The 115343-nt window shown below is 36.4% G+C and carries 99 protein-coding genes, 1 other RNA gene, 1 pseudogene and 1 CRISPR repeat array (1 of these 102 only partly in view); of the genes and pseudogenes, 18 read left to right on the top strand and 83 right to left on the bottom strand.

Going from position 1 to position 115343, the window contains the following annotated elements; all coding sequences use genetic code 11:
- From DWZ63_RS07045 to DWZ63_RS07005, 9 genes are all read right to left on the bottom strand, one after another.
- Positions 1–925, bottom strand: partial view of a virulence-associated E family protein gene (locus DWZ63_RS07045; protein WP_055941492.1) — the beginning only. 1478 nt of this gene lie to the left of the window's left edge; the window shows 925 of its 2403 coding nt (coding positions 1–925); it begins with the start codon at positions 923–925; its stop codon lies off the left edge, out of view.
- On the bottom strand, positions 903–1082 hold the full coding sequence (locus tag DWZ63_RS07040) for a hypothetical protein (RefSeq protein ID WP_055941490.1): 180 nt from the start codon (positions 1080–1082) through the stop codon (positions 903–905). Before DWZ63_RS07040 ends, DWZ63_RS07045 begins: the two co-directional genes overlap by 23 nt.
- Before the next feature lie 12 nt (positions 1083–1094).
- On the bottom strand, positions 1095–3032 hold the full coding sequence (locus tag DWZ63_RS07035; protein ID WP_055941489.1) for a DNA polymerase: 1938 nt from the start codon (positions 3030–3032) through the stop codon (positions 1095–1097).
- Between the two features lie 97 nt (positions 3033–3129).
- Positions 3130–3681 (bottom strand): DUF2815 family protein, encoded by a 552-nt coding sequence (locus DWZ63_RS07030; protein WP_055941486.1) that lies wholly within the window; start codon positions 3679–3681, stop codon positions 3130–3132.
- 4 nt (positions 3682–3685) lie between these two features.
- Entirely contained in the window at positions 3686–4822 is a 1137-nt protein-coding gene (locus DWZ63_RS07025) for a DUF2800 domain-containing protein (protein ID WP_055941483.1), read from the bottom strand.
- A complete protein-coding gene (locus DWZ63_RS07020) occupies positions 4822–5169 on the bottom strand; it encodes a type II toxin-antitoxin system PemK/MazF family toxin (protein WP_118499250.1) in 348 nt (115 codons plus the stop codon). Before DWZ63_RS07020 ends, DWZ63_RS07025 begins: the two co-directional genes overlap by 1 nt.
- Positions 5170–5180: 11 nt before the next feature.
- Positions 5181–5543 carry a hypothetical protein gene (locus DWZ63_RS07015; RefSeq protein ID WP_055941479.1) on the bottom strand — a complete coding sequence of 121 codons (363 nt, stop codon included), beginning with the start codon at positions 5541–5543 and terminating at the stop codon, positions 5181–5183.
- 14 nt (positions 5544–5557) lie between these two features.
- Positions 5558–6097 (bottom strand): DUF4406 domain-containing protein, encoded by a 540-nt coding sequence (locus tag DWZ63_RS07010; RefSeq protein ID WP_055941477.1) that lies wholly within the window; start codon positions 6095–6097, stop codon positions 5558–5560.
- A gap of 116 nt (positions 6098–6213) precedes the next feature.
- Positions 6214–6474 (bottom strand): helix-turn-helix transcriptional regulator, encoded by a 261-nt coding sequence (locus DWZ63_RS07005; RefSeq protein WP_055941474.1) that lies wholly within the window; start codon positions 6472–6474, stop codon positions 6214–6216.
- A 374-nt stretch (positions 6475–6848) separates the two neighbouring features.
- Here DWZ63_RS07005 and DWZ63_RS15660 point away from each other — a divergent pair, with 374 nt between their 5' ends.
- The 5 genes from DWZ63_RS15660 to DWZ63_RS06985 all read left to right on the top strand — a co-directional run bounded on the left by DWZ63_RS15660 (position 6849) and on the right by DWZ63_RS06985 (position 9158).
- The gene (locus tag DWZ63_RS15660; protein ID WP_156335785.1) at positions 6849–7010 is read left to right on the top strand and encodes a hypothetical protein; all 162 of its coding nucleotides are present in this window, start codon (positions 6849–6851) and stop codon (positions 7008–7010) included.
- Positions 6997–7332: a helix-turn-helix transcriptional regulator gene (locus DWZ63_RS07000; RefSeq protein WP_055941472.1), complete on the top strand. Its 336-nt coding sequence runs from the start codon at positions 6997–6999 to the stop codon at positions 7330–7332. The genes DWZ63_RS15660 and DWZ63_RS07000 overlap by 14 nt, the downstream gene beginning before the upstream one ends.
- 57 nt (positions 7333–7389) lie before the next feature.
- The gene (locus DWZ63_RS06995; RefSeq protein ID WP_055941470.1) at positions 7390–7908 is read left to right on the top strand and encodes an ImmA/IrrE family metallo-endopeptidase; all 519 of its coding nucleotides are present in this window, start codon (positions 7390–7392) and stop codon (positions 7906–7908) included.
- Positions 7909–8104: 196 nt separating this feature from the next.
- Positions 8105–8890 carry a hypothetical protein gene (locus tag DWZ63_RS06990; protein ID WP_055941467.1) on the top strand — a complete coding sequence of 262 codons (786 nt, stop codon included), beginning with the start codon at positions 8105–8107 and terminating at the stop codon, positions 8888–8890.
- Positions 8891–8900: 10 nt separating this feature from the next.
- Positions 8901–9158 (top strand): hypothetical protein, encoded by a 258-nt coding sequence (locus tag DWZ63_RS06985; RefSeq protein WP_055941466.1) that lies wholly within the window; start codon positions 8901–8903, stop codon positions 9156–9158.
- A gap of 62 nt (positions 9159–9220) precedes the next feature.
- Here DWZ63_RS06985 and DWZ63_RS06980 read toward each other — a convergent pair whose 3' ends face one another.
- The 12 genes from DWZ63_RS06980 to DWZ63_RS16110 form a co-directional block, all read right to left on the bottom strand.
- Complete coding sequence (locus DWZ63_RS06980; protein ID WP_055941464.1) at positions 9221–9472, bottom strand: hypothetical protein; 252 nt, start codon at positions 9470–9472, stop codon at positions 9221–9223.
- A gap of 66 nt (positions 9473–9538) precedes the next feature.
- On the bottom strand, positions 9539–9799 hold the full coding sequence (locus DWZ63_RS06975; protein WP_147353207.1) for a hypothetical protein: 261 nt from the start codon (positions 9797–9799) through the stop codon (positions 9539–9541).
- 121 nt (positions 9800–9920) lie between these two features.
- The gene (locus tag DWZ63_RS06970; RefSeq protein WP_055941461.1) at positions 9921–10169 is read right to left on the bottom strand and encodes a hypothetical protein; all 249 of its coding nucleotides are present in this window, start codon (positions 10167–10169) and stop codon (positions 9921–9923) included.
- 1 nt (position 10170) lies between these two features.
- Positions 10171–10371, bottom strand: a complete 201-nt coding sequence (locus DWZ63_RS06965; RefSeq protein WP_055941459.1) for a hypothetical protein — start codon at positions 10369–10371, stop codon at positions 10171–10173.
- Positions 10372–10469: 98 nt separating this feature from the next.
- Positions 10470–11507, bottom strand: coding sequence for a hypothetical protein (locus tag DWZ63_RS06960; protein ID WP_055941457.1), 1038 nt, complete (start codon positions 11505–11507; stop codon positions 10470–10472).
- Entirely contained in the window at positions 11476–12459 is a 984-nt protein-coding gene (locus DWZ63_RS06955; RefSeq protein WP_055941455.1) for a hypothetical protein, read from the bottom strand. Before DWZ63_RS06955 ends, DWZ63_RS06960 begins: the two co-directional genes overlap by 32 nt.
- 23 nt (positions 12460–12482) lie before the next feature.
- The gene (locus DWZ63_RS06950; protein ID WP_055941453.1) at positions 12483–13133 is read right to left on the bottom strand and encodes a GIY-YIG nuclease family protein; all 651 of its coding nucleotides are present in this window, start codon (positions 13131–13133) and stop codon (positions 12483–12485) included.
- A 462-nt stretch (positions 13134–13595) separates the two neighbouring features.
- The gene (locus tag DWZ63_RS06940) at positions 13596–14996 is read right to left on the bottom strand and encodes a restriction endonuclease subunit S (RefSeq protein ID WP_055941450.1); all 1401 of its coding nucleotides are present in this window, start codon (positions 14994–14996) and stop codon (positions 13596–13598) included.
- A complete protein-coding gene (locus DWZ63_RS06935) occupies positions 14986–16938 on the bottom strand; it encodes an N-6 DNA methylase (RefSeq protein ID WP_055941447.1) in 1953 nt (650 codons plus the stop codon). The genes DWZ63_RS06940 and DWZ63_RS06935 overlap by 11 nt, the downstream gene beginning before the upstream one ends.
- A 474-nt stretch (positions 16939–17412) precedes the next feature.
- On the bottom strand, positions 17413–19095 hold the full coding sequence (locus DWZ63_RS06930; protein WP_055941445.1) for a recombinase family protein: 1683 nt from the start codon (positions 19093–19095) through the stop codon (positions 17413–17415).
- Between the two features lie 173 nt (positions 19096–19268).
- Positions 19269–20210, bottom strand: a complete 942-nt coding sequence (locus DWZ63_RS06925) for an Abi family protein (RefSeq protein WP_055941443.1) — start codon at positions 20208–20210, stop codon at positions 19269–19271.
- 161 nt (positions 20211–20371) lie between these two features.
- Complete coding sequence (locus DWZ63_RS16110) at positions 20372–20497, bottom strand: hypothetical protein (RefSeq protein WP_015540934.1); 126 nt, start codon at positions 20495–20497, stop codon at positions 20372–20374.
- Between the two features lie 183 nt (positions 20498–20680).
- Between DWZ63_RS16110 and DWZ63_RS06920 the strand changes: the two genes are divergently transcribed.
- Positions 20681–22993 carry a tetratricopeptide repeat protein gene (locus DWZ63_RS06920; RefSeq protein ID WP_347474833.1) on the top strand — a complete coding sequence of 771 codons (2313 nt, stop codon included), beginning with the start codon at positions 20681–20683 and terminating at the stop codon, positions 22991–22993.
- 37 nt (positions 22994–23030) lie between these two features.
- On the opposite strand, the gene DWZ63_RS06915 is transcribed toward DWZ63_RS06920, so the two are convergent.
- The 5 genes from DWZ63_RS06915 to DWZ63_RS06895 all read right to left on the bottom strand — a co-directional run bounded on the left by DWZ63_RS06915 (position 23031) and on the right by DWZ63_RS06895 (position 27587).
- Positions 23031–23903, bottom strand: a complete 873-nt coding sequence (locus DWZ63_RS06915; RefSeq protein WP_009265788.1) for an ATP-binding cassette domain-containing protein — start codon at positions 23901–23903, stop codon at positions 23031–23033.
- A 3-nt stretch (positions 23904–23906) separates the two neighbouring features.
- Positions 23907–24563, bottom strand: coding sequence for a hypothetical protein (locus tag DWZ63_RS06910; RefSeq protein ID WP_009265789.1), 657 nt, complete (start codon positions 24561–24563; stop codon positions 23907–23909).
- Entirely contained in the window at positions 24560–25630 is a 1071-nt protein-coding gene (locus DWZ63_RS06905; protein ID WP_009265790.1) for an ABC transporter permease subunit, read from the bottom strand. Before DWZ63_RS06905 ends, DWZ63_RS06910 begins: the two co-directional genes overlap by 4 nt.
- 116 nt (positions 25631–25746) lie before the next feature.
- Positions 25747–26925, bottom strand: coding sequence for a HAMP domain-containing sensor histidine kinase (locus DWZ63_RS06900; protein WP_009265791.1), 1179 nt, complete (start codon positions 26923–26925; stop codon positions 25747–25749).
- Positions 26913–27587 (bottom strand): response regulator transcription factor, encoded by a 675-nt coding sequence (locus DWZ63_RS06895; protein WP_009265792.1) that lies wholly within the window; start codon positions 27585–27587, stop codon positions 26913–26915. The genes DWZ63_RS06900 and DWZ63_RS06895 overlap by 13 nt, the downstream gene beginning before the upstream one ends.
- A gap of 220 nt (positions 27588–27807) precedes the next feature.
- On the opposite strand from DWZ63_RS06895, the gene DWZ63_RS06890 reads away from it, so the two are divergent.
- The 6 genes from DWZ63_RS06890 (at position 27808) to mobQ (ending at position 32946) form a co-directional block, all read left to right on the top strand.
- Positions 27808–28725, top strand: a complete 918-nt coding sequence (locus DWZ63_RS06890; protein ID WP_055941441.1) for a ParM/StbA family protein — start codon at positions 27808–27810, stop codon at positions 28723–28725.
- A gap of 3 nt (positions 28726–28728) precedes the next feature.
- Complete coding sequence (locus DWZ63_RS06885) at positions 28729–29112, top strand: hypothetical protein (RefSeq protein WP_005348488.1); 384 nt, start codon at positions 28729–28731, stop codon at positions 29110–29112.
- Between the two features lie 24 nt (positions 29113–29136).
- A complete protein-coding gene (locus tag DWZ63_RS06880; protein WP_009265795.1) occupies positions 29137–29853 on the top strand; it encodes a replication initiator protein A in 717 nt (238 codons plus the stop codon).
- A complete protein-coding gene (locus tag DWZ63_RS06875) occupies positions 29850–30707 on the top strand; it encodes an ATP-binding protein (RefSeq protein WP_055941439.1) in 858 nt (285 codons plus the stop codon). The genes DWZ63_RS06880 and DWZ63_RS06875 overlap by 4 nt, the downstream gene beginning before the upstream one ends.
- A gap of 170 nt (positions 30708–30877) precedes the next feature.
- A complete protein-coding gene (locus tag DWZ63_RS06870; protein ID WP_055941437.1) occupies positions 30878–31099 on the top strand; it encodes a DUF3847 domain-containing protein in 222 nt (73 codons plus the stop codon).
- A gap of 137 nt (positions 31100–31236) precedes the next feature.
- Positions 31237–32946, top strand: coding sequence for a MobQ family relaxase (mobQ, locus tag DWZ63_RS06865; RefSeq protein WP_055941435.1), 1710 nt, complete (start codon positions 31237–31239; stop codon positions 32944–32946).
- 94 nt (positions 32947–33040) lie between these two features.
- Here mobQ and DWZ63_RS06860 read toward each other — a convergent pair whose 3' ends face one another.
- The 31 genes and pseudogenes from DWZ63_RS06860 to DWZ63_RS06710 all read right to left on the bottom strand — a co-directional run bounded on the left by DWZ63_RS06860 (position 33041) and on the right by DWZ63_RS06710 (position 72347).
- The gene (locus DWZ63_RS06860; RefSeq protein ID WP_055941433.1) at positions 33041–33265 is read right to left on the bottom strand and encodes a DUF2188 domain-containing protein; all 225 of its coding nucleotides are present in this window, start codon (positions 33263–33265) and stop codon (positions 33041–33043) included.
- Positions 33266–34192, bottom strand: coding sequence for a hypothetical protein (locus DWZ63_RS06855; protein ID WP_055941431.1), 927 nt, complete (start codon positions 34190–34192; stop codon positions 33266–33268).
- A 273-nt stretch (positions 34193–34465) separates the two neighbouring features.
- Entirely contained in the window at positions 34466–35788 is a 1323-nt protein-coding gene (locus DWZ63_RS06850) for an ATP-binding protein (protein WP_055941429.1), read from the bottom strand.
- Positions 35789–35970: 182 nt separating this feature from the next.
- Positions 35971–36342, bottom strand: a complete 372-nt coding sequence (locus DWZ63_RS06845; protein WP_055941427.1) for a TnpV protein — start codon at positions 36340–36342, stop codon at positions 35971–35973.
- Between the two features lie 31 nt (positions 36343–36373).
- The gene (locus DWZ63_RS06840) at positions 36374–38272 is read right to left on the bottom strand and encodes a class I SAM-dependent RNA methyltransferase (RefSeq protein ID WP_055941425.1); all 1899 of its coding nucleotides are present in this window, start codon (positions 38270–38272) and stop codon (positions 36374–36376) included.
- 25 nt (positions 38273–38297) lie between these two features.
- Positions 38298–39119 carry a hypothetical protein gene (locus DWZ63_RS06835; RefSeq protein ID WP_055941423.1) on the bottom strand — a complete coding sequence of 274 codons (822 nt, stop codon included), beginning with the start codon at positions 39117–39119 and terminating at the stop codon, positions 38298–38300.
- A 132-nt stretch (positions 39120–39251) separates the two neighbouring features.
- Positions 39252–39427 (bottom strand): annotated as a pseudogene (locus DWZ63_RS06830) (IS982 family transposase); the annotation flags it as partial.
- Positions 39428–39443: 16 nt separating this feature from the next.
- A complete protein-coding gene (gene pheA, locus DWZ63_RS06825; protein ID WP_055941420.1) occupies positions 39444–40583 on the bottom strand; it encodes a prephenate dehydratase in 1140 nt (379 codons plus the stop codon).
- A gap of 29 nt (positions 40584–40612) precedes the next feature.
- Positions 40613–41992 (bottom strand): aminopeptidase, encoded by a 1380-nt coding sequence (locus DWZ63_RS06820; RefSeq protein ID WP_055941419.1) that lies wholly within the window; start codon positions 41990–41992, stop codon positions 40613–40615.
- Positions 41993–42026: 34 nt separating this feature from the next.
- Positions 42027–43151 (bottom strand): nucleoside recognition domain-containing protein, encoded by a 1125-nt coding sequence (locus DWZ63_RS06815; protein WP_055941417.1) that lies wholly within the window; start codon positions 43149–43151, stop codon positions 42027–42029.
- Between the two features lie 172 nt (positions 43152–43323).
- Positions 43324–45120, bottom strand: coding sequence for a 6-pyruvoyl-tetrahydropterin synthase-related protein (locus DWZ63_RS06810; protein ID WP_118499248.1), 1797 nt, complete (start codon positions 45118–45120; stop codon positions 43324–43326).
- 56 nt (positions 45121–45176) lie between these two features.
- Positions 45177–45638: a 6-carboxytetrahydropterin synthase gene (locus DWZ63_RS06805; RefSeq protein ID WP_055941413.1), complete on the bottom strand. Its 462-nt coding sequence runs from the start codon at positions 45636–45638 to the stop codon at positions 45177–45179.
- A 34-nt stretch (positions 45639–45672) separates the two neighbouring features.
- The gene (locus DWZ63_RS06800; protein WP_118499246.1) at positions 45673–46755 is read right to left on the bottom strand and encodes a hypothetical protein; all 1083 of its coding nucleotides are present in this window, start codon (positions 46753–46755) and stop codon (positions 45673–45675) included.
- Positions 46756–46801: 46 nt separating this feature from the next.
- Entirely contained in the window at positions 46802–48169 is a 1368-nt protein-coding gene (locus DWZ63_RS06795; protein WP_055941409.1) for a TIGR03111 family XrtG-associated glycosyltransferase, read from the bottom strand.
- Positions 48150–48752, bottom strand: a complete 603-nt coding sequence (xrtG, locus tag DWZ63_RS06790) for an exosortase family protein XrtG (protein WP_055942961.1) — start codon at positions 48750–48752, stop codon at positions 48150–48152. Before xrtG ends, DWZ63_RS06795 begins: the two co-directional genes overlap by 20 nt.
- Complete coding sequence (locus DWZ63_RS06785; RefSeq protein ID WP_118499244.1) at positions 48749–50428, bottom strand: Firmicu-CTERM sorting domain-containing protein; 1680 nt, start codon at positions 50426–50428, stop codon at positions 48749–48751. Before DWZ63_RS06785 ends, xrtG begins: the two co-directional genes overlap by 4 nt.
- Positions 50429–50460: 32 nt before the next feature.
- The gene (locus tag DWZ63_RS06780; protein WP_055941406.1) at positions 50461–50820 is read right to left on the bottom strand and encodes a 6-carboxytetrahydropterin synthase; all 360 of its coding nucleotides are present in this window, start codon (positions 50818–50820) and stop codon (positions 50461–50463) included.
- Between the two features lie 88 nt (positions 50821–50908).
- Complete coding sequence (locus DWZ63_RS06775; protein ID WP_118499242.1) at positions 50909–55339, bottom strand: hypothetical protein; 4431 nt, start codon at positions 55337–55339, stop codon at positions 50909–50911.
- Positions 55332–56066 (bottom strand): DUF6063 family protein, encoded by a 735-nt coding sequence (locus DWZ63_RS06770; RefSeq protein ID WP_022014420.1) that lies wholly within the window; start codon positions 56064–56066, stop codon positions 55332–55334. The genes DWZ63_RS06775 and DWZ63_RS06770 overlap by 8 nt, the downstream gene beginning before the upstream one ends.
- Before the next feature lie 2 nt (positions 56067–56068).
- A complete protein-coding gene (locus DWZ63_RS06765) occupies positions 56069–57682 on the bottom strand; it encodes a hypothetical protein (RefSeq protein ID WP_022014419.1) in 1614 nt (537 codons plus the stop codon).
- 140 nt (positions 57683–57822) lie between these two features.
- Positions 57823–58166, bottom strand: a transfer-messenger RNA (tmRNA) gene (ssrA, locus tag DWZ63_RS06760).
- A gap of 194 nt (positions 58167–58360) precedes the next feature.
- Positions 58361–59677, bottom strand: a complete 1317-nt coding sequence (locus tag DWZ63_RS06755) for a HAMP domain-containing methyl-accepting chemotaxis protein (RefSeq protein WP_243020507.1) — start codon at positions 59675–59677, stop codon at positions 58361–58363.
- Positions 59678–59798: 121 nt separating this feature from the next.
- Complete coding sequence (locus tag DWZ63_RS15540) at positions 59799–59993, bottom strand: hypothetical protein (RefSeq protein WP_147353206.1); 195 nt, start codon at positions 59991–59993, stop codon at positions 59799–59801.
- A gap of 127 nt (positions 59994–60120) precedes the next feature.
- Positions 60121–61440: an aspartate kinase gene (locus DWZ63_RS06750; protein WP_055941395.1), complete on the bottom strand. Its 1320-nt coding sequence runs from the start codon at positions 61438–61440 to the stop codon at positions 60121–60123.
- 460 nt (positions 61441–61900) lie between these two features.
- Positions 61901–64198, bottom strand: coding sequence for a DUF262 domain-containing protein (locus DWZ63_RS06740; RefSeq protein WP_118499238.1), 2298 nt, complete (start codon positions 64196–64198; stop codon positions 61901–61903).
- A gap of 97 nt (positions 64199–64295) precedes the next feature.
- Positions 64296–65465: an aminotransferase class V-fold PLP-dependent enzyme gene (locus DWZ63_RS06735; RefSeq protein WP_118499236.1), complete on the bottom strand. Its 1170-nt coding sequence runs from the start codon at positions 65463–65465 to the stop codon at positions 64296–64298.
- A gap of 23 nt (positions 65466–65488) precedes the next feature.
- Entirely contained in the window at positions 65489–68662 is a 3174-nt protein-coding gene (locus DWZ63_RS06730; RefSeq protein ID WP_118499234.1) for a hypothetical protein, read from the bottom strand.
- Positions 68620–69273 (bottom strand): hypothetical protein, encoded by a 654-nt coding sequence (locus DWZ63_RS06725; protein ID WP_118499232.1) that lies wholly within the window; start codon positions 69271–69273, stop codon positions 68620–68622. Before DWZ63_RS06725 ends, DWZ63_RS06730 begins: the two co-directional genes overlap by 43 nt.
- A gap of 68 nt (positions 69274–69341) precedes the next feature.
- Positions 69342–70259, bottom strand: a complete 918-nt coding sequence (locus tag DWZ63_RS06720; protein ID WP_118499230.1) for a DUF4007 family protein — start codon at positions 70257–70259, stop codon at positions 69342–69344.
- 3 nt (positions 70260–70262) lie between these two features.
- The gene (locus DWZ63_RS06715; RefSeq protein ID WP_082440596.1) at positions 70263–72101 is read right to left on the bottom strand and encodes a phosphoadenosine phosphosulfate reductase family protein; all 1839 of its coding nucleotides are present in this window, start codon (positions 72099–72101) and stop codon (positions 70263–70265) included.
- A 42-nt stretch (positions 72102–72143) separates the two neighbouring features.
- Complete coding sequence (locus tag DWZ63_RS06710) at positions 72144–72347, bottom strand: hypothetical protein (protein WP_022013480.1); 204 nt, start codon at positions 72345–72347, stop codon at positions 72144–72146.
- 316 nt (positions 72348–72663) lie between these two features.
- On the opposite strand from DWZ63_RS06710, the gene DWZ63_RS06705 reads away from it, so the two are divergent.
- On the top strand, positions 72664–73005 hold the full coding sequence (locus DWZ63_RS06705) for a helix-turn-helix transcriptional regulator (protein WP_055941385.1): 342 nt from the start codon (positions 72664–72666) through the stop codon (positions 73003–73005).
- Between the two features lie 15 nt (positions 73006–73020).
- Here the strand turns inward: DWZ63_RS06705 and DWZ63_RS06700 are convergent, their stop codons facing one another.
- The 9 genes from DWZ63_RS06700 to DWZ63_RS06660 all read right to left on the bottom strand — a co-directional run bounded on the left by DWZ63_RS06700 (position 73021) and on the right by DWZ63_RS06660 (position 85804).
- Positions 73021–74250, bottom strand: a complete 1230-nt coding sequence (locus DWZ63_RS06700) for an HD domain-containing phosphohydrolase (protein ID WP_055941383.1) — start codon at positions 74248–74250, stop codon at positions 73021–73023.
- A gap of 290 nt (positions 74251–74540) precedes the next feature.
- Positions 74541–75398 carry a glucose PTS transporter subunit IIA gene (locus DWZ63_RS16105; protein WP_055941381.1) on the bottom strand — a complete coding sequence of 286 codons (858 nt, stop codon included), beginning with the start codon at positions 75396–75398 and terminating at the stop codon, positions 74541–74543.
- A 143-nt stretch (positions 75399–75541) separates the two neighbouring features.
- Positions 75542–77155: a phosphoenolpyruvate--protein phosphotransferase gene (gene ptsP / locus DWZ63_RS06690; RefSeq protein WP_055941379.1), complete on the bottom strand. Its 1614-nt coding sequence runs from the start codon at positions 77153–77155 to the stop codon at positions 75542–75544.
- A gap of 397 nt (positions 77156–77552) precedes the next feature.
- Positions 77553–78410, bottom strand: coding sequence for a PRD domain-containing protein (locus tag DWZ63_RS06685; protein WP_147353205.1), 858 nt, complete (start codon positions 78408–78410; stop codon positions 77553–77555).
- A gap of 412 nt (positions 78411–78822) precedes the next feature.
- Positions 78823–79287 carry an SsrA-binding protein SmpB gene (gene smpB, locus DWZ63_RS06680; protein WP_022013474.1) on the bottom strand — a complete coding sequence of 155 codons (465 nt, stop codon included), beginning with the start codon at positions 79285–79287 and terminating at the stop codon, positions 78823–78825.
- Positions 79288–79299: 12 nt separating this feature from the next.
- Positions 79300–82017 carry a ribonuclease R gene (gene rnr / locus DWZ63_RS06675; protein ID WP_118499226.1) on the bottom strand — a complete coding sequence of 906 codons (2718 nt, stop codon included), beginning with the start codon at positions 82015–82017 and terminating at the stop codon, positions 79300–79302.
- Between the two features lie 310 nt (positions 82018–82327).
- On the bottom strand, positions 82328–82576 hold the full coding sequence (gene secG, locus DWZ63_RS06670) for a preprotein translocase subunit SecG (RefSeq protein WP_055941376.1): 249 nt from the start codon (positions 82574–82576) through the stop codon (positions 82328–82330).
- 348 nt (positions 82577–82924) lie between these two features.
- Positions 82925–84469: a 2,3-bisphosphoglycerate-independent phosphoglycerate mutase gene (gene gpmI, locus DWZ63_RS06665; protein ID WP_118499224.1), complete on the bottom strand. Its 1545-nt coding sequence runs from the start codon at positions 84467–84469 to the stop codon at positions 82925–82927.
- Between the two features lie 183 nt (positions 84470–84652).
- Positions 84653–85804, bottom strand: coding sequence for a DUF4300 family protein (locus DWZ63_RS06660; RefSeq protein WP_118499222.1), 1152 nt, complete (start codon positions 85802–85804; stop codon positions 84653–84655).
- Between the two features lie 255 nt (positions 85805–86059).
- On the opposite strand from DWZ63_RS06660, the gene DWZ63_RS06655 reads away from it, so the two are divergent.
- The gene (locus DWZ63_RS06655) at positions 86060–86908 is read left to right on the top strand and encodes a hemerythrin family protein (protein WP_118499220.1); all 849 of its coding nucleotides are present in this window, start codon (positions 86060–86062) and stop codon (positions 86906–86908) included.
- Positions 86909–87004: 96 nt separating this feature from the next.
- Here DWZ63_RS06655 and DWZ63_RS06650 read toward each other — a convergent pair whose 3' ends face one another.
- Positions 87005–88165 carry a nitronate monooxygenase family protein gene (locus DWZ63_RS06650; protein ID WP_118499218.1) on the bottom strand — a complete coding sequence of 387 codons (1161 nt, stop codon included), beginning with the start codon at positions 88163–88165 and terminating at the stop codon, positions 87005–87007.
- A 384-nt stretch (positions 88166–88549) separates the two neighbouring features.
- A complete protein-coding gene (locus DWZ63_RS06645) occupies positions 88550–90523 on the bottom strand; it encodes an EAL domain-containing protein (RefSeq protein WP_182431452.1) in 1974 nt (657 codons plus the stop codon).
- Positions 90524–90789: 266 nt separating this feature from the next.
- Between DWZ63_RS06645 and DWZ63_RS06640 the strand changes: the two genes are divergently transcribed.
- A complete protein-coding gene (locus DWZ63_RS06640) occupies positions 90790–91644 on the top strand; it encodes a class B sortase (RefSeq protein ID WP_118499214.1) in 855 nt (284 codons plus the stop codon).
- On the top strand, positions 91641–93740 hold the full coding sequence (locus DWZ63_RS06635) for a collagen-binding domain-containing protein (RefSeq protein ID WP_118499212.1): 2100 nt from the start codon (positions 91641–91643) through the stop codon (positions 93738–93740). Before DWZ63_RS06640 ends, DWZ63_RS06635 begins: the two co-directional genes overlap by 4 nt.
- A gap of 156 nt (positions 93741–93896) precedes the next feature.
- Here the strand turns inward: DWZ63_RS06635 and DWZ63_RS06630 are convergent, their stop codons facing one another.
- Together DWZ63_RS06630 and DWZ63_RS06625 are read right to left on the bottom strand one after the other, a co-directional pair.
- Positions 93897–95108: an NlpC/P60 family protein gene (locus tag DWZ63_RS06630; protein WP_055941364.1), complete on the bottom strand. Its 1212-nt coding sequence runs from the start codon at positions 95106–95108 to the stop codon at positions 93897–93899.
- Positions 95109–95134: 26 nt separating this feature from the next.
- Positions 95135–95404 (bottom strand): acylphosphatase, encoded by a 270-nt coding sequence (locus DWZ63_RS06625; protein ID WP_055941362.1) that lies wholly within the window; start codon positions 95402–95404, stop codon positions 95135–95137.
- 283 nt (positions 95405–95687) lie between these two features.
- Here DWZ63_RS06625 and DWZ63_RS06620 point away from each other — a divergent pair, with 283 nt between their 5' ends.
- Together DWZ63_RS06620 and DWZ63_RS06615 are read left to right on the top strand one after the other, a co-directional pair.
- A complete protein-coding gene (locus DWZ63_RS06620; RefSeq protein ID WP_055941359.1) occupies positions 95688–96122 on the top strand; it encodes an Rrf2 family transcriptional regulator in 435 nt (144 codons plus the stop codon).
- Positions 96123–96292: 170 nt separating this feature from the next.
- Complete coding sequence (locus DWZ63_RS06615) at positions 96293–99199, top strand: leucine-rich repeat protein (protein WP_118499210.1); 2907 nt, start codon at positions 96293–96295, stop codon at positions 99197–99199.
- A 193-nt stretch (positions 99200–99392) separates the two neighbouring features.
- On the opposite strand, the gene trxA is transcribed toward DWZ63_RS06615, so the two are convergent.
- From trxA to DWZ63_RS06555, 13 genes are all read right to left on the bottom strand, one after another.
- A complete protein-coding gene (trxA, locus tag DWZ63_RS06610; RefSeq protein WP_347474834.1) occupies positions 99393–99737 on the bottom strand; it encodes a thioredoxin in 345 nt (114 codons plus the stop codon).
- A gap of 81 nt (positions 99738–99818) precedes the next feature.
- Positions 99819–101060 carry a 3-isopropylmalate dehydratase large subunit gene (locus DWZ63_RS06605; RefSeq protein ID WP_118499208.1) on the bottom strand — a complete coding sequence of 414 codons (1242 nt, stop codon included), beginning with the start codon at positions 101058–101060 and terminating at the stop codon, positions 99819–99821.
- A 10-nt stretch (positions 101061–101070) separates the two neighbouring features.
- Positions 101071–101562 (bottom strand): 3-isopropylmalate dehydratase small subunit 2, encoded by a 492-nt coding sequence (locus DWZ63_RS06600; protein ID WP_022013193.1) that lies wholly within the window; start codon positions 101560–101562, stop codon positions 101071–101073.
- 32 nt (positions 101563–101594) lie between these two features.
- Entirely contained in the window at positions 101595–102842 is a 1248-nt protein-coding gene (locus tag DWZ63_RS06595; protein ID WP_118499206.1) for a homoaconitate hydratase family protein, read from the bottom strand.
- Positions 102843–102846: 4 nt separating this feature from the next.
- Positions 102847–103320 carry a 3-isopropylmalate dehydratase small subunit gene (gene leuD, locus DWZ63_RS06590; protein ID WP_118499204.1) on the bottom strand — a complete coding sequence of 158 codons (474 nt, stop codon included), beginning with the start codon at positions 103318–103320 and terminating at the stop codon, positions 102847–102849.
- Between the two features lie 264 nt (positions 103321–103584).
- Positions 103585–103740 carry a hypothetical protein gene (locus tag DWZ63_RS15650; protein WP_182431451.1) on the bottom strand — a complete coding sequence of 52 codons (156 nt, stop codon included), beginning with the start codon at positions 103738–103740 and terminating at the stop codon, positions 103585–103587.
- Positions 103741–104160: 420 nt separating this feature from the next.
- Positions 104161–105843: a CRISPR direct-repeat array (repeat unit 36 nt; unit sequence GTTTGAGTACCATACATTTTTACATCATTCTCAAAC).
- Positions 105844–105948: 105 nt separating this feature from the next.
- On the bottom strand, positions 105949–106620 hold the full coding sequence (gene csn2 / locus DWZ63_RS06585; protein ID WP_118499202.1) for a type II-A CRISPR-associated protein Csn2: 672 nt from the start codon (positions 106618–106620) through the stop codon (positions 105949–105951).
- Positions 106617–106922, bottom strand: coding sequence for a CRISPR-associated endonuclease Cas2 (gene cas2, locus DWZ63_RS06580; protein ID WP_118499200.1), 306 nt, complete (start codon positions 106920–106922; stop codon positions 106617–106619). The genes csn2 and cas2 overlap by 4 nt, the downstream gene beginning before the upstream one ends.
- Before the next feature lie 4 nt (positions 106923–106926).
- Entirely contained in the window at positions 106927–107808 is an 882-nt protein-coding gene (gene cas1 / locus DWZ63_RS06575) for a type II CRISPR-associated endonuclease Cas1 (RefSeq protein WP_118499198.1), read from the bottom strand.
- Complete coding sequence (gene cas9 / locus DWZ63_RS06570) at positions 107805–111854, bottom strand: type II CRISPR RNA-guided endonuclease Cas9 (RefSeq protein ID WP_118499196.1); 4050 nt, start codon at positions 111852–111854, stop codon at positions 107805–107807. The genes cas1 and cas9 overlap by 4 nt, the downstream gene beginning before the upstream one ends.
- Before the next feature lie 297 nt (positions 111855–112151).
- The gene (locus tag DWZ63_RS06565) at positions 112152–113351 is read right to left on the bottom strand and encodes a pyridoxal phosphate-dependent aminotransferase (protein WP_118499194.1); all 1200 of its coding nucleotides are present in this window, start codon (positions 113349–113351) and stop codon (positions 112152–112154) included.
- 286 nt (positions 113352–113637) lie between these two features.
- A complete protein-coding gene (locus tag DWZ63_RS06560) occupies positions 113638–115002 on the bottom strand; it encodes a PFL family protein (protein WP_055941341.1) in 1365 nt (454 codons plus the stop codon).
- Between the two features lie 21 nt (positions 115003–115023).
- Entirely contained in the window at positions 115024–115296 is a 273-nt protein-coding gene (locus DWZ63_RS06555) for an ACT domain-containing protein (RefSeq protein WP_022015083.1), read from the bottom strand.
- Positions 115297–115343: the final 47 nt, after the last annotated feature.

The following is a 115343-nucleotide window of genomic DNA, read 5'->3' as shown; positions in this document are numbered from 1 at the left end:
CTGGTTTTGCTTTGTCATCCAGGGCACCATACTTATGAATCCTTATAACATCAAACGCATTCATAAGCTGACCGCAGGCCGGATCCGTCGCATGATGACTATACGCAAACTTGTCATCATAAATAACAACACCTGCACTACTGTCTGCCGGTATATAATCATATCTTCCCGCCATAGCTGACGGCTTATAAATATCCGGAATAAACGTATCAATGGCTTCCTCGATAGAATATGCTCTACAAAAAGCTCCAACCATTCCTTCCTTTTCTAACGGATCCGCCTGTTTTGCAATGGTACGCTTCACAATCTCCGACTGGCGTGAACTCATCGGCCACTCGCTTGTATCATGCCAATCCTTATAGCGAGCCAGGATATCATCCGGATTTAACATTGGACCATCCTGCGATTCAAAAAGGAACACTCCATCTGATGAAGTGGAAGGCCAATACATAAGTCTTGCAGCCTCATGACAGGTATCATCCACCATCTCCATCCCGATATCCTTTGCAACCATTCTGGATACCGGAGCATATTCTTCTGCAGACACTTCTCTGGAAAGTGGAATAATCAGTCTTACTCTTGGTGCCTCCGGTGTATGTTTATGGGTAGAATACATAAGACATTTAAAATCAAACAGCATTGTAACTGCATCCCACACTTCTGGCACCGCATGGTCCAGGTCAAGCGTCAACATAGAACGCCCATCAACAAAACCATTCTTACGTTTTCCCTGCTTTAATGCGCCTCCAACAAAGCCTCCGACATCCTTTGTATTGTCCTGTGCCGGCTTACTCATCTTTCGATATTCTGCAACTGTTTCTGTGGTACGAATCGTCTGGGAACACTTCTGCTTAAAATCGTCCCAGCTCATATCTTTATTCTTCCACGTCTTGTCCATTCGACTATTTCCGACTGCGATTCTCATTTGCTGCATCCTCCTTTGCAAGTTTTTTCTTTAAGCGGTTGATTCCTACTGTAGCTCCACCAAGATCTCCGGCTCTCATCTGGCCAATAATGGTACGATAGGTCTGCTGCGGAATCCGCGCCTTAATTGCATTTAATTCTCTGATTGCCTCATTCATTGTAAAATCCTCCTAATCCTTCTGATAAAATTCACACTCATAACCTGCTGCGTTAAGTATCAGTCCTGGCGTCCACTCCGGCGCTTTCGACATAATCTGACAAGCATCTTCTAAAGATGCATCAATCGGTGCCTCTATTACTGCTTCATCATGTACATGCATTACAATCTTGTATCCGGCAGCAAGCAGTCTACTCATGGCTTCTGCCAAGATATCTCTGCTCATCGCCTGAATAATGTTTTCCACGAACTTTGGTCCATACGAGCTGATATCTCCCCATTTCTTTGAAGCATCCACACCCATATAAGAAATTTCGTCTCTATCATATTCATTGCGATAAATCTTCGGTTTCACATAAGCCAGACGTCTACCACTCGGCAAATGAATAAACAAGATGCCTTTTTCAAATGTGAATCGCAAGCACTTATATTCCTGCGGCTGTCTATCCCTTACTGCTTTGATTACACACTTATGAACGTCCCACCACAGCTTTACAATGTTGGGATTGGACTGACGCCAAGAATCTACGATAGGTTTTAATTCCTCCTCTGTAAGTCCCATATCAATGGCACCCATTGACTTCATAGCGCCTTCGCCACCGCCATACCCCAGTGCAAGCTCTGCAATCTTACCTTTTTGTCTAAGTTCTGCATTTACTCCATGCTTTTCAACAGGAACCCCAAACATCTGGGATGCAGATGCACAATAAATATCTCCATTATTCTTAAATACTTCCTGTCGCCAACTCTCCCCAGCAAGCCATGCAATCACTCTGGCTTCGATTGCGCTGAAGTCCGCAACCATAAACTTGCAACCACTTCTTGGTACAAATGCTGTTCGTATAAGTTGTGACAATGTATCCGGAATCGAATCATACAAAAGCTCTACCGCCTCAAAGCAACCAGACTTTACAAGATCTCTGGCGACCTTCAAATCGGGAATGTGATTTTGCGGAAGGTTCTGCACCTGAATAAGTCGTCCAGCCCAACGACCTGTTCTGTTCGCGCCATAAAACTGCAATAAACCATGTGCTCTCCCATCACTGCAGCGGCAAGTCTGCATCGCAACATACTTCTTAACTGACGACTTCGACAAAAGCTGTCTAAGCTCCAGCACCTCTTTTACATCACCAGATACCTGATCCATAACCGCTGCCACTTCTGCTTTGGCAAGACTATCCATCTGAACACCTTTTGCGTTAATCCACTCTTTAAGCTGTATTGGTGAGTTAGGATTTTCAAGACCGGTAAGCTGCTGTGCTCTCTTTAAATATTTATCCCTGGATTCTTCATTACATTTGATGGCCTGTGACACAAGCTCCATATCAAGCTCGATTCCTAAATCGTTAATACGCTGATCCTCCGCATATTGCTTCCACAAAAACTCCGGAACAGGGAATAAACTAACTCGATCAAGTATCTCCATCTCTGTTTCCACATCTCGCTTGTTATAACTTACAAACTGCTGCCATTTTTCCAGGTCATGCTGTGGAAGATTTCTTGTTCTCCCACCATTACTTTTCGTTGCTTTACATGGCACTGAGAAATATTTAATAAGGTCCTTTCCTGACTCCAGCTTCTGTTTTTCCACTCCAAGCACTGCACCTACTTGTGCTAAGGAACCCGGCAAACCTAAATATAAGGAAGCAACCATCGTACAGCGCCAGCTCTCCGGCTCCAGATATTCTCCCAAATATGCACCAAGGCACACACGTTCAAACTGTGCATTAAATGCATACTTCAAAACATCCGGACTCTTAAGTGCCTTTATAATCTCCTCCGGTAATTTTTCCCCTCTTGCAAGGTCAATCACCTTCACTTCTCCACCATCTACTGCATAACCAAAAAGCAGAACTTCAAAGCCGGATGATTGATCTACGTATTTATAGACACCCGACTTTAAAAGATCTGCTTCGCTGTATGTTTCAATATCAATATTTAATCTCTTCATTTTTCTATCACCTTTCTTAATTCGTAAGTGGTTGATTGGAATCACCTGGAAGGCTATATACCTTCCAGGCTTCCTTTGCTTCTTATATTAGAAGCTGTTAATTTAAAAACTCGTCATCATCAGCGGCACCAAAGTCATCTGCTGCAGTTACTCTTCCACCGCCTAAGCTCTCACCATCTCTGACCTTCTGAATGTTACCAAGTCCACAAGCGATACCTTTATTTCCATTTGTATTAAACGCATAGAAATTAACAGATACCTTCGCATAGCAGCCGCTGTAGACTTCTGTCTCATCTGTGATCGGCATTCTATCCAGACCAACAATCTGAGGTGCTGTTTTGGAATTGCAGTTGATAAAGTAGGAATCAGCATAGGCCTCATCGTCTTTCTCAACGTCCCCATCTCTGAGCGGCAGCTTTAAAGCTCCCTTGTTTGGCTTCTTACCACCAAACTTTGAAATGCCATCTGTGATTGCCTGGTCAATAGCCTTGTTGATAAGAGAAATGGTTTCTGTGTCGCTCTTTGGAATAATAAGAGAAACACTATACTTCTCATCTGATCCATTGATACTCTTTGGCTTCCACACATTTGCATAAGAAAGTCTTACCTCGTTAGTTACCACTCTGTTACCGTTCATAATCTTAGCCATAATTCTAATCCTCCTGAAATTCATCATTTACTGTGTTTACTGATACTTCCGGTCTTTTATCGCTCACCGGAACGAGCGTTAATTTACCTGCTGGCTTTGTAACATACTGTCCCAAAACATCAGCAAAGGTTTTCTTACCCATAAGTTTTTCAAAGGCTGTAAGCGTAATCAGTGACTTGTTATAAATATCTGTATAACCTGCCTCTTTTGCTGCCGCTTCCACCTTGGCTTCGTCCGAGAATTTTCTCACTGACCGGCCTTCCACCAGCTTATAACCATTCCAATGTTTACCATTCTCGATAGCTTCCGCCTGCGCATACGCCATCACATCATTGGCCCATTTACTAAGCTCGTCTGCTTTTTCCATCACCTCTGCGACTTCCTCATCAGATAAAAGTGCTGGCGGCTGGAACTCCATCTTGGCAAGTTCCAAGAAACTCTCAGCTCTTGCACGACACGTATTTCTCGCCTTACAGAATCTGCACCAGGATCCGGATACAAACTCTCCTTCTCCCTTGGCTGCAAGCTCTGCCTTCGGCTTTAATACTTCCTCGGCCCACTGATAAAGCTCTGCTGCAGTAATGGTCCAAGTACTGATACTTGATAATCTTGGCTGGAAAATCGTCATTGTTACCTGCTCAATGTCATACAAGCAATCAAACAAATTCAACGCACCAAGCGCATAAAGCATCATTTGTGGATTGTGGTCTGCGTACACAGCCACGCCCCTTCCATACTTGAAATCCACAACATTCAATTCCTTATCCGCTACCAAAAGGAAATCTCCTGTACCAAAACCGTCTGGCACATAGCAAGAGAAATCTAAATGCTGCTCAATCAGTGTCACCGGATCCTTACACTGCTGCTTTGCCTGTCCGACCAAATCCATGATGAAGTCACGATAATCATCAGTGAACTCCTCCATCTCATCTGTCCAGTAATCACTGGTTGGTCTTCTTCCAGCTCTCATCTTTAATGCCTTACGAACTTTCCATTCACAGAGAGCGTGTGCCGCTGTACCCTCAGCAGCAAAGGTTGTTGTCTCATCCTCCATACCGGCTGTAAGCTGGGCAGATGGAGTACAATTCATCCATCTGTCCGCAGCCGATGCACCGAGGATCGAATGTACCTCTGGTGGCATTAGGCGCTCACCTCCAGTCCAAGAGATGCGATAATGGCTCTGTCAACTCTTGCCATATCTGCATCCGTAAGATGATCGATAACTGAAATCACATCACCTTTGTCGATAGTGGCAAGCTGTTCTGTCTGAACTACAGACACCTTCTTAAGTCCGCCATACCACTGTGTTGGAAGCTCCAGTCTCTTAAGCTGAGATGTGATATAGGCAATAATCAGGTTATTGGAATGCTCATTTCCAGCATCATTCTGAATCACTACCGCCGGATGGTTACCAGCTACTACATGTCCATGTGGTGTCTGCATCGGATTCTCTACAAACACAATGTCGCCTCTATTAAAATCACTCATGTCAATACCTCCTATTTAAGCTGCGCAGCTTCTTCCATCAAATCTGCATAATCATCAGGGTTAACTGCAGAGAGCTTATTCGCTCCGTACTTTTCCAACAGTTCCTTCACTTTAAAAGTAAGTCCGGCCTGGCTCTTTTCCGCCATAACTGCACGTACCTGCTCAATCGTGATACTTTTTTTTACTGACTTCGTATCCTTTGCAGCCTGCTTTTCCTCTGTCTTATTTTCCTTACTTCCAGGAGCTTCTTCCGAATCTACCTTCATAGCCTGTCCTGCTGGAACTCCTACTGTCTTATCTGCTACTGCAAGAAGCACAACTGCTAAATCCTGATATGCTTTTGCTACATTATTAATTGCTTCAATCGGTGTCATATGTCGCTACCTCCTTAATGTCCTCTGTTGAAATGAGCTAAGAGTCTGGCTCTCCAATCATTTTCATCATTCTCAGTTACTACAGGTTTGTCCGATTCCTTTTTCTCAGGCTCCTTCGCACAGCTCTTGCTACACTTTCCTGCATATGGGCAGATATGTTTTCCTCCATCCGGATTTATGGTTTCTTCAATAATCTGCTTATATCCCACGCCGATGCGATCATTAATAATCAGCGCATCGTAGTTGATTTCTTCCATATCAGAGTTATAAAACTTAATTGGAATATGCAGCTTACGCGCTTCTTGGATTTCCTCAATCATGCCTTCGGTTACTTCATCAGCAAAAACATACATTTCTTTACATTCAGCCAGAAGTGCTTTCCCCCAACGCATTCCTTTATATCTGTCATATTTTTCATCCAGAAACTGTGTGAAATATAAGTGAGGTGCAATCGGAATTCCTTCATATGAGAAATAGTTGCAATAACGTTTTACGTTTTCGATGTTCTTTTTGACGTCTCCTCTATATGGAGAACAAATAAAAATCTTATCCATAAAATTTTCTTTCCTTTCCAGAACAGCTATGGTATACTGTTCTCAGTTGATTTGGGAATGTGTATCTTCCGTTAGCTTTCCAGGGCAGGTGGTTGATTCCATTCCTTTTTCTTTCACTATTGCTTTCCAGTTGTTTGCTTTTGAGCTGTTCTTCTTAAACGTTTGGTAAGTTCGTGATTAAAAAAAATAGCATCAAACTCCGAGAACGATAAGTTTAGCTCATCAACCAGAGTTAACATCTCTGTCGCTTTGAACTTGTTCTCTTCGCTACATTCTTTATGGCACATTGCTTTCTCTGTGATTCCAAGAGCATTTGCCAGATCCTTCTGACGAAGGTTGCGCTCCACGCGCTTTGCTTTAAGCATTCGAACATTCATCTCGCTTCCTCCTTTCGGTAAGTTTACATAGATTATATTAAACAAACGGTAAGTTGTCAACACCGAATTTACCATTTGTTTTTACTTTCATTCTGGTTTTTCCTTTATTTACAGGCTTTTTCGGCATTTTCACACTTTCCAATTATTTTTTCTATTGACACATTTGGTAAGTTCTGTTATACTTTCGGTAAATGAAGAAGCAATCCTCATTAACAAACGAAAAAGAACAATGATAAAAACTACAAAAGAGAATGCAAGAGTATTTGCGTGATTGCTGTAGTGCAGGACTAGATAGAGCCAGTCATTAATGCAACAACCAGTTGGTGCTGAATTAAAATCATCGGGGCTGTATATAATAGAAAGGATCGCTTGGTATGATGGCCACACCATATGCGATAGAAAGTAAGCAGAAAATCCCCATAAAAAAGAAAGTAAGCCATACACTGCAAAATGCAAAAGACGCAGAGCTGAAAGAGCCATGCAAAGCATATGCAAATCCATATTTAGAAAGAGGTAAATACAATGAACGAAAATAACTTAGGAGGTAGGATTGCTGATTTATTGAAAAAAAGCGGATTGACACAGAGAGAGCTTGCTGACAAAGTTGGTGTCACTGAAGTTTCCATGTCACGATATATCAGCGGAGATCGAACCCCTAAAGGACCGGTCATTGCTAATATCGCAAATGCGCTACACACCACTTCTGATTACTTATTAGGAACAGAAGAAAAAAGTGATTTCGATAGCGAATACTACCAGATTCATCGGCTAATCGCTCGTAACGCGCAGTATATGACAAGAAAACAGAAAACAGAGTTGGTAAATGCACTTTTTGAGTCAGATGACCAGGAAGGATGATTATTTTTGTTTTTACCCGCCAATAGATACGACCAGATAAAGCATGAGGTTCTTTTCATGTATGAAGAATGCGAGGTTGTATCTTATCCCATTGACTGTTATGAGATTGCCCGGAAATTATACTACACACTTGTTCCGTATTCTTCTCTAACAGATCATCAGCTCAGACTTGCTATGGAGTATAGCTCCGATGGCTTTTCTGTATTAAGACAGATGCCCGATACTGGAATGTATCGCTGGTTTATCTTCTATAATGACTTTAACAGTAATCAAAGACAACGATGGACGATTTTTCATGAGATAGGACACATATATCTTGGACATTTCGAGAATGGTGATCTTTCTTATGAAGAAAAAGAAGCTGAAGCTAATTTTTTTGCAAAATATAGCATTGCTCCTCCACCACTTGTCAATATTGCAAAATGTGAATCTCCTTGGGATGTCGCAATAATTTTTGATGTATCCGGCGAGGCTTCCATGTACCTTTACTCATACTATCAGAAATGGATGCAATATGGACTAATCGAATACGAACCATTCGAGTTACAAATGATTGAATTGTTCCAAGCAGCATAAACTAAAAGGACCGGTGCCATACTTTTTTACATAAGTTTGCACTGTGTCCTTTTCCTCACCTTATATGCTGTGAACAACTTTGTGGATATCTTACTACATATTGTGTATAATCAGTCATTTATTGTACTTGAAACACTATATATAGTTGTGTATAATATTATTATAGAAAAATACATTTGAGAAAGGTGGTGAAATTTTGAGCCAGGATATGTACGATGTGATTATTCCGAATATTACTATTCCTCATATAGATGGATTGGAAGAAACTTTAGCTGTCAGCAATAGAATTAGCCAGTCTGTAAATGTTGCCGGAATGTCAGCCGCACTTGCTACTGTTAGTTCAGTTGCTGCTTCTATTCCTACAGGAGCTTTAGAAGGTGCAATGACTGCCTGCAATATGGCATCTTCCATGCTGGATAATTCAATTGTTGAATCTACCACTTCCGCTGTCGAAGCATGTACTACTATTTATGATTCTCCCGCATTGCAAGCTGCATCTGAAGCCGCTGAGATTATCTCAGACAGTCTTCCTTCAAAATTGCTGGAGGATTCCTTAGAAGTAAGTAATGCTGTTATTGAAAGTAGTGTTTCTCCAATCGCTCATGCAGCAACTAATATGGTTGAATTATTTGCTGGAGTTGGCGGGTTAGTACAAGCTATTAATGATTCTATTGCATCTCGTATGCAGGAATTATATGAAAACATGCGTGAATTTATTCATGCTATAGCAGAGCGTTTTAAACAGTTTCTAGAGAATTTCGTTTCTTACTTTACTGAGACAAAACTTCTACCTGCTGCAATTACCTATGATCCAGTAGTCTCAAGAAGCAGCACTGGACCGCCAGATAAAATATCAAAATTCTGTACTTATTCATATAAGATCAGGAAAACATATCTACGACTTTCTCGCGAACGTGGATCTTCAGATGATGCAAACTATGCTTTATCTTTTAGTAACAACATTAACTTTGCACCATGTTAGGAGGTTTATCGTGAACGATATTGACGTAAATCATCTGCAGGATTCCATAGAAGATATTATGGGAGACTACGTGGAATCCCCGGAATACAATAAACGAATTCAAGAAGTCAACAAAATATATTATGACTTTAGAAGCACTCTTCTCCCAGCCAAACAGCCCATTTTTGATCAGCTCTTTTCAGAAATGCAAGCCATCAATGACGACTTCGCTATGCAGGCTTTCAAAAGAGGGCTCACATATGGCAAATCAGAATCTTATGAAAGATAAGCTATTACTTATCATCAAAACAAGAACCCGGCTAGTAAGCAATTACCAGTCGGGCCTTTTTATTAATGCCAATAATCATATGGTGAATGAAAGCCATTCCTCTTAATCTTTTGCGGCATTGATTTTACGCTTTGGATACTTGCCGCCGCTGATTCTTTGGTATCAAATAACCGATTTTCACTAACCTGTATTCCACCACCATTTTCAAATCTAATAATAATCAATTTTCCGGTCACGCGTTTGACTGTGCACTCCCGTACTATTCTGTTACTTTCCACAATATAGGCTTTATCGTCTGCTTTAAATGCTGCCATAAATGCCTCCAAATCTACAAAGAAAAACCAGATCAAAAGGGAATCAAAGCCGGCTTCTTCTACAACTTATTCTGATACTACTTTTTTTCTTAAGGCTATACCCTCCACAACTCCATGCATATATGCTTCCGAAATAAGCATGCTGTTCGTATTTGTTGTGGTATCCAGGAATGCATGAAGTGCATTTTTCTGGCTGTCATTAAGTAAACTTTCTAAGTAAACCAAGCATCTTCCTTCCTGCTGCTTTGCTGAGACATATTCTTCAGAGCGAATATAATCTCTTAAGGAATCATCGAATCCATCCTTAATACATTCTTCCAGTTCCATTGTCATTCACACCTCCAATACCGGGATTAATATTGATCGGCCTGTTTAACAAAATAAAATAACTCCAGGTAGCGAACCTAGAGTTATTATATCGAACAGTTGTTCTGTTGTCAATTTGATTTTATTCATTTTCAAGCTCGACCAGTTTCCAACCTCGTACTCCTCCGGATGTATCAAGTCTGTATTTTTTTGAGCATTCCGGACACTGTAACCACACATCGTGATCTCTAAAGCCAGGAATATTATCGTGTTCCTCTATGACTCTTCCCTTTCCACAAGGGCATAGATACTCGTATCTCTCCGTATCTCCCTCTCCAGCTCCATATCCTGGATGATTTTCTTGATTTGAGTATATTAACTTAGTTCTCATACTAAACCTCCTCTCTGATAGCTAACTTAGGAATTAATTCATATTCTTTATATGCTCCAAATCCTAAAATCAATGAGGCGGCTCCAAAAAGTATGGCCTTTACTTCATGTGGATGCTGCGCATAAATATCACGCGCTGCTTGTTCTATAAAACCTGATGCCTGCACAGGCATTTCCTCTTTTACCATTATATTTTCTTCCATATAATCACCTGATCCTTTCTTTTTCAGTGGGCCCTGCTGTGATTATAGGTTATCATATAATGATTTAAATTTCCTAGGAACGAAAATCCGGAATTCTGCTATTTATGTATCTGGTTTAAAACTTTTCTCATATTCCTAATTCTATTATTCGATAATTCCTTTTTATGCCATGCTCCAAACATATCATAATCTTTAAAAAAGGACGCCCAATCTTCCATCGTAGTCTCCTTAGAAAATTGCTCACGTAGCGTATTGCCATTTGCTAATTTGATACCATTATTGAGCTGGGCCATAATCACAAGCAATTCTGCATAACACCTCTGATCAACTTCGAAATCGTTTGACCATTTCAGATCCTCCGGCACAAGTATATCGATCATTTTTTGTCGCGGCTTAATCATTCTGCTATCAATTCCAACTTCACATCCCAGAAAAGACTGTATTGTCATTCTCGCACACAGAATGGAGAAAAAATTCTTATCTATCTCTTTTACTTTTAATTGCTCCATTTTCTTAGCTAACATGTATGCAAATTCAAAACCATATTTCCAATCAATAGTAAAAAAGGCTAATGAGTAAAACACCATATTATAATCACTTTCAAGTCTTTTTTCTTTCCATTCTTCAACATTTCGATCATAATCTTCCAGCATTTCTTTAAAAGACGTATTCGACACTTTCTTGACATCCGAAAGTCTATTTTCAACAAATGCCTTCAATGCGGTCATATCGTGAATATTCGTCATCTCGAAATATTGCATAGGAGTAATTGAATAGCCTTCCTTTTTTTCATCCATTGTCTGCATACTTTTCGCTTTAAGTTCCTCGATATCGACGCCCTTTCTTTTAAATTCGTCATACTCCTGATCACGATACTTCTGACAGTATTTAAGCAACCTGGTATAAATCATTCTCTCATCGGTATTTTCGTCTACTCCATATGGTACATAATATCTAAGGGAATGCTTTTCCTGAGAATTATCGAAGGCGTATTTTATAAACTCAACTACAATTTCATCAACAAATTCTTTTTCTGACACGCCACCAACAAAAGCCATTTCGATATAATCCTTCGGAAAGCATGTTATAATGGCCCTAGCAATCTCAAACCTCATTCTCTCCATATTGTTTGTCACTAAGGTCACCCTCTTTCTTTTTATTTCCTAAAACATTTTCTATTGTTTCAAGAGCATTTAATAACTGTATACATTCAAACCGATCTATTTCTCTGCAACATTTTCCATGCAATAACCAATTTCTGTTTATGTATGGCGGTTCCACACCCTTCTCAAATGTATATTCTCCATCTACAAATAACCTGTTCAAAAAAGCTATTAATGAAGGATATACATCCAAAAAATAATATCTCTTAGTAAAAAACGTATCGGTTTCTGCAAATTGATCCTGTTTTATACCACCAAAACCTTTATCAGAATATTTCTCTCTATATTTTGCTCTTGGCGGGAACTGAACCAATGCATTTACTCTTGCTTCTAATAAACCAACCAAATACATTGCAGAGGTCATGTAGTCGTTATCTTGAAATGCTTTCATTCCTCGAGAATAATAATTTTTATTTACCGGATCATCATATTTTTGTTCCAAAGTAGCAGTGATATTTTTTATAACACGACCATCATCTTCTTCAAAAAAACATATAATTTTATCCGGTTCTCCTTCAATAAGTGCTCTATACCAATTCTTTATATATCTTGGATTGCTATGTCCAGAAACAACCCAGCCATTACTGCCCAAAACCTTGCATACTTCGAATTCTTCACCATATCTTTTTTCGAATTCTTCCTCAGATAAACTTTCACTTTCCTTAGCTTCTTGGATAAATTCCCGAACTTCTTCCGAAAGCTGAAATGAAGGAATCACCTCGGAAAGTTGTTCTGATACTCTAGAAAAGTCTTTCATTTGACTTTTAATCTCTGTTAATCTATTTGACAGTTCTGTACTAATGTCCTGACTTAGGATAGACCTTAACTGCAAATTTTCTTGAAACATGTTTTGCAATTTTACTGGCACACTCTGAGAAATTCGATTCATATTCTCGATCATCTTCTTGTATTCGTCAGAAAACACTTACTTCTTCACCTCTTTCCTTTTCACCCTCTTTCCATTCTATCGCGTCGGTCTGTCAATTTTTCGCCTTCATAAGTGAAATATGCCGTACCTTGAACCGGATATTCACTTTCTAATAATTCCTTTGCTAATGCCGATGTAGAAGTAGTTACTCCTTTATATGAGATATGGCCATCATCAACTACCGTTGCTTCAATAGATGGATCATTAATATATTTAATCACTGCTCCAACCGGAATACCATACTTACCGAATTTAAATCGGCCTCTTTTAGCCTCTTTTGAGACTTCCATTGCGGTTTCTTCATCAAGAATCTCATGTCCCTCCGGGGCCATCTTCTTCAGTCGATCTTCCGTTCCACTTATCTTCGCAATACACTCCAATAAACTGTAAGCATCTTCCGGCGATATTGCATAAAACTCTCTCTTACGCTCTTTTCCATCAAAGTTTTCTATCGATCGCAGATCCGGATTCAACTTATCAATTAAGTCATGCAACACAAGGTCTGTAAGGTTTGATTCTACCTCATATACCGCATATGCACGAAATGCAAATGGAATAGTTTCACTTCTATTCAATTGATTCATTCGTTTTTCCAAATCCCTTGCATATCCTATCTTCACATACTCCGGAAAAGACGGATTGGTTAATATGTAAATTACACCTTTTGACATTCACTCATCTCCTTTTCAAAGGCCTATCCTAATTATATATGTTGACTATCATAAAAATCTACGGTAATATGCATCACTACAAGGAGGATTTAACATGAATATATATTATGAAATTCCACAGAATTACTCATATGTAAATTTTGCAAAAACATTTATTCAACTCAAACTTTACACTGCAAAATATGTGCAACAATTTACTGTATCCAACAAAACTATTTTATATGTGGGTAATAAAAAAATATCCACCCTGCCCACAAACACCAAAATTTTACCATTCACGTCGTATCAAACAACTACCGAACCTTCATCATCTTCGGTTTGCTGCTCTATACGAATAAATGATCTTGATTCACATGTTACACCTTATGAATACATCGCAAATAAAATATGCAATTTTCCATACCTATTAACAGACGCTGTACTCCACACCGACCAATATGGAGTGCAGCGTTTAATATTTATCTAATTTTTGTAATAGCTATCATAAATAATTTGTTCTGCTTCCGCCTCAAGAGCGTTTCCACGCTCTTGAAGTTCTATAGCTTTTCGATAAGCCTGTCCTATCTCTTGCTGCATTTTATTCTCAATATAAGGTATCGGAATCTCCCTAATCGCGCTAGGATCTAATTCAGGAATATCTTTACCAAATCTTGTTGCAGTAATTAATGGATACCCAAATGTAAAACTGCATAAATAAGCTGCCACAAAATCAAATTTAATTTCGCTGTCATCTTTTTTTACTATCCTTAAAACATGCTGCGAAATAGGTTTCCCCGACAAATTCTTTCCAGCCATTATTCCTTTACCTAAAATTCCTCCGTATGCACCAGAACATGGAATTAATATATCCCCTTCCTGAACGGCGCAATCTTTTATATTTTTTTTATTAAGTACACGTGAAATGTATTTACTTGGTGTTAATCTTGCTCGAACTATATCCGAAGATGAATAAAGACCTATGCTATTTTCATTTTCTTCTTCTAAATAGTGTCTCTTAAACCTAGCAACAGAAATAACATCAGCTATCTCTCCAAGTTTTTTAAAGTCATTGCTTCTTATAATTTCATGTGTCACAAAATTAGAATATGGATCATACATATGCGGATCCAATCTTGTTAACTTTAATGATCCAAATGGAACCACACTACAATTTAAAAACTGTGGTGGCACAAGTTTCCCAAGATATTTTTCAAGCATAACCTCAACTTGTTCATATGAATGCCTTGCCAAATCAAACGCATCTTTTGCACTAAGCATTTTATCATTGACTTTTCTTATAGTTGCTTTATCAAATTGCGGAATTTTCAAATTCTCAACATCCTCTGTTTTTAGATGTTTTATTACTTTCCCATGTGAATCTTTTGCAAGCAGTGTCAGACCTATTTTAGTTTTCATGTATGCTGCTACAAACCCTACATGTTCAATGTCACACCTCAATCTTATGCAATCATCACTAGCTACGCAACCTCTATAAGAAGCACCACACAGTGTACTTGTTCCTACAGTTCCAGAACGTGAAATAAGAATATCATTGTCTTCTATATATAAATCATCTGCATTTTTCATTTCGTTCAAAAAAATTCTCATATCACGAGGTAATTTCATATCTAGCATCGAAGATGTTCCAACCATTATAGTTCCAAGTACATTGCTCCCTGTATATGAACGTGAAAATCTATTCGGCAAATATGTTTCTCTTATCCATCCCAAATCTTTTAATGATTTTAAAGTAATGTTATTTTTTGCACAATGTCGAATTATTTTTTCAACGTCTGCATTATACTGACTTGGATCAAGCCTGTATTTTCGTGATACAGCATCTATACTTGATACAATTACAGGCTCTACAGTACTATAAGACACGATATACCGCCTCCTCTGCATCATAATATACTTTTCCGGTTGCAAGTTTATCTGAAAATTCTTTATACTGCCTAATAACTTCTGGTAAATCCGTATCAATTACTTTGTTATGAAGCACTTCATTATCGATTCTAACTTCTTCCGTAATCTCTTTTCCTTCATTGTCTTTAACATAGATACTATTGCCGCGTCGATCATAACCAACTTTCTTTACATCAGCCATAAATATCGGATACTCCTCTATCTGTTTAACTCCATCTAGGATCTTCGCTGTATCATCTAGTTTTCGTCTTTCAAGAAGCAAAATTGCAGTAAGTGTTCCCGTTCCTTCTCTACCACTAATAAGAAAAGTCTCTACCGGTAATTCTATAACAGCCATTACTTTTGTATGCGCAAAAATCCATTTTCTAACATATTCCAACCCAGGATTATTTAAAATGGACTGTGGGACAACTATTGCTGCTTTTCCTTTACCTGGAACAAGCAATTGAACTATTCTTTCCAGGAATAAAATCTCCACAATCTGTGATGTTTTTCCCTCAGCCAGTTCATATTGATCCAATACAAATTTTTCTGTACGAACAATATTATTGCCAAATGGGGGATTTGCACCTATTTTAGTTATATTGCCTGTAAAAAATCGATGTCCCGCAACATGTTCTTCTTTAAGTCCATATAGTTGCCGAAGTTTCTCAACATTGTCACATGTCCAGTTCTGTGGCGGCTCAAGAATATCCTGATTGAAAACTTTTGAATCTTCAACTCCATTCATTATTAAGTTCATTGAACATGCATTTGCCAAATTCCTATTTATGTCATTTGCTATTATATTGTTTCTTGCAAACTTATCTTTTTCAACTATAACTGTGTTTGTATGATCGCCTTTTCGCTTTTCATATTTTCTCTCCACTGCTTTCTTTCCTGCGACCAGCATTGAAACAACAAATCCACCAGAACCACAAGCTAAATCTGTACATATGTCATCCGGCGTAATATCCAGCATCTCAACTGCTGCATCTATTACTTGTCGCGGAGTGAAAAATTCTCCTTTATCGCCTCGTAAATTAGCTCCAACAATTTCCTCATAAGCAGCACCTTTCACTTGAGCGCTTGTTTCAAGCAATGAATAGTTCTGAAGCTCACATACAATCCTTACCAATGAATTCGGTTTTACATTGATGGTATCTCCTAAAAATCCAAGATTCTGATCTAACTGATCTACAATTAACCTTCTATACAAATTGTTAATTCTATTATAAACTTTATTGATTCCATCTTGTGTTCTCATTTCCTCATAAGATGCATAAAAATCAGAATACTCTTTATCTTCTCTTTCGTCTGCAATCTTAGTTTCAATTATCTTTAAAAACTCCCAAAATGCTGTCATTTTATCATCGCCAGATGTAGAAATAATATCATGACACTTCTTAAATCTCCATTTTAAACTTTCTGAAGTAGCCTTAACCAAATCCTCTAATCTCGGACCTTTATCCCCTGATATATCTTGGCCTTTTTTAGGTATATCCAGAACCGTTTCTTCTACTTCTGCAGTCTTCATATCACGTCTAAGTACCTGACGCAGTCCTCCTGGACCATTAGTCCATAAACCATAAACGCAGGCCGGACATGAGGCAACATATGACATTAACTGTCCAACGCCTTCTTTTTTATCATTTTCACCTATTTTTGCAGCTTTACATTCAACAATTAACATTACATTTTCTTGCAAATGTTCTTTTCCCTCTTGAAATATAGCAATATCAACCCTTTTTTTAGATCTTCCCACATTTATTTGATACTCTGTTTCCATATCCACAAATAAATATCCATACTCTGCTGTTAACCCAACTAAAATTTCCTGTCTAACATATTCTTCATCCGTTGCTTTACGTAATTTCTTTGCAACTGGATCATATAAATAGCCTTCTTTTATTGCAGCCATAATATTTCCTCCTTTTGCATGTCCTACATATAATATATATCCGGACAACCTTTTTGTCAACCACTGAGTCCGTCATTTTTTATTTATCCTTATTTTCCCTTTATTTACATGTATGTTTTTCGCGCATTAGTCAAAACTACTATCCGTAACACACATATGCGCGTTACTTTTTGGCATAAAAAAATCGAGATTTTTTCAATCTCGAAATGTATATATAGCCATCTAAGCCGCATAAATACGGCATTTCTAGTTGCTTCTTTCTATAACTTCAACACCTAATTAAAAAACGTCTTATCTAATATACTGGGTGCAACTATTCGCGGACACCAAATCTCTACCGATACTATTCCGGCGCACAACTTCGGTCTCAACAAATTTTTGCACCCCTCTGCAATTACTAAATTCTATATACATTTTTTCCTGCTAAAAACACAGGTGCATAATCTTCAAAAAAGCCCGCTAACCCGCATAAACTCAAGGTTTCTTCGACAGCAAGCAGACTGTCTCAACGGTACTTTCGTTGTCCCAACAAAGTTCCTGTGTCTCCCGGTCTCCGAAATACACCGGAAAACGGAACTTTATGTGCTTCAGGAATCTGCCATCTGGCTGCTCCTGCTCGTAAATGTCCACCTGTTCTACAAAGCTGTTAAGAAATTCTTTCTTCTCCAGGTCGGTGAACTTATCATATAGTTTATCAAAATATAAAAGAAATTGATAGACGTTTTCTTCTGATATTTTCTGTTGCCGGATATTCAACAGGCGGTTCTTGACTTCCTCTATACTGTTCTCCACGCCTTCAATCTCATCATACAAACGGTATAACCTTGTCTCCATATCCTGATATTTCTTCTCATAAAATTTATCCATGATATCCAGACTGTCCATCTGCTGTCCAAGTCTTCCTTTTGCTCCAGTCAACTGCCTATGCTGTTTTTCCAGTCTTTCAATCTCTTTTTCTATTTCTTCTGTATCTATTCTTGAACCGATTTTATTCAGAATTGCTTCTTCAAATTTCGGATTCTTCACCAGCTTCCGAATAACTTCTTCCACTGCATTGTTAATCTTCTCCTCACTCCATTGTTTACGATATCCACATTTATGACCATCTACCAGGCGACGATGTTTGCAGGCATAATAGAAATAATCCTTATATAAGGTTCCATCTTTCTTTTTCTTTCGATTCACGTTCCCATACATACCGCTTCCACATAACGGGCATCTCAATATTCCGGATAAAATATGCTCATGATCGAGACTATGTGTCTTTTCATATTTCACACCTGTTTTTTCCCGTTTTTGATGTGCCAGCTCCCAGTCTGTTTCTGAAACAATCCCTTCATGGATACCATCGTGCAGCATATAATTTTCCTGCTTTACAATGCGGTATTCATTTCTTGTACCAGAAACTTTCTCGTTTTTCCTTCGTCCATAAGCCAGCTTTCCACAGTATACCGGATTATCCAGAACGCCTTTTATAAATGAAGCGGCAAATGCGTCCAGTGTATTATTCTGTCGTTTTTTCTTTTTATATCCATGCTGGTTCAGCCATGCGGCAATCGCAGAGATTCCCATATTGGTATGAATAAATTTGTCATAGATCAGACGAATAATCTCTGCTTCGTCCTCTGCAATCTGCAATTCTCCATTTACTAATTCATAACCATACGGAGCAAATCCACCATTCCATTTTCCTTCCCTGGCTTTCTGCTTACGTCCTTCCATTGTCTGAACAAGGATATTCTCTCGTTCGATCTCTGCCACCGCAGACAGAACAGAAATCATCAGCTTTCCACTATCTTTTGAGCTGTCAATTCCATCTTCTACACAGATCAGATTCACTCCAAAATCCTGCATCCTCTGCAAAGAGTTTAATACATCTGCCGCATTACGACCGAATCTGGAAAGCTTGAACACCAGTACAAACTGTACCTCATCTGTTCCATTCTCAATATTATCTAACATTCTCTGAAATTCCGGTCTGCCCTCTACGCTCTTTCCAGACTTACCTTCATCGGAATACTCATTTACAATTTCCATATTCTGAAATTCTGCATATCTCTTGAGTTTTTCTTTCTGAGCATCCAGACTGTAGCCATCCACCTGCATGGTTGTGGATACTCTGGTATATATATCGCATTTAATCTTTTTATTCTTCATAATCTTCCTCGCAGTATAACTCCGTTTTATTGTCCCAACTTTATTTTAGTACTTGTTCCAACTATTTTCAATACTTATTTTCTTATTGACTCATTTCTTTGTCAATCCTATAATTAATACAAAAAAATCCTCTAAGACAATAGGTATTTCACTATCTCTTAGAGGATATTTCTTTACTTTAAATGGTATCTGGTAATATTTTTCCAGTTTTCCGGGAAACCCATTTTATTCAATAATTCCGTTTCGCTTATATGCTCTACCTCTCTGTTTACTCGGTCAATCTCTTTTATAAGCTTTCTTTTAAATTCCAGAAAATCTTTTCCAGGTAATAGATATCTAAAAGCAATCACCACAGCAAACAGATCCTGTTTTCCTTTTTCATACTGGTTACCGCTCTGTGGTAATGAAAGTTTTTTATGAAGCGGTGTATCCGCAATAGCATCTACTGTTCTGTATGTAAACAGTCGTTCCCCATGGGCACATACATTCCTATACTTAGTGAGAACAGATAGAAACTGCTCCATCTGATGCTGATTCAAAGGTTCAAAGTTTTTTGATACTTTTGATTTTAAAGATTGAGGAAATACTCGAAACATTTTTGATAAGTTTCCAAACGTAAGTATATTTGCCAAAACCCATAATGGAATTTCACCATATGTCTTGCGGTAATAGTTGATATATGTATAATCTGTGGTCGTTGTTGCCCGTTTCAAGGTCGCTATCAACTTTACGATTGTTGCATGATTTCTTTTTGTATTATTATAATTATTAGCATCCAGGTACTGCTTCTGCTCTGCTCCATACATTTCAGTAAAATAGTATGACATCAAAGAACGCATCTGTCGCTCAATCTGCAGTAAATATTTAAAGAACAACTCTCTAAGCTCTGCATCAAACTTATACAGACTGACTATTTCTTCAAAACTTGTTCCTACTTTATATTTCTTTGTATTCGATATTCTAAAAAGATGTTTATATCCTCCCATAAGAGGAAAATATCCTATTTGACGTAACATCTCTTCCGCATATTCTCTGTCTTTTATTTTTATTCCCTTTTCATCACTGATCCAAGAAACCTGGTCACTAAAAGAAGAGAATTTTTTCGGTGTCTGCATATCATTTCTCCTTAAAACAAAAGAGGGAGAGACCCGCAGGCTCTCCCCCGCCTGTAGGCTTCGCAAGTTTCTACAGAACGATCACTGAGCTTAGTATACGTCATTTTAAATGTCCTGTCAATACGCCAAAACATTCTTAGCCATACCCGCTCAGAAGTATTCTATGCTGTTTTTTCTTCCTTATTCTGTTTTTCTTCCTCCAACTCCCGGAGGACTTCTTCGCCGTACTTATCAATCATCCGTACCAGAAAATCAATGCACCGCTCAAATTCAATATTCTGTTGCATAAGCTCCTCCCGTTATTGTTTGTTCTGAGCTTATTTTACAGAACCTGCCTGAAAACCACATTGAATAGAAATTGATTGTAAATTGACACAATCACTTTAAAAATATCCGCATTTTCTTGAGTCGAATGTATGTTCGTGCTATGATAGATATACTCAATCTTAACTACGAAAGGGGAATTTCTATTGAATCGATGCGATTTTTCTTCTATTAGCACTTGCTTAAAAAATCATATCAGCGAAAGTAATCAAATGAGTCAGCCTGATTTTTTATACGAATTATTTGAAGATTTTATGGATGATCCGGCAAATCAGGATTTTTCTATGGATAATGGTCTGGTTTGTCGTTGGCTGACCGGTCAAGCAAAGATCAGTCCCAAAATATCTGCCTACTATTCCAAACCCAGTAATCAGAAAAAGCTGGCAGAAACCATTCACCAGAATCTGCTTCCATTGATGTCTGACTGCAATATGGCTATACAAGATATTTACACTTTATTCATTCAGGATGACAGCATCTCAGATGCGAAAAAGAAAAATCTGACTCCCTTATATAAACCAGCCAGTTCAAGACTGCTGTTTCTTGCAAAACTGATTTCTTTTGGCATGGAACGCCAATTCATCAAACGTAATACCAAAAATCAGAAGCTACTCGCCGGAGGAGCTTTATCCCCCATTGTGCTGGATTATATTATGGACAGTGAGGTTCCGAAACCATGCCGTCATTTTATCGGAAGAGATAAAGAACTGGAAGAATTATATACCATGCTTGAGGAAAACCGTCATATTTTTCTTTGCGGAATTGCTGGAATCGGAAAAAGTGAACTTGCCAAAGCCTACGCAAAGCGGTACATAAAGCAATACACCAATATCCTTTATGTAGAATATACCGGCAATCTTCATCAGGATATTACTGACATGGATTTTATTGACGATCCGCCGGAAAGCACTGACCAGGAACGGTTTCAAAGACATAACCGTTTTCTGCGTTCCCTGAAATCTGATACTCTGCTTATCATAGATAATTTTAATGTCACTGCCACACAGGACAGCTTTCTGTCAGTAGTATTAAAATATCGCTGTCAGATTTTGTTTACAACCAGAAGCAAACTGGATGAATACTGTACTCTGCCATTAAAAGAAATAGAGGATATGAACGCTCTCTTCCAGCTGGCATCAGTATTTTATTCAGAGGCAGACACGTACCGGCCAACAGTTGAAAAGATCATCGAAACTGTTCACTCTCATACTTTTGCCGTGGAACTGGCAGCAAAACTTCTGGAAAATGGAATCTCAACTCCAGACCAGTTATTAACAAGACTTCAGGTGGAAAAAGCATCTTTCCATAACGAAGATAAAATTAAAATAATCAAAGATGGACAAAGCAGCAAAGCCACCTATTACAGTCATATCCATACGCTGTTTTCGTTATACACTTTATCTCTTAAACAGCAGGATATCATGTGTAATATGTGCTTTCTTCCTTCCACCGGTATTTCTGCCCGTATATTTGCCAAATGGCTGGAATTGCCCACACTAAATGAGATCAACGATTTAATTGAGACTGGTTTTGTCCAAACAACAAAACGTCGCACTATCTCTCTGCATCCGATGATTCAGGAAATCACCCTTTCAGAGACAAAACCATCTATAACTCGTTGCCACATATTACTGGATTCTTTACAGCACATATGTTTAATGCATGGAATGGAAGTAGCTTATTACAAAAAGCTATTTCAAACAATCGGAAATATCATAGAATTGATTGAAAAGGATGATATACCAAAGTATCTGCTTTTTCTGGAAAATGCATTTCCATACATGGATAACTATAACTACCACAAAGGTATGAATGGAATCATTCAGGAACTAACGGGGCTGTTAAAGACAAAAAACATTGGCACCGATTCTGACCGGGCATTGTTACTGGATTTTCAGGCTACTCTTGAAATCAAGCCAGAAAAAGCAATAAAACTGGAAAAGGATGCACTTGCCCAGATAGAAAATATCACTGCTGACAATGCTCGCCTTGTTTCCAACCTTCATGCCAATCTCGGTGGACTTTACCGCATGAACGGTCATCCCGATCTTGCAAGAGAACACATGGAAAAAAGTATCTCACTGCTTGACCAATTTAACCTGCTTCATATAAATGACAGCATACCTCAGATTGCCAATTATGCAATGTTCCTGACAGAACAGCAGGAACCCGAAAGAGGAATCTCTGAATTGCAAAAATTATCCGGCATCATCAAGGAATACCATTCCGATGACTGTCTGGATTATGCCAAAGTTCAGGAAACCCTTGGAACCATTTATCTGATGACTGCCAATCTTCCGCAAGCCAAAACACATTTTAAAAGAGCTTTCAAAATATATGAAAAGATCTGGGCTGATGAACCAGAAATGATTGAAGCAAAATATCAGGAAATTCAGGAGTTATATCCACAGATTGGATTTTGCATTGGAAAAAATCTATCCGGTCTTTTAACAAAATAAGCATAATTTACGGCGGGCAACTTGCCCGCCGTTATATTCAACTATTCGTCAAATAAATATATGCATCTTCCAAAGTGATATCATTATCCAGGACACAATTCTCATTTGGCTTTCCTTTGCTTAATACTTTCATATGAATTCCATTTTCTACATACTGCTTAGATGATATAGAATAATTGGCTTCTAACAAACGGGCTTCTTCTGCATTTTGTACCGTACAATTCCAAACACAGCCCTTTGCATTTTCCAGCAACCCACTCACGCTTCCAGAATATAAAAAACTTCCCTTTTTCATAATGGCAAGCTGTGTACAGGTTGCTGCTAAATCTTCTACTACATGAGTGGAAAACAGCACAGTTCTATCCTTTGAAAAATCAACCAAAAGATTGCGGATCCTGATTCTTTCTTCCGGATCTAACCCGGTGGTAGGTTCATCAATAATCAAAAAATCCGGATTATTAAGAAGTGCCTGTATGAGTCCGACACGTCTCTTCATACCACCAGATAATTGCCGCATTTTTTTATTCTGATGCTCTGTAAGAGAAGTCTTTTCCAAATAATAGGTAATTCTTTGTTTGAGGTCATTTGTGGATACTCCTGATAGTCCACCCATATATACAAGGCATTCTTTCACCGTAAGATTCGGATATAAGTCGATTTCCTGTGGAAGATAACCAATCTTTTTCTGTATTTTTTCATAATTTCCCTCGTTATACAGAATTCCATCAAGGGAAACCATTCCTTCCGTTTGTTTTAAAACAGTTGTAAGAACCCTCATCAAAGTGGTTTTTCCAGCACCATTCTCTCCCAAAAGTCCGTAAATTCCCTTAGGTATTTCAAGAGATGCCTTATTTACTGCAACTACACCATTTTTAAATCTAACTGTTAAATCATTTATTCTAATACTCATAATCTATCCCCTTTTCTTTAAAGCCATTGGTAATACTGCAAATAAAAGCAGACCCACTATAAAAGACACAAGCGTTCCATAAATCCAACTCTCGGACATTAATTGAGTAGGTTCACAAAAGCTGAAAGAAAACAATCCCAGATTTCCGAAAAATGAACTTCCCGCTTTTGATATAAGTCCAATGACAATTCCAAATAAACATCCTATACCTGCCCACATATTTCCAAGCAATGTACACAAAATCACAGAGCATATACTCCAAAGCCAGATGGTTCCGAACATTGCAATGGAAAATAAAAGGAATATCTGAGTGCCCGAAACGCCTTCGTTTACACTGCCCGGTTTTTGCCAGAAAAACAAAACATATCCAACACAGGAAAGTATTAATAAATATAATATTTGAACGCACACTCTCTGTGATATTACTTTTAACTGCTTTTTTTGATCATACAAATGAAATACATCGGCACGCTTACTTTTTACTTCCATCAAATATGTGTCACTACAAAAAATAATTGTTAAAAATGCTATTGGAGACTGAATCGCTGAACCGATTTCTTCATAGTATATAATCGGATGAATAGCACACAATATCAGTATAAATGCACATGAATAAAAAATCTTATATAACGACAGGCAATTTTTTAGTTCCGTTTTCAATGAACCCTCCTCCTTTTCCAGATTGTAACAGAAATACATACTAATATAACTGATGAAATTACAAGAATAATCTGATTTATGTTTGACATTTTGGCTACATGTGTTTCAAAAAATCTGCCAGGGAATCGCACCATAATAGAGAACGGTCTCATATAATAAATATCATTCTTCATGGTCAGCATATTTGAATATATAATGTGTAAAAACAAGATTGGTGCTGCCGGAAGCGGATTTTTAAATATTAATGCTGTAATTGTATAGACACAACATATCATCAAAAGATTCGGAACAATATAGATCAGAGAATTCACGCAAAAATCAATTGGTGTTACTGGAAAGCCCGATTCTAAAGACGTTTTCAAACACAGCATAAAGAATATAACATTCAAAATCACTAATACTCCCAGCATACTAATGAATCCGCTTATTACTTTCCCACATATATATTGGATTGCCGTAACAGGCTTTGTATGTAATAATTCATAGGTACTTTTTCGTGTATCCTGAATAAATAAAAATGATAGCAAGACTGTTGCAAAAAAGGCCATATGCAATCCTGCAAAATCCGTAAATTTTTTGGCAAAGTACCAGGAAAAAGAATGTTCGGATAATTTCCGCTCGATATAATGATTGATTTCTTCTGCTGTCCCCTTATGAATTTCAAGGTCCTCATAAGCATATATTGCATTATAATAGCCATATTGGGATTCCAAAAACTCAGAAGCAGTCTTTACATCCATATTCTGAATTTCTTTCATTACATGATCTGCTTCCTGCCTGCTAAATCCAAAACCATTTTTGGAGGTGTCCATTAACGTCTCTTTGATCGTATCTTCCCACTCCCTTCTTCTTTCTTTATCATCAGATGTGGGAATGTACCCATCCATGACATCAGCATCTTCCAATGCTACGTCATTTTGTGTGATCTGTTCATTCTGTTTGATATAATGAATTTGCAAATACGATGACAGACATTGATACATACTGGCAACTATAATAATCAAGCCAATCCACAAAACAGGGTTCTTTAAATAATCAAGTATACTTCTTTTTATGATTGTTTTCATTGTATCTCTTCCTTTCTTTATTTCTTTAACAACATCATACAAATCAATTCTCAATAAATTCACAATAAAAAAGACTAAAACCACTTTATTTGTGATTTCAGCCTTATAAAGTATTTTTATTCAGCTTTGAAAAGAGCTTCTACATGAGCACCGCCTTGTCTGGCATTATATATTTTCAAATTTCCTCCATGCTTTTCACAGAAAATACGAGAAATATACATACCAAGGCCAAAATGCTTTAAATCATCTTGTGGATTCTTATGATAAAATGGTTCTGTTACTTTTTCCTCAGTATCCACAAATCCTATTCCATCATCTTCAACAGAAATTATAAGAAAACCATCCTTTTTCTTTATCTGCAAAACAATACTTTTTTGTGCATATCGAACCGCATTTTCCAGTAAGTTGTCTGCCACTTCCATGACAAGTTCCTCATCCACTTTCACAATGTTTTGTTCCTGCACTCTTTCTACCTTACATAATTTACTTTCCTTCTTGGACAGCATGGCAGCTTCTGCCTCAATCTTTTTTGCCAGTTCCGATAATTCTATCTCTGAGCATTGCAGTTCCCTCTGTTCTAAATGGGACATTTTTCTCATGTTTTCCGTGAAATGCTCTATACGGTCAATCTGATACATGCCTGTTTGTAAGATATCAATAACATCCTCTGTTTTTATACTCTCAGCAGAAACAAACTCTAAGAGCATTTCCTGATACCCTCGCAATATGGAAAGTGGAGAACGTATGTCATGTGCAATTGCATTCCGCAAGACCTTCTCGTCATCAATCATTCGCCACATCTTTCTGTTGTTATCTGCTAAAGCACTTCGCATCATTTCAAATTCTTTACACAACGTTCCCATCTCATCTTTATTTTCATAGGACACATGAAAATCCAGTTCATTATCTGCAATCATTTGTGAGGCATCTTTTAATTCCTGTAGAGGCGTCTTTAACTTATTTTTATAAAAAAAGAATACCGCAGCAACACTCCCAACAATCGAAAAAATCAGTACCGAATATGTTTCCATAAAGTCACACATTTCCGAAAGATGATGGTCCAAACGATTCATCTGCGATTGATTAGGTCTTGATATCTCAATCTCGTATTTCTTTCCATATTGCTGAAACACGTCCGTATAATCTGCATAATCAATATATTTTTCCCATATTTTATTCTGCATATTTCTTGCAAAATGAACTGTAAATCCAGATAACAGAAATGCTGCCGTTAAGCTGATCACAAAATAAAGCAGAATTGTTTTTTTCAGTGACAAGTTTCTTATTTTTTCCATCGGTATCCAATCCCCCATACAGTTTCTATGTATTCTTTTTCTGAATAATCCGCTATTTTTTTCCTTATACGCCGTACTAATTCCGTTATCGTTCTACTGTCCCCTTCCGCATCATATCCACAGACTTGTGCATATATACGTTCTTTATCAAACACCTGCCCTGGATGCATGGATAAGAATTCAATAATCTGATATTCAATTTTTGTGAACTCCATCCTGTGTCCAGCTATAGCTACTATTTTTTCAGAATAATCAATCAGCATTTCATCCATGAAGCGGTATTCTGTTTTTTGTTGATGCCTTTCTTCTCTCTTTATGTTTGTGACAATCCTTGCTTCCAACTCCCGAAGACTAAATGGTTTCGTAATATAATCATCCCCACCCGAAAGCAACCCATTAATTTTATCATCTTCGTCAACTCTTGCTGTTAGAAATAAAATTGGACATAACACTTTACTGCGTATCAGACGACATACTTCAATCCCATCCATGCGTGGCATATTGATATCCAACAAAATAATATCCGGTTTCATTTCTATTTTATTTAATGCTTCCATTCCATCTGTAGCCGTAATGGTTTCATATTGTTTCATATTAAAATAACTACAAAGCATTTTCACCAATTCTTTATCATCATCGACAACTAAAATCTTGTATTTCATCCAAACCACCTCCAGTATCCATATTATACGATAAAAAACAATGAAATCACAACAAGAGTACATGAAGAACGTAAGCACAATATATCTTTTTTCTCAATTCCTGCTCAATTTCCCCTCAATGCCTTTTTCCTCCGATTTTCGTATGCTTTTCCCACAGCAAAGCAGTACCACACCGGTACGACCTGCTGAATCAATCAATACGAAAACGGAGGTATTTTTTATGCGAGAACTCAGAAACACAAAAATCATTGCTGTAGATCATGGCTACGGCAATATGAAAACAGCAAACACCGTCACCCCAACCGGCATCAAAGCCTATGAAACTGAACCAATCTTCACCGGGAATATTCTGGAATACAACGGCATTTACTACCGGATCGGCGAAGGACACAAAGAATTTATTCCGGATAAAGCTATGGACGAAGAATATTATCTTCTGACACTAATGGCTATTGCAAGGGAACTGAATGTCTTTTCCATCCGTGAAGCAGATGTTCATCTGGCTGCCGGACTTCCTCTCACATGGATCAGAAATCAAAGAGAAGCTTTTCGTTCCTATCTGCTCCAGAATCCAGAAGTCCATTACCTTTTTAACGGCAAAGAGTATTATCTCCGCTTTGTGGGATGCAGCCTTTACCCACAGGGGTATCCGGCTATCGTAAACCAACTAGGAAATTTCAAGGGAACCAATCTCCTTGCAGATATCGGAAACGGAACCATGAACATTCTGTATGTCAACAATAAGAAAGCGCAGGAGAGCCGATGTTGGACAGAAAAACTTGGTGTAAACCAGTGCATGATTGCCGCAAAGAACGCTGTTCTGGACAAATTCGGAGTGAAAATTGAAGAATCCACAGTAGAACAGATTCTGCGGTTTGGAACAGCTGACATTTCAACACCATATCTGGATTGTATCAGTTCTATTGCCAGACAGTATGTGGCAGAACTTTTTTCCACGCTCCGCAAATATGAATACAATCCTGACCTGATGCGCCTGTATGTGATTGGCGGCGGTGGATGCCTGATCCGTAACTTCGGAACGTATGACAAATCACGAGTCACAATCATTGATGACATCTGCGCCACTGCCAAAGGTTACGAATCTCTGGCTTATATGAGCCTGAAAAGGAGGGGATAAACCATGCAGAACAATATCCGCAACACAAACCTGCGCTTTAATCTGGACAAAGAACAGCAGCGGAGAGCCTGGGAATATTTACAGACGATGGACAGGCAGGATTTTAAATCTTACAGTCAGGTAATCTCTCTTGCACTGGTAGATTATTTTGACCGCTACTACCGCACACAGGCTGATCCTTATCTGGAAACAAGAGAACGGGAAGAACTTTTTGTGAAACAGATTGTAGATGCAGTGGAAAACAGTCTGAAACAGGCATTGCCACTTTTTCTTTCCGGACTGACTGCAGGCATGGCGCAAAGGGAGCCCCAAATCAGGGCGTCCTTTCCAGCACCTGAAAATTCACAGCCAGATAGTGATGTAGACTGGGATTTTCTTGGAGAATAAACCCTTTTGATTGGAGGTGAACACATGACTGACTTTCTGACAGCAGACACCAACCTGCCATCTTATATGATGTTTCCCCGTTTCCTTCTGGACATGGAAATAAACGAAACTGCCAAAATGCTTTATATTATCCTACTCGACCGGGCAAGGCTTTCCCAGAAAAATGAGGGCTGGTCAGATACAGATGGTCATGTGTTCATTTACTTTACGATTGAAGCACTGGCAGAAGTTCTCCACAAAAGCCAGATGACTGTTAAAACTGCTCTGGCAGTACTGGAAAAACAGGAGCTTATCTTCCGAAAACGGCAGGGACCCGGACAGCCTAATCGGATTTATGTAAAACTCCCAAAAGAAACCATCCACTATACAGACAGATTTCTTTCCCTAAGACAGACAGAAAACTGTCCTATTGACAGACGGGATTCTTTCCCTGATACAGACAGAAAACTGTCTGGTAATAAGAAAGAGATAAAAAAGAACAATTTAGAAAAAAGAGGGAGTAAGGATCCACTCTCACCCTATGGAAAATTTCAAAATGTTTTTCTGTCAGAAAAAGAGCTTGAAGATATCCGGCAGACAATCCCTGACTGGCAGGATTATATTGAACGCTTATCCGGTTATATGGCTTCTACCGGAAAGCAATATCAGAACCATGCAGCTACCATCATCAGTTGGGCAAGACAGGATCATCCTGCTTCCCGGCAAAGGAATTACGAAAGTGAGGAATACGAAACACTATGACAAGATTTACAGAAAAAGCAAATGCTATAACACCAAACAGAGAACTTCAGCCTGATGAATATTTTAACGAAACAGACCACCTGATCTACTGTTCCAAATGCAATACGCCAAGACAATGCCGGCATGAATTACAGGGAAAGGTTCTTATTCCTTCTATCCGCTGTAAATGCCAGCAGGAAATCTTTGAGCAGGAAGAGACCCAGAGAAAACTTCATGAAAAACAAATGGAAATAGAGCATCTTAAAACCAGCGGCTTACAGGACAAAGCACTCTATGACTACACTTTTGCCAGGGATAACGGCATCAATCCGGAAATAAAACTGGCACACAATTATGTAAGCAACTGGGAAGAGATGAAAGCAAACGCTTCCGGACTTCTCATCTGGGGTGATGTCGGTACTGGAAAATCTTTTTTTGCAGGCTGCATTGCCAATGCCCTTCTGGAAAAAGGCGTTCCTGTACTGATGACCAACTTTTCCCGGATTCTGAATACCCTTACCGTAATGCATTTTGAAGACAGAAACCAGTTCATCAACAGCTTAAACCGCTACAGTCTTCTGATTATTGATGATCTCGGAATCGAGCGGAACTCTGACTTTGCACTGGAACAGGTATTCAATGTGATTGACTGTCGTTACCGCAGTAAAAAGCCCCTGATCATAACGACCAATCTCACTTTATCAGAGCTGAATAACGCCGCTGATATCGCACACAAACGAATTTATGACCGCATTCTAGAGAGATGTATTCCTGTCCGTATCAATAACCGGAATATCCGTCAGGACAACGCTTCCGCCAATTTGAAAGAGGCGAAGAAAATCCTGCTAAGCAATCCTGATTTGAACCAGAATTGAAACAACGGAGTATAACTCAATAGTTATTTCTCACTGGCAGTGGTGCTACTTTCTTTTCATATTCATCACCAGAAATATGCCACTGTCAGTTATCCGAAACTATAGTACTAGACCAGAAGATTTTGAAACCAAAATTGCCCGGATACGGGCATAAAAAGGAGGTGCCAGATATGGCAGATAAAAGGACAATAACACCAGAAGAAAAAGCACTTTTACAGGCAAAGCACCGTCAAGAAGAAGCTGAAGCAAGAAATCGGAAAAAAGAGCGTGATGCCAGAACACACCGATTAGTCCAGGAAGGAGCAATTCTGGAAAGTATTGTTCCCCATATTAAAGAAATGGATTTAGATTTCCTAAAACGGGAGCTGATGATCCGGTTACGGGGAATGTAAACGCACAAGTTCTACTCCCGAAGGGCGCACTTACTCACCACCTGATAAATCAGGCAGTGGTATCCCCTTCGGGGCTCGTGCGCTCTGCCGAGGGCTTTATCCGCTGTTGCAGGCAACATCGAAAGGAGGTGCCAGATATGGCAATTTATCATATGCAAGCCAAAGTCGTCAGCCGTGGTTCCGGTCGGTCTGCTGTTGCTGCTTCTGCTTATATGAGCTGTAGCCGCATGTACAATGATTATGACGGCATCCAGCATGACTATACCAGAAAGCAGGGGCTGATCTATCAGGAGGTGATGCTTCCTCCAATGGCTCCATTGGAATGGAATGACCGGGAACAACTCTGGAATGCTGTGGAAGAAAACGAAAAGACCAAAGACAGCCGACTTGCAAGAGAATTTGTTGTCGCACTCCCCGTTGAGTTGGATAAAGACAGCAATATTTCTCTTCTTCAAAATTTTATTCAAAAAAATTTTGTGGATATGGGCATGTGTGCTGACTTTGCTATTCACAATACAGATGGACACAATCCTCATGCACACATTCTGCTTACCGTCCGTCCACTGAATGAAAACGGAACATGGCAGTATAAAACAGAAAAAGAATATCTCTGTATAAAAAATGGGGAAGAAAGAGGATTTACTGCTTCTGAATTTAAAACTGCTCAGAAACAGGGATGGGAAAAGCAATATCGCTATAAAGTTGGGAAAAAGAAAGAATATCTGACTTCCTCTGTTGCACAGGAAAAAGGATATGAACGGATTGATAAACACCCCAAGAGCAGCCGATATGGCAGACAGAATCCTATTTCCGAACAATGGAACAGTGATGAACAACTTTGTATCTGGCGGGCAAACTGGGCAGATGCCGTAAATGAAATGCTTGCACGTAATCAGATAAATGCTACCATTGATCACCGCAGCTTTGCAGATCAGGGAATCACCGAACAGCCAACCATCCATGAAGGCTACATTGCCCAGAATATGGAAAAGAAAGGCATGATAGCAGACCGCTGTGAAATCAACCGTCAGATTCGTGCGGATAACAAAATGCTCCGAGAATTAAAAGCAAAAGTAGCAAAACTGGCTGAAGCTGTAGAAAAGTCTATTCCAATAATTGCAGAAACATTGGAAGCAATCCGAAATCACATGATTTTTACACAATATCATTTGCTCCACAATGAGATGCAAAAAGAAGTGATCCATGACTGGATGAATCATTTTAATCCAATACTGAATAAATACAACACCGTTAAAAAGAAACTCAAAGCTAAAGTTACAGAGCGGAAAGAACTGAATGTGAAAAAAGAGAAAACCAGTATTTTGAATCCCATCCAGCATATAAAATTGAATCAGCAGCTTACCACTATTACCGAAGAAATCGAAGAACTGAAATCAAGGAAAGAGCAGCTAATCTTCCAGGCAGAATGCTCTACCGATAAAGATATGACGAATCTATCCAAAAAATATGACCAGATGAATAACAATCTGGATATCCTGGATTCTCAGGACATCTCGCTCAAAAAACAGCTTGAAAAAGATGCCGCCGCTTTCCGGGAAGAAAAATTTCGTCCTGAACCAGAACAGTACACAGAATTGCTGGATACCAGAATCCAGATACGTCCTGATTTTCGGGATAAGCTGATTGAACAACTCAAAGGTACTTTCGGTAAGTATTATGACTATCACCGCCGTGATATTGCCGCCAATGAGGTAGATTATCTCAATGTGGAAGATCCTGATGTTTTTTCCCATCGTGCCTGGGAACTTGAATATCAGAGGAAACAGGAGATGCAACGAAATCAGCCTGTCAGATCTAGAAAAAAATCGTATGATATGGAATTATAATAATTTGAAACCTGAAGTTTTCACATTTATAAATAAAAAGCTGAATAAGTGGATTTTCGTTCCACTTGTTCAGCTCTTTTTTACTTATTATAGTTTATCCTCTCGGCGGAAATGGATCATTTCCATATGAGTCTCTTTCTCTAATTTTCCCATTTCTTCCATGAATAAACAATTCTGATTCTTGATTTCGTGCAATCTCTCGTGCTCTCTGTATAGCTTCAGCCTGCGTATCTGTTCTAATTGTTGCTCTTGTGTTATTCTCGCCCTTAACTTGCCAACCACCCTCTTTATGTGGTGTTACATGTTGATTTTTTCCCATCTATGCTACCTCCAACAAATCACGAATTTCTTGTTGCCAATTATCATTATGAATTATTCGCACATCTTGCAAATTTCCTTTCAGAATCTCTGCTTTAGTGAGTTTTGAAAGTTCTTCCCAATTTTTGCCAAAAACATATGTAGCATTGTTAGGATAAACGCTTTCCAGAACAAATATATTCCTATCCGCAAATCCAAAAATCACATAACCTTTAAATCCTGATTTCCCATATGCTCTGAAATCGGGCTGAAAAGAATTTATAAACTCACATTTATCAATCAGCACCTTTTTTGCAGTCTTACTACTCTTTTCAGATACTTTTTTTAAATCATCTTGCATTCTTTCCCACGGATAATCCCCGCTTGGTAACACTTCCCAATTTAACCTTATAATTCGGGTAGGCATCACGTTTTCAAAGTTCTCAGTTAATACTTCACATTCCTCAAAATTAGTAAGAAAAATGTTAATCGTATTAATCAGCAGTTTCTCATTATCTTGACAATATGAAATAGGATCCGTCATTACCATCAACTGTCCTTGTTCATCATATTTCAAAAACAACTCCACATTATATGGTTCAAACTCTATTCTTGCATATCTCTCACGAGGAATGCTAACAAAATCCGTTACCTCTCTTGTTTCTCCACGACCGGCCCATTCATGTCGAGTCCACCATAAAATCTGTGAATACTGTTCTTTCGGTTTTGTTTTATCCTTAATATAAAAAGGCTCTGCATTTCTCTTCATCGTTGGATTTAACATAGAAGGTAAAATTCTTTCTCCTTCGGTTAAATTCTCTGAAAATCCCAGTTTCAGTAACACATTCTTAAATCTCGTTGCATCACGTAGAGCCATTACCAGGTTCTTACCCTCTTCAACATGGCTCAAACATGATAAGCTATTAATTCTTTTCTTTTTAATAACCATATTGTTTCCTCCGTTTAATATAAAATATATCTATATGAAAAGGAGAAATGACCAAAGTACTTTTAAGTTTAATGGCGCAATAGCTACCATATTACTACAATTTTGTCATATGTTTATGCCCCCTGTGTTAAATTTCTGTTGAAAGTTTGCAGTAACCATGGTATCATAGAGATGGATTATTTTATATTGCGCCATGGTCATTTCGTCCATGGTTACTACATTTCGGTGGATATCCACCATCCGAACCAAAGTTGGCCCTTTGGTTCTTTTTTTTTATTTCAAATCCTGAGTATTTGGAATAGCTCCAAACACTCCTTGTAAGTATTTTACAGCAATATTATCATTACTTCTCACATTTGGATAATCGCTTAATCTGCACATTCTCGTTTCTCCATACTGGTTCTTATCTGTAAACCATACCTGATCTCTCCGTACTCCATCGAGTAGCAGTGTGTCATGTGTTGTACATATTAACTGTGCATGATGCGGATTAGATTCATTAGAATTAAACAAACCAGCTAAAAGCTTTACTAAATTAGGATGTAAACCATTCTCTATTTCATCAATAAATAACGTACTTCCAGCATCTAATGCCTCAAAAATAGCAGGTAAAACTCTCAGCATTCGAATAGTTCCATTTGATTCATACTTCAAAAATGGAAGTTCTATCTCCCCAACTTGTTTATGATCTTTGTAAGTAGCATGAAGTGATTGAACACTTACATGTATGTTTTTGATGACCAGCTCTTTGTTCTCTAAATCGTCTTCACTCAATACATGTTTATCCATTTTTGATTCCAAATCAACCTTTAAATTTGTCAATGTGGGATCAGCTATTTTTAAATACTTGAGATATCTTTCTATTGCTTCCTCATTAGTATTTTCTTCATCAAAATCCGGTGCATTTCCAACCGAAGCCATATTTATCACACGATAATTCATTATTTCATTCAGAATCATACTTGCTAAAGGATTGTTTAACATAGCCGCCATTGCCAAGCATAATGCGTCTTCTCTAACAACAGATACCATATTCTTGAAACTAGACAATCCGGAGCGAAGTACTATGTCTTCATATTTTGGAGAAGTCCTCTTAATAAGTACTTCTGTCCGTTTTTTCTTTTTGGTCAAAAGCTCTTTTTGAATTTTTCCATCCTGAATTGCAAATGAATAAGTGTATAAAATTTCCTCGATAATCACCTGAATCTCAAAATACGTCTCTTTACTTTTACAATCAATATCAAACTTAAAAGTTTCGATTGGTGCTGCTAGTTCTTTCTTAATTGCAGGAACTTCTAATAGCTTATTATTATTAGCTCCCAACACAGTAGACATTATTATCATCTTCTGCATTTTCGTAAGTGCTGCCAAATAATTTGTTTTTCCAGAACCATTTGCTCCATAAATGTATGAAATTTTATTATAGTTCTGTCCAGAGACTTCAAATGTATTTTCCTCTAAGAACTCTTTTTTCAAATTCTCCGCAAGGGTTGTGATTCCAGTTATCTCCTTGAATGGACCTGTATTTCCTACTGAAAATGAAACAAACATAATTACACCATACCTTTCTACATCTTGGATTATACCTTCCCCCATCCAATCTGTCAATAGTTATTTTATATTTTCGTATTTTTTTACGATTTTTAACTTTACCATAGCTCATTTCAATAAAAATCAAATAAAATATATGTATTTAACGCGAATTATGTCATTAACACCTGTCACCAGTTTTAGCTACCAAGAAATAACAAAGGGACTGTCCAACAGTCCCTCAGCTATTATTTATAAATTATTTCATGACGCACAATCTCTTCTGCAGCATTCCGGATATTATTTACCGCTCTGACCCATTCCATCTGGTCACGAGCTTTCAATTCTTCCGTAATGCCCTGCCGCTCCATCATCTGACGCACCAGAATATCCATTCTCTCCTGTGCTTCATCGTCCACAGTATTCAAATGTTCTGTCAGTCTGTCTTCTAACATATACAAAGAATACATTGCCAGACGATGCTCTTTCAGATATGTTTTTCGCATCATTCCATATTTCCCATAATGCGGTTCTTCATCTGTACTGATAAGATTCGGATAGTAAATTCCATCTGCGCCAAGTGTGTAGGTTCCACCCATTTTTTCAAATGTGCTTTTCATGTGTTATTCCTCCTTGAAATCAGCGATGTCCTTAGATCATCGCATAATATTTCAGGGCAGCCTTGATAGCATCTTCTTTCTCTTTCGGGCATTGTGGAACTCTTGCATTTTCTGATTTTGGAAGATTATAGTTTTCTCCCACTTCAATTCCACATTTGCGTTTTACCTGAGAAATATATAAACTTGAAACCTTCAAGCCAAATTCTTTCAGCACATAATCTTTGATTTCCTGATAGGTTGCTTTCAACTCGGCACTGGTGGCATCCAGCTCGTCCAGGTCTAAGTCGATCTCTATCGTGTCATCTGGTTTTTGTTGGGACAAAAGAACAACCGTCTCCACATGCACCGTTCCCGGGAACATATCTACATTGCTAACCCTCTCCACATGGTACCCAAATGTCTCAAATGTAGCAAGATCCTGTGACAGGCTCGTCGGTTTACATGAAATATAAACTATATTCTCCACCCCATAATCAATTATCTTTCTGATTGCCTTAGGGTGTATTCCCTCTCTCGGTGGGTCAAGTATTATATAATCAGGTTTCTCGTCTATCTCATCTATCACCTTAAGCACATCACCTGCTATAAATTCACAGTTATCAAGACCGTTTATCGCTGCATTTTCTTTTGCAGCCTCAACTGCTTCTTCCACAATCTCAACACCTATAACTTTCTTTGCAACAGGTGCTATTATCTGTGCTATCGTTCCTGTTCCGCTGTAAAGGTCAAAAACGACTTTATCCTTAAATCCTGCATTTGTCTCTGTCTCAAGATTTTCTGTCTTTTCAGAGTATATTTCAGCTAAATCAACATTTTTGGCATCATTTTCAGAATATCCATCTACAATATCAGAACTGTCAGCAGTCATTTCTAAACATACGCTATTAATCCTTAAGTTTTCAACATCCATTCCAACGCCAACACTATTTTTACCGACTCCTGTCACCTCTCCTCCAAGCACATAGTCTCTTGCCCTTGTGTAAAGCACCTCAGCTCCTTTTGTGTTTGTCTGGAAAAATGAAAACGGTGATATTTTAAACTGAAGTCCTAATATCTTTTCGGTAAACCAGTCTTTTCCGCTAATGATGTGCATTTTGTCACTTTTTACCACATCCCCTAATCCATCGTTTATGATATGGATAAATCCTGTTAATTTTCCATTATACTTAAGTCCATTTAATTTTTCTGATACTTCACTGACATACTCCGATATATCCTGCTGTGATGATGTGACGAGTGCAACAAGGAGTTCCCCTGTTGATACCGCTCTTCTTACAAGAAGATGCCTGAGAACACCCTGATGAGTATTTTTATTGTAATGTGGTACTTGTTTTTCACTGAAGTATTCTACTATGCAGTCTATTACTTTTGAGTAATCATCATCCACTATCTGACAGCCTGAGGCATTTACTATATCATGAACACTGCCTTTTTTATGAAGACCGAGTGTAAGTGGTCCTCCTTTGTATTCATCACCGAACGAAAATTCCATCTTGTTTCTGTAGCCTTTGATTTCAGGACTTGGCAGTATTCCGTCATATATATAATCTTTTTTTATCCCCAAAGATGAGTCGAGTGTCTTATATACATTATCTATTATCTCAAGCACCTGATTTCTCTTAAGTTCAAGCTGTTTTTCATATGGTAATGTCTGATAACTGCATCCACCGCATTTTCCAAACCGGCTGCACATTGGTTCTGCTGTCTCAAGCGGCGATTTTTCTGTTACTTCCAAAAGTATGCCCTGACTTTTATCTTTTCTGACTTTTTTTGCCCTGAATTTTATTTTTTGTCCCGGCAATGCCCCTTTTACAATTGTCAGAGTTTTTTTTTCATTTCCGTTTTCGTCTTTCTCTATCACCTCAACATATGCCTTGTTTGGAAATTCAACTTTCTTTACAATGCCTTCATATATGTTTCCTTTTTTCATGTAAATATTTCCGCCTTTCTTAGTCCTAATTACATTTTGTCATCTCATGCACAAAAGAATACACTTTTTCTGACCACTGCCATACATCCAACTTATCATGACTTAAACAACATACTCTGTCTACCAGACATTCCGGCATAACTTTCATTATTTGTTCTTTGTATTCAAATGGAACGACAATCATATACACATAATCAGCCAGCTTAACCTCATCTTTTACCTTAATTGGTAAAAAACCATCGTGTATAGCCTGCGGATGCTTATCTAAATCATCATACTTAAAATAAAAACGTACTCCCGGTGTAAAGCCTGCACTCATCTCATCCGATGACGGGCTTCTACCCAGTTTTCTCTCCATTACCAATCTGTCCCCAGCCTGACAGTTTCCCCACGAAAACATTACATAATGAAAAAAATCTGTGGGATCATTTGCTGCATTTCTGTCTTCTTTCTGTAAAACAGTATCCGGAAGTTTCCTTGCATTTACAGCCGATAATAAAGAACCACACTTCAAAATGGAAATTGCATTTTCTAAAGGTGCCGTATGACACACCAAATCTGTCATACAACCTCCCCTTGTTTTACACGCCGTACATTCTCTTATAATTTCAGGTCTGCGTACATTCTTATATTTATCCGGATTTAACATTTCTTTCTGAACATACTGTAAAATATCGTCCCTGTCAGCTTCTATTTCACATTGTCTTCCATTAATTTCCTCATAATTCACAAAGTCAATAATGTCTTTCATTTCATTAGCACCTACATTAGGATAATCCGACAAAACTTTGTACAAAACACCATCCCATAATTCTGTGAACTCATGATTTCCTATATTTATCTTCATATTGTTATCACCTGCCTCGCAATATGCTCTACTTTAGTACATAATACACAGCTGCCTGTCTGTCCCATGCTAACACCACATACTGCACACTTTATATGTTTTTGCTGGCACTTTATATCATTTAATCCCTTAATCGTAATCAACACCTGCCAATTCCACACAAAAACTAATCGTAATGATTTCTGAGTCAGATAATTTTGCGTCCAGGATATGCCTTCGTTTGGTAACCTCGTGAGGAGCAAACTGATGATACAAATCGTCAACAATATAATATAAGTGTTTAAAATACAGTCTTCATAAATTGCAATAACAGTGGCATTATTTTTACTTCGTCCTCACATTTCCAAGTATTGTCAGCTGTTTTGCACACTCACTTATACATGCAAGTGCATTCCGCACACCCGGATCATTTAGGTTTCCCTCAATATCTACAAAGAACTGGTACTCCCAATTTCTGTTTTCTATCGGTCTTGACTCTATCTTTGTAAGATTTAAGTCATTGTAATAGAAGTTTGAGAGCATATTGTAAAGTGCTCCTGCCTGGTGCTTTATCTCAAATGAAAGACTTATTTTATTTGCATTTGAAAGGAATACTTTCTGATTTGTGACTATGATAAATCTCGTATAGTTACTGTTTTCAAAGTTGATACTCTCTTTTAATACATCAAGTCCGAAAAGCTTTGCGGCTCTTGTGCTTGCAATAGCTCCCTGCGAGATATCGTCTTCCTCGGCTACTTTTTTCGCCGCACTTGATGTGCTCATGTATGATTCACTTTCCATTCCCTGTTCTGTTATAAATTTTGAACATTGCATTATTCCCTGCGGATGTGAATACACCTTTTTTATATCTGATATTTTTGCTCCCGGTTTTCCAAGAAGTGCCTGTTCTACTTTTACTACATGCTCTGCAACTATTGTTATATCATAATCGAGAAGAAGGTCATATGTGTCGTTTATTCCGCCTGTTGAAGTGTTTTCAATAGGTATAACTCCGTATTTTGCCTCACCGTTTGCTACTGTCTCAAGTACCTCCTTAAAAGAAAGCCTGTTCATGGAGGTTATATCTGTTCCAAATACTTCCTCCATTGCCTGCTCAGTATATGCCCCATGTTCTCCGAAGCATACGATTCTTGTATCTTTGTCAACATCGAGCTTGTCCACCTGCTTAAATGGCAGCAGCTCATTTGTCTCACTTCCAAGAACTTTATACTGATACTTTCTGCTTATTGACATTATCTGTCTAAAGAGATCTTCTATTCCTGTCTTATTAAATTCATCAGTTGTAAGTTCTCTGAGAGTCTTTATCTTTTCTTCTTCTCTTACGGGGTCAAAGACTTTTTTTCCCGTACTTCTTTTATACGCCGCAACATCCGTTGCAACTTTCATTCTTTCTTCAAAGAGCTTTGCTATCTCCTTATCGATATTATCAATTTTTTTTCTGCTTTCTTTTAAGTCAACAACCATAAATCTATTTTCCCTTCAGTTCTTTATCTCTAATTTTTAAGGAATGCCTCATAGCATTTCTTTGCTTCGTAAACATCTGCTTTGCTTGCTACCTCCCACGGTGCATGCATATTTAATATAGCTACACCACAGTCGATTACTTCCATTCCGTAAAGTGACATGATATAAGCGATTGTTCCGCCGCCACCTACATCTACTTTTCCAAGCTCTGCCATCTGATAATGCACATTGTTGTCATCCATTATCTTTCTGAGTTTTGCTATATATTCTGCGTTTGCATCATTTGAACCTGATTTTCCGCGGCTTCCCGTAAATTTGCTGAATACAACTCCGCGTCCGCAGAATGATGCGTTTTTCTTTTCAAAGGCATCTGCAAAAAGCGGGTCATAGCCTGCATTTACATCTGATGAAAGCATCTTGCTGTTTGCAAGGCATCTTCTAAGTTTAAGGTCATTATAATCACCCTCAAGACTTATAAGTTCTGCCACGACATTTTCAAAGAATTTCGACTGCATTCCTGTTGCACCGACACTTCCGATTTCTTCCTTGTCTACTAAAAGACAGCAGGCTGTTTTTTCAAGCTCGGCATCAGTTCCAAGCATTGCAGCAAGCGAGGTGTAAGCACATACTCTGTCATCCTGTCCGTAAGACATTATCATACTTCTGTCAAAGCCGAGTTCTCTTGCCTTTCCTGCCGGTACGACCTCAAGCTCTGATGACATAAAGTCCTCTTCTTCCATTCCGTATTTTTCTTTTAATATTGCAAGTACGCCCTTTGATACAGCTTCTTTTTCCTCATCATTAAGTGGTATGCTTCCGACTAAAACATCAAGGTTTTCGCCATCGATAACCTTTGAAGCTTTCTTTTCCATCTGATTTGCTGCAAGATGTATAAGAAGGTCGCTCACGCAAAATACAGGATCGTTATCGTTCTCTCCTATATTTACCTCGACAACACTTCCATCTTTCTTTGCAATAACACCATGGATTGCAAGAGGAATTGTTACCCACTGGTATTTCTTGATACCGCCGTAATAATGTGTATCGAGATATGCAAGGTCACTGTCCTCATACAAAGGATTCTGCTTTATATCCATTCTAGGTGAATCGATATGTGCCCCTAATATATTCATTCCACTATCAAGCGGCTCTTTTCCTATCTGGAACATTGCAACCGTCTTATTCATGCACACTGAGTATATTTTATCGCCACATTTAAGTTTTTCACCAGATTTAAGATAAACATCAAGATTTCTGTAGCCTGCACTCTCAGCCTGTGCGATTATCTGTTTTACACATTCTCTCTCTGTCTTTCCTGCCGACAGAAATTCTCTATATTCTTTACAAAGTATTTCTAACTCTTTTTTGTTGTTTTCATCATATGATTTCCAAGCATTTTTTCTTTCCATAATAAAATAACCTCCATTTCACACTCCCTATATTTTATATCCTGAACACCAATAATGCAAGTATTACTGCAATAAATCCCTGCCTTATCTTTGCAATCACATACTTTTTTATTGATAAGTCTGTTCCTGACAGTACACTGTATGTCTGTGCAACACTTGAAATTCCGCCAAAGGCACACAGCCAGACCGTAACAATAGTTTTCGCATCTGTCATAATCACTCTTATACCGGACAGCCATTCATTCCCTGCGAGCTGCATCGCACCTGTGCTGACCTCTGTTATCCCTGCGGCAATGCACCCTGCCACATCGTATTTTTCAGGAATTATATATTCTATTATACTCGTTATTATTGAAAATAATATTATGTAACCGCCTATTTTTAATATTGTTTCACACGAATCCGCAATACTCTCATCAACGGCATCCATCACCGGATAATTTTTTTCAGTCTTAACATTTTCTCTGCTTCTCTCATCTTTCCTACTGCTCAATTTTTTACCTTCATTAATATTTTTTTCAAACTTAACACTTTCTCCTATTCTCTCCGCTTTCTTGTAACTTAATTTCTTCCAGACATTAAAACTTTTTCCATCACTTCCATTTTTATATACATCCACAATCATTTTTTTATCCCGGCTACCCTGAGAAGATTTTTCTCTCACCGTCAATTTTTTTCTCACTATCCATGCATTTATCACCGCTGAACCTGCGACAACGACAAATATCAAAAACGGATTTTTTACATCAAGGCATTTTACCCCGATAAATTCAATAAGAAACATAGGGCTTAAATTATTGCAAAACATCATAAGATACTGGGCTTCTTCCCTCTTTATCTCTCCGCCCTTATACAACTGTGCAGCCGTTTTTGCCCCGATAGGACATCCGGCAAGAAACCCTATAAGTATGGGATAACTTCCGCCGTCACTTACCCCAAACACTAACCCAAAAAGTGGTCTTAAAAAACGGTTTATGTATTTTGTGGTTTTTAATTTCACCAATATTCCGGACAAAATCATAAAAGGAAGCAATGACGGGACTATTGCCATAAACCATAACAGCAGCCCGTCTTTTGCTCCCTCACTCACAACTGACGGCATTATCGTAAATAAGATTATCATACCGACAGTCATCACTATAAATAATTTTCTTTTCATGATACACCTCTTTAAAATGATATGTCTGCACTATAAATCCATACATTTGTACCAATACCACACTATTACAATTTCAGTCTATAAGTCTGTGCACTACATACTATTGTCTGCAAAGCCTTAGACTTTATGCTAAACATATCTTTAAAAAGCTTTTTGTATCATGTTTATGTTATCATTTGTTTTTTATAACTATTTCATGCTGTGGTGCATCCTCCTGTTTAAATCCAACGAGATTGTCAATATACTTTTTCAGTGTATCATCATATGTTATAGCATAATGACTTATAAGATTGATGCCGACAAAATTTATATTTTTGTCTTTAATACTTCCCATAAAATCAATATTCTGACCGTTTTCTTTAAAATATCCATCAACATTTTTAAGACCATTTATATACACACCCTGCCACTGTGCATACTCTTCATCAAACAGCTCTGTTAATATCTCCTTTTTGTCAATTATCAATGTAGGATAACCGTTTTCAAAATTTATGCTGTTGCAGCTAACCCCAAGAAGTGCTTTATTTCTTGTCTTTAGGTCATAAGGAATATTGTCTGCATTTATCACCACTTTTGTTCCGCTCTTTGCAACATCTTTTATTATATTTTCCGCATCATCCCTATCATCATATGTAAATCCGCTAAGATAAACAGTCTCATATTTTGACAATTCCGATGCCGAATATTTTTCTATATTTGTCTCATCACTTTCATAAATCTGAGGATATATCATCGCCAACTGATGTACCTTATCACCTATTCCTATCGCTTTGTAACTGTTTTCTACTTTAAAATTGCTATTATCACATTTGTCATGGTGAAAAAGTATATAATACTTATTTGATGATATAAGCCTGTAATTTTCTTTTTTTGCGGCATCCTCAACCATATATATGTCGGCATCTTTGTTTCTCATTTTAGACTTTTCTAAAACTACGGTATCATAGCCTGCCGAAATACACCTGTCAAAAACATAAAGGTATTCTCCAAGATCCATTGCCTCCGCAATTTTATCCGTAATCTTATCTTCATTAAGTTTTCCCGCAAAAATCATCTTATTTTTTGTTACTCTCTGTGCTTCCTTCAAAATACTGTCAGATACATCATTCTCTTCTGAAAATGTCACAAAATTATCTCGTTTCTGATATGTCAGATATGCCGAGGGAATCATATCCATACAAAGCAATATACATAATGCAATATGTATCTTAAGTTTTAATGTTTCCCACATGACAAATGCCACAAATATGCTGGTATATGACATAATAGCCAGAACATATAATCTGTCACTTCTAAAACCTGTTTTCTTTACAAACCATCCTGCAATCGGATTTACCGTAAATACCATAAGAAATATGCCATATAAAAACATTATATTCGTTTTTCGGTGACTGCATATAAATCCAAATACAGCACATAACAAAATAACTATTCCAAAATAATATATAGACTCATCATGTCTAAGATTATACACAGGATTTAACACATCTTTAATTGAAAAAATAATCGTATCTTCCGAGATACAAAAATTTTCACGATAAAATCCCTTTCCTGCTAATGACTGATATATTGTTACGATATTTGGCAAAAGAACTGCTGCTGCAGGTGCTATAATACCATGTTTTTCTTCATTTACTATTTTCCATAATAAAAGCAGTATCACCATGCAGCCTGAAATCACTGCCGCAGTATATGCATCAAGCTGCCTGAGTATCAGCAAAGCAAGTGCGGTAATGACCGGCATAATTTTCTGCTTTGTTTTTATATAATCAAAACTTGTATAAACTGCCACCGGCACGATTACCGTGCTGAGCAGTGCACTTATATTTTCGGTTACAACAACATTATAAAAATTGTATGGTATAAACATCCATATCAATCCCGTAAATATACCTGCAAAATATCTCTTTGTTCTGCAACCTATTAATACCCAGCACAATAAAGCGGCTAAACCTATAATTAAAACCATCTTTTCCCCATTTCCATGTCTATTATTGATACAAATATCTGTTCATAAGCATTATATCATTCAAGTATATTGTCAATTATATTTTCCATAACCTCATCCACCTGTTTTTCCGTCAATTTAGACATATTTTCTTTAAAATCAAGACCATCCCTAAGATCGATAATATAACTTCTTGTCGGAGTTTCACTACTCTCCATAAAAGCAAGTTCTCCTCCAAGCTTCGTTATTATGCTCCTTATCTCATCACAAAAATAATCTGATATATTTTCCAATGTTGGAACCATTGTGTCAAATGGAGGTATCTCATTCATAACTCTCCCCTGAAATTTTTCAAGATACTCTTCTATTGCTTTCTCAAATTTGTTAAAAAGAACAAATTCTCCCTCACTCTTCATTATATAAAACACAAATTCCCATGTATGAGGATGTGTCTGACCGTTTTTTCCGTTTATTATAATATAATGATTCGCATTAAGATAAAATTTAAATTTGTATTCTCTGTAAAGTCTAGTTGCCATATTTCTCCTCCTGACATTTTCAGATGCTGTTATGTCAGCCAATCTGCTCTATTATCTTATTAAGGTAATCATTGCAATACTCTTTTAACTTTTTATCGGATTTTCTCCATTCACATGGTGTCAGGCACTTATCATTTTCTCCGATTATCATCTGCATGATATTTTTCACCTCATTTGCGGAATGTCCTATAAACACAAGCATAACCGCATTTTTTTCTTTGACACTGTCTATTTCAAATTTAAGCGTCTTTTTGTCAAGCATCCACTGGGAATTTTTTAAAAAAATGTCATATGCACCTGCATCACTAAAAACAACTGTTTCAAATCTCACTGATGTTATATTTTTATTTTCTAATTTTTCCATAAAACGATCTATTATTTTTTCTTTAAATACAGTGTTTTTCACATCATATTCACTCAACATACTAAGTTCACTCTCAATCTTCTCAATGCTCAGATTTTTATTTTGAATCTGTTCATTAAGTTTGTCAATCTGAGACTGTTTTTTATCTATATTGCCCGCCATAATCATCGACACTACTAAAAGCATTAAAACAAGAAGCACAACTCCTATTAGAATTATTATCTGTGCCTGCATAAACTCATTGTTATTGATAATATATTTTTCATTCGTAAGCAGACATATTTTATATTCATCTCCATTTACTTCAAAAAATACACCCGATGCAATATATTTTTTACCTGACTGACTTATAAATCTATGCTTCACTTTATTCTTTTCAAGACTATTCAAAAAACTCCGTCCGCTTTCAGATACATAATACGATGCTGTTGAAAGTCCTCTGTATCTGTCACTCTCTGTTACATCCTTTACAAATAATAAAGAGTCTTCCTTTGACAAAGTCCAATACTCTTTTTCAGAGCCATCAATCGACCCAAGTATATCTCTTATCATTTCCTGTCCTGAACCAGATGTATCTTTTTTAAGATTTATTTGATCCAATACAAGTTTTATATACTGATCCTGCTGAGACGCATAAATTTCAAGAACACCGTTATTGTATGTTTTTGTCTGGTATAAAACCACACAGCCCACAACTAAAGCAAATACAATAATTGCAAATGAAACCTTTTTAAATATTCTGTTTTTATTCATTTTATAACTTCCTCATCCACTCTCTTTTTAATCTTCCAAAAACATATCAGTCAGTGTTGACAATTTTTTTAATCTTCTCGATAATTCTTATCGGTATAATAAATTCATCTCTTATAACCTTAAAGAACGCTCTCTTTTCTTCCGTAAATGTCTTTGTTTTCCATGCACTGTTTGTATTTATACTGTTTATAACCCCTGCAAATCTTATAAAAAATACGACAAAATTAAAAAACGGAAGTAATGGTACTATATACCACTGCCTTGCATAATATCTCCTTAATTTCTTGAAACCTGATAAAAAACCTATCGTTGTAAAATAATAACAATATCCTACCAAAATATAAAGCAGAAATATAAACAAAGTTGAATAAACTATTGAAGTGAAAGAATACTTCATAAACAAAAGACATATAAGTGCAAGATACCATATAATTCTTGGAAATGCAAAAGTATGGTCATACATCAGTGTTCTTATATTAACATCAGTGAATATTTTCAAAGGATTCATCTTTTTTTTCATAAACAGATGTGAAACTTCCAGACTTCCTCTCTGCCACCTCTGTCTCTGTGTATAGAGTTTATTCATATCTTCTATTGGATCAACATAAAATATAGCATTCTCACACATATAAACACGCTTTTTCTGAAGATATTTCATCTGAAATGTAATCTGCGTATCCTCGCATATCGTATCTGTATTATAAAGCTGTGATTTAAGCACCGTAGATTTTCTAAATGCTGAAAATGCACCTGACAATGTATATATTGCATTCAGCTCAGATGCATAATTTCTTCCTGCAAGAAATGCCTGTGCATATTCCATAAACTCCATTTTTCTAAGTAATTTTGCAAAGAACCCCTTATACTCTTCCACCTGGTCCGGCATTGTCATTATCGCACCTGTCATACAGTCTATAGACAGGTCTGCCTCAAACTTATTTACCATATTGGTAAGAGCAGTTTTTTCAAGTATTCCGTCACTGTCAATATGAATTATATATTTTCCATCACTGTTAAATAAAGCAAGATTTAAAGCTTTTGACTTTCCCTGCTTTGCATTTAACCACTGCATCATAAGTTCCGGAAACTTCTTCTGACATTCAGCAAACACATTAAAACTGTTATCCTGCCCCTGATTGTTCACAAGAAATATCCTTATCTTGTCATTCGGATAATCACTTTCATATATCGAACTGATACAGGCCTCTAACGAGTCCTGTGAGTTATAAACAGGTATAAGAAGCGATATCTCCGGATATATTATAGGAATATCATATTTAACCGGTTTTATTTTTTTCTTTATAAGAACAACTATACTTCCTATTGACGGTATTATCTCCATAATAACCGGAATGATTATCCACGCTGCCCAGAAGACAAAAGAATTTACAAATCTATTTATTATCATCGACATATCCAAATCCTCCTACCTTCTGACTTATTATCTGAGCTTTTGTAAATACATAAAAATATAATATGATAGACAAGATATAGAAGAAAATTCTTCCTATCAATGCATGTGAAATATAATAATAATCCACACCTTTGAAATGTATTATAAGACATATCAGTATTATTCTTAATGCATTTGCGACAATAATATATACCGTTCCTATGCATCCTATAATGACTTTTTCATATCTTGAATATACATTAAAAAATATAAGAAGTGACAGAAATGCCGTTATCTCAATAATACCCGAACATTCAAAATCAATCTTTAGTGTAATGGAATCTTTGGCTGATTCCACAAAAATAATACCATATTTATAATATGGTTCAAATACACCGGTCATTTTTCCAACTATACCGGCAACCGCTGCTACAATATTTGCCATAGGCTGTGTAAGTACATCTTTAAATCCGACAAAAATGATTACAAACAATCCGGCACTTCCCCATAGGAAATGCCAGAATGGTAATTTCGCTTTTTTAGTCACATGAAGTATGTATAACCACACAACCAGAAATATCAAAAGTATTATATATCTAATCATTCAGCTATCCTCATCATGCTCTTTTTATCTTTTCTTTTTTTGTATGAAAGTACACCTGCTGCCGTAAGACAACACATTGTAACCCCCACAAAAGGACCTGTAGAAGTACCCGCATATGTCACCCACTCTTCACCTATATTTATATACTGTGCCTGCAAAACTTTCATCTCATTTTCATCAAGACCAAATTTCTTAGCAAGTTTGTTCATATAAATTCGATATTCCATCTCATCATATTTGCTGCCTGTTGTTATCTTAATCTTTCCATAATCAATAAACCCCTTATCTGATACATTTTTATAAGTCGTCCATGAGCCTATATCTACAAGCGTAAACTCATATGTTCCATTTTCAAGATTTGTAAGCTTTGGATTCCAGTTTATATTTCCATCCTTGTCAACAGAAACAAATCTGAAAGAAATTGATGTCTTATCATTTTTATTGGCTCTTACCGCAAACGGCATAAACTCATTTTTCCCCTCAGTTGTCTTATGAAGAAGTGATTTTACATGACCGTACAAATATCCGTCAGATGCATATAAAGCAGCCTCCGAATCATCAGTCTGTCCACCCTGTGTAGAATATTCTATAAGTGAATGTGGATAATCGTCCCAGTCGCTATACTCACCATCATATGTTATTCCATCAAACTTCTTGTTAAGTGCACCATGCGATGAACCCTTGTCAATATTTACTATATCTTCCACAAGTGGTTTATCTGCACAGTAATATCCAAATGAAACCTTTTTGTTGTACTGTTTAAGTGCAGAAACAGGTACTGAAATTTCATACTGTAGATTTGAATGTTCTACTTTTATACTTTCACCCTTCATCTGATGGTTTACATAGTCATTTACCTCAACCTGATATTTTCCATCTTTTTTTACCAGCTTTAAAGATGTTCTTCTGCCTGTATCAGTGAGGAGCTCATATGCACCTCTTGAATAACTTCCTGATGCTAAAGCTGCACCATCTGAAGTTTCCTTAAGATATATGTAAATATAATCCCCGTCAAATACAACCGCAGCCTTTGATAAGTTATTGTTTTTCTCAGTGTTACCCGTAACATCTTTTTTGTCAACCGCATTCCAGTCAGAGAAATTTCCATCAATCTTTATACCATTATATACATAGTCACTCTTCGTCTCTTCATCCTTTGACTTTAAGTCAGTAATATCCTCGCTTTTGACCTTTGTCCCGCAATATTCCAATGTGTATTTTTTACCGCCAAAAAATTTCTGAGGTATCCTGAATTCAGTTTCATACTTATCTTTTTCCTGACTTGGCTCTGATGCCTTATCTTTATCACCTACACCATCTATATCACCAAAAGTTCCGTTTTTAACAGCATTCATATTCGCTCCAAAACGTATTCCGTCACTGCTTCCATCTTCATATTTGATAATAAAGTTTGTAGATGTTATAGGCTGTCCATATATATTTCCACCATTTTGCTGAACATAAAAATATACATAGTCATCATTCTTTGACACAGACCATTTTGCAATCTTTGAATCATTTGACTTATATGCAGTAATCCCATCCCACTCTGAAGGATTTCCATCAATTTTTATTGTTCTTGCCGCCATAACTTTATTCTGCGGCATAAAAAATGATGTTCCAGCAAGCAGCAATGCCATACTTCCTGCAACAATTGTTTTCTCTAGTCTTATCATAAAAACTCTCCCCTCTTAAGCAAAACTAAGCTTTACATTCTTATTTCCTCAGTTGAAACTGAATATATCCTCAATGGATTTTCTCCAATTTCAAGCCTTATCAATGCCCAACCATTTTTTTCAAAAACCCTGAAAAGTTTTTTCCAAAAAACTTCTCCTACATTTTCAATATTTGCGTCGCCATTAAACTCTTCCAAATCGTTTAAATATTTGTTTTTGTATTCTTCAAGTGTTTCATTCACCATGTTCTCCATATCGGAAAATTCAACAAAATCATCATCCGACGGTTTTGCAAATATTTCTCCTTCTAATATATGATTATGCTTGTGCTTTTCATTATTGTCAACACTATGGGTTATGCCAAGTCTGTATTTAATCTTATAACATTTCATCTACTACCCATGCCACCTCCATTTCAGAATAATGTACTCTCACAACAACATCATGTCGTATAATACTTAAAATACAATTTTATATATTTTAGAACATAAGCTCCTGCTGTGTAACCTGTATCCGCGTTGCTATCATTGTTTCCTGTTCATCTCCTCTTGTGTGCTCCCCTTTAAGATACTGCATTCCGTTTCTCAAGCTTGCCGCCACAAGATTTAACACATAAATATTGTCAAATCTGTCATATATTGAATCACCACCAAGACCTGAAAGGCAGATAAGCTGCGTATTTGTCTTTTTTGCCATATCCATAAGCGGTTTCAAAAGATGTGAAGCGTTTGTCTGTGCAAAAGGATTGTCCATAACAAGCACTTTTCCCTCATTATAATTGGTAAATACATCTGACACATCTTTTCTCATATAGTAGAGCAGACTTGACAGAACTATAAATGCCGACAAAAATCCCTCACCACCTGAATTTTTCGCAACATCTGACCATGAAATTTCTCTTCCTTTCTGCTCCTCTATCTTGTAAAGCTTTATGCGGACATTACCCGTACCTGCCACCGTATCGTATAGATACTTCGTGTTGATATAAAGCCCTGTTATATCATCAGGATTTTTATTTTCCTCTAATGCCTTTATCGTCTTTGCAGTAACCTCTTCAAGAATATCCTGTATCTTAAGATGATATATCTCCTCATTCTCATACCACTCAGGCAGAGTTATCTTAAGCATTTTCTTCCTCTCTCCATGCACTTTTATCGTTGAATTTCCATCTATCTTGCCAAGCTCCTCGTGGACATCCCTTACATATTCCTCAAGAAGTTCAACTATCCTTACACGCTCCTTTTCAACGATGGCAACATCTACCTCAAGTTTTTCTATCATACTTTCGTAAGATGAAACCAGTATATTAAGCTGTTTCATGAAATTGACTGCATTATCCGTAAGTGATAATAATACTTCGATAGGCTTCTGGAAAAATTCATCCTTAAAGATATTTTTTCTTGCCATCTCGTTTAAAAGTCTTGTGATAACATTACTCTGCTTTCTCTCATTTTCAATAAGTTCTCTGTAATCTCTTATCATCATGCCCCTGAACTTATCAATTTCTTTTACCGACTTTCCAAAAATATCCTCTTTCTTTATATGCTCATCGGTTTCCTCAACCTTTAAATCACTATATTCGGCAAGTGCAGAAATATTTGCTTCATATCCTCTGCAAAGACTTGTAACTCCGTCAAGGTCAAGTCTGGTGTCTCTTATCTCATTTTGGATTATAATTATCCTGTCTTTAAAGTTTGTGTCAGATATTTTATCCTTGCTAATTGGCTCTTTCTTTTCAGCAATCCTATACATATCCTTGTAAGCATGCTCAATGTCTGACTCTTTTTTGGTTATCTGCGTATTGACTTTATTAAGTTTTTCATCATACAACTGTAACTCCATATTGTTAGCAGATATGCGTTCATCTAATTCTGCCTTATCGTCTTTATCATACCTTGTCTTTTCAATGTCTGTTTTTTTAATACGGTATTTTGCAAGTAGTTCTGCTAACTCCTGCTTACTCTTAAGAAATCTCCTGTTGGCACTGTTATACTGCTCCGTAAGAAGTTTCACTTCATTTGAATAATCATTTAAAAGGGCATTGTAAGCTGCCTCTTTTGAAATCCTTTCCTCTTCGTCAAGCAAAGTATAAGACGCCTTATCAACATTTTCTGATTTTCCCTTAAATTTTTCAAAATACTCATATCTTTCCTGAAGTCCAAGAAGCTCCTGTTTCTTCTTCATCTCAGTTTTTTCATCCGCTTTGATGTCCTCGATAAGGTTATTAAGTTTTTCTGTAATAATGTTCAGCTTATTGTCAATATCTTCATTTTTCTTGTCAAGTCGTATTTTTTCCTCTTTTGCATCGCAGTAATCATTATAACTCTCTCTAAGCATCTCGAAATCCTGCAATCTTATCCCTGCAAGATTTTTTTTCTCATTCAGTGCTGTTACATTCTGATTTATCTGTTCGTTTACTAAGGTAATCTTTCTTTTCAAACTTTCCAGATTTTCAAGTTCAGCCTGCATCTTAACAGTTTCACTCTCGAGTGTATCAATAAGTCCCCTGCTGCTTTCTATACTGTCACTTTCTATCGTCTGATTTTTTATACATTCCTGTTTAGAAAAATACTCCTTATATTCTTCATCTCTTCTCTCAATGTTTTCCTGTATTTTCCTGCTTTTTTCCTTTTTTTGTTCTATGATTTCATATCGTTTGCTATCATTGAGAAGTTCCTCTTGAAATTTCAGATAAAAGCTTATCTTTTCAAGTTCTACAACACCTGTTTCATCATTTATAAAACTATCTTCAAGCTCCTCTCTCTTTACAATTGGCACCGGATTTGAAGTAAATACCTTATTTTTATCTGCCAACAGCTTTTTAAAATCCTCACCGGAGATTATTACCGCATATGGAATAAATGGATTATTGGCAGCTATCTTTTTATTTTCATCCATACTTCTTCCATTATTTGAAAGCCACTCCATACCATATATATATTCAATCTCCATAGATGACAGATATTCATCAAACTCTTTTGAAACCTCCAATAATCTTCCATTCTCAAGAAGTTTTATCTCTGTGTTTGTCTGCTCGCTCTCACGCTCTAACAACCTTTTTGCAGCACTTATCTCCTTAAGCTTTCTGTCTGCACCCTTAAGTATCACTTCCTTGTTATAAACATCATTTTCACTTACAAGAAAATGTTTCATAATATCCTGTCTTATTTTTAACTGCTCCTCAAAATCAAGACATATTTCTCTCTCTGATGCCAGCTTGCTCTTTTTCTCCATAATCTCATTTCTGAGATCATCCTGCTTTCTTACATATTTTACAAAATCATCATCATTTTTCACCTTTTCCTGTTTAAGAGAAACTATATCTTTTTGTATCTTCGACATTTCTTTTTTATACTCATCATCTCTTAATTCTAATGTCCCCGTCTCATAAACACCTAAAATATTTCTGCAAAGCTTTTCTTCGTATTTTTTATTAAACTGTTCTTCAATCACATCATAATTTGAAATTTTTGCCTGACACTTTCCTATCTGTAATGAATTGTCATCCTTTTGTTTAAAACAGTCGGACTTACTTTGGTTGTACTCTTTTTCCTGCTTTTCCTGCTTTTTTATATTTTCTCTTGTATTTGCGATTTCAGCCTCGCACTCCGAAACTGCCCTGCTGTAATGTTTAAAAAGTGTTTTTCCGAGTTCCTGTCTTTCAGGTTCTTTCTGTTCCTCACTCTTTTTTGATGCTTCAAGACGGCTCTCAATCTTTCTACATTCTGCAAGAGCAGCATTTTTTTCTTCATTTTCTCTCGCACAAAGAAGCTTTGCCCTCTTATTCTCAAGCCTGTCTTTTTCTTTTGCAACCTGACCTTTTTCAAGTGTTATCTGCTCGTATTCGTGTATGAGTCTTTCCTTTTTTGCCTCTAATGAATGAATATTATATGATACTTCTTCATATTTTATATCTGAAATCTCTATCTGTTTTTTCCTTATGTCTTCGTCAAGAAGTCTTTTTCTTTCCTCAGCTTCTGCATTTAACTCATTTAATATCACATTAAACCATGCAATATCATTTTCTTTATTTTTTCTTTTCTCAGTGTAATCGACATATTCATCCGCATATACTCTTATGCCAGATGCTTCTTCCAAAAAACCTCTGAGATTTTTCATTCTCTGAATTTTTGTCTGATTGTCCCTGTACTGTTTTGCGTATTTTTTTATTATAGTCTCAAATTCTAAAATGCGGTTTCCATCTTTATTGAGTTTACTCTCTATTGCTTCTAAAAACCACTTTTCAACAAGACCTTTTTCATCACGGCAATCCGTAAACAACTCTGAAAGTCCAGATTCTTTTAAATTTATCTTTTTTATAATAGTTTCCCATTCTTTATAATTTATCTGGTACTGCTTAAGCTTTTCAAAATACATTCTTGACTGGGCAGGCATATCCATATCATAGTAATTAAAATGCATACCATCTTCTCTTTTAAGCTTTTCAAATACCTTTTTACATGAACCCCAGTTTTTTAATGTCATACCTGATTCAGTCTCATTTATTATAGGTATATGATATATGTCATTTTCACATCTGGCAGTATATTCATATACAAAATTTATCATCTCAAGTTCATCATGAGCCTCCCCATCCGAAACTTCCTGATTTTTTCTTACCATCATTCCGGTAAGCACATAACCGGCTTCCCCGTCAAGCACCCACTCGACCATAATGAAAGTCGGTCTGTTTGTCGTAAAATAACTCTCAAACTTTCTATCCTTTGTATCCCTGTATCTTTTATGCACAAATGGTGCCGTCATCATCTGCACAAGCACTGTCTTTCCGCCACCATTTCTAAGTGACATAAGCGTACTTTCACCATTAAACTGAAATGCTTCATCACTTATCTTGATAGAATTATTGTTATAATTTAAGTTTACGATACGAAGTGTATTTATCTTACTCACCTTTTACCTTCTCCTTTTCATCACTGATTCCCAAAACTTTGCTCACTCTTATATAGTTGTTCTGATTTAACAAATTCCAGTCCATAAAACTGTCAAGTTTTTTTGTTGTGTTTATCATATCATCTCTCTCTATATACTCTATAAGTCCCTGTTCCTGTAAAAAGGTCAGTATCCTGTGGACAAAACCCTCTTTTGTCGTCTTTGTCTTTCTTCCCTTTTCGTCACTTCTAAGTGCCGTGTATGCTTCAAGCATATTTGAAAATGCAAGCCCTGTCTTTTCCTCTTCCTCCTCGGTCATATTATTCCCAGCCTGTATAAGTCTGTCTGAAACCAGATTTATAAGTTCACCGACCTTAATATATTCTCTTGATTTACTGCTGCTCCCCTGACCGTCATAAAATTCTGTAAGCATTGTAAGGATAACAAACTGTGACAGATAATAATCCTTGTCCGTAGCTCCTGACTTACAGAGTTTCGCTTTTAATTCCTGCTTTGAAAACCCAAGAAAATCGTTGTCTTCAGCAGGTATAAGATATATCACACTTCCATATCTTTCTACTGTACAATCCGCAATTTCACCCTGACTTTTCACAAGATTCATTATTCTTGGATTTTGTGTGTAACCTTCAAACAGCTCCTTATTATCTTCCTCTCTTAATTCATGTTTTGAAATAAGCGTACAAAATATTTCCTGACTTATCTTTACTTCTTCTGCCTCGTATGCCATAACTACTCCATTTCTTTCTCAAATCTAAATTGAACATTAGAACAATATATATTTCGTCTGTCACCAAATTCATTGTAAACATCCTTAAAACAAACTGTCTGTCCGTCATCACATCTTCTTACGGTTATACGTTTAATCTGTGAATTTTTTCTCTCATCAGCAATTTTTAATATCATTTCATTTAACTGAAAACTACAGCTTTCCTCCGCAACTATATTTCTTCTCTCTTTTCTAAGTTCATCAATATCAATACTCCCGGCTTTAATAAACTCAACCATTATCTCCTTAAACATTTCAGCATTCGGAATAAACACTTTCTTCTGTTCCTCTGGCAGACTACTCATTGAAGCTAAATCAATCTCGCCATCATTCTCCATTGTCCTTTCAACAAGAAATTCCATACTGGACTGATATTTTTTTAACTTTTCCCTGAGTTTTCTCTCCTTTTGCTCCTCATAGTCCATAGCATCAAAATCAAGTTTTTCTTCTTCTTCATCATCATTTTTCTCTCTGAGCGGCTTCTGATACTGAATACACTTATTCAGATTGTAAACTTTCTCCGGATTATTTCTAAAAAGCGGATTTAAAAACTGATTTATATTTACAAGACTGCCCGGATGCTCAATAATTTTGTCATACAGATCATTTCTGATAGAAAACCTTTTAATAAGCGTCATCTTTGACATCTGCTCAAGCTCATGAGAATAAAGATCTTTAAGGTCAAAATGTTTATTTAATATCTTCTGATGTTCATCTATCGACCTGCTCAAATATCTCTCAATATCCTGAAGATTATGAAGTTTTTCCATATCCTCATCACTCAAAGCCTTAATATTTATATTTTCATCTTCTAGTTCTTTAACACGGTTTCTAACCACACGCCTGTACTCCATAAACTTGTGCTTTGTATCACTTATGGCAGTCATATTTTCATTTAAAATCTGCTCGTAATCCTCGATAGAATAATTAAGTGCATTTCGCCTTATCTTATCCATCGCCTCCTGTATTTTCTGAAGCTGTATGCGTAGCATATTAAAAATATTTTTAACCTCATCAAGTGCCTGATCATATGTAGCCCGTTCTAAGTGCATCTTAAATATCATCTCATGTATCGTAAGCTTCATATTGTTTTCGACTTCGAGTGTCGATAATACCAGATTATATCCGTTATCAGTAAGTTTGTAGCTTGTTCTTTTTATATCACCGTCAAGATAGACCACCTCATTTGACAGATAACTTATATTTTTCTTTTTATATTCACGCTTTTCAAACTCAAAACAGTCAAAATACATCGCATGACCTTCATCACACAAAACAATATTTATAATAAACTCAGCAAGCTCCCTGCTTTTTTCGTAAGAAAGACTTTTTTTCAGATACCTGTTACATACATCATCAACAAAGACTGATATATCATCAATCGTACAAGGCTGCTCCCTGAGTGAATACTCCATAATGAACAAAAGAACCGCATATATCATATTCACCTGCTCGTCCATGGTCTCAAAACCGAACTGTTTCCAGGTAGTCTTCTGCCAACTGTTTTTTATCAATGTTGAGAACATACCAACAATCTTCATTCTCTTTGAAAACTGTTTCAAAAAATCGTATTCCATATTTTAAAATTTCTCCCGTTTATTTGTTACTTAATAATCTTTTAATATGTAATAGTATAAAGGATTTAAGATTTAAATACAAATATTAAGAAAAAAATGTTGAAACAACCAAAAATTTGGTTATTTCAACATTTAATAAATAGTGGAGCTGCGGGGAGTCGAACCCCGGTCCGAACCCAGATTCAATGTACTTCTACTGTTATAGTCAGTGCTTTAACATTCCCTCCGGCTGACGCCCACTAACAGGCTGCAGCTTTTAGTAGCTTCATAAATGTTCTAATATCTCAAAGCTTTGACATTAGAGGGTCCCACAAGGTTGACACCGGTGATCCTCATCGTGGGCTATGAGGGCCGATGAGCTGCAACTAGGCAGCTAATGCAAAATTATCTTCTGCGTTTAAATTTAAGTCGAACTTTTTACGTGGTGTCCGACCACGAACAGCTTCTCCATCTTCAGTGAGCCCGTCGAAACCAGTACAACCCCGTTGTACTGAGCTGCTCTCTGGCAACTGTTTTTAATGAAGCCATTTTACCATATTTCATTTTATGTGTCAACTTATTTTACAGAACGCTTGACACTTATTTTAAAGACCTAGACACTTATTTTGAAAACAGACTGTTCCTACTTAAAAGATTAAGTACCGATAACAGCCTGTTCGCAATAAAATATGATTTTATTTATTTAAACTTAGCAACCTTAAACTTTCTGATAAGACTATCAAGTTCTTCTGCCTGTCCACCCATTTCTTCGCTTGCAGCCGCACACTCCTGTGCTGTCGCAGAATTATTCTGGACATTATTGTTTATCTGGTCAACACCCTCATTTATCTGATCAAATGAATCATTCTGAGCACCAAGTGCATCTGCAACTTCATTAACTTCCTTTGTAATAGCATCTGAACCTGCTACCACATTCTCTAACTGTTTCGCCGTTTCATCAACAATTATGATACCTTTTTCAACAGCTTTTACAGATGTCTCAACAAGCTGTGATGACTCTTTTGCCGCTTCTGAACTCTGTGCTGCCAAAACTGCCACCTGGTCTGCAACAACCGCAAAACCTTTTCCTGCTTCTCCTGCTCTCGCAGCTTCTATGGATGCATTTAAAGCAAGCAGATTTGTCTGTGCGGATATATCGTTTATTGTAGCAATAATCTTTCCTATTTCCTGTGATGCCTCGCTGATTTCGTTCATAGACTGAACCATCTCCTGCATCTTCTCATTTCCAATAGCAATCTCACCGCCAAGATTTTTAACCTTTGCACTTATATCTTCTGCATTACGTGCGTTCTTTGCTACCTGCTCAGATATGTTTGTGATGGTTGCCGTAAGTTCTTCTGTGACTGCTGCCTGCTCAGTCGAACTCTCTGCAAGTCCGTTTGAACTTTCTGATACCTGCTGTGAGCCATCTGCAACTTCATCTGCAACACGCTGTATGCTTTTAACTGTAGTTGACATACTCTTTTCAAATTCAACAAAAGAATCTCTGATACCTTTAAAATCTCCCTGCCATTCTACCTGTGGTTCTGCCGCAAAATTTCCTTTTGAGAACTCATCCATGGAATTTGAAATATCATCGACATAGGAAGCGAGTACTGAAACCGACTTTCTCAGGTCATGTGCAAGTTCCCCAATCTTATTCTTTGCACGATAATCTATCTCACAATGAAGATTACCTGCAGCAATTTCCTTAGTAACCTTTTCGATTTCTATCAAAGGTTCAATAATAGACTGAACGATCTTTGTACCAAGCATCTTTGAAAAATATATTGCAAGTCCGACAAATGCTATTATTAAAATAATACCTATTATAAATACGGCAGTTGTACTACTTAAACTTCCACTTGCACCTATATTTTTCTTAACATCCTTAAATACCCAGCTTAAAGCCATAATAGATAAAATACCTGATGCCACCATGAGCTTTATTACGAAATTAAAGCCATAGTTAATCTTGTGTCTTACATTTAAACTTTCAAGTTTTTTGTCAAACAAAATTATCACTCCTTATTCGTATTATTTTTTTAGTACTTTATTATATACCCAATTTCCTAAAAATATCAATGAAAATCACGAAATTTGTCACTAATAATACGAATATGGTATATAAAGCCTGCTATAATTCTTTTACTGTCTTTACATTTTCTGCCTTATATTCCGTAATTCCTGATGCTATCATCACCATAGATACTGTAATTATAAGTATTGATGCTATCGAAGTTATCGTCGGATCTATTTCTGAACGCACACCATCCCATATCATCTTTGGAAGTGTTGCATTTCTAAAAACACATCTTAGCTCAATTTGCAAAAAGAAAAACAGGCATCGGAAACATAAAGCCCTTTGCCTGTTTGTTTGATTTGTTTTGGCTCATTATAATCTGTGAATTATTATTTTTCAATAAAAAAACAACCGGATTTTTTAACCATTATTATTTTTATAACTGTGTAGTTACAAAAATATCATATATTGCTTTGATAGCTGTGTCAAAATCATTGTCACTTACACCAATAATAATGTTAAGCTCTGAAGAACCCTGGTCTATCATCTTTACATTGACATTTGCATGGGCAAGTGCTGAGAAGATACGACCAGCCGTACCTCTTGTGGATTTCATTCCACGACCCACGACTGCGATAAGTGCAAGATCAGCCTCTATCTCTATGCTGTCAGGATGTGCATTGCGGTTAATTGCTGATATTACAGCCTGCTCCTTTGCAGCAAATTCAGGCTCATGGACAAATACAGTCATTGTGTCGATACCTGATGGCATATGCTCAAAGTTAATGCCATTTTCCTCAAATGCACTGAGAACTTTTCTTCCGAATCCAACCTCCGCATTCATCATGTCTTTATCTATATTTACTGAAACAAACCCTTTCTTTCCTGCGATACCTGTGATAGTGTATGCCGGATGATGACAAGTGCTCTCAACAATCCATGTACCCTCATCGTCGGGAGCATTTGTATTTCTTATATTTATAGGGATGCCCGCCTTTCTAACCGGGAATACTGAATCCTCATGAAGTACGCTTGCTCCCATATATGAAAGCTCTCTGAGCTCTCTGTATGTTATAACCTTAATTGGTTTTGGATTATCAATAATTCTTGGATCTGCAATAAGGAAACCTGAAACATCAGTCCAGTTTTCATATGCTGTCGCATGAACTGCCTTTGATACAAGTGAACCTGTAATGTCCGAACCTCCTCTTGAGAAAGTTTTTACGACACCGCCTAATGTAGCACCATAAAATCCCGGTACAACAGCATTTTCAAGTTTTGAAAGACGCTCACCTAAAAGTTTGTCAGTTGTATCTGCATCAAATGAGCCGTCCTCATTAAATATGATAACTTCAGCCGAATCAACAAAGTCATATCCAAGATAATTTGCCATGATGATTCCGTTTAAATATTCTCCTCTTGAAGCTGCATACTGTGAACCTGCTTTTTTCTTAAAGTTTTCCTCGATAATCTTAAACTCATCATCAAGAGAAAGCGTTAAGTGAAGTCCGTTTATGATAGCCTCATATCTTTCCTTAATCTTTTTAAGCTCCTTAGAGAAATCTTTTTCTGCTTCTGCAAGATCATAGCACGCATAAAGCATATCTGTGACTTTTGTGTCTTTTGAATTTCTCTTGCCCGGTGCACTTGGCACTACAAATTTTCTTTCAGGATCGGCTTTGATAATGTTTCCAACTTTTGCAAACTGAGTTGCACTTGCCAAAGAACTTCCACCAAATTTTACTACCTTAATCATTTTTGTCTCCTCACATATTCTTTATTATAAGTTTATGATGATGGTAAATGATAGTGCACCTTTCACCTGCTTATCATCAAAATCACCTTTAAATAGGTAATTCCATCAATGCTTTATAATTTATCACAAAATCTGCGGTTTGAAAAGGGGGAGCGAAAGGAAAATGTTGAAATTTTCTCTATAACAAAGTATTATAATAAAATGTATGAGACTAAAAGTCTTATGCCCCTTGCCAAATATCAAACAGATGAGGAAAATCTGCTAAATGTTCCTTATACTTTTGAGTCGGTTGTAAAGGTTAATATATATGAAGACCTGTTTATAAATTTTGCGGAGATTTCCAGAGCTGTAGGGATATAAATTTGATTTATGAATTTTGTGAATAAAGTTGGATTTCATTTAAACGGGGACATAAATGCCATAAAATATTTATGTCCCTGTTGTTGCTATATCTTAATTTTCAAAATCTAATAGTCACCTGTGTATCATTTAATTTTTTTCTCAAAAATGCTTTAAAACAACACTTTAATCTTTTTGTTCTCTCTCTAAAAAATTCTTCTTTAGGAATTTGTCTTTCTAAATCAAAATATTCTTCATCTTTTATCATACATTCTATATCATCTACCAACCAACTCTTTTCAATCCTTTTGTAATACTCCATTGCATTTTTTAATGGAACATTGTTTTTTTGGTTATTGTCAACTGCATCAAGTATCATAAAATTACCAATATATCCATTTACATCTTTCTGTCTTTTTTCTATATCATCAGATAAATAGTAACTTTGTGAATTTACACGATTAATTATATTTGCTTCTAAATGGTCCAATTGCAATCTTCCTGCATCCATTTTGTAAGTTAAAGCTGAGTTAATATTTATTGTAAATGTGTCAGCTTTATAACCATCTTCAGTTTCTAACCTCTGACTCAATAAAAGATTTAACATCAATACCTTTATTGCAAATGTTTTCTTATTATTGAATGTCCAATTATTAAGCCAAATTTCAAGTTCTTCATCTAAATTATTAATTTCATCACCTTTAAAATCCATATAGTCATAACAAAAACCTACACGACCGTTTTTCTCTATAATTCTCTTAGCTATTTGTCTTGGTATATTATAATCTTTCGCTTTCAAAGAAGCAATCCAAAGCATATATGCACATTGATGAATATTTTTATATTCATCAATGCTATGATTCTTATCCTCAATCAAATCACAAATATAATTCTTAAATTTCATACCAAAATCTTCATCTATTAACGAATGATTTTTTGCATATGATGCAATTATCACATTTGTTAATGCAGGTATAACAGCATGATATTTAAGTGCATTTAGTAAATGTAATGTTTTATATGTAATTGATTTATCTTCCTGTTCCGCTCTCAGCGAAATCTCATTTAATTTTTTTGCTTTCACACCAAAATTTTCTAATATTATTTTCACAGCATAATAGGCATTAAAATCCGACAATATTTCTTTATCTGTATATGTTCTTTCCTCTAAAGAATAATTTACTGACGAATATTTCTTTTCTATTGCATCTTTCAATTTAGCACCATCTTTATAGCTTAATTCTTTATCACAAGTTAAATATACTGCTGCCAAGTATGAAATAAGCTTGTTTTGATAATCAACATTACCACAAAAAATCTTATCAGCCCATAATTCATCTAATTCCGTAATAACATTGTCTTTTTTTTCATCTGTATCATTGGATTTTGTACAGTACTCCTTATAAAAATGATTTTTTATAAGTTCCAAATCTTCTACTTCCAATGCTCTGTCATTCAATACTTCAAACAATTTATTTGCATCATTTTCATTTTCGGTCAAAACAATACATAATGACATATTTTCAACTATTTCATCAGCCAATTCAATAGCCTTTCCACATTTTTCCATTATATCTGCATCTTTATCTACATTTAACTTTGCTCTCCCCCATATCTCATTAAATATAGTTTTTAATGCTGTTATGTAATTATGAATAAATTCCTCATCCTTATACTCTCTCATAACCTGTAATTCATAATCTGTTGTATTAGGCACATTGTTTAAAACAACATTACAAAGAGCTTTTTTTAAAATATCATCATATCTGGAACGCGAATATTTTAAACATAGTTTCTCGTCGTCTAAAAATTTGTGTGCCTGATATAATCTCTCATTAATTGTTTCTTCATAAGTACTCTTCATTTTTGCAATACATAACTGTTCTTCATAACATGAAACCAATTTATCAACTCTGCTATTAGGATCCATTTCCTCATGTTCAGACAATTCTTCTATTTTATGAATTATATATTCAAATGGCTCTATATTTCTTCCTATCAAATTAACATAACATTCCTTTAATTTTTCACATAACTCACTCGCCTTGGGCTGATATGGATTTTTAAGTTTAAACAATGTATACTCTCTTCTCAATAAATACCTTATATAATTAAGTAAATATAATGTCGTAAGTCTTTGTTGTCCATCCACAACATCAAATTCTATACTCCCATCTTTTTTGCTTTTTTCTACAGCAACGGCAGAACCCAGAAAATATTCCTCATTATTTTCGGCATAATCCTGAAATAATCTTTCTATATTTTCGGCTTTCCAACGATACGGTCTTTGATATGCCGGAATATTTATAAACCGCGGTTTATTATTTATTACGCTTCCCTGAGAAGCTCCATGTGCATCTGTTGCCTTACCTTTAAAAATATTTGTCAAATCATATATACCTGCATCTTTAAGATTCATATTAGCTATCTCCTTTGTTCATTTTTTATAATTAATCAATAAGTTTCATCTTCTATTCTTTTACATATTCTCACTCATCTCTTCATCCTCCTTTGTCCTACCTCATATCCCTTACCGCTGCCACAAGCTCATCCACATCCTCTTTTGTCGTAAACCGCCCCATACTTATCCTGACCGTTCCGCCATACCGCTTACTCCCTATCACATCATGCACAAGCGGTGCACAGTGATACCCTGTCCTCACGGCTATGTCGTATTCGCCGTCCAATATCGTGCCGGCATCGTCTGACATATATTTTTCAAATCCTATCGAGAGCACTGCTATGTGATTTTGAAATTCTTCTTCTGTTTCCGGCTTTTGAAATATATGTATGCCGTCAATATCTTCTAATTTTTCTATCAGATATTTAAGCAGCCTGTTTTCTCTTTCCTGTGTTTCCGATAAATCTTTTTCTATTGTATCTATGGCTGTTTTTAATGTTCCTATTGCTGCGATATTAGGACTTCCCACTTCGTATCTGGAAATCCCTCTTTCTGATAATTCAAGATTTAGAGAGTCTTCTCCGTTTCCACCGAATATTACCGGTGTAATGTTTTTGTCACGGTCAAATATCCTGCTGTTTGTTATAAATCCGCCCACTCCGAAAAGACCATACATTGATTTGTGGCCTGCAAATATCAATATGTCTATGTTTGTTTCTTTTAAATTTATCTCTATGTTTCCTGCTGCCTGTGCCGCATCTGCAAGCACGATGGCTCCGTACTCTTTTGCCATGTCTGCAACACGCTCCGCCGGGAGCACATAGCCTGTCACATTGCTCGCAAGATTTATGCAGACAAAGTCAGGCTCATCACACATAAACTGATACTCTATATCATCTAAATTCAAATAACCTTTTTCGTCAGTTTCAAGCACTTTTATCTTAAATTTTTTTTCTTTTCTTAATGCTTCAAGCGTTCTCATAACGGCATTATGCTCATACGGTGACACATATACAGTCACATTTTCTTCAAAGCCATATCCACGCAAAACCCTGTTTGCAGCTTCTGTCGCAGAGGATGTAAATATCACATCCTCCGCATTTTCCGCTCCCATAAATTCTGATACTTTTTTTCTTGTTTCGTTTATTACCGCACTTGCATTTTCTGCCTTTTTATAACTTCCTCTGCCTGAATTTACGGCACACTCTCTTGTGAGCCTGTCCATCTCTTTATAAACCTGTTCAGGTTTTGGATATGTCGTTGCCGCATTATCAAAATATAACATTTTCTTCCCCCTTGTATTTCACATCAACCTACTATCTCGCCTAATATTTTAAGTATGGCACTTACCTGTGCACTCTTATCATATTCATTTTCGCCAAGCACTTCCCTCAACTGATTTTCGATAATGTCAGTTGCCGGCGACTCATCGTACTCTGAAAGACTGCATTTTACCTGTTTTCCGTCTGCCGTATCCATCGTAAATGAAACTGCGTTATCAGTCGTATTTTCTTTTTTCAGTGTCCGTTCAAGCTCTTTTACCGCTTTTTCAAGTTCTTTTTCAAATATCTCTGCCGTGCCATCCTTATAATCTCTAAGTGCCAGTCCGATAAGACCGTCCGATATTTTATTTATTATTTTTTCTTCATCTTCTTCACTGTTTTTAGTCACATATCTGATAAGCGTTTCCACGCAATATTCAAATACTACGCCAGAATCTTTTAATTGTGATATTTTTTCCTCATTTTTTTCCGTCCATCTCTCAAATACCGTTCTGAGAGATATAACAGAGACATTGCTTTCATCTGACAACTGCTGTTTTATCATTGTACTTAATTTATCAACCAGTTTGTCATACATTTTTTCAATCTCTGACTTTATTTTTACAATCTCAGAAACACACTTTTTATAATCGACATTTCCGTCTTTGGCTGAGTCTGTAAGTTTTGGCAGACTTTCAAACAGATATTCTCTTGCACTCTCGATATTTCCGGCAAGGTCATTCCTAAATAAATCACATTTTGAATAAATCCAGTTTTTTTCATTCTCCACTTTATCTTCACTGCATATGTCAAGTGAGACATATCTGCAATATCCCGAAAGTGAACGGTACCACTGCTGCAATCCGTTTGTTATCATTCTCAGCTTTTTCATAGGCGAGAGCATCTGAGTTTTTTGTGTCAAAACTTCATCTGTGCTCTGCCATATATCAAATATCTTTATAATATTTTCGAGATATTCCTCTTTTTCTCCATCATTTCTCTCAATATATAAATAGCATTTTTCCGGTTCTTCATCGGCTTTTGAAAGTATCTGTGCCGAGATTTCGTTTTCAATCCTGTCATAATATACGAGCGGAGTCCCTATCTTTCCCGACAGACAGTATGCGACATATATCGGTATGACCCCGTTTCTCACACCAAAATCCTTACCTTTAAGACTCTTATATAACTCCGAAAAACAGTTTTTATTTCCGACACTGTCTTTTATAAATTTTCTTATTTTGTCAAGAAGTTCTGCTATATCATCATCTTGTTTTTCCGGACTATCCGCATTTTCATCATCATAAGTGATAAGTCCCTTATTTTTAAGAACTGCCCTGTATATAGTCGCTTCTGCACTTTTTCCATCGTCCCATTCGCTCATATCCTCATTTGAAAGCAGTCTGTGCATTATCTCATTTCTGACTTTTTTTATCTGTGAAGATATATCATTTTTATTTATCAGCTCATGGTTTATGCACGGTGTTTTTCCATAATAATCGCTGCATATCGAAGACAATATCTTTTGCAATTTGCGGTTTGTATTTATATTGTCATTCTTTTTAAGTTCCGCTTTTTTCTCACCATTTTTCTGCATATAAAAATATATTGCATTATTTGTTCCCGGCATATAATGTTCATTTATCTTGCGGTTTATCTCAAATACAACATCATCAAGACAAAAATAAGCCTCCTCCAACGCTGTTTCATTTTCTTTTAGATATTCCTCATCATTTCTTATATCATTTATGGCATAATATTTTTTAATATTGTCCGTGAAATCCACACTTTCAGCAGGGCATATGACAACTATTCTCTCATTTTCAAGTTCCTTTAAATTCTGTTCTATTTTTTCTCTGTCAGCTTCTCCCATACTTAAGATTATCTTGCCATCCGAAAAGTTTTCCTTTGATAATTCTTCTATGCGTTTTTTCAGATATTTAGTATTTTCTAATTTTTTTCCATACTCAAAACAGTATTCAAAATATCTTGTCATCTTCTTTTCATCATTATATTCCTTTGGAAGTTCAAATCGTCTCTCAGTTGTTTTTCTAAAACATTCCACCACTTCGCTCTGACTGCATTTTATTTTATTTATTCTTTTTTCTATCTCTTTTTCAAAGTTTGCATCCGTATTTATCCTGAATACATAGCTGTCGCTTCTTCGCCTGTAAGTTAAATAGCCACCGTCTGTAAGTGCTTTTTTTGCAGCCTCATACAGATTTTTATTTTCCTCTAAACATACCATGCAGATAAGACATTTATCGTTTGCCACAAGTTCTGTCTGATTTAACATATTTAATAGTGCGACAGACTTTATTATCTTTTTCATATAATCATAGAGTTTATCTCCATAGAAGCCCTCGCCGCCATTGTCAGCCTGTTCTTTCTCACATTTCCTGATAAGATATTTCGCTTTTATATACTCCCTGTGGCATCTCTCATTTGATATGTCCTTTTCAAAAATATAGCCAAAATAGTCAAATATCATGTCCGCTGATACAAGCGTATCGCTGTTTTCGGTATGATTTTTTACAAATCTTGCAAGTGTGTTCGGCTCATCATTTGACATAAATGTAAATACCGTTCTCTCATTCTGACCGACTTTTTCACTTATCTTTACAAGAGTATAAACAGTGAGCGGTGCTAATGGGAAACACCCTTTTACTATTATATTTTCATAATCTTTCTTATCAAATATGGTGTACATATTTGTCATGTTGTAGGTTCTTTCCGTAATCTTAACAGTGTCAATTCCATACTCTTTATAATATGTCCCCATGTTTTTTTCATCTTTATGTATGACATTCATCATAAGCTCATAATAATTCTGTGCATTAGTCCTGAAAACCACTTCGCTTAATCGTCCCTCAACACCTTTAAACGAATTTAATATCTGTGTTGATAAAAATCTTCCATACTCTTTTATACTTTTGTGTGTCACAAAAATATGGCGTATATCAGGCTCTTTTGACGCATTGCAAAGTTCACACATTGACTGCACAAGCTCCATATCTTTTGATGTCTCTCTGCTGTCCTCGCCCTCAATAAATTTGCTGAACTCATCAAATACTATTATCATTCCGTCAAAGCCGTATTTTTTGAGTTCATAGGCAACATTTTCATATATCTTTGGAATGTTATTTTCTAGCAGCGGATTGAACTCTCCACCTGCCGTCAACTCTTTATATATCTTCTTAAAAACTTCAAGTGCCGGCAAAATATTTTTTTTATATCGCTCGCAAACTTTTCAACCTCATACCCTGCATTTTCCAGATTTTTTGTAAATCTTTCATATGTTTCAGGATAATCTTTTTTCCATGACTCAGTCTTTTTAAGCACTTCATCGTATATTGAATCTGGCATCAGATTAGTTATTTTCTCCCTTTCTAATGCCTGAAATAGTGCAAGTCTGTATGAATTTTCAAGTGATGACCTGCCGAAACTTATTATCACAGGAAGATACCTTTTTTTATCTTCTCTGCCACATAAAATATTTTTTTCGATACAGGCGGCAAGTCTCTTATTTTGCTTTTTTATCTTTTCATAAAATCGTGTTATTGAATTTTCCCATTTCTTATCATTTCTGTTTTGCAAAAGTGCAAGAAGCACCAGCAAAAGATGTGATTTTCCTTTTCCATAAGGACCTACAAGAAGTGTTGACTTATTATTTTTCTTTTCAAATATATTTTCTAAATATGACTCCAAAACATTTAATGTACTTTTTGCAGGTATAAATTCATCTATCTTACTTATCTTATCAATATCAAATCTTATGTTTACAGATGTCTGAAATCTCTCATCTAATTTTATGACATCTTTTAATATCATCTGTGTTCCCTCCTGAGCCTTTATATGTACTCTCGAAATTCTTCGTTCAGAAGATTCCGAGAGTACATTTATTTATAAATCTGTTCCATGACTTTCTCTCTGGTTTTGATTGAACTCTCCTCAAAATAAACAGTATCAAGTCCTGCTGTCCTGTCTATCTTAAGATAGCCGTCCTGTTCTAATACATCGAGACAGTCATTTAATGTTATCCTGTTAATCCCGAATATTTTTCCCGGACTATTTTCATCCTCAAGCAGATTTTCAATGCTTACGCTCGTTCTTTCCTTTTCCTCAATAAGTCCTGCCTTTTCTAAGTAGCCGCATATTCCGTACAATACGGCGAGACTGCTTATATCCTGTTCTTTTATCTCATTTCTGCTGTACTTATCATTAGTTTTTGTCAGCAGATGAAGTTCTGCAAGCGGACAATGCATTTTTTCTTCCGGGTTTCTCTCCCTGTTGTCATCAAGATACATCTGAAGAAGCACCGCACAGTCATTAGATAGTGACCTCTCAGAATATGAACCCTGTCCATGCCCCCTCTTTTCAAGCTCCTCCTCCATCATAAATTCAAATTCTCTCCTGTTAAATCTTTCTTCGCTGACACTGTTAAAAAACAAGTTCCACATAGTCGCATCTTTATAGTTTGATGCGATATTATAATGGATTATCCAAAGTGTATCTTTATTTTCAATATATTTGTCATTTTCAAGAATAAGCTTGCCGCATTTTGAAATAAAACTTCCCTTTTTAATATCATATTTTACCGGTGACTGCTCTGCTTTTTTTACGATAAGTCCTGCTGCCATAAGCCAGTATTTTATTGATTTTGCCATAACTGAACCAACACCTAATGCGTCTGCCCCCTCAAAATACTTTTTTGAAAAAAGTTCAGGATTTTTCTCTATCTCTACAAGTCCTTTTGTAAGCCAGCCCTCTCTTATATAAAAACTTCCATTCCCTTTTAATGTAATCTTATCTTCCATATATCACCTTTTTATTGACAGTACCTTTCTCATATAACAACCAACCGAAAAATGACCCACACACTCCTGACATCTCCTGCACTTATCATCATCAATATGATAATCTGCCATCTTGTCAGCCACGGTATTTGTGTCATTTGCAAAAGACCTCACTTTAATGGCACTAAATCTGCACACGCTCTCGCACGCCCTGCATCCGAGACACATCTGATATTTTGTAATCTGACAGTCAAGTTTTCTTTTTGCTTCTTCTGCATCTTTAGCACGCATAAGTTCCGGATGGTCCACTATTATTTTGAGTTTTTTTGTTCCGATTTTTCCCTGAAGCCTTAAAACTGCTACGCTATTTGCATCAACAACATAGACTTCACCAAGTCTTTTGTCTCCAAGCTGCTCAACAACTCTTCCAAATGGCTTAAACAGCTCGTATAATGTCGGTGTTATCTCTCTCGTAAGTTCATAGTTGAATGCCAGTTCCTCCTTTACGCACCGCTCGAAATTCACAATAGAATTTTTGGCAAATTTCACTCCGTTGCCGCCCTGTCTCGCTTTCCAGTTTCCGCTGTCCACATACACCTCCGGGTCTTTCTTTCCAACACTTTTTGCAAAATCAATAAGCATCGCATGAAATTTTTCATATTGTTCTTTCATATGTATTTTTGATAAGAACTCCGACCATGAACTGTTATTTGGGCAGCACCAGCAGCCTACTCTCGAATAACCCAGCCTGTAGGCTTTATTAAATATGATTCCTCTCGTCATGATATAAAGCCATACATCAAAGTCATACCACGATATGATAGGTGCACATACTTCCTGTTTGCTTATCTTTGATGACTCTGAAACCCTGTCATATTTATTTCTGCTGTTTGACTCACTTCTCCTTATTCCCTGAAATGATAAAACTTTTGTCTTGTTGGCATATATCGTCTCTATCTTTCTGTTTATCGCACCTGTCTTAAAAATCGTGCAGCACCACCTCATAACCCTGCTCGGAGGTCCGACTATACCACACAGCTCCTCAAAATTTTTATCCTTATTTCTCGATGAAACGATAAGTGCTTTGGGATTATGCCTTTTATATTCTTTTATATAATTTTCCGTCTCAGGAAACTCCAGTGTCGTATCTCCGAATATATGGCATATATCCGGTCTTCCCATTGCTCTCTTAACTAAATCCGCAACTACCGTTGAGTCTTTTCCGCCGCTGAATGACACAAAAATTTCCCTGTCATCATAATCCTTAACTTTTTTCTTTATCTGAACCATGGCATCATCATCTATATCATCAAACCTCTTTTTATTGGCGGTAATAAATCTTTTTACCATCTGCTCAAAAAAATCCGTATTTATATGCTGAACTCTTTCATTATATAAAGTACGTATATTTTCCGTTTCCTGCTTTATAAGCTCACTTATCTTAAGCTTCATATTTTTCCCGTCAGCATAATAGATATTTCCGTTTCCATTCCATACGGACACATTGTCAAGTTCTCCCTGCTCTTTTCCAAGAAGTATCTCAAGCAGCACCTTTTCTTCCGGAAATACGATGCGGCAGTCTTTTACAAACTTTTTCCCCTTTTTTCCACAGCATCCGCATACCTGCTCATACAACGGCACCTTACACTCATTACACCAGTAAAGTATTGATTCTACTACAAGATGTTTTCTGCTGCGGCATATAGGACATTCTATATTTCTGTCATAATCATCATTGTCACGCACTATGTCATTATTATTGTTTATATCAAATACATAATATTTTCTTTCCTTTTCAGGAAGTTTATCTACATCTATATCCTTATTTTTATCGTGATTTCCATAACACTTATAAAAAATCATATCGTACCCCATTCTTATATAATTTTATTTTTATTGTGTTTTCTATATCAAACTAAGCGGTTCGATTTCCAAATATGCACAAACTGAAAGCATTTCAGATGCATTCATCTTCCTCTCTGCCTTTCCGGTCAGAAGTCCTACATCCACTTTTGTTTTCCTTGCAACCTCCGATGCAGATATGTTGTTTCTGCTGATATAGGCTGCTATTTCTTTTTGAGCTTTTGTTTCTTCTCTTATTTCTTCCATTTTTGCACCTCATTTTCTTGTTTTCCAAGAACTGTATATATAGTATATCCATTATATACTTGTCTTAAAAGAAATTCAACCATATGTTTTCTTATATTTCAAGAATATTTTCCATATTCTTGACACTGTTGTTTTTGTTTTGATACTATCTATAAAGAATATTCAGAAAACAACCGCTGAATAATAATTAGAAAAATAAAATGAACTTTAATATACTATTAGGATATGCGTAACTTATCCGACAAGTACAAACATATTACTGACTACACTCTGTAGACGGTAATGCCAAAATTTATATAAAGAAATGAGGTTGAAAATGAAAAATCCTGTTATAGCAAAAATGCTAAAATATTATAGAAAATCAAACAATCTGTCCGTAGATGATGTTGCCGCATATCTCGATGAATGTGGAATTTCTGTTGCAAATAAAACAATTTACGGCTGGGAAAGCGGTCAGACACAACCGGATGCTGATATACTTCTATATCTTTGCAAATTTTACCGTATCACTGATGTATTGGGAACTTTCGGATATTCCAAGAAAAAAATAAACGAAACATCAACTTACTCACTTAAAGAACGTGATCTTGTTGATGCCTATAGAAAAAATAAGGCTCTGCAGCCTGCCATAGACAAACTGCTCGACCTTAAAAGCTGATATTTTTTGATATTTTTATAATTCTTTTGTATGGCAGATAACTTCCGTGATATTTTTATCTATCCAGTTTTTATCTGCCATATCTTTTAAAATTTCACAAGCCTTATCGTGATCCATCCCATCTTTGTACGGTCTTTTTTCCGTCAATGCCTGATATATGTCGGCACACGCCATTATCCTCTGAAGTGTAGTTAATTCGTCTGCCCTTTTACCAAACGGATAACCGCTGCCGTCAAGCCTTTCATGATGAAATGCAGCAATATCCCTTATCTCTTCAAAACCATCAACCTTGGATAATATCATATATGTATAACCGGCATGGTTTTTCATCTTAGCAAATTCTTCATCCGTAAGTCTTGCAGGCTTTTCAAGTATCTCATTTCCTATTGCAATTTTTCCTACATCATGCAATGTTCCCGCAAGATACATCTTATCGCAGATAACCTTATCATATCCCATTATCTCTGAAATTTTTGAAGCCGTTCTTGCCACTCCGAGAGAATGTCTGCTCGTAAATTCTGACTTGTAATCGATTATCTTTGCGAACAGATCTGCAAGGTCTTTTAACACATTAAAAGAATAAAAACTCTTTTCACATGGTACCTTTTCCCAGAAATATTCCTCAATATGTTCATCACCGAGTCTGCTAAACTCCTCTTTATCAAAGGCATCAAAGAACATCTTCGTCACTTCACTGTCAAATCTTTTGTCCTTATTTTTCTCAATAAAATGGACCGCTTTGTTAAAAACATCTTCATCAAATTTCTGTGCCTTGCAAAATGCATCTAGCATATCACTAAAATGTATTATCCTTGCAAACAGAGGAACTTCTGTCCATTTTTTTTCAAAAGGACCTGAACCATCCGCTTCTTCATGATGATATAATATAACATCTTTTACACCTGTTTTAAAAGGATATTTTTCGAGATTTTTCTCACCGTATATGCAATGCATACCAAGCTGTCTCGGAGTTATGTCATCACTACTTACTTTCAATGTATCAATATTGGATATATCACTATAAAATTCTTCATTTATATATTGTGTAAGGGCATTGTCGTGAAGAAGTGCACATGCCGCAAGATCTCGCAATGCATCATCAGACACCCCCATCTTTTCTGCCATGCAGACACTCATATATGCCACTCTTTTTCCATGATTTGAAGTAACATGGATCAACTCTGCTTCCACACAGTCAAGTGCAAAAGAAAATGCACTTAACAATCCTATTATATCTATTTCCATTCTCTTTTCCTCTCATTATCAACACCAGTTATAACCAAAAACATATAAAACGCTTTGGTTTTTTACATCATTATCTGATTTTCCTAAAATATAAGACCATATTATTTTACAATATGGTCTTATATTTATCTATATTTTCTATTTTAACACTTTTTCGTTTTAATACAACTCAAAATTTCACTATCGACACTTTCGGTGCTGCCTTTATCTATACAATCTTTGTTTATTCCATACATTTTAATCTGTAATCGTTATCTGCCATATCCACAATACCTTCTAAAATAATCTTCTTACCGCACATTCATAACAAGTGCTGATTTTTCAACATCGCCTATTGCAACCTGCTCAACGCTCTCATACTCATCTGAATTTGTGATAATAACAGGTGTGACCGTATTATATCCTGCACTTCTGATTCCCTCTATATCAAATTTAAGTAATGGCTGTCCTTTCGTAACTTTATCACCCTCTTTTACGAGTGCTTTATAATATTTTCCTTCAAGCTCAACCGTATTTATTCCAACATGGATCAAAAGTTCAAGTCCATTATCCCCAGTCACTCCTATGGCATGAAGCGTATCAAATAAAGTCGAAACCTCTCCGTCAACCGGTGATACGACCACCCCATCGCCTGGAATAACTGCCATTCCTTTTCCGAGGATTTCATTTGCAAATGTGTCATCAGGAACTTTTGAAAGCTTAACAGCCTCGCCCTTTAATGGTGAATAAATCTCTTTTACTGCATTATCTCCAGTTGAACTGTTGTTTTCTGCCGTAACTGTTTTTTGTTCACCTATCGTATCATTTGCTGTTTCCGCCTTACCGGATGCACTGCGATTTACCGCAGTAATATTTTTTATATCACCTGCCGCCTTTACATCCTCTTTTGTTCCTCCGGATATATGTACAAGTGCTATAAATTCATCATATACCTTGTTTACCGCACCTGTTCCAAAGATTATCTGAAGCTGTCCCGAAGCCTCAAACACACCTTTTACACCATCTATATTTTCAACTGCTTTTTTACTGTATTTTGAGTTGTCGCCGGTAACAATTCTTAATCTCGTGGCACAATGTGCCACTGAGATTATATTATCGCTCCCTCCTATTTTTTCCAGCACTTCTTCCGCTGCTTTCTTATAATCCATAACTTCATCCTCTATATTTTCACTCTATTTGCAAAGTAAAATAAATATTATGAACTTACACTATCATCATCAGTCCATTATTTATATTTCAATTTTTAGATTATTACATTCTAAAATCACATTGCATTATTTATCTAAAACAATCAATCCATATCCCTTACAATCTTTCTGATTGGAAGTACACAAGCCGGTGAAACAGAAAGCTCATCTATTCCCATCTCAACAAATCTCTCCGTAAGCTCTGTGTCGGCACCGAGTTCTCCGCAGATTCCTGCCCAGATTCCCTCTTTATGTGCATTGTCGATAACCATCTTAATCATTCTGAGAATTGCCTCGTGATGTGGGTTGTAAAACTCGTCTAGTTTTGAATTCTGACGGTCTATAGCAAGTGTGTACTGTGTCAAATCATTTGTTCCTATACTAAAGAAGTCAACTTCTTTTGCAAGAAGGTCACTTATAATGGCGGCTGCCGGGGTCTCTATCATGATTCCCTCCTCAACTTCGCCAATCTCAACTCCTGTTGCAACAAGTTCCTCCCTTACCTGTTTTGAGATTTCTTTTATTCTCCTTACTTCGTCAACAGATGTTATCATAGGGTACATGATAGCGATATTTCCATATGCACTTGCTCTGTATAAAGCACGAAGCTGTGTCTTAAATACTTCCTCTCTGGTAAGACAGATTCTTATTGCTCTGTAACCCATTGCCGGATTTTCCTCTTTTTCAAGATTGAAATAATCTGCCTGCTTGTCTGCTCCTATATCAAGCGTACGGATTATAACTTTCTTTCCTGCCATTGTCTCTGCCACCTGTTTGTAAGCCTTAAGCTGCTCATCCTCCGTCGGATAATCACTTGCTTCAAGATAAAGGAACTCACTTCTGAAAAGTCCGATTCCTGCCGCATCATTCTGAACGACTGCTGCAAGATCTGACGGGTTTCCGATATTTGCGTATAATTTTATCTGTTTTCCTGACTTTGTTACTGTATCTTTTCCCTTAAGACTCTGTAATAGTTTTTTCTGCTCTTTTGCGGCTTCCTGCTTCTTTACATAATCGTTCATAGCAGCTTCATCAGGCTCTACAATAAGTTTGCCCTCAAAACCGTCAATGATACCTGTCTTTCCATTCCACTCCTCGTCAATATCAACACCGATAAGTGCAGGTATTCCCATCGTCCTTGCGAGGATAGCCGTATGTGAATTTGAAGAACCAAACTTTGTGACAAATGCAAGAAGTTTTGTCTTGTCCATCTGAACCGTCTCACTAGGAGCGAGGTCATCAGCAACAACTATAACCGGTTCATCTCCTATATCACTGTCACTTGTTTTTCCACAGAGAATCGAGATAACTCTCTCCGAAATATCCTTTACATCGGCAGAACGAGCCTTGAAATAATCATCCTCCATATTTGCAAACATCTCTGAGAAATTATCACCGGTAACTCCAACCGCATACTCAGCATTAACTTTCTGTGAAGTGATGATATTTTTTACTGAATCATTATAATCATCATCCTCAAGCATCATAGCATGAACCTCAAAAATCTCTGCATTCATCTCTCCGACTTCTTTCAATGCTTTCTCATAAAGTCCGTGAAGCTGCTCAATCGCTTTTTCCCTTGCTGCTTCATATCTTGCAATCTCACCCTCAGAATCCTCTGTTTTCTTTCTAACAACAACATTCTGATTTTTTGAATAAAAACTAATCTTTCCTATTGCAATACCGCCAAAAATTTTCTTTCCAAAATACTCTTTCATAATGACCCTCTTTTCTGCACACATTTTTTGTACATAATATGAAATATGATATATTTCACACCTTAGATTTGTATCAAGTGTGCACAAACACAAATCTTATGTTTGAAAAATCGGATTTTTAACGATAAAATCCTGCATATATGGATTTTTCAAACTATCATCATAAAAACTAAAACCCGGACACAAAACTAACTATATTTTTTCACATACTTAATATTTATATTCTTTAATATGTTTATTCAAAATAAAAGTTAAAAGTTTCGTGTCCGGGTTTCGCCAACTGAATGTAACAATCCCTAACAGGTGTGTTTATATTTAATTTGCAGTTACTAACGTGACTTTAAATTCACTTTTCATGGTATAATTCACACTGCATAGCTGATAATATTTTAATATTTCAGCTTTCCTTGTGAATATTTTTCTGACCTTCACCTGAAAGTCTCTGAATGTGAATGGTAAGATACGATATTTCCTCCAAAGATACATTATACTTCTTGCTCACTTTGAGATAATCTCTTATCCTTAATGCACATCTGTAGCTTTTCGGAAATTCGTCTTTCACAATTATGGCGAGTCTGTCATTCGCATCTTCACCATATGTTTCATTTTTTACAACCCTCGCAAGAAAGTGTTTAAGATGAGTAATAAAACGCTCATAATATAAACTTTCTCTGTCAAGTTCTCGTCCAAATGTATATCCTACTATATTTACAATATCTTTTGTAATCCCCGGAATATTTATAGTCTGCATCATATCAGCATCGATCTGGGCATTTAATATATGGATTGCAAAAAATCCTGCCTCATCTTCTGAAAGCTCAATCCCAAGTTCTTTTTTTATGATTTCAAGAGCTTCTTTTCCGGCTTCAAATTCTTTTTGATAAAACCTTTTGATTTCCCATAAAAGTGCATTTTCAACTTCAATACCTTTTTTAAAACGGGTAATCGCAAAATTTAAATGATCGGTAAGCGTTATGTAAATTATCTTGCTGAGTTTCATATCAAACTTTTCTTTTACCATCGCTATTATACGATTTGCAACCTGAGCATACTCATAAGGAATATCCTTTAATATTTCTTCAAGTCTGCTGACACTCTCATCAGGCATCGAAAACTTTTTCTCAATCTTTGACTCGTCAAGAATATCTCCGTTTTTCTTACCAAAGCCTAAACCTTTTCCCATAACAACTATCTCTTTGCCTTTATCATCACAGGCACTTACAACATTGTTATTTATAACTTTTAAGATTTTCACCTTTCTTCCCCCGGACAAAACAGCAAAATTTTCACCGAGTTTTTCAATTCAAAAAGAAAATAAACTTTAAAAAAATGAAATCAAAAAAACTGCATCACACCTATACCTAAACAATAGTAATATATAAACTACGTTCATTATCAAACGGTGCAACCCAGTCTTGCCTAATATGTATGATATACAATCAGTAACAATCCAGTTCGCTTTCGCAACTTGTTTCGTTGCCAATATATTACTATCGTAAATATGATTCGTCAAGTGTTTTTTGTATTTTTGCTGTTTTGTATAAATTTTAAGCTATTTTTTTATGCAATTTTACCAATAAAACTTTCTTTACTTATTTATGCCTTGTCTGACAGTCTATTTCAGATTGGCAAATAAAGCTCCATTATTTTTCATTAGTTCTTATATACTAAAATTGAAGATTTTTAAATTTACGCTCTGCCTCACGCCTTTGGTCTTTCTTTGCTATGTCCTGTCTCTTGTCGTACAATTTTTTACCTTTTGCAAGACCAATCTCAACTTTGACAAGACTTCCGCTAAAATAGACACTGAGCGGCACGACCGTATAACCTTTCTGTGCTATCTGACCTTCAATTTTTCGTATCTCACTTTTGTGAAGAAGAAGTTTACGCACTCTTAACGGATCTTTGTTAAAAATATTTCCTTTCTCATATGCAGGGATGTGCATATTGTAGACATAAACTTCTCCTTTTTCAATTCGTATAAAAGCTTCTTTTACACTGCATCTCCCCATTCTGAGTGACTTAACCTCAGTTCCCGCAAGTGATATTCCGGCTTCATACTTATCTTCAATAAAATAATCATGATATGCTTTTTTATTGTTTGCTATAAGTTTCTTTGTCTGCTTAGCCATAACTACCTCTATTTACTTCTTTAATTTTTTTGCCTGTTTTGCTTTTTTCTTTGCTTTCTTTTTTGCCTTATTTAAGGCTCTCTTTTTAGCTGCACCGGTAAGTTTCTTTACCTCATGCTCTATCTTTGCTTCAGCGGCTGCTTTAGCGGCTTTCTTTTTAGCTTTTTTCTTTCTGTACTCAAATGCCTTTAATGCTTTTTCTTTCGCTTCCATAACAGCCTTCTGCTTTGCTCTTGCTGCAGCCTTATTCTTTGGTTTTGAAACCATCTTAGATTTTCTCTCTGAATCTCTTCTGCTTCGGCTTTCTGAACTTTTTGAAGTTTTTCTTCTATGTTCATTTGCTGATGAATCAGACTTTTCTACATTTCTGCGTTTCTTTCCTTTTGCAATCTTTTCTCTTTCAGAAGATCTTAAACTCTCTGAGTCTGACTTTCCCACAACTCTACGGCTCTGGCTCTTTGCTGATTTTCTTTCATTTTTTCTGCTTTCAGGCTCTTTTTCATCACCACTGACTAATGAACTATTATCAGACTCTTTATTTTTTATAGTTTTATCTACAATATTACCATCATCATTTTCGGAATCACCATCTGAAAGCTCATAATCTTCACATACGGTAAAGTCTATTGTTTTCGTAAGTTTATCAACTGCTGAGACAGTTATCCTTATCGGTTCACCGAGTTTATATGACTTTCCTGTATGCTCGCCTACCATTCTGTACTTTTCTTCCTCAAAATAATAATAATCTCCCGGAATGTCGGCAACTCTTACCATTCCCTCAACAGTATTTGGAAGTTCAACATACATTCCCCATGTCGTGACGCCTGATATAATACCATCAAAGCTCTGTCCGATAAACTGTTCCATGTACTCAGCTTTTTTCAGCTTCTCAACTTCACGCTCTGCATCGTCAGCTCTCCTTTCAAGCCTGCTTGCAGCCTCCGCAACTTCTGGAAGTATCTGATTATAATGACCTATCCTCTTGTCATTCATCTGTCCATGAATATTTTCCTTTATAATACGGTGTATCTGAAGGTCAGGGTATCTTCTGATAGGTGATGTAAAATGACAATAATACTTCATCGAAAGACCAAAGTGTCCTCCGCACTGCGTCATATATTTTGCCTGTTTCATTGAGCGAAGTGCAAGTCTGCTTATAAGTGCTTCTTCCGGCTTTCCCTCAACGGATTTTATAAGCTTCTGTATCTCTTTTGGGTGAATCTCACCGTCTGAGTTTACCTTTAAAGTATAACCAAAATTCTCTATAAAAACTCCGAGCTTGTTTATTTTTTCCTCGTCAGGCTCCTCATGAACACGATAAACAAACGGAAGTTCCTGCCAAAAATATTCCTCTGCCACTGTCTGGTTTGCAGCAAGCATAAACTCCTCGATTATACGGTTTGCATTGTTTCTCTCATATTCTTTTATCTCTACCGGCTTGCCCTTTTCATCAAGAATTATCTTGCTCTCAGGGAAATCAAAATCAATAGAACCTCTCTTAAATCTTCTCTCTCTTAATATACCAGCAAGTTCATACATGAGTTCAAACATAGGTATAAGTTCTTTGTACTTCTCCTGTTCTTCCTCATCTTCAAGCTCGACTATCTTATGAACACTTGTGTAGGACATTCTCCTGTCTACATTTATAACGCTTTCTTCTATGCTGTGTTTTACTATCTCACCCTTATCATTTATATCCATCATACATGAAAGTGCAAGTCTGTCTACTCCCTGATTGAGCGAGCAGATACCATTTGACAGTTTATGCGGAAGCATAGGTATGACCCTGTCTACAAGATAAACACTCGTACCTCTCTTAACGGCTTCCTTGTCAAGTGGAGAAGACTCAGTGACATAATTTGATACATCTGCAATATGAACACCAAGATGATATATACCGTTCTCTTTTGTAAGTGATACGGCATCATCAAGGTCTTTTGCATCCTCACCATCGATTGTTACCATCTGCAGATTTCTATAATCGCTTCTTCCGTTCTTCTCCTCCTCTGCTACCTCATCCTCTATCTTTTCAACCTGATCCATAACCTCATCAGGATACTCCTCAGGAAGTCCGTAAGCCTTTATTATTGATAAAATGTCTACCCCCGGGTCATTTATGTGACCGATTATTTCAAGAATCTTTCCCTCAGGATTTGTCGTATCACTTCCATAATCGGTAATCTCAACAACAACCTTATGTCCTGTTATCGCACCTTTGCTCTCAGCTTTTGGAATATAAATATCCCTGCCAAACTTTTGATTGTCAGGTACAACAAACCCGAAGCTCTTACTCTTTGAATATGTCCCAACGAGAATATCTGTTCCACGCTCAACAATGGATATAACCTCACCTTCACGCCTTTTTCCATGTGCTTTGTCATCAATAACTACATGAACCGTATCTCCATCTATTGCTCCTCTGGTCTTGTGTGCAGGGATAAATATATCTTCGTCATCTCCCTCAACACGAACAAAGCCAAAACCTCGCTGAGTGCCCATAAATTTTCCAACAAAAATATCCTCAGAAAGCGGTTTTATCTTTCCCTTAAGATCAAGCTGTATCTTTCCCTCGCTATACAATTCGTCAAGAACTGCCCTGAAATCTTTCTTTTCCTTTGCCGGAACCTGTAAGACAACTCCCATCTCTTTTGTTGACATTGGTTTATAACTTTTTGAATTAACAAATTCAAGAATCATCTCTTTTTTACTGTTTAAAACTTCTCTATTCATACAAACACCCCCTATTGCTCAATTCAGTTATGTGAAAAATGATTTTCACAATAACATCTTAATATATATTATATCCTATAATCCATGATGAAACAATCATTTTGTGGGATAAAATAATATTGCGGGTAACAGTTCAGCCTTTCATTTAATAAATTCATAAACCTGCCAGCAAGCTGTCAGCCGCTGCTACGCAGCTTATGTTTATTTCATTTATAAATGAAAGGCTATTCCGCCCAAAAAAACAAGCCAATAATACATCGAGCAAGCTCGTGTATTATTGACTTATCTTTTTTTGGCTGAACTGTTACTATTATGAAAAAATACTAAGATTCAATAAAAGTGAAATCAAAACAAATAATACTGCAAGAACTCTTGTAGCTACAACAAGTCCGCCCTCCATAGAACGACCTTTATTCTTTCCCCAATAAGACTCTGCTGCTCCGCTGATAGCTCCTGTAAGTCCTGCCTGCTTGCCTTCCTGAAGAATAACTACAACTGTAAGTGCAACACATACGATAATGTATAGAATCAATAAAATTCCATGAATTGTCTTAATCATCGACTATGCTCCTCCATTCAACTAAAACTCAAACAATAAATTTCATGCCCTGACATAAAGATTATTGTCATAAACTGATTAGTACAGCAAAAAACACTGTACTAATCTAGTCTATCATAATGTTACATATATTTCAATATATTTTTTCTATTTGGTAACAGTTCAGCCATAAAAAGTAATTGGTAATACAATGAACTTGTTCATTGTATGCCAAATTCTCTTTTTATGGTAGAATAGCCTTTCATTTCTAAAATGAAATATACAAAAGCTGCATAGCAGCGACTGACAGTTTACTGGCAGGTTTATGAATGAAGAAATGAAAGGCTGAACTGTTACAACAGTTACTTACTATTTTTTTATAAGAAGTGATTTTCCGGTCATTTCTTTTGGCTGTTCAAGTCCCATAATCTCGATAAGTGTAGGTGCTATGTCTGCAAGGCATCCGCCCTCTCTCAGTGTGTAAGCATCGTCATAATTTACAAGAACAAACGGAACAGGATTTGTTGTATGAGCAGTAAATGGTGCTCCTGTCTCATAATCTACCATCTGCTCTGCATTTCCGTGGTCTGCACAGATAAATAATACTCCGTCAGCTTTTTTAACTGCCTCTACTGCTGTTCCGACACACTCGTCAACTTTCTCAACTGCTGCTACCGCTGCCGGGATAACTCCTGTATGTCCGACCATGTCAGGATTTGCAAAGTTGATAACAATAACATCATATTTATCTGATGCGATAGCTTCATTAAGTCTCTCACTTACCTCAGGTGCACTCATCTCAGGCTTAAGATCATATGTAGCAACTGAAGGTGATTTTACAAGTGAACGCTCCTCACCTTTGTTTGGTTCTTCAACACCGCCGTTAAAGAAGAATGTTACATGAGCATATTTCTCTGTCTCAGCAAGACGAAGCTGTGTCATATCATGTGCTGCAAGGAACTCACCAAATGTGTTTTCAATACTCTCTTTCTCAAATGCAATAAGTTTGTTTCCGATAGTCTCATCATAATTTGTAAAGCATACAAATGTAAGAGGCATAAATCCGTTTGCTCTCTCAAATTTGTCAAAACTTTCATCACAGAAAGTGCGTGTAATCTGACGGGCACGGTCAGGTCTGAAATTAAAGAAGATAACTGAATCGTTAGCCTTTATAGTTGCAACAGGCTTTCCGTTCTCCTCAATAACTGTTGGAACAACGAACTCATCATTTACACCCTGTGCATATGAGTCTGCTACTGCCTTTACAGCATCATCAGCCTTAACACCCTCACCCTTTACAAGTGCATTATATGCCTTTTCTACTCTGTCCCAGTTGTTATCTCTGTCCATTGCATAATAGCGTCCATGTACAGATGCAATCTTACCGACACCTATTTTGTCCATCTCTTTCTGAAGTTCCTCTACAAAGCCCTTTCCGGATGTAGGTGCTGTATCACGACCATCAAGGAAAGCATGAACATATACATTTTCAAGACCATTTCTCTTTGCAAGTTCTAAAAGTCCATAAAGGTGTGTATTGTGGCTGTGCACACCACCATCTGAGAGAAGTCCAAAAAGATGAAGAGCTGAATTGTTTTTCTTTGCATTCTCAACTGCTGCAAGTAATGCTTTATTTTCAAAGAATGTTCCCTCTTCAATAGCTTTTGTAATTCGTGTAAGTTCCTGATAAATGATGCGTCCGGCACCGATGTTCATATGACCAACTTCTGAGTTACCCATCTGTCCATCCGGAAGTCCTACGCTGAGTCCGCTTGCATTTCCTTTCTGGAACGGACACTCTTTCATAAGTTTGTCCATAACAGGTGTCTTTGCCTGTGCGATAGCATTTCCCTCTGTCTTATCATTTAATCCATAACCATCAAGTACCATCAATACAACCGGTTTCTTACTCATAATCGTTATCCTTTCTTTATAAAAAATATTTTGATATAGGTTCAAAAAATTTTCCCTACATCACATTTAAAGTAGTTACATTTTTATCCGACAACAAATTATACATTATTTAATACAGGAAGTCAAAGGAAACATTTTTGCACCCTTTTGCTAAAGTTTCTCCTCTCATTTGTCACATCTGTATTATCGTACAGAATGATAACATGATAAAACATCATTATTTTCCATAATAAATGGTTTAGCTGTATCCTGTCCCCATTCCGTATCATACATCCTCATAAGATATTCATTAAGCTGCTGTTTTGATTCAAACTTAATAACCTGATATGGTGACTGGAACGAAAGTTTTTCTATAAAAATATATTTTTTATTTTTTAACGGCACAAGTACCCCTGCATGACCTATAAAAAGTTCATTCTCTTTTTTACTGAAGCTGGAATGAAAAACAACTGTTATAAGAGATGCCTTAGTCTTATCATTGGCAAATTTAATATCATTCTTTTTTCGATATTTTTTGAAAACACTAATATGTTTATCTGTATTAGTCGAATAAACAGTATTAACACTTGAATATAATGCTTCAAACTTCTTTGTATCTTTTTTGTTATATTTCTGATAAGGTGAATTTTTCAACGCATCACTATCCATGAACAATTCAGTTGTATCCGTCTTTACATTTTTTCCTATTTTCACATAATCTTTTAAAAGATCAAATGCAGTTATACGACAATTATATCCGATAAACATATTATACTTCTTTGACCAGTACTCCGCTATTTTAGTGTCATTATACACTGGTACATTAAGACCAAGTTTTTTATATCCTTTTTTCACAAGACTGGTATTTTTAATAGTCTTATTATATTCATTCACATCTTTCAGCCACGCCTCTACATTTTTCTTTGAAACACCGGCATCAATGAGATATTTTTTCACTTCATTTTGTGTATTTAAATCAGTAAGATTTGAATATTTTCCCAGAGTATCAGTAACCGTTACTTTTAGATGTGAATTATATTTTTTTCCATCTTTTGTTATTCCAGTTACTGTAATATTGCCTGTACCATTAGAAGTTCCTGCCGTAACAGTTCCTTTTTTATCTATTTTAATTTTTTTGAAATTTTCAGTTTTGAATGTTATTTTTTTATACTGTTTTTTATTTTTTATGTTAAGTCTGAGTTTTGATTTTTGACCAAGTGTATATTTACCGCCTGTAATATTCTCGCTGCCGGCATATATCAACGGAGACTTTGTAGAAGCATTAGTATCGCTTTCTCCAAACAATAAACCAATCGACAAAATAATACACATAACAGCTATAATTCTTTTTTTCATAATTATAATCCGCCTTTCTTAAAATAATAATTATTATCAACAAGTACAATGCAGAAGTTATTCTATAGCATAAAGAAGAAAAATACAATTAAGATTTTATTACATTTAAACAAATTTAATCCATTTTTCAAATTGATATAGTAATATTTAAAATATTGTTATATAATAATGCCGTATCAAAAGACATAAACATACTCCCGGAATCTTTCAAACAAATAAATTCGAGAGTACATATAAATATTAAGGAGGTTTTTCATGTACGAATTTACTAAGGATTGTATGATTGGCATTAAAGAAATAGATGACGAACACAAGAAATTATTCGATATGATAAATGATGCCATTGCTCTTGCTGACAAAACTGAAGATGTTACATATATTGCCAAAAATCTTATTAAAGGACTTAAAGATTATGCGGCTGTTCATTTTGCCCATGAAGAAGCATATATGAAAAAAATCAATGACCCTGAGCTTGACTCACAGATTAAAGAACACAAGATTTTTACAGAAAAGGTAAATAGTTTTAAACTTGATACTTCTTCTAATGAAACTACTAAAAAATCATTAAATGATATTCTCGTTTATATCGTTCAGTGGTTATATAAACATATCTTAGGCAGCGACATTATGATTGGCAAACTTGTTGAGCACTCAGATGAAAACGAAAATGACAACCCGTTTGCCTTTACAGACAAGTATAAAACTGACATTCCACTTGTTGATGACGAACACCGCCATCTTTTTGAGATAATCGAGCAGACCAATGACCTTATTCATGAAAAACTTCTCCATGATAAATATGATGAGATTATGCGTCTTCTCGATGAACTTAAAACTTACACTGAAACTCATTTCAGTGATGAAGAAGCCCTTATGGAAAAAATATCTTATCCGGGTATTGATGCCCAAAAGAAGGCTCACGCAGCTTTTGTTGACAAGCTTGTTCATATTGATATAAACGAACTTGATGAGATTGACGAACACCAGCAGACATATTTGTTTGAACTCATAAATTATCTTTTAAACTGGCTTTCAAACCACATTTTAGCTTCAGATATGAAACTAGGTGAATACATCAAAGAAAACAACATCAGTATAGATTAAAAAGACGGCTGCCGCATCTTCACTGCGACAGCCGTTTATCTTCTGCATTTCTTAAAATTAAAAGCAACAGTTTAGTCTTTCCTTTTTTACGCTCCATCAGCTTATCATTTTATCTCTCTGTGAATATACATTCTGAATATCATGTGTTTCATTTTCATCCTGTATTTTTTTATCTGTCGGCCGGACAAGTTCTTTCATAAGTTCATGAACAGTTGTCATTTCATTTATACGCCCCACATTTGCACCGCAGAATATAAGTCCGTTATTTATGTCTCCATTTACGGCATCGACAAGTGCTTTTGTTATACAATATGGCACTTCGTTAGGATTACACTTTTTCATGCAGTTGTAACATTTGTCCACCGGCTGTTTTTCTTTTTCAACACGCTTTATAAAATCATTTCTTATCGCACGCCCCGGCATACCGACAGGACTTTTGATTATTTTTACATCATCCTCCTTTGCATCAAGATATGCCTGCTTATATTCGTCCGATGCATCGCACTCTTTTGTCGCAACAAAACGGCTCGCTATCTGTACTCCGTCTGCCCCAAGTTCAAGTGCATGGATAATGTCGTCATGGTCAAATATCCCACCGGCAACGATAACAGGTATATGTGTATTATATTTTTCACCGTACTCTTTGGTACATTCGATAATATCTTTTATCTCCTCGTCATAATCAATATTTTCAATATCTGCGAGTTCTTCATCTGAAAATCCCAGATGTCCCCCTGCCTTTGGCCCCTCTATCACAACAAAATCGGCTGTCCTGTCATATCTTCTCGCCCACATCTTAAGTATTATATCCGCCGCACGCCTTGATGAAACTATAGGTGCTATTTTGGTTTTTGCTTTTCCTATATACTCAGGAAGTTTAACCGGAAGTCCTGCTCCGCTTATTATAACATCCGCTCCGGCCGCAACTGCCTCCATAACATGCTCTTTATAATGTTTTAATGCCACCATGATATTTACACCTACAAGACCATTGCCGCACGCTATCTCTTTTGCTCTTTTTATATGTTTTCTTATGGCTAAAAGATTACAGCCTGCCTGGTCTTTCTCAAAACCATCCTCATCATATCCTATCTGTGCCGTCGATATAATACCTATTCCACCTTCTGCTGCAACTGCACCTGCAAGTTTTGAACGGCTTATGCCGACTCCCATTCCACCTTGTATGATAGGTATTTTTGCCACCATGTCTCCGATACGGAGAGCTTTCAACTTTTCTCCACACTCATATATATCCATATTAATCCTCATTTCTGCACGCGTTTTTTTCGCATATCAATTTTGTTTGATTATCAAACTAATCCAAGTATATACCTATAATGTTTTCTTGTCAATGTTTTCTTGTATCTTTTTCTATTTTATGTAGTTTTTAAAACCATATACATTTATTCGCACAAAAAAAGTATTACATTTTGTCCTGGTGTCACACTACGCTACGAGCATTTTCCTATACACAAAAAGTACAAAACCAGCGTTTTGCCAACAAGAATTGCTTTGCAATTTTTGCTGGTGTCACACTACTTTACTGACATTTTCCTATGCATTAAAAAATAACCCATATTAAACAAATGTAATTTAAAACCTAACATTGTTTAATATGGGTCATTGTTTTCTCATTAAAATCTATTTGTCTATTCCTATCTCAAATCCAATAAAATCATCTCTTGTCACATATGACTGATGAAGTTCACTTACAAAATCATGATCTCTTATCTCATTATAAAATGTTACTTCACATATCTTCCCAATAAATGACGGCTGAAAAACATCACCACCGAGCACGATACGCTTTGCATAACGGTTTCCCGGAACATTTTTCATGCTTCCGACAAGCTGTCCGTTTATGTATGCATAAGCAGTTTCAGTCTTTGCATTATAACTCACAACATAATGGGACCATTCATTCACCTGAAGTTTACATCCACTGATATCATACCAGCCGCTTACTTCCTTTGAATCTCTTATTCTGAAAGATGAATGACCCTCCCACGCAATTGGAATCATGCCAAAAAAACCAGTCTCATACTTTACATATAAAGCACATCTCCAAGAATGTTCTTCTGTAGGGTATATCCACATTGAAACCATAAAACTATCACTTGACAAAATCTCATGCGGCAGCTCTATAACCTGTTTTTCCTTTGGACCTCCCGGAAATACAAGTGCCTTGCTTTCTTTAAATATACCGGTATCAAATTTCAGCTCACTAAAACATTTTGTATCTGCCTCAAGCTTTCCATCATCCGATTTTACATTACCATTAAGCCTAAATACATAACTGGTGTCATCATTAGTTATATATTCATTCGCAAATTTGTCAAATTCATCAACCGGAAGCGGCTTTGAATAGAAATACCCCTGTGCTATCTGGCATCCGCATCTTACGATAAAATCTCTTTGTTCTTCAGTTTCTATACCCTCGGTGACAACATCCAGCTTTAAGTCTTTGCACATATTGATGACATTTCTCAAAACTTTCTTACCCCTGTCATCATCACCGGAACTGTTAAGAAATTCCTGATCTATCTTAATAATATCTACCGGCAGATCTTTAAGCAGATTAAGTGCTGAAAAACCTGAACCAAAATCATCAATAGAAACAATAAAATGTCTATCTTTCAACATTTTTACATTTCTTATCAGTTCTTCACTGTCTTTAACAAAAACACTCTCCGTAATCTCTATCTCAAGTTCACTGTGATCTATACCATATCTGTCTGCTATCTCAACAAGCATATCAGGAAATTTCTTATTGTAAAGATGCAGTCTTGACATATTGACTGACACCGGGATATGCTCATATTTTTTGCCTTTCCAACTTTTCTTTATACGACAGACTTCCTCAAACATATACATATCAAGCTTAGATATAAAACCGTTTTTTTCAAACAATGATATATATACTCCGGGTGTCCTGATACCGTCATCAGGATGATTCCATCTGGATAATGCCTCTGCTCCGGTTAATTTTGTTGATATCATGTTCACCTTTGGCTGAAGATAGGCAATAAATTCACCGTTTTTTAATGCATCGTCCATCTCGATTTCCATATTTCTGTTTCGCTGTACTTTCTTATCATTTTCCCGGAAAAATACATATCTGTTCTTTCCGTCATATTTTGCTTCGTACATTGCAGAGTCACATTTATGTAAAATATCATCGAGCATGGTGCTCACTCTCTGCCTTGTAACGATTCCTATACTGAGGGATACATTAGAAAGTATGTCCTTTCTAAAATCTATGTTTTCCATTTGTCTGAGCAGAGTTTCTGCTGTACTCTTAAGCTCATCTTCCGTCATATTACCGTCAATAAGTGCAACAAACTCATCTCCTCCGATTCTCGATGTAAAACCAGAAACATTTTCTTCTATAAGCTTTGCTATACATATAAGGAGTTCATCTCCCATGCTGTGCCCATATATATTATTTACACGCTTGAAATTATCAATATCTATAAACATAGCATGGATACTGTCTTTACTTTCAAGTATATCATAAAATTCATAAAGTCCGCGTCTGTTTGGAAGCCCCGTCAGATAATCATACTCCGCAAGATGACTTGACATCTTTCCAAACAGTTTCTCATTTTCCTTCATAGTCATCCTCCACCTAAAATATATGTATTTATAATACAACTTTTTGACAAAAGATACTACTATTTTTTTACTTTTATTTACACATTTACACACTTATCACGCAATCCATGTATTTTTGTATTCTGACATTATCAGATTTTAATTTAAATATCTTTCCAGATTTAAGTATATTTTTTTCCAATATAAGCCAATACTATGTCTTGTCATATCTTATCTTTTCTTTTAATAAAAATGGACTACACATTTTTATGTAAAGGAGATTTGCTTTGAAAGAAAAATTGAATATTTTTTTCTTATGTTTTTTTATTGCTGTTTTTGTTGCTGCAGCAGCAATATGGCTTGTATTTTCTTACCGTTACAGGCAACAGCTTTCAAATGAAGAACACACATATAAAGAAATCCAAAATAAACTGATAAGAGAAAACACATGGAAAGATACCGACAAAATTTCTTTTTACGATAACAGTAATGACAACTCAGAAAACACACGGAATAAGAATATTAAAACCTCCCATGGTTTAGATATCGCAAAAATTCCTGATGTAGATTTTAATTCTCTTAAAAAATACAATAACGATATTTATGCATGGATACAAATTACGAAACTTGGTATTTCATATCCGGTTCTCCAGCACAAACGGATAAATAATTATTACCTGACGCACAATCTTGATAAAAGTTTTGGCTATCCCGGATGCATTTTTTCAGAAACCGGCAGTAAAAAAGATTTTTCAGATGCATTAACCGTTCTATACGGGCATAATATGAAGAATGGCTCTATGTTTGGTATGCTGCACCGGTTTGATAACACTGATTTTTCTAAAGTAAAATGCTATATCAACATCATAACACCAATATCTAAAATAAGATATAAGATAGTGACTAATGCAGTCTGGGGCACTAAAAATATCCCTTCTTCTTTTAAAAATTCTAATGAGGGACTGATAAAACTTCTAAATACCGTCCGATTAAATTTATCCCACAAAAACACAATCCACTTAAAAAAAAGCATATCATCAAAAAATCAGCATATGCTTGTCTTATCAACCTGCGGTTCAAACGACAGATCACGTTTTTTGATAATCGCATTAAAACAAAATGAATGGAGGATTAAATTTTGAAACATAAGTCAAAAAAAATCATTGCACTAATAACCTGTATTTCTCTTTTGCTGATTAGCACCTGTGGTTTTATCACCAGTAAAGCTGCCGCACCTGTATATACTGATTCCGGCAAAAAATACAGCTACAAACAGTTTCTAAGTGATTACCAGTTTTTTGTCAAAGATGATCTAAAGACTTCCAACCACTTTGTAGGTGCAGCAGCCTGCGGCGGTATTGCAAACTTAAAATCTTTCGGAAACGGGGCTGTCTCACCTTCATATCTGAATTATATCAAACACATAGACGACTACAGCGGATGCTACAACAGTCATTTTCTTTCAGGTAAACCTGATTATCAGAAATTATTAAACCAGCCGGCATATTACCACGATAAATCTCTATTTGTAAAATGCCATTCTATCACTAAATATCCTGATAAAAACAGTGCTTATATAAACTTCTCTTCAGCATTTGCTTCATTAAAAAAAGAAGCTCAGGATATGGCTGAAAAACGACAACTTACTCTTACTGAGAAAAATTTAAAAAATGCACGCATAGACAATTATTTTGGGAAACTCCTTACAATACCTTTTTCATCAAAAGTCACTTCCGTATATATACCTGAAAGTATTTCAAAACAGGCTGACTGGATTCTTATTGATGGAGTTAAGGATTTAGATGAGCTTGTTTCAACGGAGCATATTATCAGCTTTGAAAAAGGTAAGCCTATTGCCCTAGGCGGCAGTTATGATTTTGTAAAATCAGGTGATAAACAAAAAGCCGTATTTATATCAGCCTCCAAGGGTGATGGTAAAACATTTTATATCTCACCTGATAATAAGCAAAAAAATGCATATCTTCTTGATGATGCACACGGACTTAAAAACCTTAAAAGAGCTTCAACGATTCAGTCAGGTCAAATGGATCTGTCAGGTGTAAAACTTATCTGGAACTTCCCTCAGACGCAGAAACTTGCTTTTGAATACCTTGCTGGTCATGTTCTTGCTCCAAATGCTGATATAAAAATATCAGGTGGTTGTTTCGAGGGCGGATATATAGTTGAAAAGATTTCATGCTGTGCAGCAGAAGGACATTTTTATCCTTACGGTGAAGTTCCTCGTGACCAGGGCACTCCGACTCCTGCAACAACTGCACCTACAGCAAAACCGACAATTAAACCAACGACTGCTCCAACTATTAAACCGACTGTCAAACCGACGGCTGCTCCAACTATCGAGCCAACTGTCAAACCGACAACTACTCCGACTATTAAACCGACTGTCAAACCGACGGCTGCTCCAACTATCGAGCCAACTGTCAAACCGACAACTACTCCGACTATTAAACCGACTGTCAAACCGACGGCTGCTCCAACTATCGAGCCAACTGTCAAACCGACGACTACTCCGACTGTCAAACCAACAACTGCTCCGACTGTTAAACCGACTGTTAAACCGACTGTTAAACCGACAACTGCTCCGACTTCTAAGCCGTCTGTCAGACCAACCGTTGCCCCGTCAGCTTCGCCGTCTGTAGTTCCTCCGGCTAGTCCGTCAGCTATCGTTCCATCGGCAACACCTGATGCAACTTCATCAACCGGTCCGGCAATCACACCTTCGCCGACACCGGCTCCAACGCCGATTCCAAATCCATCGCCGGCTCCATCACCATCGAATACACCTGTTGTTCCCGGTAAGACTAACACCCAGACACCGACAGTTACACCAAGTGTAACTCCAACACTTCCCATAAACACACCGTTGCAGACTGCTCCAACACTTCCTTTAAATACACCGTCGCAGACTGCTCCACCAACAGACACTGATACACCGACAGACACCGATACACCGACAGACACCGATACACCAACTGACACTGATAATCCTAAAAACACACCGGCTCCAAAAGTCAAAAAGACTTCACACAACAATGATGATACAGACACTTACTCTGAGGAACCCGAACTTCCATCAGGACAAAAAGGTTCTCCTTCTACCGGAGAAAAAAATAACTCTCTGCCTTTTATTGTAACACTAGTATTATCAGGTGCAGGAATAATATTCTTTGGTGGCAGAGCATATTTAATCAGCAGAACAAAAAAGACTGATATTTAAAATCTGTTCAATGCACCCCGGCAAGCGGATATTCATAATCCACTCTGCTACCTGCACATAACAGAAATTACTTGTGTCACTCATGGTACAGAAAAGTCCCCCGCTTATTGCCCTAAGCAATAGAAGTGGGGGACTTTTCTCATAATGTTATAATATTTATTCTGAAAGATAATCATTTGCACTGTAGTAATGTGTGAAAATGTCAGTCACTTCATACACCACGCCACCTTTAGATGACGAACAATGACACCATGTTGCTTCACCTTTCTTATTTTTTCCACAATATATCCCAACATGATCTATACTTTCCTCAATATCTTTTTTATATTTTTTACGCTGTTTTTTCAGTTTCTTAAGTTGCTTATCATATTTATTAATCCTTTCAGAATAACCATTTATATCCGCCTGACATTTTTTTATTTTTTCATTGTACGATTTTATCAAAGCATTTATTTTCTCATTATTCTTTTTTTGTTGTTCAATTCTTTGCTGTTGGTCTTGTTGTTCCTTCTCCTCCTCTGATATTTCCTCCTGCTGCTCGTCATTGTCAGATGAAATCTCTGATTCAGATATATCAATAACCTCATCTTTTTTACCATTCAGAGCAGTTATCTTATCTTTATACTCTGATATTTTATCTTTCTTTTCTTCAATCCTATCTTTTAATTGTGTTTTTTTAGTCTTTCTTGCCTTAATCTTCTTATCAAAAGACTTTTCCTTACTCTCATTTGCATCCTGTGCCATCCCCGGCTCTGAGTAAGATTTTCCATCAGCGTCAAAATAAAGTGAACCGGTACCATTTCTGAGACCTATATCTCCCGGCTGCAGCTCATTCTTTTTTATTTTCGGCAAACCTGATATCGAAATAGTCGACCCCAGTGACTCAATCCTCTTCTTATTGTATTTTGAATAAACAAACTGGATAAATCCTGAACAATCAAGCTTCTTAGGCTGCTCTTTTCCTTTAATTTGAACATCTGTAGGCTTTCCTCCCCAAAGATATGTAATCTTTCCTTTATATTTTTTTGCAATTTTCACAATCTCTTTTCTTGGATTTTTCTTAACTTTCTTATCCGCCGCTTTGTTTTTCTTTTGAGAATTTCCTTTATTCATACGTAATGAGACTTCCGGCTTTCTGCCAGATGCGTATGAGGTTATTGCTTCCGTCGTTGTACTTACCGCACCTGTTGTAGCATTTGCACTCTTATCTGACTTTCCTTTGTCTTCCATATTTTTATATGAAACAACCGAAACTGTTTCATTTCTTTTATTGTCAGATTTATTTAAAGTCCCGGAACCTGCTGCCGCAACTCCTGCCAACAGACAGACCCCACCTATCAAACCACATGTCATAAATTTACGCTTCAATTTTCTTCCCCCTTCAATCTTTTGTATCAGTATGCAACACTAAAACCGTTTTCTTTTTCGACTATATCTATACTTCGGATTTCAACATTTTGTATATCTATATATGTATCTGAGTTTAGATTAAGAAGCAATCTCTCTACCAATACATCTTCGCCCTGAACTTCCATATATACCGAACCGTCACTTTCATTGCGAACCCATCCCGTAAGACCTAATGATGATGCCGCATTTTTAGCATGATATCTAAATCCTACACCCTGAACTTTTCCACGAAATCTTATCTGTTTTCTCACCATGTCTCTAATCACCTCACTATATGTTTTTTCATTAGCTATAATACTATCCGCTTTAGCTGAATGCGTCAAGTATTGCTGTATATTTTTTATGACTGAAACTGTTACCGGGTTTCCCATAAATTATATTGAATTACTATGAATTATAGTATATAATATATAATTAGTGTCTGTAAAGTTTTAATTTCCATACACTATTTTTATGTTGTAATACAAGGTTCAAAACACCTTTTAAACACAACAACATATTATCAATAAACATACACAGAAATGAGGAATAAATAAAATGAAAATATCAACAAAAGGGCGATATGCTTTAAGGCTTATGATAGACATAGCACAGCACTGTAACGAAAAACCTGTAAGTATAAAAGAAGCAGCCAAAAGGCAGAATATATCAGATAAATATCTTGAACAAATAATTTCCATATTAAATAATGCCGGATATGTAAAGAGCATACGCGGACCTCATGGTGGCTATCTGTTAAAAAAAGCCCCAAAAGACTATACCGTCGGAATGATATTAAGACTCACCGAAGGTTCTTTAGCACCTGTCACCTGTGTCGAGGAAGATGCCGACAGCTGCGAACGAAAAAGCAATTGTGCTACATTTGTAGTATGGCAAAAAATGTATGATGCCATCTGCGATGTTGTCGACAATATAACACTTGAGGATCTTGTATCCTGGCATATCGAGGGTTCGGGTGATTATTGCATCTAAAATGGTGAAATTATTATTCATTTAACAAATGTATCATGTTATAATGTTTCTAAATATTGAAGCTAAAATAAACTTCACAGATATATAATCTGTGAAGTTTTATTTTTAATTTAAAACTTAATAAATGCAAGACAAACTGTTAATTTTGAATAATAGGAGGCGATTTGAATATGAAAAAATTCTACAGACACATTTCATTTATCCTGATACTGACATTATGTATAGTACCACTTCATGCAGTATCAGTGTTTACCGGACATACTCCATTTTCAGATATGTGTATGACTGCAAAAGCTCAGACCTCGGAAAACATCATTTATCTAAAAGACGGTGAGGGCGAAGGAGGAAATGGAACACTTAACAATCCATACCTAAACATACGAACAGCTTTAAAAAATATTAAAGATGGACAAACCTTATTTCTTACTGATACTGTTCAATATACAAAATATGAAAAAGGTACGGATGGTTCTGCCCTTCCACTTATAATTAACAAAAATATTACTATTGCAGGCAATGATACTGAAAAATCCGTTTTGCAGTTAAGGGCTGCCATCCAGCTCGCCGCAGATGTAACCTTTAAAGATATGAGACTTCAGATAGCACCCGAAATAATACTTGGAAAATCATCTTTAAATTATAATACCAATACAACTTCTGAAATTTTGGGAACGGAAGCTTTTAAAAGCACGGCAATCTATGTTGGAGGGCATACACTTACAATAGATAATGTAAATACAAAACTTGATTCTGAAGCACAGAGTAAAATACGCCCATATATATCCGGTGGTGCATACCGACTGAATACAGATAACAGTATTCTTGGCGGGAACACTGTCGTCAATATTATAAATGCCAATGCCGAAACAAAATTTGCCGACATATATGCGGGGGATTACTTCAAATCAAGAAATATCCCTGCAACTTTAAACCTAAGCGGCAAGTTTCTTGACTCTGTCGTTCATTGTGGCGGCTACTCTGACTCAAGTATTCTCAATAGTGATGTTGACATAAATCTTTATGCCGACAACCCTGATTCTTCAGCACAGGTATCAGGCATAACAGGATTTGATACAGCAAATCATAATGGAAAAGTAAATGTTACATTAACAAAAAATGTATTTTCATCATCAATGAGCTTAAATGACATAGACTGTCTTAAACTTGATAATAATTCAAGGATAAATTTTGACTCCTCCAATATTTTTGATGTTAAAAATGTAATCTTAGGAAATAACACAATACTCGATTTCAGACAGCTTACAGGCAATCCTGCCATAACAGAAACACTTTTATCATTAGCTCCTGCTGACAATACTCAAAAAAATGCTTCAATATTATTAAACAACGAGCAGACACTTAGAATATCAGGTAATGTGACCGGCACAACAAGATTAAATGTTGTTGACACACAAGAAATCATAAGTAACTTTAATTACGGACATACATATGTCACTTCTTCGCAGAGTTCAGATGGTACTTTCAGTATCGATGGCACAAAGGATACTTTTGCAGAACTTAAAACCGAAACTGAAGATAATATAAAAAAATGGAGCATATACAAAAAATCAGGTTCCGAGCCTGATGATACTGACTTTAAGTCTTTTGAGATAACTGACGGTCCCGACATTATATATCCTACGGAATTTTATCATGATTATAGCTATAAACTTAAATTTATAAATAAAAATGATGAGACTTACATCCCTGATTATTCAATTTTAATGCGTAACCTTGACTATCAGATAATTAAAGATGGAAAAGTCATTTTTGACAGCTCAGATAACACTGATGCTGACAATACCGTATATCCTCTCATAACATTGGAAACTACTCAGTCAGATGAAAATGACGAAAATTCTTCATATGAAACAATTTTGGCTATTGAAACAGACGATGTGGCAAAATTAAAGAATATATACGGAAATTACAGTATCGTTCTAAGTTACTTTGGAAATTCCATAACAAAAAATATAAGAATTGCCGACCCCTTAGAAACTGCGGAACCTACCACAAAGCCTACACCTACACCAACTATTAAGCCAACGGCGGCTCCAACCACCGAGCCTGCAAATACACCTACTACTAAGCCAACGGCAGCTCCGACTGCTGAGCCTACAAATACACCTACTACTAAACCGACGGCGGCTCCAACCACCGAGCCTACAAATACGCCTACTACTAAACCGACGGCAGCTCCAACCACTGAGCCTACAAATACACCTACTACTAAGCCAACGGCGGCTCCAACCACCGAGCCTACAAATACGCCTACTACTAACCCGACGGCGGCTCCAACCCCCGAGCCTACAAATACGCCTACTACTAACCCGACGGCGGCTCCAACCCCCGAGCCTACAAATACGCCTACTACTAAGCCAACGGCGGCTCCAACCACAGAGCCTGCAAATACACCTACTACTAAACCGACGGCGGCTCCAACCACCGAGCCTGCAAATACCTCCCAGCCACCGTCAACTCCTGTTCCGGCACCAGCCCCAACACCGGCTCCAACACCGGCTCCAACTGACAATACCGCATCAACATCACCACCTAGTGACCCGGATGCAGCTCCGACATCAGTACCGACTAATGTGCCATCAGTCTCTCCGACTGTTGCACCAACTAAAAAACCAGCATCTGCAAAAACTAAATTTGCAGATAAAAAGAGTGGTATTTATTTTAAAATATCAAACTCGTCCAAAAAATATTTGGAATACTTATACCCCACTTCAAACAAAACTAATATAGTCATTCCAAATACGGTAAAATATAAAAATAAATCCTATAAAGTTGTTTCTGTTGCACCTAAGGCATTTTATAACAAAAGTAAATTAAAAAAGGTGTGCATAAATGCAAATATAACAACTCTGGGAAAAGACTGCTTTGCAAAATGTAAAAAACTCAACAGTATCACCTTTAAAGGAAGTAAGCCGCCAAAAATAGGCCGAAATGCTTTTAAGAACATCAATAAAAAAGCTAAATTTTATGTTCCGAAAAAGGCTTATGCAAAATACAGAAAAACACTCACTTCAAAAACAGGTTTTAATAAATCTATGAAAATTGTAAAGAAATAGTACATTATCACCTGCATGAGATTTTAAAACAGCAAAGCGTACCATAAATATCTTATTGATTGCAAAACCCCCTGTTATTTTCTGTTTTATAACAGTTAATAACAGGGGGCTTATTTTATTGCAATAAATACATTATCTTACATTTTAAGCATCAACATTTTCTATATAAGCATAGCAGACTTGAAATAAAACATTACGAAATAAGTTCTTCTATCTTGTCCTTGGTTATAAAGCCTATACTCCTATTTGCTTCCTCACCGTCTTTAAATAATACAAGTGCAGGTATGCTCTGTATTCTGTACTTCATTGCAAGGTCAGGATTTTTGTCAACATCGACATTAAAGAACTCTACATCGTCTCTTTCCTCTGACAACCGTTCTACTACAGGTCCTATCATATTGCAAGGCCCACACCAGGCAGCCGAAAAATCAACTAATGCACATTTGCTTGCTAAAACTTCACTCATATCGTTATTTACTATTTTCTTAACCATATTACTCCTCATTTCTGCACACATTCTCTGTGCATAGCGTGAAATATAATATATTCACACCTAATATTTGTGTCAAGTGTGCACAGACACAAATTGTCTGGTTTATTGTCAAAAAGCAACTTACTATTACGGTACTACTATCTTTCCTGCTATTGCACAAGCTGCTGCCGATTTTGGTGACGCAAGGTAGATACCTACTTTTGATGTTCCCATACGACCGAGGAAATTACGGTTGTTTGTTGCAACAACTGTCTCTCCGTCTGTCAGAATACCGCCTGTTCGTCCACAGCAAAGTCCACAGCTTGGATGTGTTATTATCGCACCTGCTTTTGAAAGGATTTCCATCGTTCCATTCTCTACCGCCTGTCTGTATATCTTACGGCTTGCAGGCGTAACGATAAGTTTTACAAAAGGTGCTACATGCTTGTCCTTAAGGATTTCTGCCGCTGCCATAAGGTCCTCAAGCCTTCCGTTTGTGCATGAACCGATAAATACCTGGTCAATCTCTTTTCCCTCAATCTCTGAAATTGGTTTTACATTATCGACATTTGAAGGACAAGCCATAACAGGTACTAAATCTTCTGCTTTATAATTTATAACTCTTGAATAAACCGCATCACTGTCACCGACCAAATCTTTCTGCTCGTCAGTAAGCTCGATTTCACAATACTCTGCTGTTTTCTCGTCAGGTGTAAATAATGCACATTTCGCTCCTGCTTCAATCGCCATATTTGACATTGACATTCTTGAAGCCACCGACATATTTTCCACTGTATCTCCGGCAAATTCAAGAGCTTTATATGTCGCACCGTCAGCACCGAGATCTCCAATAAGCTTCAGGATAATATCTTTAGCCATAACATTGTCAGGAAGTTTTCCCGTGATATTTACCTTGATAGTCTCAGGTACACGAATCCAGAGCGTTCCCGTTCCAAGAATACTTGCCATCTCAGTATAACCGATTCCTGATGAAAATGCACCAACACATCCATATGTAGTAGTATGGCTGTCTGTTCCAAAAACTATGTTTCCAGGTTTAACATATCCTGCTTCTGTCATAAGCTGGTGACAGATTCCGTCTGAACGGTGAATATTTTTCATTCCATATTTTTCCACAAATTCATTTCCAATACGGAAATGTCTTGTGTCATCAACCTGACTTGCCGGCACAAGATGGTCATATATAAGAACCGCCTTGTCAGGATTCCATATCTTCGTAAATCCCATCTCCTCAAACTTTGAGGCAACAAATGGAATAAAAATATCATGTACCATAACTCTGTCAACATTTACGGTAACTATCTCTCCCGGCTTTACTTCTTTGCCGACATTATTTCTAATGATTTTTTCAATAATTGTTGAACCCATAACTTACCTCCTAGTCTAATCCATTTAATTTACGCATTGCTTTTACAAGTCCGCCTGCATCGATTATCTCAACAAGATTATCCGGAAGTGATGCTATAGGATATTTATTTCCATCATACTCTATATTTTCATTAACTGTAACTGTAATACTGTCACCCTCTTTCACATCATCGTGAAGTTTATCATTCTCGATAAGCAAAAGACCGTTGTTTATTGAATTTCTAAAGAATATTCTCGCAAATGATTTTGCGATAACGCATTTTATACCAAGTGCTTTTATAATCTCAGGTGCCTGCTCTCTTGAAGAACCGCAGCCAAAATTCTTTCCGGCAACTATAATGTCACCCTCTTTAATCTGTGCTGCAAGTTCCGGTCTGAGTGGTGAAAACGCATATGGTGCCATGTCATTGACTGTCTCTAATGCAAGGTACTCAGTCGGAATAATAATATCCGTATCTATATCATCACCGAGCACCCAGACTTTTCCACTAAACTGTGCCATGTATTTTTCCTCTTTTCGTTATTTAGATTTTTCTACAATAAATCAGCCGTTGTAATCTCACCCTTTATCGCTGATGCTGTCACTGTTGCGGCTGATGCAAGATAGATAAATGAGTCTTTATGTCCTGCACGGCCTTTAAAGTTTCTTGTTCCCGTACTTATAAGAACTTCATTTTCACCGATAACACCCTGACAACTTCCCCAGCATACGCTGCAGTTCGGATTCATAACTATTGCCCCAGATTCCATAAATGTGTCGATAATGCCCTCTTTAAGTGCCTGCTCGTAAACTGCCGCACTTGCCGGTACCACAAGGAAACGAACAAGCGGAGCAACTTTCTTTCCTTTGATAAGTTCTGCACCAACACGGAGATCCTCAATTCGTCCGTTATTGCATGAACCAAGAAATGCCTCGTCAATATGAGTTCCTAAACATTCTTTTGCCGGTACTACGCTGTCCACAAAATGAGGTTTTGCAACGATTGGCTCAATTTCATCAAGATTAATGTCATAGACCTTTGCAAATTTAGCATCAGCATCACTTGAAAAGCTGTGTTTTGGCTTTCTTCCATGCTCCTTAAGATAATCAATCGTTATATCGTCAACTTCCATAAGTGCTGTTTTGGCACCTGCCTCAACACAGAGGTTACAGATAGATATTCTGTCGCTCATGTTGAGAGTTTTAAGTCCCTCACCGCCAAATTCCATAGCCATGTAATTGGCACCATTTGCACCAATCTTTCCTATAATAGTAAGGATAAGATCTCTTGCATAAACACCGTCCCTAAGTTTTCCTTTAAGATTAAATCTAAGTGTTTCAGGAACAAGAAGCCATGACTTACCTGTAACCATAGCATAGAGATAATCCGTACATCCAACACCGGTACCAAATGCACCAACAGCACCATAAGCACAGGTATGACTATCAGCACCAAAAATAAGTTCACCTGATGTAACATGATTTTCCATCATAACCTGATGACACACACCTGCACCTTCATAAAACTTAATGCCATGCTCCTTTGCAAAATCTCTCATCTTCTTATGTGAAGCTGCTGTTTTAACACTGTCACATGGAACATTGTGGTCTACTATCCAGACAAGTTTGTTTACATCTGCAATATGCGGATTTTTAAGTTTGTTATACATATCTATCGTAAGATGCGTCGTACCATCATTACTCATAAGTCTGTCAAGTTCTACTGTATGTATATCTCCCGGCTTAACCTCATTTACACCCGCGGCTGCCGCAATAATCTTTTCTGCTATTGTCATTCCCATGAAATTAATCCTCCTTATTTAATGATGCAATAAGACCACCCTGGTCAAGTATTCCCTGCATATACGCCGGAAGCTTTGTGCACTGGTATTCTTTATCACCAACACGCACAATACCTTCCTGAAGATTAAGTTCCATCTCATCACCTGCATTTACATTGTCATGCAGCTCTTTACAGACAATAACCGGAAGTCCGATATTTATTGAATTTCTATAAAAAATTCTGGCAAATGATTTCGCCACAACAGCCTTAACACCCAGTGCTTTTAATACGCTAGGTGCCTGTTCTCTTGAAGAACCACAGCCAAAATTTTCAGAAGCCACAACATAATCTCCCGGATTTACATTCGCTGCAAAGTCAGGATCAAGTGACTCAAATGTATGTGTTTTCATCTCATCAATTGTAGGAAAAAGAAGATACTGTGAAGCAATTATCTGGTCAGTATCAACATCCTGATCGAATTTAAAAATCTTACCCATCTATAGTTTCCTCCATTATATTTGTATAATAGATATTTACAAAACAATTTAATCATAATAGATTATAAGCATTTCACAAATACCTAATTTGTATAACAAAAAGTGCTTTTTAAGTATATCACATTTTTGATTGACTGTGAACTGTCTGCATATATTTTCGCTGTATCTGCTTTGACTATCCCCTCTTTTATAATATATTTATATGCTATTCTATTTTATCTCCACTGTCTGTTATATGATATATTCTTCCTTTGTAATCGTAAACTATATTAGTGTGTTGACATACACCGCCGCATCTTCCATAAACTTTTCAAATAATACATCGTCAATCAAACGAAGATTTCTTATTATCTGTATCACTTCTTCATCAGTTTTTCTATTCTTTTTAGATTTTCCTTTATTTTGTATTTCATTAGCCACTTGTTCCACCTTCTTTCAGTATTTGTTTCAGAAATATATGTTCATAATTGAACTTTATCATCTGATAAACAGATAAAAATGTTTGTTTTTTCTTAAGTAAAATAATGATAACATACGATTTATCTTTTTAATATGTGAATATTGTTAGAAATATTTTATATGATTTAGTACACTATAAACAATTTTGTAATATTAGATTTTTTATTTTCTTATCCAATATGCATTATTTTATATAGATTTCTTTGTTAATAACATACAAAAAAATCACCACTTAACTGCATTAAATGGCGATTTTATCATTGTTTGCGTTACTTTTTTTAATAATGTCCTTTAATGTGCTTCTTCATTTCTACAAGTACGACATTCATTCATCAGAAATTAATAAGTAGTATGTTAATACCGTTAATGTAAATCTGACCTGTTTGAGTACCATACATTTTTACATCATTCTCAAACAGAGTAGAGTCATATTTCTCCTGCGTTGCGTTTGAGTACCATACATTTTTACATCATTCTCAAACCATTATCCGATGGTAATGCGGAAAAGTTATGTTTGAGTACCATACATTTTTACATCATTCTCAAACATAATAAGATGTGATATTATCAAGTTTCTGGTTTGAGTACCATACATTTTTACATCATTCTCAAACCATATTCCGACAATCCCACAGCTTGCAAAAGTTTGAGTACCATACATTTTTACATCATTCTCAAACGACGGACAGAACCATACAAAGAGTGTATGGGTTTGAGTACCATACATTTTTACATCATTCTCAAACGTTAGTACAACAAAAATTATAAAAAGATTAGTTTGAGTACCATACATTTTTACATCATTCTCAAACTTATATGTTTTAACAATAGATTCTGTAGTAGTTTGAGTACCATACATTTTTACATCATTCTCAAACTGAAACTAGGCACACGCCAGGCAATGGAAGAGTTTGAGTACCATACATTTTTACATCATTCTCAAACGCGGCACATCGCCGTATCATTGCCAGCTTTGTTTGAGTACCATACATTTTTACATCATTCTCAAACGAAAAGCCTAACACATTTATAAAAGAAGTTGTTTGAGTACCATACATTTTTACATCATTCTCAAACGACCTCCAAAGCCTTTTCACTTAGAAATCCGTTTGAGTACCATACATTTTTACATCATTCTCAAACCAAAAGTTCCGCATCGCACAGTGTTTCATTGTTTGAGTACCATACATTTTTACATCATTCTCAAACGTCGTCCATCTCAACGATTTCAGCGTTATTGTTTGAGTACCATACATTTTTACATCATTCTCAAACGCTCCAGTGATAGTGCTATCAGATGTTTTTGTTTGAGTACCATACATTTTTACATCATTCTCAAACTGAGTGAGAACGCTTTAGACATCAAAGCCTGTTTGAGTACCATACATTTTTACATCATTCTCAAACACAGTAGACACTATATGCAGGTGGAAGAAAGTTTGAGTACCATACATTTTTACATCATTCTCAAACTGTACAGATGCCGTGTGTCTCTCCAAACTCGTTTGAGTACCATACATTTTTACATCATTCTCAAACCATATTCTGCATTAGGATTCTTAACAAATAGTTTGAGTACCATACATTTTTACATCATTCTCAAACACAGGTGATACTATATGCAGGTGGAAGAAGTTTGAGTACCATACATTTTTACATCATTCTCAAACAGACTGAATAATCATAATAAACTTTTTGATGTTTGAGTACCATACATTTTTACATCATTCTCAAACGTGTCCCTGCTGGGAATACAACATTTATCCGTTTGAGTACCATACATTTTTACATCATTCTCAAACACAAGCGATACTATATGCAGGTGGAAGAAGTTTGAGTACCATACATTTTTACATCATTCTCAAACTTATTATACAGCATACACTCATATATATAGTTTGAGTACCATACATTTTTACATCATTCTCAAACAAAACCTTAGTCAATCAGATAGAAAGAGTAGTTTGAGTACCATACATTTTTACATCATTCTCAAACCGTTTTTTGCCTTGCCTTCGGTAGAAAAGCGTTTGAGTACCATACATTTTTACATCATTCTCAAACCTCAAATTCAAAAATGAAATGCCATCACCAGCATAAAATGTATATACCGTACTCAAACATACTTGTCTTTAGATAATTTTATAATACCATATATGAGCAAATAACTCAACTTATAAAGCAGCAATCTTTGTCTAAAATATAATACTTTTCTTCCTCTAATATACTGAATTGACTGCTCTCAAACAAAATAATATTCCATTTTCTACTCATAGCTTCGGCATAAAAGTCCTGTATTTCCTTTTCAGAAAAATATCTTTTCAAGTCAAAGAATATAAATACCTGAATTTTTAATAAGTCCCGCACTAGAATACAATATTTTATCAATCGCTCCAAATCATTGTCATATTCCTGAACTATATGTATTCCGACAGCTTTTGCCAATTTACTAATATCTACACTTTCATCAATTTCATATTCAAAATCAAATTCCATTTCCATATCATAGAAAAAATTTTGTATCACCTGATTGAGTTTCTGATATTGCATCCATCTTTTTTCATTCACTGAAACATTCTGAACTGACTGTAAAAATTTATTTAAAATGTGTTTACTGTTCTCATCTGCAAGTAAAGGATTTAATATCAATTCGACATACTTATTCCACGCTATCTCAGTTTCTTCATGTGACAATATCCAGCCTTGTTCTTCTCCCAAAACCTGCCTCATAAAAGACTTTTGAATTTTCCGCCACATTTTAGGATTTTCCACAACAAATACAGTGGTTCTATTTTCTGTCAATTCTACTCTTATTCCAAGTTTTGCCTGTGCAAGTATCATAATATCACCAATCTTTCGTCCGATTGCAAGATTTCTTTTTGTTCCTCTCCTACCAGAAATTCCATTTTACTATACTGTTTTTCTGTGATAGTGAGCATCTGGACAAGTCCTTCAGTCGGTGTATTTTTCCTCACACCATCTATTATTCCTCTTGATACGGTAGTATTTAAAGCCAATTTTGTATAAATTGACTCCTGCATCATCACAAACCCATTTTTTAACAGATACTTTCTAAATCTTGTATATTCTCTCCTCTGTTCTGTCGTAATAACAGGCAGATCAAACATTACCATTACTCTCATAAACCTATAACTCATCTACTGAATAAAATCTTAGCAACGAAATATCCGAATCATTTATTGCATCAAATACACTTTTTGTATATCTCTTTATGGCATTATTAACAATGAAATGTTTTCCCTCCATATAAACCTCGCCATTTAATACATTTACAAGTTTCATTTTCTGCTCATGTTCAAAGTCTATCAAATTCATGTCATACACAAGCCTGTCTATAAGAATTCTAAAAGGTTCCATAAGATCAGAACCAAAATTGAACTGATTGAACATATTGTCATGGAAAAGTCCCAATTGTGTTATATAACCGTTTGCAACTATTTCCCTGTTAAATGCAGAAAGTAATATACTGTATCCGTAATTTAGTGCCGCATTTATATTATTGTCCTGACTCCTCGAAAAATCCATTCCAAACAATGCGTTGAAATATACTTTTGCAGCGTGTCCCTCTCTGTTAGTTTCATCTTTCCAATGAACTGCTCTTGAATATCCGGATAAAAGCCGTGCTTCCTCCTCCTTACCTAATTCTCTTAAAAAACATTCCTGTTGCTTAATCTTTTCACGCACAATTTCAGTCCAGACACTATCCTTTATAAATCTACTCCAATTTATCTGTGTTCTCACTTTATTGCTTGTATCATGCGAACCATAATAACCTATCAGTTCAGAACTCGGATTTCTTTTCTGGTCGCAGAATATAACTTTAACTTTCTGTCTTGTAAGTTCTGCGAGCAGACCAACTGTCAATGAAACAGATGTTGACTCTATCAAAAGCAATCCTATCTCCGAAATATGTATTTTTGTAGTATTCATATCACTGCGAACCACAAGATACCCTAATTGAAGGTCCAGTTTCGCAGTGTTATGAATAACCACTACACGCCAGCTCATATAGTTTTCAGGTCAATGACCTGCTCATAAAATCCTGTTATAGATTGATTTAATAATAACACTTTAGAATTATTTGTTATATTATTAGATATTTTCAATGAGCCTGCACTTGCAGGACCTCCAATCAATCCTAAATTTGCACTGGAACTCTGGCATTGAAAAAGATGTAATATCTCCTCAATCACAAGACATTTATCCAACAAAGACAGTTTTTCAAATTTTTCCTTACCACTTTCCAATGTTTTTACCTGCGTTGAGAGTCTTATATTATATATCGTGTCCTTTAATTTTTTATAGAATAACTCATATAACTTTATCAGCATCTCATCAGTAAGTTCCATCTTATCTGAAATCTTTATATTCTTATTTTCCTTATAATCCGCAGATACCTTTGCTGTCTTTTTTAATATTTTCTGACTTTCTTCATCTAACACAAGCTGTTCTGCACATTTAAAAACAAGCCTTTTTTCAGTTCTTCCTGAAAGGTGCATCCTAAAACCATCCACATTAAAAAGTGAATCTATTTTTATTTTCCTAACCCTTATATCAGGATTTTTAAGTTCAAGTTTTTCAACACAATATCTTATTGCTGCATCCTCAGATTTTTCCAACTCTTTTGCAAGATAAACAGGAACAAATTCCAAAGTTCTTATTTTATTGCCTTTCTTATCCTCTGATTCAACAAGCATAAAATATGCTCCGCTTGCCTTGTTATATGCTCCATATTTTTCTGTTGCACAAAGCCTGTCATCCTCTGAATTATTTTTTACAGGAATTTGACCTTTACCTTTTTTCATTATCTGCTGGTCAAATAAGCCTCCCCTGACTTCATATGCTTTTCTTGTAAACAGTATGTTATTTTTTCCCATTACTCTTTTTACTGTGAAAATAGTTCCATCCTCACCTGATACCCATGCTGTTTCACCACCACGGCTGACGGTCCCCTGCTCAAACATCTTTTTAAGATTATAAGTTCTTCCCGGATTGTTCCTTATAAACCATGCCGCATCTTTTGTAAATTTAACATAGTATGTATTTCCAACTACGATATTTAAATAAGCATCTTTCGCATGGTGATAATCATTTATGTTCCTTACTTTTGTAAATCCAAATTTATGTCTAAATTCACTTACTGCATTAGCCTTTGCATATACTATCTCAGACTCAGGATATGCCTTTGTTAGAAGCTGCGTTACTGCTTTTGTACTCTGTCTTGTTTCTACAAGCTGTCTTGCGATAAAACCGGACAACTCATTTTCACTGAAACCATCACGCCTTGTTAAACGGTGATATTTTTCTTTTGAGATTAAATCTTTCTTTTTAAGCATATCCCATAAAGTTTTTGCCTTGTCCATATATTCCTTTGGCACTGGAAAAACATCGGTTTTGTTACTATTCAATTCTCTTTTCACAAGAACTCTGTTGTCGAGACTGTCGTCCATAACCTTTGACTGCGGATATATATGGTCTATATCATACCTGTTTGTAAACAAATCTTCTATGTCTATCACTTCATTTGAGTACATACATCTTCCCATCTGGGTATAATACAAAAACAATTTATCACTTCTAAGTTTATTATCATCTTCTTTTACAAGATTTTCATAAATCTCAGGTGCTTCTTTTTTACAATATTTATATTTTTCCAAAAGCCTTGATTTTCTTGAAACTTTTACATCTCCCTTTTGTCCTGGTTCTCTTGCCATCTCGACAAATATACGCTCCGGCTTACTTCCCATTATTTTTGATATTTCTTCTACGATTTTTAAAGTCTGCCATACGGGTCTTTTGACCGCCGGTGATACATAAAGTTTCTGGACATCATCATATGTTACCACCTCAGATTTATCTTCTGCTTCATCATTCAATCTTTTTATCGCTGAAAGATAATCGTACTTGTTGCTGAGAAGCTGCATAAGATTTTCATTTGTCTCCCAAAGTGCTGATATTATATTTAGCACTTCACCCGTTTCTTTATTGACTGACTCTACTTCTTCTAAAAACTCTCTTGAAAGTCTTCCCCATCCTGTATATTTCTTTGCCGCAAGTTTTGTCACCTGTTTATCACTAAGTTCCGGATATTTAATCTTAAGTCGCTTTTTAAGCATCTTTTGTGAGTCTGCAAATACTGTAATATCCTTTATTATATCCTCTTTCTGATTTTGACTTAAATTTATGTCTCCTGCTATCTGTTTTATATCATGATATGCCTTAAGAGAACTTTTAAAGTTCTGGTCAAATCCCGACAACTCCTGTTCTCTTCCTATAATGCCACTCCTTATAAGAAAATCTTTAACTTTCTTTCCCGTTACCCTCTGGTATTTCTTGAAAACATTCTCATAGACAGCCTGCTTTATCTCAACTGACACTTTTTCCCCGTCAATCCTTAAATTGTTAAGTTCATTTAAAACCATAAATTTTGAATAGAGCAGCGATTCTTTAGGTAAAACATCTTTTCCTATAAGATATGTGCATTTATTTGTCATTCTTCCTATAAATTTTCCAGCACTTTCCTCTGCATCAATCTTACTTTCAAAATTCCACGGATAAATCTTTCCATCCTGTTTTCTTACCGCCCAACTGTTGCCGCCTTTGTCAGAATGATATGTATTAAGCGGTCCGACATAATATGGAATACGAAACTTAAATATTGCCTTTATCTTGTCCGTGTTTGTATAACCCTCATCATCTTTTTCACTCAAAAACGGATAATACAAAGCTGCATTTTTTAATATGCGGTCAAGCTCTGCCTCATGAAGCTGGTAAGGTATTACACCATTATCACTTATTACCTGCTTAGGCAAAAATGTTTCATTTTCTATCTCATTTATGATACTTTCCGCAATTTCTCTTTCTTTTTCATCCTCAAAATTTATCTTATTTAAAGTTTTCTTCAAAAATGAATAAAAATCAGCTTTTGTGCATTTTTTATCTATAGGTACTTTCTTCCCATTCTTTTTAACCATACCAATATATGCACTATAATTTGCCTGCTTTTCAGGTAATCCGAAAATCAACTTATATTCATCCGGTCTTGTTTTTAAAAGACCTTTTAACTTTCTCAAATCATCCCCGTGCTTTTTATATATCTTTACTTTTGCTTCTGAAATATATGTCGAACCCTCTAATATATCACTTAGCACCGCCCAGTCATAAAGAGCCTTTCCGGCAGCTATCAATAAAAATCTTTCCGCTAAAGTTTCCTCCACATTCGCAATATACTCATCATAATTTGAATCAGCAAAAGAAATTTTGTTTCTTTCACCATCATCAAGTGACTTATCCGCAAATATCTCACTTAATTTAACAGTACAGCCTGTAATCAATGCTGCAAGTGCCTTTTTCTGCTTGTCAGTTCCTGCTATTATCTTTCCTAACTCCTGCTTTTTTGCTGTTTTACTTTTTTGTCTTGATTTCAGCAAATCTTCTATATCTTTTAACTTTTCTTCATCCACCGTTATCTCAATATCATTATCCGATGCCACTTTACAAAAAGCCTCAAATGCACTGCCGAAATCCGTCACCTCAGACATTTTCTTTCCCTCAAACAAAAAATGTCCTCTATGCTTAATAATATGATGTATTGCAAGATAAACAAGTCTTATATCATACTTCTGTGTCCACTCGTTTACAAGTACATTTCTCAAATGAAATATAGTCGGAAACTGCTCATGATAATCTTTATCCGTAAATCCATCATCAACAAAAAGTGCATATGGTAATTCAGGCTGCTTTCCGTTTATATCTCTCTTATCTTCAAACCAATACTTACTCTCTTTCATTCTCTGATAAAAACCTATATCAGTCTTTGATATTTCATCACCGAATATCTCCTGCAACAATTCCATTCTCTGTTTTCTACGCTGTGTTCTTCTTCTGGCGGCACGAAATGTTCTTCTTTCCTCTGCTGTATTAGCAGTTTTGAACAATCGTACTCCCCATAGAGCCTTTCCATGTCTCTTTATGATATTATACTTATCATCCGTAACAGCCCAGCCTACTGATGCTGTACCCATATCAAGACCTACATAAAATTTTTGCTTCATAATTTCCATTACCTCCTTGACAATTTTATATTTTTATTATATCATACTTATAGATTAAGTACCATACTTAATTTTACATCATAAGTTCAAATAAAAATTTATTCAAATCGCCTTAGGGCATCACAGTGTGTGAATTTTAAAAACTCGTTTTCAACGGGTTTTTTGTTTTTTTTATTTACAAGTATCAGTTTTTGTGTATAATATTTCACCAAAAAAAGATAATGATTATTGAAATTTTGTCTCAATAATCATTATCCCTTTTATTATAAATCGCCTAAAACCTTATTCATTTTTTTATTATGCCAATTCCTTTATAAAACTTTCAATCCTGTCGAGTCCTTTCTCAATCTGCTCAATAGATATAGCATAAGAAAGACGGAAACAGTCTGGGAATCCGAAGTCTGCACATGGCACGATTGCCGTATTGTACTCATTGATAAGTATGTCTGCCATCTGTGGAACGCTTTCTATCTTTGTTCCCTTATATGATTTTCCGAGTACTGCACTGCCGTCTACAAACACATAAAATGCTCCCATTGGCTCAAGTGCATCGAGTAAATCCATATCGCAGATTCTCTTATACATATATTTACGGCGTTTATCAAATTCAGCATGCATTTTCTCTACTGAATCCTGTGGTCCCGTAAGAGCCTCTACTGCCGCTTTCTGTGCTATAGAGTTTGGATTTGATGTCTGGTGACTCTGCACGCTTCCCATCATCTTTGCAATCTCTTTTGATGAACCTGTATAGCCTATTCTCCAGCCTGTCATCGCATAGCTCTTTGCAAGTCCGCTGCAAGTTATAGTCCTGTCATATATATCTTTTCCAAGTGATGCAATGCTTATATGTTTCTGCTCTCCGTAAACAAGCATTTCATACATTTCGTCTGCTACCACATAGAAGTCTTTTTCTACCGCAACTTTTGCTATTGCACGAAGTTCTTCTTCCGTGTAAAGCATTCCTGTAGGGTTATTTGGTGTGTTTAATACAAGTGCTTTTGTCTTGTCTGTTACTGCTGCCGCAAGATCCTCTGCCGTGAGCTTGAAGTTCTGCTCTTTTGTTGTCGTAACGATAACCGGCACTCCACCCGCAAGTTTTACTATCTCAGGATAGCTGAGCCAGAATGGTGCAGGGATGATAACCTCATCTCCCGGATTTATGAGTGCCGTAAATATATTTGTAAGTGAATGTTTTCCACCATTGCTTATTACTATCTGGTCCGTATCATAATCAAGTCCGTTAAATTCCTTGAACTTTTTAGATATAGCTGCCTTTAATTCATTTGTTCCTGAAGCAGGTGTGTACTTTGTAAATCCATCTTTAATAGCTTTGATAGCTGCGTCACAGATATTTTCAGGTGTATTGAAATCAGGTTCGCCCGCTCCAAATCCAACTACATCTTTTCCCTGTGCCTTAAGTTCTTTTGCCTTTGCCGTGATTGCAAGAGTTGACGAAGGTTTAACTGCTGCTGCTTTCTTTGATAATTCTAATGACATATTTCTAACCTCATTCCTGCGACTTTATCGCATAAGTAATTTAATATTTTTTCGCCTGTATCAGAACAAGACTGCCGTTTATACCACATATGACTGACAATAAGAATATATCTCTTAATGAATCTTATTCATGATACGGTTTTAATTATCTCACATTACATATACCTGCGTCAATATATATGTTTACGATTATATCAAAAAAATATACCTTAAAATTGTAAAAATTACCAAAAACTCAACAATTTCAAGGTATATTAATGTGTTTTAATATTTTTTCTTAATTTTCTTAATTCTTAAAGCTGTGTATAGGTGCCGGTATTCTTCCGCCCCTGTTTACAAACTCGCTGCAGTCAAACTGATTTACAGGCATTACAGGTGCATATCCTAACAATCCTCCAAACTCTACCATCTCTCCGACTTTCTTTCCCGGAACAGGTATAAGTCTTGCCGCTGTCGTTTTCTGGTTTATCATTCCAATAGCCATCTCATCTGCGATTATTCCCGCAATCGTCTCAGGCTTTGTATCTCCCGGTATTGCTACCATATCAAGTCCTACCGAACATACACAGGTCATGGCTTCAAGCTTTTCAAGAGTGAGTGCTCCATCCTGAACTGCATTTATCATTCCCTGATCCTCACTTACCGGAATAAATGCACCGCTAAGACCACCTACATACGAAGATGCCATTACACCGCCTTTTTTAACCTGGTCATTAAGCATTGCAAGTGCCGCCGTTGTTCCCGGTGCTCCTGCTCTCTCAAGTCCCATCTCCTCGAAAATATCTGCTATACTGTCACCGATTGCCGGTGTAGGTGCAAGTGAGAGGTCTATTATTCCAAACGGTATATTAAGTCTTTTTGATGCCTCAAGTGCAACAAGCTGACCTACTCTCGTAATCTTGAATGCCGTCTTTTTAATCTTTTCACAGAGTGCACCAAAGTCAAGCCCATGTGCCGACTCAAGTGCTTTTCTCATAACACCCGGTCCACTTACTCCGACATTTATTATCTCGTCTGCTTCGGTAACACCATGGAATGCTCCTGCCATAAACGGATTGTCATCAGGTGCATTACAGAATACAACAAGTTTTGCACAGCCGTTACATTCACAGTCAACTGTTATATCAGCAGTCTCACGGACAATATCACCCATAAGTCTTACCGCATCCATGTTTAATCCTGTCTTTGTCGAACCGACATTTACTGAACTGCACACGAAATCCGTAGCCTTAAGTGCCTCGGGTATTGAGCGGATAAGAAGCTCGTCACTCTTTGTCATCCCCTTTGAGACAAGTGCAGAATATCCACCGATAAAGTTTACTCCAACTTCCTTTGCAGCTTTATCAAGCGTCTTTGCTATCGTTACATAATCCTCAGGCTTCTTACAGGCAGAGCCTCCGATAAGAGCTATAGGTGTAACTGATATTCTCTTGTTTACGATAGGAATACCATATTCAAGTTCAATAGCTTTTCCTGTAGGAACAAGATCTTTTGCAACAGTTGTTATACGGTTATATATTTTTTCATTTAATCTGTCAAGATCATCATCTATACAATTTAAAAGGCTTATACCAAGCGTAATCGTTCTTACATCAAGGTTTTCCTTCTCGATCATATCATTGGTTTCTTTAACTTCTGCTATATTTATCATACTGGCTGCCCCTCCAAATTATTAAATTCTGTGCATCTTATCAAAAATATCCTCACGCTGAGCCTTTATAGTACAGCCCATATCCTCACCTATCTTTTCAAGGGCATTGTTAAATCCTGCAAAGTCTGTTTTACATTCTGCCACATCAACAATCATCATCATGTTAAAAAATCCACCTACGATAGTCTGTGAAATATCAAGAATATTTACATTGTTTTCTGCAAGATATGTGCATACCTTTGCGATAATACCAACACTATCCTTGCCTACTACTGTTATAACTGTTTTTTTCATTTTATCTATCCCTCGTTTCTGCACACATTTTTTGCATAGTGTGTAAT

This window comes from Clostridium sp. AF34-13 (assembly GCF_003477845.1).
Lineage (GTDB): Bacteria > Bacillota > Clostridia > Lachnospirales > Lachnospiraceae > Butyribacter > Butyribacter intestini.
This window is presented reverse-complemented; position numbering and strand designations above follow the sequence as displayed.

What these genes read in the sequence shown, in the direction of transcription:
- DWZ63_RS06795 (WP_055941409.1), bottom strand. Translation starts at nt 48,169, where the DNA reads ATGTCGATGATAATAAATAGATTTGTAAATTCTTTTGTCTTCTGGGCA.
- pheA (WP_055941420.1), bottom strand. Translation starts at nt 40,583, where the DNA reads ATGGTTGTTGACTTAAAAGAAAGCAGAAAAAAAATTGATAATATCGAT.
- DWZ63_RS06715 (WP_082440596.1), bottom strand. Translation starts at nt 72,101, where the DNA reads ATGATTTTTTATAAGTGTTATGGAAATCACGATAAAAATAAGGATATA.
- DWZ63_RS06870 (WP_055941437.1), top strand. Translation starts at nt 30,878, where the DNA reads ATGGCAGATAAAAGGACAATAACACCAGAAGAAAAAGCACTTTTACAG.
- DWZ63_RS07030 (WP_055941486.1), bottom strand. Translation starts at nt 3,681, where the DNA reads ATGGCTAAGATTATGAACGGTAACAGAGTGGTAACTAACGAGGTAAGA.
- cas2 (WP_118499200.1), bottom strand. Translation starts at nt 106,922, where the DNA reads ATGAGAGTAATGGTAATGTTTGATCTGCCTGTTATTACGACAGAACAG.
- DWZ63_RS06970 (WP_055941461.1), bottom strand. Translation starts at nt 10,169, where the DNA reads ATGAGAACTAAGTTAATATACTCAAATCAAGAAAATCATCCAGGATAT.
- DWZ63_RS16110 (WP_015540934.1), bottom strand. Translation starts at nt 20,497, where the DNA reads ATGCAACAGAATATTGAATTTGAGCGGTGCATTGATTTTCTGGTACGG.
- DWZ63_RS06965 (WP_055941459.1), bottom strand. Translation starts at nt 10,371, where the DNA reads ATGGAAGAAAATATAATGGTAAAAGAGGAAATGCCTGTGCAGGCATCA.
- DWZ63_RS06705 (WP_055941385.1), top strand. Translation starts at nt 72,664, where the DNA reads ATGAAAAATCCTGTTATAGCAAAAATGCTAAAATATTATAGAAAATCA.
- DWZ63_RS06735 (WP_118499236.1), bottom strand. Translation starts at nt 65,465, where the DNA reads ATGTTATATTTTGATAATGCGGCAACGACATATCCAAAACCTGAACAG.
- DWZ63_RS06840 (WP_055941425.1), bottom strand. Translation starts at nt 38,272, where the DNA reads ATGAAAAAAGGAAACATATATGAAGGCATTGTAAAGAAAGTTGAATTT.
- DWZ63_RS06725 (WP_118499232.1), bottom strand. Translation starts at nt 69,273, where the DNA reads ATGATATTAAAAGATGTCATAAAATTAGATGAGAGATTTCAGACATCT.
- DWZ63_RS06645 (WP_182431452.1), bottom strand. Translation starts at nt 90,523, where the DNA reads ATGAAGGAAAATGAGAAACTGTTTGGAAAGATGTCAAGTCATCTTGCG.
- DWZ63_RS06815 (WP_055941417.1), bottom strand. Translation starts at nt 43,151, where the DNA reads ATGAAAAGAAAATTATTTATAGTGATGACTGTCGGTATGATAATCTTA.
- secG (WP_055941376.1), bottom strand. Translation starts at nt 82,576, where the DNA reads ATGATTAAGACAATTCATGGAATTTTATTGATTCTATACATTATCGTA.
- DWZ63_RS06750 (WP_055941395.1), bottom strand. Translation starts at nt 61,440, where the DNA reads ATGATTAAGGTAGTAAAATTTGGTGGAAGTTCTTTGGCAAGTGCAACT.
- leuD (WP_118499204.1), bottom strand. Translation starts at nt 103,320, where the DNA reads ATGGGTAAGATTTTTAAATTCGATCAGGATGTTGATACTGACCAGATA.
- DWZ63_RS06880 (WP_009265795.1), top strand. Translation starts at nt 29,137, where the DNA reads ATGACTGACTTTCTGACAGCAGACACCAACCTGCCATCTTATATGATG.
- mobQ (WP_055941435.1), top strand. Translation starts at nt 31,237, where the DNA reads ATGGCAATTTATCATATGCAAGCCAAAGTCGTCAGCCGTGGTTCCGGT.
- DWZ63_RS06710 (WP_022013480.1), bottom strand. Translation starts at nt 72,347, where the DNA reads ATGGAAGAAATAAGAGAAGAAACAAAAGCTCAAAAAGAAATAGCAGCC.
- DWZ63_RS06655 (WP_118499220.1), top strand. Translation starts at nt 86,060, where the DNA reads ATGTACGAATTTACTAAGGATTGTATGATTGGCATTAAAGAAATAGAT.
- DWZ63_RS06605 (WP_118499208.1), bottom strand. Translation starts at nt 101,060, where the DNA reads ATGGGTTCAACAATTATTGAAAAAATCATTAGAAATAATGTCGGCAAA.
- DWZ63_RS06650 (WP_118499218.1), bottom strand. Translation starts at nt 88,165, where the DNA reads ATGGATATATATGAGTGTGGAGAAAAGTTGAAAGCTCTCCGTATCGGA.
- DWZ63_RS06930 (WP_055941445.1), bottom strand. Translation starts at nt 19,095, where the DNA reads ATGAAGAATAAAAAGATTAAATGCGATATATATACCAGAGTATCCACA.
- DWZ63_RS06980 (WP_055941464.1), bottom strand. Translation starts at nt 9,472, where the DNA reads ATGGCAGCATTTAAAGCAGACGATAAAGCCTATATTGTGGAAAGTAAC.
- ptsP (WP_055941379.1), bottom strand. Translation starts at nt 77,155, where the DNA reads ATGAAAGAGTATTTTGGAAAGAAAATTTTTGGCGGTATTGCAATAGGA.
- DWZ63_RS06720 (WP_118499230.1), bottom strand. Translation starts at nt 70,259, where the DNA reads ATGGAAGATAAGATTACATTAAAAGGGAATGGAAGTTTTTATATAAGA.
- DWZ63_RS06765 (WP_022014419.1), bottom strand. Translation starts at nt 57,682, where the DNA reads ATGGAATACGATTTTTTGAAACAGTTTTCAAAGAGAATGAAGATTGTT.
- DWZ63_RS06885 (WP_005348488.1), top strand. Translation starts at nt 28,729, where the DNA reads ATGCAGAACAATATCCGCAACACAAACCTGCGCTTTAATCTGGACAAA.
- DWZ63_RS06995 (WP_055941470.1), top strand. Translation starts at nt 7,390, where the DNA reads ATGTATGAAGAATGCGAGGTTGTATCTTATCCCATTGACTGTTATGAG.
- DWZ63_RS06785 (WP_118499244.1), bottom strand. Translation starts at nt 50,428, where the DNA reads ATGATAAGACTAGAGAAAACAATTGTTGCAGGAAGTATGGCATTGCTG.
- DWZ63_RS15660 (WP_156335785.1), top strand. Translation starts at nt 6,849, where the DNA reads ATGATGGCCACACCATATGCGATAGAAAGTAAGCAGAAAATCCCCATA.
- DWZ63_RS16105 (WP_055941381.1), bottom strand. Translation starts at nt 75,398, where the DNA reads ATGGATTATAAGAAAGCAGCGGAAGAAGTGCTGGAAAAAATAGGAGGG.
- DWZ63_RS07040 (WP_055941490.1), bottom strand. Translation starts at nt 1,082, where the DNA reads ATGAATGAGGCAATCAGAGAATTAAATGCAATTAAGGCGCGGATTCCG.
- csn2 (WP_118499202.1), bottom strand. Translation starts at nt 106,620, where the DNA reads ATGATACTTGCACAGGCAAAACTTGGAATAAGAGTAGAATTGACAGAA.
- DWZ63_RS06895 (WP_009265792.1), bottom strand. Translation starts at nt 27,587, where the DNA reads ATGAAATACAAGATTTTAGTTGTCGATGATGATAAAGAATTGGTGAAA.
- DWZ63_RS06595 (WP_118499206.1), bottom strand. Translation starts at nt 102,842, where the DNA reads ATGGGAATGACAATAGCAGAAAAGATTATTGCGGCAGCCGCGGGTGTA.
- DWZ63_RS06860 (WP_055941433.1), bottom strand. Translation starts at nt 33,265, where the DNA reads ATGGGAAAAAATCAACATGTAACACCACATAAAGAGGGTGGTTGGCAA.
- DWZ63_RS06560 (WP_055941341.1), bottom strand. Translation starts at nt 115,002, where the DNA reads ATGATAAATATAGCAGAAGTTAAAGAAACCAATGATATGATCGAGAAG.
- DWZ63_RS06620 (WP_055941359.1), top strand. Translation starts at nt 95,688, where the DNA reads ATGAAAATATCAACAAAAGGGCGATATGCTTTAAGGCTTATGATAGAC.
- DWZ63_RS07000 (WP_055941472.1), top strand. Translation starts at nt 6,997, where the DNA reads ATGAACGAAAATAACTTAGGAGGTAGGATTGCTGATTTATTGAAAAAA.
- DWZ63_RS06700 (WP_055941383.1), bottom strand. Translation starts at nt 74,250, where the DNA reads ATGGAAATAGATATAATAGGATTGTTAAGTGCATTTTCTTTTGCACTT.
- cas1 (WP_118499198.1), bottom strand. Translation starts at nt 107,808, where the DNA reads ATGAGCTGGCGTGTAGTGGTTATTCATAACACTGCGAAACTGGACCTT.
- cas9 (WP_118499196.1), bottom strand. Translation starts at nt 111,854, where the DNA reads ATGAAGCAAAAATTTTATGTAGGTCTTGATATGGGTACAGCATCAGTA.
- DWZ63_RS06900 (WP_009265791.1), bottom strand. Translation starts at nt 26,925, where the DNA reads ATGGAAAAAATAAGAAACTTGTCACTGAAAAAAACAATTCTGCTTTAT.
- DWZ63_RS06935 (WP_055941447.1), bottom strand. Translation starts at nt 16,938, where the DNA reads ATGGCTGCAATAAAAGAAGGCTATTTATATGATCCAGTTGCAAAGAAA.
- DWZ63_RS06905 (WP_009265790.1), bottom strand. Translation starts at nt 25,630, where the DNA reads ATGAAAACAATCATAAAAAGAAGTATACTTGATTATTTAAAGAACCCT.
- DWZ63_RS06740 (WP_118499238.1), bottom strand. Translation starts at nt 64,198, where the DNA reads ATGAATCTTAAAGATGCAGGTATATATGATTTGACAAATATTTTTAAA.
- DWZ63_RS06950 (WP_055941453.1), bottom strand. Translation starts at nt 13,133, where the DNA reads ATGTCAAAAGGTGTAATTTACATATTAACCAATCCGTCTTTTCCGGAG.
- DWZ63_RS06805 (WP_055941413.1), bottom strand. Translation starts at nt 45,638, where the DNA reads ATGGCAACTAGACTTTACAGAGAATACAAATTTAAATTTTATCTTAAT.
- gpmI (WP_118499224.1), bottom strand. Translation starts at nt 84,469, where the DNA reads ATGAGTAAGAAACCGGTTGTATTGATGGTACTTGATGGTTATGGATTA.
- DWZ63_RS06625 (WP_055941362.1), bottom strand. Translation starts at nt 95,404, where the DNA reads ATGGTGAGAAAACAGATAAGATTTCGTGGAAAAGTTCAGGGTGTAGGA.
- DWZ63_RS06855 (WP_055941431.1), bottom strand. Translation starts at nt 34,192, where the DNA reads ATGGTTATTAAAAAGAAAAGAATTAATAGCTTATCATGTTTGAGCCAT.
- DWZ63_RS06875 (WP_055941439.1), top strand. Translation starts at nt 29,850, where the DNA reads ATGACAAGATTTACAGAAAAAGCAAATGCTATAACACCAAACAGAGAA.
- DWZ63_RS06660 (WP_118499222.1), bottom strand. Translation starts at nt 85,804, where the DNA reads ATGAAAAAAAGAATTATAGCTGTTATGTGTATTATTTTGTCGATTGGT.
- DWZ63_RS07035 (WP_055941489.1), bottom strand. Translation starts at nt 3,032, where the DNA reads ATGAAGAGATTAAATATTGATATTGAAACATACAGCGAAGCAGATCTT.
- DWZ63_RS06555 (WP_022015083.1), bottom strand. Translation starts at nt 115,296, where the DNA reads ATGAAAAAAACAGTTATAACAGTAGTAGGCAAGGATAGTGTTGGTATT.
- DWZ63_RS07005 (WP_055941474.1), bottom strand. Translation starts at nt 6,474, where the DNA reads ATGAATGTTCGAATGCTTAAAGCAAAGCGCGTGGAGCGCAACCTTCGT.
- DWZ63_RS06770 (WP_022014420.1), bottom strand. Translation starts at nt 56,066, where the DNA reads ATGGCATACGAGGCAGAAGAAGTAAAGATAAGTCAGGAAATATTTTGT.
- DWZ63_RS06925 (WP_055941443.1), bottom strand. Translation starts at nt 20,210, where the DNA reads ATGCAGACACCGAAAAAATTCTCTTCTTTTAGTGACCAGGTTTCTTGG.
- DWZ63_RS07010 (WP_055941477.1), bottom strand. Translation starts at nt 6,097, where the DNA reads ATGGATAAGATTTTTATTTGTTCTCCATATAGAGGAGACGTCAAAAAG.
- DWZ63_RS06780 (WP_055941406.1), bottom strand. Translation starts at nt 50,820, where the DNA reads ATGAAATGTTATAAGATTAAATACAGACTTGGCATAACCCATAGTGTT.
- DWZ63_RS06975 (WP_147353207.1), bottom strand. Translation starts at nt 9,799, where the DNA reads ATGGAACTGGAAGAATGTATTAAGGATGGATTCGATGATTCCTTAAGA.
- DWZ63_RS06800 (WP_118499246.1), bottom strand. Translation starts at nt 46,755, where the DNA reads ATGAATAAAAACAGAATATTTAAAAAGGTTTCATTTGCAATTATTGTA.
- DWZ63_RS06565 (WP_118499194.1), bottom strand. Translation starts at nt 113,351, where the DNA reads ATGTCATTAGAATTATCAAAGAAAGCAGCAGCAGTTAAACCTTCGTCA.
- DWZ63_RS06835 (WP_055941423.1), bottom strand. Translation starts at nt 39,119, where the DNA reads ATGAAGATAAATATAGGAAATCATGAGTTCACAGAATTATGGGATGGT.
- DWZ63_RS06845 (WP_055941427.1), bottom strand. Translation starts at nt 36,342, where the DNA reads ATGAAAAGCACATTTGAAAAAATGGGTGGAACCTACACACTTGGCGCA.
- DWZ63_RS06850 (WP_055941429.1), bottom strand. Translation starts at nt 35,788, where the DNA reads ATGGGGGAAGGTATAATCCAAGATGTAGAAAGGTATGGTGTAATTATG.
- rnr (WP_118499226.1), bottom strand. Translation starts at nt 82,017, where the DNA reads ATGAATAGAGAAGTTTTAAACAGTAAAAAAGAGATGATTCTTGAATTT.
- DWZ63_RS07015 (WP_055941479.1), bottom strand. Translation starts at nt 5,543, where the DNA reads ATGACACCGATTGAAGCAATTAATAATGTAGCAAAAGCATATCAGGAT.
- DWZ63_RS06915 (WP_009265788.1), bottom strand. Translation starts at nt 23,903, where the DNA reads ATGAGTATTAGAATAAATGATTTAACAGTTAGATTTAAAAATGGTGTA.
- DWZ63_RS06810 (WP_118499248.1), bottom strand. Translation starts at nt 45,120, where the DNA reads ATGGTTTTAATTATAGGTTTAGCCGCTTTATTGTGCTGGGTATTAATA.
- DWZ63_RS06615 (WP_118499210.1), top strand. Translation starts at nt 96,293, where the DNA reads ATGAAAAAATTCTACAGACACATTTCATTTATCCTGATACTGACATTA.
- DWZ63_RS07020 (WP_118499250.1), bottom strand. Translation starts at nt 5,169, where the DNA reads ATGAGTGATTTTAATAGAGGCGACATTGTGTTTGTAGAGAATCCGATG.
- DWZ63_RS07025 (WP_055941483.1), bottom strand. Translation starts at nt 4,822, where the DNA reads ATGCCACCAGAGGTACATTCGATCCTCGGTGCATCGGCTGCGGACAGA.
- DWZ63_RS06890 (WP_055941441.1), top strand. Translation starts at nt 27,808, where the DNA reads ATGCGAGAACTCAGAAACACAAAAATCATTGCTGTAGATCATGGCTAC.
- smpB (WP_022013474.1), bottom strand. Translation starts at nt 79,287, where the DNA reads ATGGCTAAGCAGACAAAGAAACTTATAGCAAACAATAAAAAAGCATAT.
- DWZ63_RS06600 (WP_022013193.1), bottom strand. Translation starts at nt 101,562, where the DNA reads ATGGCACAGTTTAGTGGAAAAGTCTGGGTGCTCGGTGATGATATAGAT.
- DWZ63_RS06820 (WP_055941419.1), bottom strand. Translation starts at nt 41,992, where the DNA reads ATGGAAAGAAAAAATGCTTGGAAATCATATGATGAAAACAACAAAAAA.
- xrtG (WP_055942961.1), bottom strand. Translation starts at nt 48,752, where the DNA reads ATGATTAGATATATAATACTTTTGATATTTCTGGTTGTGTGGTTATAC.